This window comes from Clostridioides sp. ES-W-0016-02, assembly GCF_020641035.1.
Taxonomy (GTDB): Bacteria; Bacillota; Clostridia; order Peptostreptococcales; family Peptostreptococcaceae; genus Clostridioides.
Window position 1 is genome coordinate 115,343 of record NZ_CP061362.1, and the last position, 115,343, is coordinate 230,685.

Annotated in this window: 120 protein-coding genes, 2 tRNA genes and 2 pseudogenes (2 of these 124 running past the window's edge); 74 read left to right on the forward strand and 50 right to left on the reverse strand. The window is 24.6% G+C overall.

What is annotated here, in order from left to right:
• The 14 genes from IC758_RS20015 to IC758_RS20080 all read left to right on the forward strand — a co-directional run.
• Window positions 1-1,075 carry the 3' portion of an SPFH domain-containing protein gene (locus IC758_RS20015; protein WP_227825033.1) on the forward strand. 983 nt of this gene lie to the left of the window's left edge, so only the last 1,075 of its 2,058 coding nucleotides appear in the window; its start codon lies off the left edge, out of view; it ends in the stop codon at window positions 1,073-1,075.
• Between the two features lie 16 nt (window positions 1,076-1,091).
• Complete coding sequence (locus IC758_RS20020) at window positions 1,092-1,529, forward strand: hypothetical protein (protein WP_227825034.1); 438 nt, start codon at window positions 1,092-1,094, stop codon at window positions 1,527-1,529.
• Between the two features lie 106 nt (window positions 1,530-1,635).
• A complete protein-coding gene (locus IC758_RS20025) occupies window positions 1,636-2,574 on the forward strand; it encodes a hypothetical protein (protein WP_227825035.1) in 939 nt (312 codons plus the stop codon).
• Between the two features lie 158 nt (window positions 2,575-2,732).
• The gene (locus IC758_RS20030; RefSeq protein WP_227825036.1) at window positions 2,733-3,161 is read left to right on the forward strand and encodes a hypothetical protein; all 429 of its coding nucleotides are present in this window, start codon (window positions 2,733-2,735) and stop codon (window positions 3,159-3,161) included.
• 150 nt (window positions 3,162-3,311) lie between these two features.
• Window positions 3,312-3,932, forward strand: a complete 621-nt coding sequence (locus IC758_RS20035) for an anthrax toxin lethal factor-related metalloendopeptidase (protein ID WP_227825037.1) — start codon at window positions 3,312-3,314, stop codon at window positions 3,930-3,932.
• A gap of 155 nt (window positions 3,933-4,087) precedes the next feature.
• The gene (locus tag IC758_RS20040) at window positions 4,088-4,333 is read left to right on the forward strand and encodes a hypothetical protein (protein ID WP_227825038.1); all 246 of its coding nucleotides are present in this window, start codon (window positions 4,088-4,090) and stop codon (window positions 4,331-4,333) included.
• A 21-nt stretch (window positions 4,334-4,354) separates the two neighbouring features.
• Entirely contained in the window at window positions 4,355-5,680 is a 1,326-nt protein-coding gene (locus IC758_RS20045; RefSeq protein WP_227825039.1) for a DUF4116 domain-containing protein, read from the forward strand.
• A gap of 191 nt (window positions 5,681-5,871) precedes the next feature.
• Window positions 5,872-7,017, forward strand: coding sequence for an IS200/IS605 family element RNA-guided endonuclease TnpB (gene tnpB / locus IC758_RS20050; protein WP_227861015.1), 1,146 nt, complete (start codon window positions 5,872-5,874; stop codon window positions 7,015-7,017).
• A 289-nt stretch (window positions 7,018-7,306) separates the two neighbouring features.
• On the forward strand, window positions 7,307-7,825 hold the full coding sequence (locus IC758_RS20055; RefSeq protein WP_227825143.1) for an ImmA/IrrE family metallo-endopeptidase: 519 nt from the start codon (window positions 7,307-7,309) through the stop codon (window positions 7,823-7,825).
• A gap of 120 nt (window positions 7,826-7,945) precedes the next feature.
• Window positions 7,946-8,206, forward strand: coding sequence for a hypothetical protein (locus IC758_RS20060; RefSeq protein WP_227825144.1), 261 nt, complete (start codon window positions 7,946-7,948; stop codon window positions 8,204-8,206).
• A gap of 13 nt (window positions 8,207-8,219) precedes the next feature.
• Window positions 8,220-11,423 (forward strand): tetratricopeptide repeat protein, encoded by a 3,204-nt coding sequence (locus tag IC758_RS20065; RefSeq protein WP_227825145.1) that lies wholly within the window; start codon window positions 8,220-8,222, stop codon window positions 11,421-11,423.
• Between the two features lie 151 nt (window positions 11,424-11,574).
• The gene (locus IC758_RS20070) at window positions 11,575-12,258 is read left to right on the forward strand and encodes a DUF4116 domain-containing protein (protein ID WP_227825146.1); all 684 of its coding nucleotides are present in this window, start codon (window positions 11,575-11,577) and stop codon (window positions 12,256-12,258) included.
• 905 nt (window positions 12,259-13,163) lie between these two features.
• Window positions 13,164-13,454 carry a hypothetical protein gene (locus tag IC758_RS20075; protein WP_095903682.1) on the forward strand — a complete coding sequence of 97 codons (291 nt, stop codon included), beginning with the start codon at window positions 13,164-13,166 and terminating at the stop codon, window positions 13,452-13,454.
• Between the two features lie 152 nt (window positions 13,455-13,606).
• Complete coding sequence (locus IC758_RS20080) at window positions 13,607-14,743, forward strand: hypothetical protein (protein WP_227825147.1); 1,137 nt, start codon at window positions 13,607-13,609, stop codon at window positions 14,741-14,743.
• 56 nt (window positions 14,744-14,799) lie between these two features.
• Here the strand turns inward: IC758_RS20080 and IC758_RS20085 are convergent, their stop codons facing one another.
• On the reverse strand, window positions 14,800-15,447 hold the full coding sequence (locus IC758_RS20085; RefSeq protein WP_227825148.1) for a hypothetical protein: 648 nt from the start codon (window positions 15,445-15,447) through the stop codon (window positions 14,800-14,802).
• Window positions 15,448-15,578: 131 nt separating this feature from the next.
• Here IC758_RS20085 and pth2 point away from each other — a divergent pair, with 131 nt between their 5' ends.
• Together pth2 and IC758_RS20095 are read left to right on the forward strand one after the other, a co-directional pair.
• The gene (pth2, locus tag IC758_RS20090) at window positions 15,579-15,986 is read left to right on the forward strand and encodes an aminoacyl-tRNA hydrolase (RefSeq protein ID WP_227825149.1); all 408 of its coding nucleotides are present in this window, start codon (window positions 15,579-15,581) and stop codon (window positions 15,984-15,986) included.
• A 27-nt stretch (window positions 15,987-16,013) separates the two neighbouring features.
• Entirely contained in the window at window positions 16,014-16,817 is an 804-nt protein-coding gene (locus IC758_RS20095; protein WP_227825150.1) for a hypothetical protein, read from the forward strand.
• Window positions 16,818-17,177: 360 nt separating this feature from the next.
• Here the strand turns inward: IC758_RS20095 and IC758_RS20100 are convergent, their stop codons facing one another.
• Together IC758_RS20100 and IC758_RS20105 are read right to left on the reverse strand one after the other, a co-directional pair.
• Window positions 17,178-17,918, reverse strand: a complete 741-nt coding sequence (locus tag IC758_RS20100) for an MjaI family restriction endonuclease (protein ID WP_227825151.1) — start codon at window positions 17,916-17,918, stop codon at window positions 17,178-17,180.
• 155 nt (window positions 17,919-18,073) lie between these two features.
• On the reverse strand, window positions 18,074-19,084 hold the full coding sequence (locus IC758_RS20105; RefSeq protein ID WP_227825152.1) for an NlpC/P60 family protein: 1,011 nt from the start codon (window positions 19,082-19,084) through the stop codon (window positions 18,074-18,076).
• Between the two features lie 221 nt (window positions 19,085-19,305).
• Here IC758_RS20105 and IC758_RS20110 point away from each other — a divergent pair, with 221 nt between their 5' ends.
• Window positions 19,306-19,605 (forward strand): hypothetical protein, encoded by a 300-nt coding sequence (locus tag IC758_RS20110; RefSeq protein WP_227825153.1) that lies wholly within the window; start codon window positions 19,306-19,308, stop codon window positions 19,603-19,605.
• A gap of 32 nt (window positions 19,606-19,637) precedes the next feature.
• Here the strand turns inward: IC758_RS20110 and IC758_RS20115 are convergent, their stop codons facing one another.
• Complete coding sequence (locus tag IC758_RS20115) at window positions 19,638-20,066, reverse strand: hypothetical protein (RefSeq protein WP_227825154.1); 429 nt, start codon at window positions 20,064-20,066, stop codon at window positions 19,638-19,640.
• A gap of 215 nt (window positions 20,067-20,281) precedes the next feature.
• Here IC758_RS20115 and IC758_RS20120 point away from each other — a divergent pair, with 215 nt between their 5' ends.
• The 11 genes from IC758_RS20120 to IC758_RS20170 all read left to right on the forward strand — a co-directional run bounded on the left by IC758_RS20120 (window position 20,282) and on the right by IC758_RS20170 (window position 29,499).
• Entirely contained in the window at window positions 20,282-20,824 is a 543-nt protein-coding gene (locus IC758_RS20120; protein ID WP_227825155.1) for a DUF2196 domain-containing protein, read from the forward strand.
• A 193-nt stretch (window positions 20,825-21,017) separates the two neighbouring features.
• On the forward strand, window positions 21,018-21,782 hold the full coding sequence (locus IC758_RS20125; RefSeq protein WP_227825156.1) for a hypothetical protein: 765 nt from the start codon (window positions 21,018-21,020) through the stop codon (window positions 21,780-21,782).
• Window positions 21,783-21,816: 34 nt separating this feature from the next.
• A complete protein-coding gene (locus tag IC758_RS20130) occupies window positions 21,817-22,962 on the forward strand; it encodes a toxic anion resistance protein (protein WP_227825157.1) in 1,146 nt (381 codons plus the stop codon).
• A gap of 140 nt (window positions 22,963-23,102) precedes the next feature.
• Window positions 23,103-23,603, forward strand: a complete 501-nt coding sequence (gene nrdG, locus IC758_RS20135) for an anaerobic ribonucleoside-triphosphate reductase activating protein (protein WP_227825158.1) — start codon at window positions 23,103-23,105, stop codon at window positions 23,601-23,603.
• Between the two features lie 77 nt (window positions 23,604-23,680).
• Complete coding sequence (locus tag IC758_RS20140; RefSeq protein WP_227825159.1) at window positions 23,681-24,232, forward strand: hypothetical protein; 552 nt, start codon at window positions 23,681-23,683, stop codon at window positions 24,230-24,232.
• A gap of 284 nt (window positions 24,233-24,516) precedes the next feature.
• On the forward strand, window positions 24,517-26,055 hold the full coding sequence (locus tag IC758_RS20145) for a hypothetical protein (RefSeq protein WP_227825160.1): 1,539 nt from the start codon (window positions 24,517-24,519) through the stop codon (window positions 26,053-26,055).
• A 54-nt stretch (window positions 26,056-26,109) separates the two neighbouring features.
• Window positions 26,110-26,445, forward strand: a complete 336-nt coding sequence (locus IC758_RS20150; protein ID WP_227825161.1) for a hypothetical protein — start codon at window positions 26,110-26,112, stop codon at window positions 26,443-26,445.
• Between the two features lie 87 nt (window positions 26,446-26,532).
• Entirely contained in the window at window positions 26,533-26,754 is a 222-nt protein-coding gene (locus IC758_RS20155; RefSeq protein WP_227825162.1) for a hypothetical protein, read from the forward strand.
• A 347-nt stretch (window positions 26,755-27,101) separates the two neighbouring features.
• Window positions 27,102-27,428, forward strand: a complete 327-nt coding sequence (locus IC758_RS20160) for a hypothetical protein (RefSeq protein ID WP_227825163.1) — start codon at window positions 27,102-27,104, stop codon at window positions 27,426-27,428.
• A 507-nt stretch (window positions 27,429-27,935) separates the two neighbouring features.
• The gene (locus IC758_RS20165; protein WP_227825164.1) at window positions 27,936-28,943 is read left to right on the forward strand and encodes a hypothetical protein; all 1,008 of its coding nucleotides are present in this window, start codon (window positions 27,936-27,938) and stop codon (window positions 28,941-28,943) included.
• Window positions 28,944-28,956: 13 nt separating this feature from the next.
• Window positions 28,957-29,499, forward strand: a complete 543-nt coding sequence (locus tag IC758_RS20170) for a hypothetical protein (protein WP_227825165.1) — start codon at window positions 28,957-28,959, stop codon at window positions 29,497-29,499.
• 38 nt (window positions 29,500-29,537) lie between these two features.
• Here IC758_RS20170 and IC758_RS20175 read toward each other — a convergent pair whose 3' ends face one another.
• The gene (locus tag IC758_RS20175; protein WP_227825166.1) at window positions 29,538-29,885 is read right to left on the reverse strand and encodes a DNA-directed RNA polymerase subunit alpha C-terminal domain-containing protein; all 348 of its coding nucleotides are present in this window, start codon (window positions 29,883-29,885) and stop codon (window positions 29,538-29,540) included.
• 162 nt (window positions 29,886-30,047) lie between these two features.
• Between IC758_RS20175 and IC758_RS20180 the strand changes: the two genes are divergently transcribed.
• Window positions 30,048-38,783: an immunoglobulin-like domain-containing protein gene (locus IC758_RS20180; protein WP_227861016.1), complete on the forward strand. Its 8,736-nt coding sequence runs from the start codon at window positions 30,048-30,050 to the stop codon at window positions 38,781-38,783.
• 47 nt (window positions 38,784-38,830) lie between these two features.
• Here the strand turns inward: IC758_RS20180 and IC758_RS20185 are convergent, their stop codons facing one another.
• Window positions 38,831-39,103 (reverse strand): hypothetical protein, encoded by a 273-nt coding sequence (locus IC758_RS20185; protein ID WP_227825168.1) that lies wholly within the window; start codon window positions 39,101-39,103, stop codon window positions 38,831-38,833.
• Between the two features lie 83 nt (window positions 39,104-39,186).
• The gene (locus tag IC758_RS20190; RefSeq protein ID WP_227825169.1) at window positions 39,187-40,188 is read right to left on the reverse strand and encodes an LCP family protein; all 1,002 of its coding nucleotides are present in this window, start codon (window positions 40,186-40,188) and stop codon (window positions 39,187-39,189) included.
• Window positions 40,189-40,308: 120 nt separating this feature from the next.
• Here IC758_RS20190 and IC758_RS20195 point away from each other — a divergent pair, with 120 nt between their 5' ends.
• A complete protein-coding gene (locus IC758_RS20195; protein WP_227825170.1) occupies window positions 40,309-40,971 on the forward strand; it encodes a hypothetical protein in 663 nt (220 codons plus the stop codon).
• Window positions 40,972-40,977: 6 nt separating this feature from the next.
• Here IC758_RS20195 and IC758_RS20200 read toward each other — a convergent pair whose 3' ends face one another.
• Window positions 40,978-41,613, reverse strand: a complete 636-nt coding sequence (locus tag IC758_RS20200; RefSeq protein WP_227825171.1) for a hypothetical protein — start codon at window positions 41,611-41,613, stop codon at window positions 40,978-40,980.
• A gap of 144 nt (window positions 41,614-41,757) precedes the next feature.
• Here IC758_RS20200 and IC758_RS20205 point away from each other — a divergent pair, with 144 nt between their 5' ends.
• From IC758_RS20205 to IC758_RS20240, 8 genes are all read left to right on the forward strand, one after another.
• On the forward strand, window positions 41,758-42,627 hold the full coding sequence (locus IC758_RS20205; protein ID WP_227825172.1) for a hypothetical protein: 870 nt from the start codon (window positions 41,758-41,760) through the stop codon (window positions 42,625-42,627).
• 106 nt (window positions 42,628-42,733) lie between these two features.
• Entirely contained in the window at window positions 42,734-43,204 is a 471-nt protein-coding gene (locus tag IC758_RS20210; RefSeq protein ID WP_227825173.1) for a Panacea domain-containing protein, read from the forward strand.
• A 28-nt stretch (window positions 43,205-43,232) separates the two neighbouring features.
• Entirely contained in the window at window positions 43,233-43,436 is a 204-nt protein-coding gene (locus IC758_RS20215; RefSeq protein WP_227825174.1) for a hypothetical protein, read from the forward strand.
• Window positions 43,437-43,456: 20 nt separating this feature from the next.
• Window positions 43,457-43,966: a Panacea domain-containing protein gene (locus IC758_RS20220; protein WP_227825175.1), complete on the forward strand. Its 510-nt coding sequence runs from the start codon at window positions 43,457-43,459 to the stop codon at window positions 43,964-43,966.
• A 10-nt stretch (window positions 43,967-43,976) separates the two neighbouring features.
• A complete protein-coding gene (locus IC758_RS20225; protein ID WP_227825176.1) occupies window positions 43,977-44,498 on the forward strand; it encodes a Panacea domain-containing protein in 522 nt (173 codons plus the stop codon).
• Window positions 44,499-44,858: a hypothetical protein gene (locus tag IC758_RS20230; protein ID WP_227825177.1), complete on the forward strand. Its 360-nt coding sequence runs from the start codon at window positions 44,499-44,501 to the stop codon at window positions 44,856-44,858.
• Between the two features lie 88 nt (window positions 44,859-44,946).
• A complete protein-coding gene (locus tag IC758_RS20235) occupies window positions 44,947-45,480 on the forward strand; it encodes a hypothetical protein (RefSeq protein WP_227825178.1) in 534 nt (177 codons plus the stop codon).
• A gap of 19 nt (window positions 45,481-45,499) precedes the next feature.
• Window positions 45,500-45,928: a DUF4116 domain-containing protein gene (locus IC758_RS20240; RefSeq protein ID WP_227825179.1), complete on the forward strand. Its 429-nt coding sequence runs from the start codon at window positions 45,500-45,502 to the stop codon at window positions 45,926-45,928.
• 33 nt (window positions 45,929-45,961) lie between these two features.
• Here IC758_RS20240 and IC758_RS20245 read toward each other — a convergent pair whose 3' ends face one another.
• Window positions 45,962-46,807 carry a DUF6076 domain-containing protein gene (locus IC758_RS20245; protein WP_227825180.1) on the reverse strand — a complete coding sequence of 282 codons (846 nt, stop codon included), beginning with the start codon at window positions 46,805-46,807 and terminating at the stop codon, window positions 45,962-45,964.
• Between the two features lie 420 nt (window positions 46,808-47,227).
• Here IC758_RS20245 and IC758_RS20250 point away from each other — a divergent pair, with 420 nt between their 5' ends.
• Both IC758_RS20250 and IC758_RS20255 read left to right on the forward strand, forming a co-directional pair.
• Window positions 47,228-47,533, forward strand: coding sequence for a hypothetical protein (locus tag IC758_RS20250; protein WP_227825181.1), 306 nt, complete (start codon window positions 47,228-47,230; stop codon window positions 47,531-47,533).
• A 205-nt stretch (window positions 47,534-47,738) separates the two neighbouring features.
• Window positions 47,739-49,178: a DUF4116 domain-containing protein gene (locus tag IC758_RS20255; protein ID WP_227825182.1), complete on the forward strand. Its 1,440-nt coding sequence runs from the start codon at window positions 47,739-47,741 to the stop codon at window positions 49,176-49,178.
• A gap of 287 nt (window positions 49,179-49,465) precedes the next feature.
• Here the strand turns inward: IC758_RS20255 and IC758_RS20260 are convergent, their stop codons facing one another.
• Window positions 49,466-50,512, reverse strand: a complete 1,047-nt coding sequence (locus IC758_RS20260; RefSeq protein ID WP_227825183.1) for a DUF6076 domain-containing protein — start codon at window positions 50,510-50,512, stop codon at window positions 49,466-49,468.
• 260 nt (window positions 50,513-50,772) lie between these two features.
• Here IC758_RS20260 and IC758_RS20265 point away from each other — a divergent pair, with 260 nt between their 5' ends.
• Both IC758_RS20265 and IC758_RS20270 read left to right on the forward strand, forming a co-directional pair.
• Window positions 50,773-51,087, forward strand: a complete 315-nt coding sequence (locus IC758_RS20265) for a hypothetical protein (protein ID WP_227825184.1) — start codon at window positions 50,773-50,775, stop codon at window positions 51,085-51,087.
• Between the two features lie 546 nt (window positions 51,088-51,633).
• Entirely contained in the window at window positions 51,634-52,317 is a 684-nt protein-coding gene (locus tag IC758_RS20270) for a hypothetical protein (RefSeq protein ID WP_227825185.1), read from the forward strand.
• Window positions 52,318-52,914: 597 nt separating this feature from the next.
• On the opposite strand, the gene lepB is transcribed toward IC758_RS20270, so the two are convergent.
• Both lepB and IC758_RS20280 read right to left on the reverse strand, forming a co-directional pair.
• On the reverse strand, window positions 52,915-53,439 hold the full coding sequence (lepB, locus tag IC758_RS20275; RefSeq protein ID WP_227825186.1) for a signal peptidase I: 525 nt from the start codon (window positions 53,437-53,439) through the stop codon (window positions 52,915-52,917).
• Between the two features lie 205 nt (window positions 53,440-53,644).
• Window positions 53,645-54,394 carry a hypothetical protein gene (locus IC758_RS20280; RefSeq protein ID WP_227825187.1) on the reverse strand — a complete coding sequence of 250 codons (750 nt, stop codon included), beginning with the start codon at window positions 54,392-54,394 and terminating at the stop codon, window positions 53,645-53,647.
• 471 nt (window positions 54,395-54,865) lie between these two features.
• On the opposite strand from IC758_RS20280, the gene IC758_RS20285 reads away from it, so the two are divergent.
• The 13 genes from IC758_RS20285 to IC758_RS20345 all read left to right on the forward strand — a co-directional run bounded on the left by IC758_RS20285 (window position 54,866) and on the right by IC758_RS20345 (window position 65,539).
• Window positions 54,866-54,937 (forward strand) — tRNA-Pro (locus IC758_RS20285).
• A gap of 792 nt (window positions 54,938-55,729) precedes the next feature.
• Window positions 55,730-55,802 (forward strand) — tRNA-Met (locus IC758_RS20290).
• A 301-nt stretch (window positions 55,803-56,103) separates the two neighbouring features.
• Window positions 56,104-56,457: a hypothetical protein gene (locus tag IC758_RS20295; protein ID WP_227825188.1), complete on the forward strand. Its 354-nt coding sequence runs from the start codon at window positions 56,104-56,106 to the stop codon at window positions 56,455-56,457.
• 162 nt (window positions 56,458-56,619) lie between these two features.
• Window positions 56,620-57,141: a hypothetical protein gene (locus tag IC758_RS20300; protein WP_227825189.1), complete on the forward strand. Its 522-nt coding sequence runs from the start codon at window positions 56,620-56,622 to the stop codon at window positions 57,139-57,141.
• A gap of 415 nt (window positions 57,142-57,556) precedes the next feature.
• Window positions 57,557-59,980 carry a helix-hairpin-helix domain-containing protein gene (locus tag IC758_RS20305; RefSeq protein WP_227825190.1) on the forward strand — a complete coding sequence of 808 codons (2,424 nt, stop codon included), beginning with the start codon at window positions 57,557-57,559 and terminating at the stop codon, window positions 59,978-59,980.
• 10 nt (window positions 59,981-59,990) lie between these two features.
• Window positions 59,991-60,335: a helix-turn-helix domain-containing protein gene (locus tag IC758_RS20310; RefSeq protein ID WP_227825191.1), complete on the forward strand. Its 345-nt coding sequence runs from the start codon at window positions 59,991-59,993 to the stop codon at window positions 60,333-60,335.
• 103 nt (window positions 60,336-60,438) lie between these two features.
• Complete coding sequence (locus tag IC758_RS20315) at window positions 60,439-60,717, forward strand: hypothetical protein (RefSeq protein ID WP_227825192.1); 279 nt, start codon at window positions 60,439-60,441, stop codon at window positions 60,715-60,717.
• Window positions 60,718-60,912: 195 nt separating this feature from the next.
• Window positions 60,913-61,383, forward strand: a complete 471-nt coding sequence (locus tag IC758_RS20320; protein ID WP_227825193.1) for a hypothetical protein — start codon at window positions 60,913-60,915, stop codon at window positions 61,381-61,383.
• Window positions 61,384-61,430: 47 nt separating this feature from the next.
• A complete protein-coding gene (locus IC758_RS20325; protein WP_227825194.1) occupies window positions 61,431-61,763 on the forward strand; it encodes a hypothetical protein in 333 nt (110 codons plus the stop codon).
• A gap of 16 nt (window positions 61,764-61,779) precedes the next feature.
• A complete protein-coding gene (locus tag IC758_RS20330) occupies window positions 61,780-62,418 on the forward strand; it encodes a hypothetical protein (protein WP_227845348.1) in 639 nt (212 codons plus the stop codon).
• 23 nt (window positions 62,419-62,441) lie between these two features.
• The gene (locus tag IC758_RS20335) at window positions 62,442-63,077 is read left to right on the forward strand and encodes a hypothetical protein (protein WP_227845347.1); all 636 of its coding nucleotides are present in this window, start codon (window positions 62,442-62,444) and stop codon (window positions 63,075-63,077) included.
• Between the two features lie 91 nt (window positions 63,078-63,168).
• Window positions 63,169-63,567, forward strand: coding sequence for a hypothetical protein (locus IC758_RS20340; RefSeq protein WP_227825196.1), 399 nt, complete (start codon window positions 63,169-63,171; stop codon window positions 63,565-63,567).
• 238 nt (window positions 63,568-63,805) lie between these two features.
• Window positions 63,806-65,539: a radical SAM protein gene (locus IC758_RS20345; RefSeq protein ID WP_227825197.1), complete on the forward strand. Its 1,734-nt coding sequence runs from the start codon at window positions 63,806-63,808 to the stop codon at window positions 65,537-65,539.
• A gap of 54 nt (window positions 65,540-65,593) precedes the next feature.
• Here the strand turns inward: IC758_RS20345 and IC758_RS20350 are convergent, their stop codons facing one another.
• Window positions 65,594-66,250 (reverse strand): hypothetical protein, encoded by a 657-nt coding sequence (locus IC758_RS20350; RefSeq protein WP_227825198.1) that lies wholly within the window; start codon window positions 66,248-66,250, stop codon window positions 65,594-65,596.
• Window positions 66,251-66,387: 137 nt separating this feature from the next.
• On the opposite strand from IC758_RS20350, the gene IC758_RS20355 reads away from it, so the two are divergent.
• The 3 genes from IC758_RS20355 (at window position 66,388) to IC758_RS20365 (ending at window position 69,235) form a co-directional block, all read left to right on the forward strand.
• Window positions 66,388-67,167, forward strand: a complete 780-nt coding sequence (locus tag IC758_RS20355; protein ID WP_227825199.1) for a hypothetical protein — start codon at window positions 66,388-66,390, stop codon at window positions 67,165-67,167.
• 94 nt (window positions 67,168-67,261) lie between these two features.
• A complete protein-coding gene (locus tag IC758_RS20360; RefSeq protein ID WP_227825200.1) occupies window positions 67,262-67,462 on the forward strand; it encodes a hypothetical protein in 201 nt (66 codons plus the stop codon).
• A gap of 39 nt (window positions 67,463-67,501) precedes the next feature.
• Entirely contained in the window at window positions 67,502-69,235 is a 1,734-nt protein-coding gene (locus IC758_RS20365) for an ATP-dependent metallopeptidase FtsH/Yme1/Tma family protein (protein WP_227825201.1), read from the forward strand.
• A gap of 34 nt (window positions 69,236-69,269) precedes the next feature.
• Here the strand turns inward: IC758_RS20365 and IC758_RS20370 are convergent, their stop codons facing one another.
• On the reverse strand, window positions 69,270-70,106 hold the full coding sequence (locus IC758_RS20370) for a hypothetical protein (RefSeq protein ID WP_227825202.1): 837 nt from the start codon (window positions 70,104-70,106) through the stop codon (window positions 69,270-69,272).
• Window positions 70,107-70,127: 21 nt separating this feature from the next.
• Window positions 70,128-70,955 carry a hypothetical protein gene (locus IC758_RS20375; protein ID WP_227825203.1) on the reverse strand — a complete coding sequence of 276 codons (828 nt, stop codon included), beginning with the start codon at window positions 70,953-70,955 and terminating at the stop codon, window positions 70,128-70,130.
• Window positions 70,956-71,181: 226 nt separating this feature from the next.
• Here IC758_RS20375 and ligA point away from each other — a divergent pair, with 226 nt between their 5' ends.
• The 3 genes from ligA to IC758_RS20390 all read left to right on the forward strand — a co-directional run bounded on the left by ligA (window position 71,182) and on the right by IC758_RS20390 (window position 75,061).
• Entirely contained in the window at window positions 71,182-73,173 is a 1,992-nt protein-coding gene (gene ligA, locus IC758_RS20380) for an NAD-dependent DNA ligase LigA (protein WP_227825204.1), read from the forward strand.
• A 68-nt stretch (window positions 73,174-73,241) separates the two neighbouring features.
• Entirely contained in the window at window positions 73,242-74,513 is a 1,272-nt protein-coding gene (locus IC758_RS20385) for a hypothetical protein (RefSeq protein ID WP_227825205.1), read from the forward strand.
• A gap of 14 nt (window positions 74,514-74,527) precedes the next feature.
• Window positions 74,528-75,061, forward strand: coding sequence for a hypothetical protein (locus tag IC758_RS20390; RefSeq protein WP_227825206.1), 534 nt, complete (start codon window positions 74,528-74,530; stop codon window positions 75,059-75,061).
• A gap of 31 nt (window positions 75,062-75,092) precedes the next feature.
• Here IC758_RS20390 and IC758_RS20395 read toward each other — a convergent pair whose 3' ends face one another.
• Window positions 75,093-75,902 carry a tyrosine-type recombinase/integrase gene (locus tag IC758_RS20395; RefSeq protein ID WP_227825207.1) on the reverse strand — a complete coding sequence of 270 codons (810 nt, stop codon included), beginning with the start codon at window positions 75,900-75,902 and terminating at the stop codon, window positions 75,093-75,095.
• Between the two features lie 29 nt (window positions 75,903-75,931).
• Window positions 75,932-76,321, reverse strand: coding sequence for a hypothetical protein (locus IC758_RS20400; RefSeq protein WP_227825208.1), 390 nt, complete (start codon window positions 76,319-76,321; stop codon window positions 75,932-75,934).
• A gap of 509 nt (window positions 76,322-76,830) precedes the next feature.
• On the opposite strand from IC758_RS20400, the gene IC758_RS20405 reads away from it, so the two are divergent.
• From IC758_RS20405 to IC758_RS21095, 5 genes and pseudogenes are all read left to right on the forward strand, one after another.
• On the forward strand, window positions 76,831-81,165 hold the full coding sequence (locus IC758_RS20405; protein WP_227825209.1) for a cell wall-binding repeat-containing protein: 4,335 nt from the start codon (window positions 76,831-76,833) through the stop codon (window positions 81,163-81,165).
• 53 nt (window positions 81,166-81,218) lie between these two features.
• Window positions 81,219-81,320, forward strand: a pseudogene (locus tag IC758_RS21295) (RNase H1/viroplasmin domain-containing protein); the annotation flags it as partial.
• Between the two features lie 42 nt (window positions 81,321-81,362).
• On the forward strand, window positions 81,363-82,226 hold the full coding sequence (locus tag IC758_RS20415) for a hypothetical protein (protein WP_227825210.1): 864 nt from the start codon (window positions 81,363-81,365) through the stop codon (window positions 82,224-82,226).
• A gap of 96 nt (window positions 82,227-82,322) precedes the next feature.
• On the forward strand, window positions 82,323-83,762 hold the full coding sequence (locus tag IC758_RS20420) for a cell wall-binding repeat-containing protein (protein ID WP_227825211.1): 1,440 nt from the start codon (window positions 82,323-82,325) through the stop codon (window positions 83,760-83,762).
• 170 nt (window positions 83,763-83,932) lie between these two features.
• The gene (locus IC758_RS21095; RefSeq protein WP_255613091.1) at window positions 83,933-84,064 is read left to right on the forward strand and encodes a hypothetical protein; all 132 of its coding nucleotides are present in this window, start codon (window positions 83,933-83,935) and stop codon (window positions 84,062-84,064) included.
• 281 nt (window positions 84,065-84,345) lie between these two features.
• Here IC758_RS21095 and IC758_RS20425 read toward each other — a convergent pair whose 3' ends face one another.
• From IC758_RS20425 to IC758_RS20485, 13 genes are all read right to left on the reverse strand, one after another.
• A complete protein-coding gene (locus tag IC758_RS20425; RefSeq protein WP_227825212.1) occupies window positions 84,346-84,699 on the reverse strand; it encodes a BlaI/MecI/CopY family transcriptional regulator in 354 nt (117 codons plus the stop codon).
• Window positions 84,700-84,828: 129 nt separating this feature from the next.
• Window positions 84,829-85,179 (reverse strand): helix-turn-helix domain-containing protein, encoded by a 351-nt coding sequence (locus tag IC758_RS20430; RefSeq protein ID WP_227825213.1) that lies wholly within the window; start codon window positions 85,177-85,179, stop codon window positions 84,829-84,831.
• A 149-nt stretch (window positions 85,180-85,328) separates the two neighbouring features.
• Window positions 85,329-85,703, reverse strand: coding sequence for a BlaI/MecI/CopY family transcriptional regulator (locus IC758_RS20435; protein ID WP_227825214.1), 375 nt, complete (start codon window positions 85,701-85,703; stop codon window positions 85,329-85,331).
• A 250-nt stretch (window positions 85,704-85,953) separates the two neighbouring features.
• Window positions 85,954-86,616, reverse strand: coding sequence for a hypothetical protein (locus IC758_RS20440; RefSeq protein WP_227825215.1), 663 nt, complete (start codon window positions 86,614-86,616; stop codon window positions 85,954-85,956).
• Window positions 86,617-86,684: 68 nt separating this feature from the next.
• Window positions 86,685-87,446, reverse strand: a complete 762-nt coding sequence (locus tag IC758_RS20445) for a hypothetical protein (RefSeq protein ID WP_227861004.1) — start codon at window positions 87,444-87,446, stop codon at window positions 86,685-86,687.
• Window positions 87,447-87,467: 21 nt separating this feature from the next.
• Window positions 87,468-87,731: a hypothetical protein gene (locus IC758_RS20450; RefSeq protein ID WP_227825217.1), complete on the reverse strand. Its 264-nt coding sequence runs from the start codon at window positions 87,729-87,731 to the stop codon at window positions 87,468-87,470.
• Between the two features lie 26 nt (window positions 87,732-87,757).
• Window positions 87,758-87,952 (reverse strand): hypothetical protein, encoded by a 195-nt coding sequence (locus IC758_RS20455; RefSeq protein ID WP_227825218.1) that lies wholly within the window; start codon window positions 87,950-87,952, stop codon window positions 87,758-87,760.
• Window positions 87,953-87,970: 18 nt separating this feature from the next.
• A complete protein-coding gene (locus IC758_RS20460) occupies window positions 87,971-88,186 on the reverse strand; it encodes a hypothetical protein (RefSeq protein ID WP_227825219.1) in 216 nt (71 codons plus the stop codon).
• Between the two features lie 323 nt (window positions 88,187-88,509).
• The gene (gene clpX / locus IC758_RS20465) at window positions 88,510-89,643 is read right to left on the reverse strand and encodes an ATP-dependent Clp protease ATP-binding subunit ClpX (RefSeq protein ID WP_227825220.1); all 1,134 of its coding nucleotides are present in this window, start codon (window positions 89,641-89,643) and stop codon (window positions 88,510-88,512) included.
• 151 nt (window positions 89,644-89,794) lie between these two features.
• Entirely contained in the window at window positions 89,795-90,391 is a 597-nt protein-coding gene (locus IC758_RS20470) for a hypothetical protein (RefSeq protein ID WP_227825221.1), read from the reverse strand.
• 123 nt (window positions 90,392-90,514) lie between these two features.
• The gene (locus IC758_RS20475; protein WP_227825222.1) at window positions 90,515-90,775 is read right to left on the reverse strand and encodes a hypothetical protein; all 261 of its coding nucleotides are present in this window, start codon (window positions 90,773-90,775) and stop codon (window positions 90,515-90,517) included.
• 30 nt (window positions 90,776-90,805) lie between these two features.
• Window positions 90,806-93,331: a CRISPR-associated helicase Cas3' gene (gene cas3, locus IC758_RS20480; RefSeq protein ID WP_227825223.1), complete on the reverse strand. Its 2,526-nt coding sequence runs from the start codon at window positions 93,329-93,331 to the stop codon at window positions 90,806-90,808.
• Between the two features lie 69 nt (window positions 93,332-93,400).
• Window positions 93,401-93,574, reverse strand: a complete 174-nt coding sequence (locus IC758_RS20485; RefSeq protein WP_227825224.1) for a hypothetical protein — start codon at window positions 93,572-93,574, stop codon at window positions 93,401-93,403.
• A 188-nt stretch (window positions 93,575-93,762) separates the two neighbouring features.
• Here IC758_RS20485 and IC758_RS20490 point away from each other — a divergent pair, with 188 nt between their 5' ends.
• Window positions 93,763-94,107 carry a hypothetical protein gene (locus tag IC758_RS20490; RefSeq protein WP_227825225.1) on the forward strand — a complete coding sequence of 115 codons (345 nt, stop codon included), beginning with the start codon at window positions 93,763-93,765 and terminating at the stop codon, window positions 94,105-94,107.
• 117 nt (window positions 94,108-94,224) lie between these two features.
• Here the strand turns inward: IC758_RS20490 and cas5b are convergent, their stop codons facing one another.
• The 8 genes from cas5b to IC758_RS20525 form a co-directional block, all read right to left on the reverse strand.
• The gene (cas5b, locus tag IC758_RS20495) at window positions 94,225-94,977 is read right to left on the reverse strand and encodes a type I-B CRISPR-associated protein Cas5b (protein WP_227825226.1); all 753 of its coding nucleotides are present in this window, start codon (window positions 94,975-94,977) and stop codon (window positions 94,225-94,227) included.
• 2 nt (window positions 94,978-94,979) lie between these two features.
• A complete protein-coding gene (locus IC758_RS20500; protein ID WP_227825227.1) occupies window positions 94,980-95,957 on the reverse strand; it encodes a type I CRISPR-associated protein Cas7 in 978 nt (325 codons plus the stop codon).
• Window positions 95,958-96,115: 158 nt separating this feature from the next.
• Window positions 96,116-97,795, reverse strand: a complete 1,680-nt coding sequence (locus IC758_RS20505) for a hypothetical protein (RefSeq protein ID WP_227825228.1) — start codon at window positions 97,793-97,795, stop codon at window positions 96,116-96,118.
• Window positions 97,796-97,869: 74 nt separating this feature from the next.
• Window positions 97,870-98,556: a CRISPR-associated protein Cas6 gene (locus IC758_RS20510; protein ID WP_227825229.1), complete on the reverse strand. Its 687-nt coding sequence runs from the start codon at window positions 98,554-98,556 to the stop codon at window positions 97,870-97,872.
• A 102-nt stretch (window positions 98,557-98,658) separates the two neighbouring features.
• Entirely contained in the window at window positions 98,659-99,120 is a 462-nt protein-coding gene (locus IC758_RS20515; protein ID WP_227825230.1) for a hypothetical protein, read from the reverse strand.
• 89 nt (window positions 99,121-99,209) lie between these two features.
• Complete coding sequence (locus tag IC758_RS21100; RefSeq protein WP_255616443.1) at window positions 99,210-99,332, reverse strand: hypothetical protein; 123 nt, start codon at window positions 99,330-99,332, stop codon at window positions 99,210-99,212.
• 246 nt (window positions 99,333-99,578) lie between these two features.
• Entirely contained in the window at window positions 99,579-99,914 is a 336-nt protein-coding gene (locus IC758_RS20520) for an ASCH domain-containing protein (protein ID WP_227825231.1), read from the reverse strand.
• 229 nt (window positions 99,915-100,143) lie between these two features.
• Entirely contained in the window at window positions 100,144-100,734 is a 591-nt protein-coding gene (locus tag IC758_RS20525) for a prepilin peptidase (RefSeq protein ID WP_227825232.1), read from the reverse strand.
• Between the two features lie 230 nt (window positions 100,735-100,964).
• Here IC758_RS20525 and IC758_RS20530 point away from each other — a divergent pair, with 230 nt between their 5' ends.
• The 5 genes and pseudogenes from IC758_RS20530 (at window position 100,965) to IC758_RS20550 (ending at window position 104,820) form a co-directional block, all read left to right on the forward strand.
• Window positions 100,965-101,474, forward strand: a complete 510-nt coding sequence (locus IC758_RS20530) for a hypothetical protein (protein WP_227825233.1) — start codon at window positions 100,965-100,967, stop codon at window positions 101,472-101,474.
• A 220-nt stretch (window positions 101,475-101,694) separates the two neighbouring features.
• Window positions 101,695-101,862 (forward strand): annotated as a pseudogene (locus tag IC758_RS20535) (IS607 family transposase); the annotation flags it as partial.
• Window positions 101,825-102,997 carry an RNA-guided endonuclease InsQ/TnpB family protein gene (locus IC758_RS20540; RefSeq protein ID WP_216187896.1) on the forward strand — a complete coding sequence of 391 codons (1,173 nt, stop codon included), beginning with the start codon at window positions 101,825-101,827 and terminating at the stop codon, window positions 102,995-102,997. The pseudogene IC758_RS20535 and the gene IC758_RS20540, both read left to right, overlap by 38 nt.
• Before the next feature lie 114 nt (window positions 102,998-103,111).
• The gene (locus tag IC758_RS20545; protein ID WP_227825235.1) at window positions 103,112-104,173 is read left to right on the forward strand and encodes a coiled-coil domain-containing protein; all 1,062 of its coding nucleotides are present in this window, start codon (window positions 103,112-103,114) and stop codon (window positions 104,171-104,173) included.
• Between the two features lie 356 nt (window positions 104,174-104,529).
• Window positions 104,530-104,820: a hypothetical protein gene (locus IC758_RS20550; protein WP_227825236.1), complete on the forward strand. Its 291-nt coding sequence runs from the start codon at window positions 104,530-104,532 to the stop codon at window positions 104,818-104,820.
• 43 nt (window positions 104,821-104,863) lie between these two features.
• Here IC758_RS20550 and nrdJ read toward each other — a convergent pair whose 3' ends face one another.
• From nrdJ to IC758_RS20595, 9 genes are all read right to left on the reverse strand, one after another.
• Window positions 104,864-106,984: a ribonucleoside-triphosphate reductase, adenosylcobalamin-dependent gene (gene nrdJ / locus IC758_RS20555; protein WP_227825237.1), complete on the reverse strand. Its 2,121-nt coding sequence runs from the start codon at window positions 106,982-106,984 to the stop codon at window positions 104,864-104,866.
• 138 nt (window positions 106,985-107,122) lie between these two features.
• Window positions 107,123-107,707, reverse strand: a complete 585-nt coding sequence (locus tag IC758_RS20560) for a DUF1653 domain-containing protein (RefSeq protein ID WP_227825238.1) — start codon at window positions 107,705-107,707, stop codon at window positions 107,123-107,125.
• 28 nt (window positions 107,708-107,735) lie between these two features.
• Entirely contained in the window at window positions 107,736-107,936 is a 201-nt protein-coding gene (locus IC758_RS20565; RefSeq protein ID WP_227825239.1) for a hypothetical protein, read from the reverse strand.
• A gap of 699 nt (window positions 107,937-108,635) precedes the next feature.
• Entirely contained in the window at window positions 108,636-108,938 is a 303-nt protein-coding gene (locus IC758_RS20570; protein WP_227825240.1) for a hypothetical protein, read from the reverse strand.
• Window positions 108,939-108,959: 21 nt separating this feature from the next.
• A complete protein-coding gene (locus IC758_RS20575; RefSeq protein ID WP_227825241.1) occupies window positions 108,960-109,526 on the reverse strand; it encodes a hypothetical protein in 567 nt (188 codons plus the stop codon).
• Window positions 109,527-109,693: 167 nt separating this feature from the next.
• Window positions 109,694-110,020, reverse strand: coding sequence for a DUF4116 domain-containing protein (locus IC758_RS20580; protein WP_227825242.1), 327 nt, complete (start codon window positions 110,018-110,020; stop codon window positions 109,694-109,696).
• A gap of 233 nt (window positions 110,021-110,253) precedes the next feature.
• The gene (locus IC758_RS20585) at window positions 110,254-110,613 is read right to left on the reverse strand and encodes a helix-turn-helix domain-containing protein (protein ID WP_227825243.1); all 360 of its coding nucleotides are present in this window, start codon (window positions 110,611-110,613) and stop codon (window positions 110,254-110,256) included.
• Between the two features lie 628 nt (window positions 110,614-111,241).
• Window positions 111,242-111,493: a hypothetical protein gene (locus tag IC758_RS20590; protein ID WP_227825244.1), complete on the reverse strand. Its 252-nt coding sequence runs from the start codon at window positions 111,491-111,493 to the stop codon at window positions 111,242-111,244.
• Window positions 111,494-111,572: 79 nt separating this feature from the next.
• Complete coding sequence (locus IC758_RS20595) at window positions 111,573-111,992, reverse strand: hypothetical protein (RefSeq protein WP_227845339.1); 420 nt, start codon at window positions 111,990-111,992, stop codon at window positions 111,573-111,575.
• A gap of 303 nt (window positions 111,993-112,295) precedes the next feature.
• Between IC758_RS20595 and IC758_RS20600 the strand changes: the two genes are divergently transcribed.
• Window positions 112,296-112,547, forward strand: a complete 252-nt coding sequence (locus IC758_RS20600; protein ID WP_227825246.1) for a hypothetical protein — start codon at window positions 112,296-112,298, stop codon at window positions 112,545-112,547.
• 82 nt (window positions 112,548-112,629) lie between these two features.
• On the opposite strand, the gene IC758_RS20605 is transcribed toward IC758_RS20600, so the two are convergent.
• Window positions 112,630-113,454: a DUF4116 domain-containing protein gene (locus IC758_RS20605; protein ID WP_227825247.1), complete on the reverse strand. Its 825-nt coding sequence runs from the start codon at window positions 113,452-113,454 to the stop codon at window positions 112,630-112,632.
• A 194-nt stretch (window positions 113,455-113,648) separates the two neighbouring features.
• Here IC758_RS20605 and IC758_RS20610 point away from each other — a divergent pair, with 194 nt between their 5' ends.
• Complete coding sequence (locus IC758_RS20610; protein ID WP_227825248.1) at window positions 113,649-113,957, forward strand: hypothetical protein; 309 nt, start codon at window positions 113,649-113,651, stop codon at window positions 113,955-113,957.
• A 144-nt stretch (window positions 113,958-114,101) separates the two neighbouring features.
• Here IC758_RS20610 and IC758_RS20615 read toward each other — a convergent pair whose 3' ends face one another.
• Window positions 114,102-114,728, reverse strand: coding sequence for a DUF4116 domain-containing protein (locus tag IC758_RS20615; protein ID WP_227825249.1), 627 nt, complete (start codon window positions 114,726-114,728; stop codon window positions 114,102-114,104).
• A 310-nt stretch (window positions 114,729-115,038) separates the two neighbouring features.
• Window positions 115,039-115,343, reverse strand: partial view of a DUF4116 domain-containing protein gene (locus tag IC758_RS20620; protein ID WP_227825250.1) — the 3' portion only. It continues 175 nt past the right edge of the window; 305 of the gene's 480 nt are visible here — the last part of the coding sequence; its start codon lies off the right edge, out of view; the stop codon is at window positions 115,039-115,041.

Here is a 115,343-nt window from a genome sequence, read left to right on the forward strand (position 1 = left end):
TGAAAAGATTCCAACAGATAACTTTGCATTAAAGTGGAGAGGCGATGAATGTGGCCAATACGAATATGATAGACATCTAAAAGAATTATCTGTCATTACTAAAGATGGATTTAAACCTTTATTACCACTTTCTGTAGTAGTTCATATAGATTATAAAAAAGCTCCACTTGTAATACAAAGATTTGGTTCAGTACAAAAGTTGGTTGATCAGACTTTAGACCCTATTATATCTGCTTATTTTAAACAAGTTGCAGAGACAAAAACTTTTTTAGAATTACTACAAAATAAAACAGAGATAAGTCAAGAATCATATAAAATAATGAAAGAAGAATTTCAAAAATTTAATTTAGAATTAGAAGAAGTTTTAATAGATACTCCTAAAGCCAATGGGGATGAAAGGATATTAGCTCTTATAGAACAGTTAGCAGATAGACAATTAGCAAAAGAGCAAGTTGAAACATATGAGGCTAAAAAAACAGCATCTGCAAAAGAAAGAGAATATAGAGAACTACAATCTAAAATAAATGAACAAGATAATCTAACAAGTTCAGAAATCCACATTAGTATAGAAAAAAATAATGCAGAAGCAGAAAAAGCAGTAGCAGAGATAAAAGCAACACAAAATAAAATAGAAGCAGATTCAAAACTATATATTAAAGAAAAAGAAGTAGAAGCCGAGACATATAGAATTTCAGAAAAAGCAAAGGCAGAAGCAGAAAGTATTAAAGCGTTAGCAGAAGCAGAAGCACAAAAAGAAGAAAAAGTAGGTAAAGCTATAGCTTCTGCCAATAGAGAAAAAGCAAATGCTTATGGTAGCGCTGAGCTTCTAATAAAAAAAGAAGTTGCTATAAAATTTGCAGAAGCTATAAAAGATGGCAATATTGATATAGTTCCTAAAAATATTATAACAAATGATCCAAATAAAGGTTCATCTAATGTTTTAGATAATATTCTTCAATTATGTACAATTAAAAAAATGGAAAATTTCGAACCTTTAAAATGTAAAGAAAAGACAGATGTTCAAGAAAGCCTAAATGAAGCAAAGACAAAAATTAATGAAAATGATTTAATATAACAGGCAAGGGGTTAATATGTTCTTAACTAAATATAAAGAAATGATGAGTTTTAAGCTTTATAAAAAAAATAAAATAATAAAGGAGTTAATAAATAATATAAAAGAAGCTGTAGATATAAATAAATCTATATTAATTTGTAATAAAAATCAAATTGAATTTGAATATGAAGGTTATATATATACAATTGATAAATTTTTAAATAGTAAGATTTTACAAGAATATTATAAGAAAGAATATTATAAAAAAAATTCTTCTCTTTATAATGATTTGTTCGAGGAAATTTTTTGTTTTGATGATAGTACAATAGGAGTAAGAATTGTAAAAAAAGAAAAAATGGCATTAAGTTTATTTTCGAAGTTATATAGAGATGAAAATGTTAAATTCTTAGAAGTATACTCTAAAGACTTTGTTGAGAATAAAAAAAGAATATTGATGAAAAATTATAATATGTGAATATTGTTATAAAATAGAAATTTTATTGTTTATATAAAATATTTTAATGAGAAAAATATATAATAAATAAAAAAGTATTTAAAAATAAAAAAATGGAGGACAGGAAATGTTTGATATGAAAGGTTTTTTAGAAAATGATAATATTAACCTAAGAATAAATAGTTCAAGTAAGGAAGGCCAAAGTTCAGTATTTTTAAAAGTTCAGTCAGAACAGAATCGTATTTTTTACCTATTTAAACAAGAGAATGAAAAATATTTTAATCCATTTAAAGAAAAAAAATTTGTTGGAGTATATGATTCAGAAGAGAATATATTTTTTGAGGTTTCTAAAGGTTTAGTTAAAAAGAATTTAAATGAAATTGATTTTAGAGATGTAAAAATAGAACAGTTGGAAACTGTTTATAGAAAAATTATTAATGATATAAAAGAAGAGATTGTAAAGACGATAAATAAAGATGAAAATTATTTTATTGATAATTTACTTGTAAATACTGTAGTAGATAATGTGAGCTTAATGATAAAACAAAATGCAAGAGAGAAGGCTTTTGAATTATATATAAAAGATATAGAACCATTTGAAAATGAATTTATTGATCTAAAAGAAATAGATATCTTGTATAAAGATAATATATCCATTCTTTTGGCATATCTTAAAGATAAAGACAAAGTTATAAGGATAGAAGCAAATAAAATTATATACAAAAATGCTGAATCCTTCTATGAACAACTTTTATCTTATAAAGAAAGACAAAAAGAGCTAAATAGATTAAGAGTCGCCAATCTTTATATAGATGAAAAGAATCTTTTAAAATGTATTTGTGAAAGACAAATGAAGACTTTAAACATAATTGTAAGAAGTGAGCAAGGAAATATTGAATTAAAAATAGATAATAATTTATCTTATAATAGACCTTATATATTAACAAGTGATATTAGAGAAAGTGAAGATAAAAAAGAATATTTAAGAACGAATAAAGGTGATAGAATAGATTTAAAAAATATTCTTTATATAAAATATCATGGTCAGGTAATATATAATAAATAATTTTTTAATATAACTTGATAAGAAAAAGACTACTTTTAATTAGAGGTAGTCTTTTTCTTATATTTAATAAAGTTATTAATTATACAAAATCTACATGGAATCTATAATAAATAAAACATAAGTTTATATAAATAATTAATAAAAAGGAGAGAAGTAAAATGAATGACTTTGATAAAGTAAGTAGGTTCAGTAGTTACTTAAAATTTGCACAAATGCAACCTTTTGAAATGTGTTTAATGGCAGTAAGACAAGATGGGACGTTACTTAAAGATATAAGATGGAATGAAGTTAATTTCTCGGATCAGGAAAGATATGAACTGTATTTAGAAGCAGTAAAACAAAATGGGTTAGTTTTAGGAGTTATAGATTTTAATAATTTAAAAAGAGCTCAGATATATGAATTGTGTTTAGAGGCAGTAAAACAAAATGGTTTTTCTATATTTAGTATAAAATGGGAAGAATTTAATTTTACAGTAGAAGAAAAAAGAACTATATGTTTAGAAACTGTTAAGCAAAATAAAGAAATATTCAGCTATTTTAATTGGGACAAAATAAATATAAATAATGAAGATAAAAAAATAATATAATATTTCATTTTAAAAATACCTTTAATTAAATTAAAGGTATTTTTAATGTGTTTTACATGTTTATATAATAAAAAAAACTTTTAAAAATATAATAAAAAAATAATAAAAAAGGAGGTATCTACTTGAATATAATTAAGTAGAAAATTTATCATGATAAATAAGAGAAAATTTACAATTAAGATTATTGTTGTTACAGTTTTATTGTCCTTGTGTAGCACTTTTAAGTCTGATGCTTACAGGGACAATGAGATAAAAGGATTAGAGATTGACCATTTAAGAAATGAAGCCTTCGATTATAGTACTTTTATACAATTTGATGGAGTAAACTGTGATAGGCAATTTAAGTTATATAAATATCTTAATGTAATTCCAGAAAAGCTTATAGAAAGCTTTATCGAAAATGATATGAAGATAGAAATAACGAACAGATCACTTCAAGAAAGATTCCTAAGTGATTCTCCATTAGCTGGAGTTTTCTTTGAGGATACAATATATCTAAGCAATATTAAAGATTGGGATGAACAATCTTTAATACATGAATTTGGTCATTTTGTAGATAAAATATCTGGTGAAGATAATTTCTTTAATATATACACAGAAGAAAAAAACAATTTAGTTTTAGATGAAAATAAGGATATAAACTATTACTTGAAAAACCAACATGAATATTTCGCTCAAGTGTTTGAGGAGTATTTACTTAATCCCAAAAGATTATTAAAAAATAATCCTAAGACTTATAAGTATGTGGAACTTTGTATCAATAGAATTTAAAAATAAAAATGTAAACAACCTCTTTTTTTGATAATATAAAAAAGAGGTTGTTTATTTTATAATTTCACTAATTATAATAAATATGAATTTTGAATATAATAATTAAATTTAAAAAGTTTTTATATAAATAAAATGAAGAGAGGTAGAGCTAAGCTATGAGTAAAAACAATAATGCTTGGGTTATAAGATTATTAGCAAGTTCAAGAGATCAAACAGAAGAAATGTGTTTAGACGCTGTTAGTATTTATGGAAAAGCTTTACAATTTGCAGACAACCAAACGTATTTAGTATGCTTAAAAGCTATTGAACAAGATAAAGATGCTATAGAGTGTATAAGATGGGAAGAAGTTGACTTTACAGAAGAAGAAATAAAGAAATTAAACATACTATCAGGTAAATAATATTTAGGAGGATTGAATTATATGAATAGTAAAAATTTTGAAAACTATTTAGAAAGAATTACAGAACAAAAAGAAAGTTTAAGAATTGTAGATGTTGGCAAATTAGATTTAACTAAAGAGCAAGCCTTTATTTTATATTTAAGTGCTGTAAAGAACGATGGTTTAGAATTGAAATATATTGACTTTAAAAAATATGCTTTATCAGATATAGATATTAAGCAGATATGCATAGAGGCAGTTAAAAAACATGGCTATGCACTGGAGTATATAAAGTTTAATGAACTTAATTTATCAGCTAAAGAAATAGAAGAAATATGTATAGAAGCAGTAAGACAAAATGCATTTTCTGTAAAAGTTATAGATTTTAATGAGTTAAATTTATCAGATAAACAGATTTATAATATACTCACTGAAGCAGTAAAACAGAATGGATATGTTTTAGCAGATATAAAAAAACAGGATTATAATTTATGTTTAATAGCAGTAAGACAGCAGGGGTTATCTTTACAATATGCAAAATTTGACTCATTTTATATTACAGATGAACAAAAGAATAAACTTTATATAGAAGCTGTTAAACAAGATGTTTCAGCTTTGCTTTTTATAGAAAATAAAACAGAAGAAATCTATAAAGAAGCAGTCAAGAATGATGGATTAGCTTTAATCTATATAAAAGAGCAAACAGAAGAAATGTGTTTAATAGCAGTAAAACAAAATGGTTTGGCTTTGGAGTATGTAAATAACCAGACAGAAAATATCTGTCTGGAGGCAGTAAAAAGGAATGGATTAGCTTTAAAGTATGTAAACAATCAGTTCGATAAAATTTGTATAGAAGCCTTAAAGGAATATGGATTAGCTTTAAAATATGTGGAAAAACAAACAGAAGAAATGTGTTTAATAGCAGTAAAACAAGATAGTAAAGCTTTAGAATTTGTAAAAGAGCAGAACAATGAAATATGCAAAGAAGCTGTCAGACAAAATGGATTAGCTTTAAAGTATGTGGAAAAACAAACAGAAGAGATATGTTTAATAGCAGTAAAACAAGATGGTAAAGCTTTAGAATTTGTAAAAGAGCAGAACAATGAAATATGTATTGAAGCAGTAAGAGAATGTGGATTAGCTTTAAAGTATGTGGAAAAACAAACAGAAGAGATATGTTTAGAGGCAGTAAGACAAGATGGATTTGCAATTAGAGATGTAAAAAATCAAACAGAAGAAATTTGTCTTGAAGCAGTAAGACAAAAAGGATGGTATTTAATGTATGTAAAAGAACAAACAAAAGAGATTTGTCTTGAAGCTACTAAAAATGACAAAAGAGCTTTTCAATACGTAAAATTAAGTTTATAAAAAAATAAATCAAAGTATGAAGGAGCAAGAGACGTATTCTAAATTAGATGATAAGTGGTACTTAATATTTGAGTGTAGTGAGGTAATCAAGAAAGAAGATTTTTATCACTGATAGGCGAAATACTCCATCCTCAACGTAAGTAGGGTGGAGATTAAAGCCTGTAATATAAAAAACTAAAGGAGGTGAAGAAATGATACAGATGAAAGCTTTTAAATTTAGAATATATCCAAATCAAATTCAAAAAGAAATAATAGAAAAATCTTTTGGGTGTTCGAGGTTTGTGTATAATCACATGTTAGCACTTCAAAAAGAAAAATATGAAAATAAAGGTGAGTCATATTCAAAGTATGAATTAATTAAAAAACTTCCATCGCTTAAAAAAGAATATGAATGGCTTAAAGAAATTGATTCAACCAGTTTACAAGCTACTATTGATGATTTAGATAGTGCATATAAAAACTTCTTTAGAAAGATTAAAAAAGGAAATAAACAAGGTTTTCCAAAATTCAAAAGTAAAAGAAATCATAAAAGAAGTTTTGAAAGTAAATGGGTGAACAATAATATAACTATTAAGGATAACCTAATTAAACTACCAAAATTAAAATGGGTTAAGGCTAAAGTGACTCAAAATATAAATGGTAGAATATTAAATGCTACTGTATCAAAAACACCTACAAGTAAATATTTTGTTAGTATATGTTGTGAAGTTGACATAAAACAATTAGAAGAATCTAATAAGTATATTGGCATAGATTTAGGCTTAAAAGATTTTGCAATATGTTCTAATGGAAACGTATTTGATAATCCTAAATGGTTAAGAAAAGCCAACTATAGATTGAAGTTGGAACAAAGAAGATTATCAAAAATGAAGAAGTTCAGTAATAATTGGAATAAACAAAAAAATAAAGTAGCTAAGATACATGAAAGAATAGCTAATCAAAGAAAAGATTACTTACATCAAATATCAACTAAGCTAATTAGAGAAAATCAAATAATTTGTTTAGAAGATTTAAAAGTAAGTAATATGATTAAGAATCATAAATTAGCAAGTGCAATAAGTGAAGTTAGTTGGTATGAATTTAGGAAGTTGCTTGAGTATAAAGCTATTTGGTATGGAAGATTAATTTCTATAATAGGAAATACATATCCATCCAGTCAGTTATGTAGTGTATGTGGTCATAGGAATAAAGATGTAAAAAACTTATCACTCAGAAAGTGGATTTGCCCAGACTGTAATACACAACATGACAGGGATATAAATGCAAGTATAAATATACTAAAAGAAGGATTAAGATTAGTGGGGATGGAACAGCCCTTAGAGCCTATGAATGCTTAGTACAAAAGTGCTATCGAATAGGAATCTTCATCTTCAAACGCTACCAAGGGTAGTTAAGGTGGAGTAGTTCAAAATATGTTAATAGATGATAAAAATATCTTTAAATATAATAACTTAAATTCTCAAAAAGATGATTATTTAATTTTTTTAAAACATTTAGAAGAAAAATAATAAAAAATATTTATATTAATAAAAATTATAAAATAATATATTATTTTATAAAAAATAATAATATTTATGCTTATTCGTAAAAATAAATATTATTTTATAAATATTTAGGAGAATTATTATGAATAAAAAAAATATCAATTTAATTAATGAACTAACAAAAGATATAATAGATATTTATATGATTGAAATTCCAATAAAAGATATGAATAATGTTATTGATAAAATGGGAGGAATAATTAAAAAAGATGATTCTTTAAGTGAATTTTCAGAATCTTATATTAGAAAATTAAAAAATAATCACTATGAATTTGAAATAGTGATTCCTTATGGTCAATCTAATCATATACGCAATATGCATATAGCTAAAGTATTAGGACACTTATTTTTGCACATGAGATATAATATAGATGAGGAAGTATGGAATTCTCAGAAAATAAATGAATTTTATAAAAGTAAAAATTTGCAAGAAGAAGAACAAGCTAAAGAGTTTGCACTTGCATTATTAATGCCTAAAAGTGAATTTGAGCTTATTGAAGAGAATGATGTAATTAATATAGATAAAGTTTCTAAATATTTTAATGTTACTCAAAGAGATTCTTTAAATCGAGTAAATAGTTTAGGATATATAAAAAAATAATTGTTTAAAAAGGTGCTTTTAAAAGCACCTTTTTAAATTCCTTGTTGAAGTATATATTTTATTTAAGATATAATTTTAATTATATAGGTAATATATCCCATAGAAATAGAGGTGAGGACCATGGATAATTTAGATTGGAGCAAGATAGGAGCTATAGGTACAATTGTAATAGGAGTAATAACTATAATATTAACTTTTATAGGAGTACGTCAGAATAAAATAAATGTAAGTAAGAAAAATAACAAGCAAGTTATTAAGGGTAAAGATATCTTAAATAACGAAATATCTCAGTTAAATAATAATAAGAAACAAGGAGATAATAAACAACTTATTAAAGGTAAGAAGATATCTAAAAATAAAATAAAACAAAATAATAAATAAAAGGATTAATATTATGGGAATAAGGAAAATATTAAGTGGAATCTTTTTTAATAACAATATTTCTGAACAAAAGATAAATGGGGTAATTTTAAGTGGAAACACTATAATACAAGAATCAAATATTTATAAAAATGAAAAAATAGTAGATGATTACATGAATGGAAAATTAGATGAAATAGAGTCTTTGTTTGAGGTCCAAAAATATGAAGAGATAGAAGATAAGATTAACTGGATATATAGGAAAAAACAAGATAGGTTTAGCGAAGTTATTGAAAGAAAGTTATTACAATATAATTGTTTTTTATCAATAGTAACAAATAAGAAAGATAGATTAATTGAATACTTCAAAGAACTAAAAAAATATGGAGAAGAAACAGCTGAATTTATAAATGTTAAATTTAACATAGCTATTTTTTATAAGGATGATAAGGTCTTTAGAGAATTAATGGTTATATTTGATCGTATGGATATGAATAGAACAGATATAGATTGTAAGGAAGCTAAATATTTATATCTTTCTCAACAATACAGTACTTTAATAGAAAAGTTTAACAATGAAAGATATTTAGAAATATTAGAAATAAAATCATATGTAGCTAAATCTTTAATTGCAATTAAAGATTTTAATAAAGCAGAGAAACTTTTATTTGAGATAAAAGAAATGGGAAGTAAGTATAAGGCTGATTATATACTTTGTAAATTAAATCCTATAAGTAGATGCTTAGATGAAGTCAATGAAAATGAAAGAGCCTTTCTTAATGAATGTTTGATTGAAATAGAAGAAATAAATAAAAAGGAATTAGAATTTAATCAGTTTAAGGAAATATCATACTATAAACTTCTGGCTCTTTTATTTGTCGATGAAAAATTAGCTCTTGAAGAAATTAATAATATACCTGATATCTTTAAAGAAGACACTGATTTTAATGTTTTAAAGATAAATATTTTTAATTTAAATGATAAATATGAAGAAGCAGAGGAACTTAGCAAATATCTTTTAGAAAATAATGCTGAAATAGATATATATATTCCAAGTATAATTAATAATTATTTAAGCCTTGAAAATTGGTCTAAAATAATAGAATTATTTCAGAAACATAGAGATTTTTTAGAAAATGTAGAGTTTGCTTTTTTTGCTTATGGTTTGTCTGTATTAAATTTGCATGGAGAAGATTTTTTAATTAAAGTAATAGATAAAGAATGTAAGATAAAAGGACATCTTATAGATTTATTATGTGCTAAAGCTAATTCAAAAAATAAAGAAAAGAGTGAATTTTATTTAGATAAAATTGTAAAAGATGTAAAAAATAAAGCTTCAATTTTATTAGAGGTAGCAAGTGAATATAAAGAGATGAATAATACTAAAAAAGCTCTTAACATAGTAAAAGAAAATAGTATTTATGATATAAGATTTTTTAAAAGATATCTTTCTATTGTTTTAAGTGAGAATATGGATGAGTATTATGATAATATCTTAGAAATATATATTAAATTTTATAGTGATACCTATAATGAATATATAGAAAAATGTATGTATTCTATCTATCTTAAAAAAGAGTTATATAAAGGGGCTTACTTTGTGGCTAAAAAATCATTTGAAAAATCTAAAAAAATAGATTGGGCAAATGAATTAGCTAAGATGAAATTAGTAAATAAAGAATTAGATAATTTAAAAGAATTTGCTGATATGTTAAACAACGAGAAAGAGCCATTATATTTAATAACTGCAAGTGAATTGTATTTGAAGCTTGGAGATACTGTTAAGGCGAGAGAATTAAGTTATAAGGTTGCTTTTAATGTAAATAACATAGATGTAAATCTTGCAAATAGGATAGGAAATGTTTTGTTAAAAAGCAAGAAACAAAATTTATCTGATCTTAAAAAGAATATGGAAGAAATTAAATTAGTTGAATCTGATTATGTTGTTATATTAAGATCGGATAAAAACAAGTTTTTGAAAGTTTGTTTAAATAAAGAATTTTTTTATAGAATTAGTGATATGAGATTTGGTTGTTTACAGATTAATACAAATGAAGATCTATGGATTAATCTTTTGGGAAGTAAAGTTGGGGATGAAATTTATTTCAAACAAGAAAAATATATAATAATAGAGATAATTAATAAATATAACTTTTTAACAAGATTGTGTTTAGAAATTAGATGTAAAGAAAAAGATAGTAGTATAAAAAGCTTTTCTATAAAAGAAAAAGATTTAAAGGATAATAAAAATAATGAGTTAATGGTAGAATTACAAAAAGATTTAGATTTGTTTTATAAACGTATTAATATTTATTTAGGGGAAGATGAACAAATGGAGTCTTTTGGAGCTCCTATTAATTATTTGTTTTCTGATTTAGAAAGGATTAATGATACAATAGACTATTTATTACTATCTAAAGATTTGTATTTCAAGGCAGGTATTCCAAATTATGTAGAGAAAGATAGTAAAGTAGTGCTAACAATGGTTACAACGTTATTACTAAGTAAATTTAATTTACTTGATGAATTTATGAATTATTATAATGTTTATGTCCCAAAGCGTTTAGTAGAAGATATAGAGAATGTACTAAATGATTTGACTTCTAATTTTAATAATAAAGAAATAAGTTTGTATTTAATTGAAGGAAAAATAAAGTTTAGTGAGAAAGATCAAAAATATAAAAAATCTGAGCTGAAAAACTTTAGTGATATAAGAAATTCTCTAAAAAAGGGGATTATAATATCTAAAGACATATATCTAAAAGATTTTATAAACTTACCTAAAAATGCTATAGGCACATCAGATATTGAAGCTTTTGAGATATCAAACAAAGAAGATGCATTTATATTTATAGATGATAAATTTACCTCATTGTATTATAGCTGTTATTATAGAAAAGATACTTCTAATATAGCTGGGTTTATAAATTCATCTATGTTTGGTAATTTTAATAAATACTGGAAGACAGCAAAGAAATTAATAGAAAGTAGGTATGAATATTTTTTTAATGAAAGCTATTTGAGAAGGATTATACATATCTTAGATATAAATAATAAAAATAATATAAAAAAATTTAGAAATATAATTAAAACAATTTTAAAAAATGACATAAATGGTTTTTATACTCTATTATTAAAACATATTTGTATAGATGTCACATTTAGGCTTAAACTATATCCAGAATATAAAGTGAAAATAGATATTATAATGGATATAATATCAAATTCAGAAATATAAATTTGATATTATTAATGTAAAATTTATATTTATAGTAATATTCCCTTTTCCCTTATTATTTTGAATACTAAAGATATTTAATATATATAATGAAATAAACAAAAATGGTATATTTAAATATATTTTGAATTAGGATAAGGGAGGATGTCTAATGGACCAATTAGAGTATAATTTAGCAATGGTAATGGAAACAGGGAGTTATTTAAAAGAGATAGAAGAACAATCATATGAAGTTTGCAGGGAAGCAATTATCAATGATAGCACTTCTATAAAATATGTAGATTGGGATGATTTAAAAGATAGTTTATCAGCCTGGGAAATAGAAGATCTTTGTTTAGAAGCAGTTGTGGACAAAGGATTAAATCTTAGATATATACCTTTTGATTTATTAAAAGATAAATTATCAAAAGAACAAATAGAAAATATAACCTTAAAAGCAATACAGGAATTCGAAGATGCATTCCAATTTGCTCCTATCCAAACTGATAGAATTTGCTCAGAAGCATTAGTACGAGATGGAAATTTAATTGCATATGTAAAACATAAAGTAACAAAGCTTTGTTTAATAGCAGTAAGGCAAAATGGATTGGCTCTTAAACATGCAGGAGGACAGACAAAGAAAATTTGTATTGAAGCAGTAAGACAAAATGGTTTAGCTTTAGAGTTTGTTCATACTCAAACAGAAGATATTTGTTTAGAAGCAGTTAGACAGAATCCATTTGCACTTCAATATGTAAAGAATCAAACAGATAGAATTTGTTTAGAAGCATTAAAAGAAAATAAACAAGTTTTTGAGTATATAAGAGATAAAGAAAAAGTTATAGGAAGGTTTTAGTAATGAAAAGAGTTGTCTAAAGTACAGATGACTCTTTTTTTATTATATCTTTTGAGTACATTTGTTTTTTAGGTTTTTTTAAAAAATAAACTTGACAAAAACTATTTTTTAGTATATTAATATAGGTTATTGTTCTGAGTAGTTGTGAATATTCTGAAAATTATTTGTTTTGTTTTTTATAAACAACGAAAGCTTGACATTAAGTGTTTATAACAGTAATATATAAAGTGTAAAGATGATTAATTTAGCAAAGAGCAGAGATTGTCCATAGTGCTATTGTAAATATTCTTTATAAAAAAATGGATTTAAAATGCCCAAATATTAAATTTAGCTATATTGATTAATCTAAGGCTATCTCTTATAGTTATGCCTATTTAACTTTTGTTTAGCAAGCTTAGTTGAGATTTTTATATATAGTGACAACTCCCTCCCCAAATTCATCTCTTTTTTCTTATTGTTTTATTTATAATATTATGTAGATATTTATTGTATGTTTATAATAAATAATATTAGGAAATCATAAATTTTAAATTTATATTTTAGAAATCAATACTTATTCTTATTTTTTATTAAAAAAATCTAATTAAAATAAATTATTAAAACTATAATAATTAAAGAGATAAATAGGTTTTATATTTAATAATTATAAAAAAGGAGAATTGAGTATGAGTACTTAAAAAATTGCTTTTAAAAATATGAATTTAAAACAAATTTTAGTAAAGACATGGTAGAACGAGTTTAGAGACTATCAGAAATGTTCTTTGGATGTATTTATCTAAACGTTGTAAAAAAAGACTATAGGAGCCTTTATATAAGTTAAAAATGAAAGGTAAGATGTTTTTATATTCTAATAATGATTAAATTTTATATAAACAATATAAAAATAAAATAGGAGATGGATATTTATGAATAATAATGAGGTAATAGAAATTACAGATAAGATAGCTAATATTAGTAGTAGCCAATTATCTATAGATAAGATAATTGAACTTTGTTTAGAGGTGGTAAAACAAGATGGTAATGAGATTCGTAATATAAAGTGGCATGAATTTAATTTTACAAAAGAACAGGCTCTAATGATATGTGTAGAGGCAGTTAAAAGTAAAAGAGAAGCAATAACATATATTAAATGGCCTGAGTTGAAATATAAATTTTCAGATAATGATATTAATTTAATTTTAGATTGCGTTGCATAGTTATTATATTAATATTTAGATATTAAAAACAATTAAAATTATAAGTTAAAGTAGAAATATAGAATACTTTGGAAGGATGAATATTGATATGTATGGGGGATTAGAAAACATTTTAAATTTATCAAGTAAAAAAATAGAAAAAGGTTAATAAAATGGATAGTGTTGTATCGAACAAAAGTATTTTTACTTTAACTAATAAATATATAAAAAAAATATATGCAAACATACAACATAACTTATCTAATATATTTAATGTTGTTTATTTAAAAGAAATGCTTTCAAATAAAAATGATATAGAAAATATAGATATAAGTATATTGTTAAATATGGAAATAGATACATTTTATGAATGTAAATTTATAGCTAATAATTTTTGTTGGATAAGTAGAAATGCTAATGGCAAAATGAGATATTTTACTAAAAGATATATTTTATATGGATTAGATATATATGATTTACTTTGTATTTTTTTTAATTGTAGACTAACCGAAATTTCAAGTATTTTAATAAAAAAAGGATTTGGAGAAAAAATAAAGAATAATTTTGGAATACAAAAGTACTCTGAAAATATAAAGATTATAGAAGAATTGTTAATTAAAGATAAATATTTAAAAGACATGTTAGAAGAAAAAATTGATATATATATAGCTTTAAATAATTATGGGAAAAAAGTTAGTGCAGAGTCTATTATTTTTAATAATAAAGAATTATTTTTTGTATCGCTTAGACATCTAAAAAATGAATATAGTTTAAATTATTCAATAAGTACAATTTCAAAAACTATAAACTTATACAATTTGTTTGGGTTAGTCAAAAGAATAGAATCAGATAGAATAAGAGATGAATTAGACATAAAGAGCAATGTCTGTTTATACTTTATTCCAAGTATAAATATCTCTATTAAAGAATTAAAATCAAATGATTTATATACAAAGAAAGAATTGATAAAGGATTGCAATTTAAATAGAACTGGAATAAATAAAATTTTGAATGATGAATATAATTTAGAACAAGACTTATATTTTTTTAAAAATAAGAAGAAAAATACTCATATAGTTGAGATAGAACGATTATTCTATTTTTATCTAAAGGAATACAATATAGTAGCAAAAGAATGGATTATGGGATCTGACAAAGTTAGTACAAGTATATCTACTTTTAATAAAAAATGGAAACAATTATCTGAAGACAATTCATTTATTGGGAAAAGTATAAAACCTAATAAGGTCTTAAAGAAAAAATATTCATTAAAAACGAATCAAGATGTGTTTGTATTATTTAATAAGTAATAGCTAATAAAAAGACATATAAGGTTTTTTTATTAGCTATTACTATATTGATTTTTTTATAAAATAGATAATATGTCATTAAAATCACTGTTATCATTATCAGAAAAAAGAGAAGAAAGTCTTCTAAAGTCTAAAAAATTATATCCATTTAAGAAAGAACTTAAATTAGAAGTAATTCTATCTAATGTATTTTTCTTATGTATAAGGCTATTTAATTCTGTTTCTACTTTATTTATTTGATTTTGTATATCTTCTTTATGTATTCTGCTTCTCTTATGTTTAAGCTTTAATACAGATAAGTTTTCTTTTAACTCTAATAAGGAATTTTCTATATACGAGTATTCATATTTATAATACTTTTCAGGGATATTTATAGTAAAAATTCTTTCATCATTATATTCTATATTTATTTCAAATTCTCCTGTTTTATATTTTATATTGGTTAATACAATCAAGTTCTCAATTTCCTCTAAATTATTTTTAATTAATAATACTATCCCATCTATATTTTTAAAATATAATTCCTTATACAATTCCTCTTTATTTACTGAACCTATCGTACATAATAAATTTATATCATGTATAGTATTTTTATTAAAGCTAAGAAGGAAATTATCTGGGGAAGAAAATATTTCTTGAAGGTCATCCATTTTATAAGTAATTGTATTCATTACATCATCTTTTAAATTTTCGAATAAAGGCAAATTTTTTATCTCCTTCCTATAGGTTTATTCAAACAATAACTTAATTCAATTATATAATAAAAAAATAATTTATAAAACACAAATAGAATATCTATATTAAATATACTAAAAAAATCAGAAAGGATATAAAAATGGAAGATAATATAAAACAAGTAATAATTATAAGAAAAGATTTGAAAATGCCAAAAGGTAAAATGGTTGCTCAAGGGAGCCATGCTTCTTTGGGAGCTATTTTAGAAATAATGAGAAGAAAAGAACTTAATAAAAATAACTATGAATTAATATTAGATGTTGAAAGGCATTCTGATTTAGATGTTTGGATTAATGGGATATTTAAAAAAGTTTGCCTATATGTAAATTCTGAGTCAGAGTTGACAAATGTATATAATAAAGCTATGGAGATGAAGCTTCCTACTTATATGACTGTTGATTTGGGATTAACTGTATTTAATGGAGTTAAACAAAAAACAGCAGTAGCTATAGGTCCAGCTAAAGGGGATAAAATAGATAAAATAACAGGAGATTTAAAATTATTATAAAATAATATGAAAGTTTGGTGATGTTTAATGTTAGAGAAATTAATATTTAGTGACAATAATAATTTTTATACTGAATCATTAGATAAAATTTTAAATTTAGATAAATTTTATATGCTGAGTTTTATTGAGACAAAAGGTTCACCAGTAATAATACCAATTACTTTAACAGATTATATTAGTATAATACTATTTGAAGAAGAGACCTTAGCAAATAAGTATTTATTGGATAATAAAATTGATAAAATTATGTTCGTTAGTGAAATAAAATTAAACTCATTATTATTATTGTTAAATAATTTATTTTATAGGGGGTTATCTGGAATAATTTTTAATACTAAAATAGAAAAAGATTATTATTCATATTATTATTCTATCTTTGATATTTTTAATAAAACAGAAAATTTTAATAATACATTAATAAAAGAAGACAATATTAATCTTATTAGAAGCTTAAATAATGTATTATTTAAAAATGAATATATCTATTACATATATCACAATACATTATCTGTACAAGATATCTTAAATTGCATAATTAGATACAATATATATAATGATTCTAAGGGGTTAAAATTTATAAGAATTTTTTTAGAAGAAAAAGAGATAGAGGACTACTGTAAGAAAAACAAAATCATAGATAATTCCAGTAATGATTATCCAATCACAACAATACCAAAGGAGAATTTATTCAATAGTTTAGTGGTTTTAATTAATAGAGAAAAGGTTGACTACGTTAATGTCTTTAGTAAAGGGAAGATGTATACAGTAGGATTAAATGATTTTATTACACTTATTATAAACATTGGGTTTAAACAAGTTATATATGATTAAATAAAAATATACCAGTTTATATACTTAAATAAGTATAAACTGGTATATTTTTTTAGCTCTAACATATATTAACTTCTCCTTATATACATAAACATCCATTTTAACCTGGATGGGGCAACATAATAATTTATTCCTTTTTTAAATATCTATATAAACACTCTTCATGAGTGGTAAGCAAATTAAAATTACATAAAATGTATCCTGATTTTTACTTTATACATAATATTATAGATATGTAACTATAATTTTATTACTATAGAGTGGTGATTTTTTTGAAATTTTGATTATGTCTTAATTGTGTATTAAAAAATTAATATATAATATTAAAAAAATTATGAGTAAAAAACTAATTAAAAAAAACTAATTAAAAAAATTTATCTGATTCGATTTTATATCTTTTATTATTTTTGGAATAACATTTTCATTTAAAATTATCCCTGATGTCTCTGCATAAACATAATAAACATCTCTATTAAATCTTTTTTTATATTTTTGGTTCTTTTCTTCATTTAATTCTATCGTTTTATTTAAGTAAGAGTTATTAGCAGAATAACTCTTGGGCTTTATCTGAATCCCACAAACAATAGAACCTTTAAAGTATATTTCATAATCTACTGCGAATAAGACATCAAAATCGCTTGGTGTGTCGATTAAAGAAACTTCATAACCTAAATTGGTTATCTTTTTTGATAAAGCATCTTTAGTATTAGATTCTCTCCAGATTATGCCATTCCAAGTCTCTCCAATTATACGAAAATAAGCTGTCAACATACATTCTTCTTTAGTTAATTTTAAAGGATTACCAGTTTCTAAAAGATGTTTATATAGGTAGCAACCTATTTTAGCAATTTCTTTTTTTGTTCTTCCATAATTAAGATTTATATTTTTATCATATGGATTTAATTTTAACAACTCTTTTCTTTTTTCTCCACTTTCAAAATAAAAATCGGCCCAATCAAGTTTATCTGAAAATTTTTTTTCTTTAACAAGTTTACTTGTATATCCAATTTTCACAGGAGAATTAAAGTGCATTTTATTCCAAATTTCATTGGTACTGTTAAATTTTTTTTTATCTATTGGGTTTTCAAATAAATCTAACATTTTGAATGCTATGTATCCTTTACTATTATTTAATTATTCATTTTAAATTTTAAAAAAGTTTGTAGTTCTATTAATCTTATATTATTAATTATAGTTAAAAAATTTTATATAGTCAACAGAAATGGTGAAATAATATAAAGAAAATTAAAAATAAACTACTCTATAAATCTTGTAGCAGAAGAAACTTTGTTCCAATCAATTTGAGATATTTTTATTACATCTCCAGTTCGAGGAGCATGGAGATATTCTCCATTCCCAATATAAAAGCCTACATGATGAGCTGGATATCCAAAAAATATAAGATCTCCTGGTAATAGTTCATCAATTTTAACTTGATTTCCATCTAATTGTTGGTCTCTTGCAACTCTGGGTATATTTATTCCAATGCTTCTATAAACATATTGTGTTAATCCAGAGCAATCAAATCCAGAAGGTGTTGTCCCTCCCCAAACATAAGATAGACCTAAAAATTTTTTTGCATTGTTTATTAGTAATTCTGCTTTTTCAGATGGAGTTGCATTAGGGTCAGGAAGTTTAAAATCTAAATCTTTAAATTCCATTGGATCCACTTGATTTCTTTTATTTATTTTTTCCTCTTGAATTAAATTATTTAAAGCAAGCTCAGCTTCTTTTTTAGAATTATTTAAAGAATTTTGTTCTTTTTTTAAATTCTTTTTATCCTTATTTAAATTCTCTGATTTATTCTTTAATGAATCTTGTAATTCATTTAGTTGTTCCTCTTTTACATTTAAAAGTTTTAAAGTTTTGTTGTTTTGTTTTATTATAACCTTTGAAAGTTCTATGTTTTGTAGTAACTCACTTACACTGTCACTTTTCAAAATAAGTTCTAATACTTTAAAATCATTACCCTTTATTGACTTGCTTAATTTAGAATCATTACACATTTCAAGTTGAATTTTTTTAGTATTATATTCTTTTTTTATATCTATTATTTTATGTTGTTTATCTAAAATTTCTTTTTCTGTAATAGATATTTTTTCTTCTAAATCTTTAATTCTTATTATATTATCGGTTATATTACTGTTTAATATCTGGACTTTCTCTTCCAAATCTTCTTTTGGAGAAGCATACGCTACTCCTGGCAATAGATTAGCCCCAATTATTATTAGCGATATTATACTAATTATTTTCTTTTTTATTTTCATTTAATTTCCTCCAAATACAAAGTTAATATTTATTATATTTAATCAGAATAGAAATAAAATATAATAAATATATGAATAATAGCAACTATTAAAATATTAATATTATTACTTATACTAAAAAAGAATAAATTTAATAACTTAATAATAAAATGTATTAAAAACGAGAGGAGGTAAATATTTAATTGAATTGCTAAAACCATATTCAATTGATTATTAGATAAATGGAATTATTAGAACTAATAAAATATAATTACAGTAAGAAAAATAGTAGTATTTCTATAATATTAAAAGAAATACTAAATGAAGAAAGTGATATTGTTATTAAAGAAAAGTTAAGTAGGCTTTTTTATATGGCAGAAGGCTATACAGAATATAAGGTAAAAGACCTGGCAATAAATTTAAATGTATCTAAAACAGCTACAAAGTATATGTTAAAAAATTTATTGGAAGAGAATAAGATAGAATTACTCAAGATAAATAATACTACATTTATAATCCCAATTATAGATAACATATTTTAATTGTAATATTAAATAAGATATAAGTAAAAAACTTATATCTTATTTAATAAATATGTATTTATAGAGCTATTGTATAACAGATAATCTTTTAAGGCTTCACTTTCATCTTCTTTATAGGAGTTAAATATCCTATAAAAATCACTTATGTCTTTTAGATTAAATTTTTTTATAAGATTATATAGTGTATTAAAATTTGCATTATTATAATACATATTATTACTATATATTAAATAATTCAAACACTCTGTAGGTTCATTTTTAGATAAATACTCAAAGTATTCAAAAGATATCCCCTCTCTTATCTCTATATAAATACCTTCTAATTCAGTATAAGAGTACAATGTGTATTTATAATCATTTCTTTCTTTCGTTATTACCATAATCTTATAATTTTTTAAAATTTCAATTAGAAATTTTTTTAGAATAGAGTTTTTTAAAATTTCATTAAGCTCTTTTAACATAAAATCATCACCTTTTTATAAATTTTTAAAATAAAAAACTTTTACTATTATTAGATAATATAGTTCCTATAATTTTTTTTTATTCAACTTATATGCTGTTTTATAGTGCATATATAAAGAATAAAATTGCGATTTATAATTTATAAGATATAACAAAATTATAAAGTTATGGGGGTGAGAGTTTGCTATTTTATAGATAAAATAGCAATAAATAAATGTATGTAGATACAAGTAAATTAGATAATATATTTAAAGGCCTTTTAGTAGAAATAGTGGCCAAAGAAGACAAAGAGTCGCAGAAGCTAACAAGGGGGTATGTAGATACCATCATTTCAAAAAAAGATAAAAAAGGAGGAATAATTGTTGAGTTAACAAATGGGAAAAAAGGAGCTGTTAAAGATATAGTCAATAAAAATCAGTTGAAAAAAGAAAATTTCAAATTTTACAATTTATTTATAAATGAATCTAAAATCTATTCTATTTGGGATAAGTCAAATAAAAAATTTCTTGTTGTTAGACATTTAAATAAGATATCTGGCAACTATGAAAATTTAGCATATTTATTTGATGATCTTGAAATGGCAAAAAAAGAACTAAATAAGATAAGTGATAAGAATTATGTATTAAAGCCAATTAGCAGAAAGAAATTTATAACAGATAATTTTAAAGAGAGTAATGTAAAAGCTTTTTCTATCAATAAGAAAAGAAAAATAACAAAAGAAAAATTGTTGGAACTTGAAATATATCTAAAAAGATAAAATACGTTGAATATAAACAATATAAATGTTATAATTTTTATTAAATAGTAAGTTATAAATAGGATTTATAATTATAAAGATATAATTATGTAAAAAATGATAGGAGCATATTTACGAAATGACTATATAAAGTAAGGATGTGTTTGTAATAGGTATATTAATAGAACTAATAGTCGATAAATTTGAGGACATTGTGGAACAGTTATTTCTATTATTTGGGATAATGATAGAAGTTATAATCCTTTTGATTGTATTAATGTTTTCAACAAACTTAGCTTTACTTATTTTTTTTATTGTAGTTTTATCAAGGTTTATTCAATTTATTTTTTTGACTTTGAATTGTGTAAAATTAGAAAAAGCTATTAATAAAGAGATTATTGAAGTTACTGAAGAATATAAAACAGTTTTAATAGGAATAACATTAGATAAGTTAGATATTTGTTTTAAGTGGAAGTATTTAGTACCAATACTTGGATTATTTTGTATAAATACTGATTATAAAAAAGAAATAAATAATCTAAATAACTATAGAGAAAAAATCTTGTTTGAATTTATTGATTTCTTATGTATAAAAAAATTTATTATTAATAATTTAGATGGGTCGAGTTTAAATTATAAAACTCGTACTTATGTTGAGGATATAGAGGTCAACTGTAAAAATAAGTATTATATAGTTATAATTGAAACGTTCTTGAATTTAAAGGAGTTAGTAGATAAAAACAATAAAATAATATCAGGAAATTATAGTCTTAATGAAAAAGAAAAAGTTATAAATGCTAAGAATGAAGCAATCTTAGCATTTGTAAAATTGCTTCATGATTTAAATTATAGGGCACAAAATGAAAAGAGTTTTTCTATGGAAGAAGAAAATAATTTAAATGAACTAAAAAAATGTGGAGATTTATTAAAGCGAATAAATAAAGATGTAATAGAAGAAAAAGCAGTTTTTATGAAATAGTTTGATTAGGAGATAATTAAAAGGAGGATAAAAAATGGAAAGTTTAGTTTTAAATGAAGTGTCAGTTAATGAGTATGCAGTGAAGTTTACAGAAGAATATAAACTAAATCTACGAAATGATAAAGATGTGAAATGTATAATGACTAAAATAGACATAAGTGAGATTGAGAATATTTTAGCATTTGGAGATAAATCTGCGAATTCGATTTCAAGGTTGTCTGATGAAATTTTAAGCACAACTCAAAAAATCCAAAAAGAAAAAGATATAGGAGCTATATTAAATAAATTAAATAAAACATTTAAAGGTTTTGACTTACAAGACTTGCAAAAAGAGGAAAAGGGATTTCTTAAGAAGATGTTTAATAAAGCCCAAAGCTCTTTTGATAATATAGTGGATAGATGTACAACAATTGGAAATGAAGTTGATAAAATTTACTTAGATTTAAAAAAACATGAAGTTGATATAAAAGAGCAAATAAAGAATTTAACTAACTTGTATGAATCTAATATTATATACTACCGAGATTTAGAAAAATATATAGTAGCTGGCGAAATGGCTTTAGAAAAATTAGATAATGAATTAATTCCAAGTTTAGAAGAAAAAGCATTAAACTCAGGAGAAAATATATCTTTACAAAAGATTAATATTTTAAAAAATAATAGAGATATGTTAGAGCAAAGGGTCTATGATTTAAAAATAGCTGAAAATATATCTCTACAGAACATTCCGATGATCCAGCAAATGCAAAAAGGTAATTTTGACCTTATGAGAGCAATAAAATCTTCTTTTATAATTACCTTACCTATATTCAAACAATGTTTAATAAATGCGATAGTATTGAAAAAACAAGAAAAAATGTATAAAGATATTGAAAGCGTTAGAAATATGACTAATGATTTTCTAATACAAAATGCTGAACATTTATCTAAACAAGCTCCTGGAATATCAAAGTTAGCAGGTAATAGTCAAATTAGTTTAGATTCATTAGAGACTTCTTATAAAAAAATTATGGAAGGGATAGACGAATGTAGAAGAATTGAAATAGAGAATAAGTCAAATTTTAAAGGAAATGCAAGTAGATTAGAAGAATTAAAAATGGGAATTTTAACTCAAGGAGCTTCAGGTCCTAAAATAGCTTCTAATAAAGGTGATTTTGGAGTTGAAAAATTTAATATATAGATAAAATAGCAATTGGTTGTTACATTTAATAATCAATTGCTATTTTATTGTTTTTATATGAATTATTAATATATTCATTATCTATAATATATAAAAAATTAGTATTAATATATTAAATAATGATATAAGGGGGTAAGAATATGATTGTTTTAGCTAAGAATAAAGAAGAATGTATATTTGAAAGTATAGTTGATGGGACAGGCTTAAGATTAGTTATATTTCTTGCAGGATGCCAGCATAGATGTAGAGGTTGCCATAATCCAGAAACTTGGGATATAAACAGTGGTGTTATGTACTCAAATGAGGAGATTGTTAACTTCATAGTAGAAAAATATAAAAAATGTAATGGCTATTATAAAGGTATAACATTTAGTGGAGGAGATCCCCTTTTACAAAAAGAAGAATTAGAGTACATTATTAAAGACATTAGAAAAAAATTAAAAGAATATAATTTTGATATATGGTTATATACTGGATATAACTATGAAGAAGTGATATCTTTTAAAGTTATTAAGTTAATTGATGTTTTAGTTGATGGTAAGTTTGACTTAGATAAAAAATCTATTAATTATAAGTTTAGAGGTTCGTATAATCAAAGGTTAATTTATTTAAAAAATGGAAAAATAGAAAAAATATTATAAAAAAATACAAATTACGTTGACTATAAACAATAAAAAAGGTATTATATATAATATAAAATGAAAAGGAAGGTATTATTATGCATAAAATAATTTGTGAAGGAAGTGCTTCTTTAGAAAAAATGATGAAAGATATTGTTGAGGTGGTTGTCCAAGCTATAGAGACTAAGACTAATGATGATAAAAATGAAGAAGATAGTAGTAAGAAAAATAGATTAAATGTGTTTTGGAGTGAGAAAATGAAGAAAGGAGAAATTTATGTTGATGAAATAACTGAACTTTCAGTTATGTTTAATATACCTCTCAATGATATTTATAGGACAATTAAGATATTAGGAATAATTGTAAAACAAGATAATAAACAATGTGTCGAAGATCCAGAGTTAGAATTTTATTTAGCAAATAGAATTGCTCTAATGCATATGAACAAATTAAATAAAGAAAATTTGAAATTAGCTAAGATTAATTTAATAGTAGAAACTACAGAAATTTATAAAAATATGTTTCCTGAAAGAAAAGATGTTACTGTAGTGCCAAAAATAGAAAAGAAAAAAGTAGTGTTATATGTATATAATAAGAATATAGAATTATTTCTAAAAGAAAATGATATAAATAAATTACAATTAATTTAATATAAAAAATAGAAAGAAAAAAGATACTTGTAAAATTTAAAAATTTTACAAGTATTTTTTTTGACATTGTTATGGTATAATAATTAGTAAATAAGATAAAAATGTATATATTGATTAACTTTGGATACTTAGTAAATTTAAATTTAATTAATGCATATATTTAAATGAATAAGTCGCTAAATAGGAATTTAAGTAATAGTAATTTTTTTGAAAACTATGAATATAAATTTTAAGAGCGAATTTAAAAAATTAGTGAACGGTTTATTATAAAGGAGGAAAATTTTATGTTTGTACCAAGTGGATATGTAGAATATACAAAAAATATAATAAATAATTTTATAAATGAAAATGGTTATGTGCCAAGTTTTAGTGATTTAAATAATTCTGATGTAAAACAGTTACATCAAATTTATGGAAGTTGGAATAAAGTTTTAGAAAATCTTGGCTTTATAAATAAAACAAATAACGCAGAAGATGTGTTAAAAGAAGTTGAAGAATTAAGAGATAGATTAGGTAAAATACCTAACAGAGAAGAACTTAAAGAAAATAATATAAATATAAAACCTTTACTAAAAAAGTATGGTAAATGGAGTACTGTAAAGAGTAAGTTAAAAACAGATGTAGTAATAGAAAATCCTTTACTTGAAAAAAATAAGGATAAAAATGCGATACTTTTGGAAAAAGTATCGAATATAAAAGAGATAGAGGAAATAATAGAAAAAATATTAGATTTAACAAATAACAAGAAATGTATTCCAACACACAAACAACTATTGAAAAATGGAATAAAAATAAATAAATTAATGAGAGTAATGGGTAGTTGGGAAAAAATAAAAAAAGAATTGAATTTAGAGTCAATTGTTTCTAAATTTGATGAAGATAAGATAAAAAATATAAAAAAAGAAATATTAGACATTAAAAATGAAAATAAGTACAAAAGGGCACCATCTGAGCTTCTTCTGAAAAAAAGAGGAGTAGATGTTAATCTATTGAAAAAGACTTATGGAAGCCTTAAAGAAGCATATAAAAAACTAAAAATAGAAGAATATGATATAGAAGTATTTAATAATGAGATAATAAAATTAACAAAAAATAAAATTAAAGTGCCAAGTATGACTCGTCTTGTTTTTTATAAGATTCCAATTAAAATTTTATTTTCTTATTATGGAAGTTATGAAAATATGATAGATAGCCTTAACTTGAAAGCTATTGTAGAGAAAGCTAAAACTATTAAAGAGGAAAAAGAAAAAATATTTAGAGATAAAACTATGAAAGAAATAATGGAAGTTTACCAGATACTTGATAAAACTCCAATTATACGAGAGCTTAAGGAATATGGAATAAAAACAGCAACATTTTTTAGGAAATTTGGTAATTGGGGAGAAATAAAAGCAAAACTTAAATTGCCAAAACGAAGCAAGTACACAAATACAGAAATAAAAGAAAGTAAGAGAATAATTTTAGAAATGACACAATCTTTGGGTAAAATTCCAACTATTCAAGATCTTAAAGACAATGGAGTTCGCATAAATTATTTAATTAATAGATATGGATCTTATTCAAAGTTATTATTAGAATTAGGATTAATTACAGAGCCTTTAAAAAATAAATATACAGATGCAGAGCTGGAAGAAAGTAAGAGGATAATTTTAGAAATGGCACAAGCTCTGGGTAAAAAACCAACTATCCGAAGTCTTAAAGATAGTGGAGTTCATATCAATTATTTAATTAAGAAATATGGCTCTTATTCAAAACTATTATTAGAATTAGGATTAATTACAGAACCTTTAAAAAAAGATAAGGTAGAAATTAGCATAATATAATCTTAAAATAAGAAAATATCTAAATTAAAGATGTTTAAATTGGAGTAAAACAAAATGAAAAATAATTTACTTGAAGCGTTAAAAGAAAAAAAGGTTCTTAAAAAAAGTATAGGTGGAGGACTGAAAGTAGAAGATATCTTTTCTATGCCTTCTTATAAACGTCCATTAAGACAAGTTAAAGATGATTTAGTTATATATTATATATCTAATAATAATGTGAAGAAAAAATACGTTGTTTTTGGTGGCGAAAAATATAAAGTAATAAAACAGATAAAGGATAATAACGCTGTTGAGTTTTATATCCCTTTGTTTGTTCTTAAAAATTATTTTAATGACTTAGACGAATTTGATTATATCTATGACTCATTGGCTGAGATAGGGCTGTTTTAATTATTATGGTCGGGAGGAATAGTCCTATTCTTTAACTTATGTTTAGATATAATTAAAATATATTAACTATTGGAAAGGAATGATATTATGAAAGATGTAGAATTAGAATTAAAAATTTCAATACCATTAAAACAAGTTGCTATTTTTTTGGCTACTGTATCTATGGTATTGTTATGTTTTTCTGCTCTAAGAAATTTCGATAATATAAAATCAATACCAGTAAGTGCATTAGGTATAACAACTGGATTTATAATATTTCAACTTGGATTAAGTTTTTTTGAAAATAGAAAAAAATCTAAGAGTGAATAAAATTCTATGTTTGTAGATAAAAGGAGTTTTATCAGAAAAATCAATTTTAAGAAAACTCCTTTTTTTAAAAATTAAATATCTCATATTAAAAACAAAGTCAATTCTCTACAGTAGTATTAATGTGCCAAAAGTCTATAAGCACTATCCAACTTATCTTAAAATAATATTATTCTCAAATTAAATTAAAAATTTTATCATTTTTATTGCTTATAAACAACAAAAATGATAAAATTTTATATAAAGAATGAATAAAAAAGCTTATACTATAATATAATTTATATGTTATTATAACTAATAGTTAAGTAATTATAAGCTTATTTTAAACACATAACTGGAGGAATGATAAAATGGATACATATAACATAGAAAAGATAGACAAGCTTTACAATATGGTAACAACTTTAAAAAACAAAAATAGTTGCGAATCTAATGTTAATATGGATGAATTTTATAAGTCTTTTAATAAATTGAAAATATATATAAAAAAAGAGTTATCAAAAGAGAGTTTAAAAGACTTAAGTGATAATAATTATAAAAAACTATTAGAGAGAGTATTCTCTTTTATAAAAGATGAACAAATTGAGATATCTTATAAAAGTATTTTTTTAAAAATATACTTTATGAGTGAATGTATATCACAAGAAATTTGTTTTTTATGTGAAACAGATAATTAAAATAATTATTATAAACCTTCTTGTTTTGTTTTTTTAGAAAAACATAATAAAGTAAAGATAAAATAGGTTCCAAGAAGTTAGAGTAAGAATGATAGAATCATCACTGCGGGATCCTTGAGGGCAAATTTTTTAGGTTTTTTAGGCCCTAAACCTAAAAGAACAACTGAATTTAGCTGGTTAATTAATAAATACCAAGCTATCTAATAATGTTTTAATATATATGTACACAAAAAAAGATTATATAATATAATCTTTTTTTTGTGTACATATATATCGAAAAATGTTTTATAAATACAATAAATACAATAAAAAATATTATGTGATAATTTATAACATTTAAAAAATGCGAAAATAAATAAAAAATAAAATAATATATATTTATTTATTTAAAAACATAAAACAATCTAATAAAAACAATCCTTTTAGATTATAAAAATATTAACATAAAACTATACTAAATAGTTAAAAAGTTTATATAAAAAATAATCTATTAGAAGGAGAGAGTGTATGAACCAGTATGAAATAGATTTAAAAATAGCAATGAAAAATGGCATATATTTAAAGTGTATAAAGAACCAAGATTATAGGGTATGTATTGAAGCATTAAAAGAGAATGGGAGGGCTTTAGAATATGTAAGATGGGATAGCATGACGCTATTAGAAGAAGAGATTAAACAAATCTGTTTAACTGCTGTAAGGAAAAATGGAGATAGTATAAAGTATATAAATTGGAATAAGCTTAATTTAAAAACAGAAGATATTATGGAGATATGTATAGAGGCAGTAAAGAGAAACCGTTGGGCATTTAAGAATATACATTGGGCTCAAATAGTAAAAAATCTTTCAGAGAAGCAAATCTATCTTATTTGCCTTGAGGCAATAACAAGCTTTGGAGAAGTTTTAAAATATATGAACTGGGATTTGTTAAACCTTACAGATAAGCAAGTTTATAATTTGTGCTTAGAAGCAGTTGGACAAGAAGCATGGAATATAGCTTATATAAATAATAATTTATCTCCATATAAAAAAAATAAATTATATCTTATTGCTATAAAGCAAAATTTAGACGTTATTATTTTTATTGAGAAATATACAGAAGAAATACTTTTAGAATTATCTAAAATGTATGCAATAAAGGATAGAGATATATTAAAAAGAACAATAAAGGAAAGAGCTATAGAGACTATTAAAAATAATCCAAGCTTTATTATATATATAAAAAACCAGACTTATGAGATTTGTTTAGAAGCTATAAAAATAGATGGTTTTTGTATTGAACTAATAAAAAACAGAGATATGTTTAAATATAATATCTTAAAAGAAACTATTAGAAGTAGAAAAGTAATAGCGATTTATATAGATGGGAGATGGTTATTTACTATAGGATGCCAAAATAATATTACTAAAGAAGAATTTATTTATAGAATTTATAATACAGATGGAGGTTTTGATTTAGAGAAAGGTGTTAATGTCCATAGGAAAATATATCTTGATTTCTTAGAACAATTTTTATAATGGGAGGATTATTATGAGTGAAGTTTTTAATTATAAAGAGGAGTTAATTTTTATAACAAATGATGGAAATAATATAAATATAAAGAATGCATATTTTATATTTGATCCACATGATGAAGAGTATTATATAATAAGTTATAAAAAAAATAGAGGTAATTACGAATCTATTTGGTTTCAAGATAGGTACAAAGAATTAAGGAAGGACCTCTATAATAAAACTTATTTTAAAAGAGCTAATTTAAATATGGTTATGGAAAAGTGTAATAAAGAAATTAGTAGTATTGGAGAAAAGTACAAAAATGAAATAATAGGGTTAGAAGAGGATATATTATTTAGAAAAGGAAAAATTATTTTAATAGAAAAGGAAATAAATAATATTAAAAACAAGGAATTAACACCAAATAGAATTAAATCTATTAGAGAAAAAAGTAAAGGCTTAAGACGTTTATACAAGAGGGTAGAAAATAAAAATAATGAGATAGAGAAGCTTAAAATAAGATTAAGTTCTCTTAGAAAAGATACCTTTTTTAAATTAAAGAATGTCTTAAAACAATAAACTACTTAAAAGCTCAGCATATGCTGAGCTTTTTTATTTTAATTATTTTTAATTATGCAGTATCTCTTATCTATTCTAATCCCATTTACACAAGTGTCTAAAGCGACAACTCTTCCGTTTAATTTATTTACAATAGATTTATTTTTTTTGTAACTTTTTCTTCCTTCAGATTTTAAATACCTTTTCTTTGTAAATACCCCTTCTGTAACATTATTTGGTTTAGGGAGTAAACTAAGGGCTTGTTTTATTTCTTCTAAGCTTTTAGGTCCAATACCATTTATTGCTAAAAGATCATTAGATGTCATCGTTTTTAACTTTTCAATGGAGTTTATATTAGCTTTTATTAGATAATTTACTATTTTTTTAGATAATTTAAGTTGATTCATATTTTTCTCCTTTTATATTTTTTATAATCATATATAAAATATAAAAAAATATAATTAAAGTTTGAACTACTAAAAAAATTTTCTATAAAACATATAAATTGTTATTAAAACTCTATATATACATATAATGGTATATATTTTTAAAGAAAAGGAGTGTGTTTTGTGGATAACAAGAAATTAATTTCAATAGTTCTTTCTGCTTCAATTTTAAGTACAAATGTGCCATATAATGTGTTTGCAGATAATATAAAGAGAGATGCAATAGTTTACAATGAAAACAATTCCATAAATAAAAAAGCACAAAACGAAGGAAAAGAGAAAAGTAGTGAAAGTTTTTCATTAGATATGGGAAATTATGTAGATACAAATGGGATTTTAACTTTTCCAGAAGCAAAAGGAACAATAGATAATCCAACTTATTTACGATTTGATTTTAATAGAAATGTGTATGAAAATGTAACAATTACTTATAGTTTAAATTCGGAAGAAAAAACTTTAATTGGTAAAAACATAAAAATACCTGTTAAAACACAAAATGAATTGAATGAGGTTTTAAGAACTTTAAAAATAGATACAAAAAATAATAAAAAATTAGGATTTGATATTATATTAGGAGGGTTACCACTTTACAAGAGTATAGAAGGTGTACCTTCAAGATTATATAAGGCTGAAAGAGCAATAGACGGGAATAGTGATAGTTTTTATGGTGCAATAAATAAAAATAATAGCGTATTTACCATTTTATTTGAAGATAAAACGTATATAGAAAGTGTACTTATTAAAGCAAATAAAAATTTTGTTATAAAAGGATTAAAAAATGGTAGCTGGACAAAAATAGGTGAGGGTACTCCATCGTTTGGAAAAGATGAAAGTAAAAAAATAGTAAACGTCACAGCTGGAGAGTATGAAGGTATTCGAATCGAACAAGCTCATTCTGGGGTAGATTCTTGTACTATATCTGAATTAGAATTTAATAAAGAAAGTGATAGAGAAAAAATAAATTACAATCGTTCGGAATATAGTCTTAATTTAGGGAAAAAAAGTATTAACAATGATGGTAGTATTTCTTTTACAGAAGCATCAGCTAAAGGGGATAATGTAAAACTTTTAATTAATTTTAAAAACAGCAGTAATAAAAATAAAATATCTTATATACAAAATGGTAAATATAATGAAAAAGAAGGAGATAGTGGAATTACTGTAAGTAATGAGTCTGAATTAAATGAAATAATTAGAAGTTTAAAAATTTATAATGATAATAAGGTCGAGAATAATGTAAGAATAACATTATTACCAGATACTTTTTCTTTTACAGAAGATGTTCCAGAAGGAGTATTAGCACAAGGGAATTCCTTGGCTGATAAGTATACAGCAGAGAATGTGTTTAGTGGAAGTAATGGATATTTTATATCTGGATCAGATAACCAGTTAATTTTAAAGAATACAAAAGAACTTTATATAAATGGAGCCTACTTTTTAAATGGAAATAGTATTATCATAGTAAAAGGATTAAAGAATGGAACTTGGACAGATATAGGAAAACATTCTTCAAACGAAGCTGAAATGATCAATTTAGCCCCTGGTTACTATGATGAGATTAAATTTGTTAGCTCATCTACTTTAGATATGAGAAATCTGTATCTTCGATATAGTAATATAAGTAAAGATTTTAAATTAGAAATATTTAAAGATGAATCACCTGAATTAAAAGTAGGTGCTAATATAGATATTTTACAAAATAACAAGTTTGATATTATGAAGGGAGTAACTGCAACTGATGTTATAGATGGAGATTTAACAGATAAAATAACTGTTGAGATAATGAATCCAAATGGAGAGAGTGTTTCTGAATTAGATACAAATATACTTGGAAAATGGACAATTAAATATAGTGTAAAAGATAGTGGGGATAATACTACAAGCTATTTAAGAACATTAAGAGTAGTTAAAGATTTTAATGTTAGTATAGATTTAGGAAAAGAGCTTGTTACAAGTAAGTATGTGAAATTTCCTAATGTAAAAATAAGTTCTACTGATGAAAAACAAAAAATAGATGGATTAAAAATGTATTTCCCTCAAAATTTCAATAAGGATACTTTTAAAGTACATTATATATTAAATGGAGTTGAAAAGGTATCAACAGATCAAGTGATAGAGATAAATAATGAATTTAGCATAAATGAGGCAGAAGAATTAATTAAATCTATAAAAATTGAACATAAAAATAATGAAGAGTTTAAATTTACTGTAAGACTGGGTAAAAATGAAGTTGACGATATGGTGTACAACTATGAAAATAATCATTACTATAAATTTATTTCTGCATCAGGAATAACTTGGAAAGAAGCAAAAGTAGATGCAGAAAAACAGGAATTTTTAGGAGTTCGAGGATATTTAGCAACAATAACTTCTGCTAATGAACAAGAAGTAGTACATAATTTAACTTCTAATTGCGTTTGGCTTGGTGGAACTGATGAAGAAGCAGAAGGCAACTGGAAATGGGTTACAGGAGAACCTTTTGAATATACAAACTGGTATCCTGGTAGACCAGACAATTATTTAAATCAACAACACTACATTATTTCCTACAATGATAATCAGAGATTATGGGATGATGATTTTAATATAGCAAGTGGGGGGAAAATAGATGGATATATTGTAGAATTTGGCTTAGATGAAAAACTGCCTTATCCTAATACTTTAGATAAATTTAAGTATGAAGATACTGCAACGATAGAACCACTTAAAGCAAAACAAGACATAGTGCTTAATGCTTTAGTAGATAAAGATAACAACAAAGTAATACTTGATTGGAATAACATAAAAGATATAGATTACTATAAAATATGGCAGAAAAAAGAAGGACAAAACGATTTTCAGACAATGTCTTCAAACAATTTTGCAAAAGGAGAAAAAGTAAAAGTTTTAAATATATATCCTACTGTTTCTGTTAAAAATACGTTCAAAAATTGGGTAAATGAGTCTGGTCAAGGCTTAATTGATATAGATGTTGTAAGTAATGCTGATTTTAATAATAACCCAGATTATTATTTAAAAAATGAAAGTGGGAACTATAAATATGATGTAATTGCGTGTGGATTTGCTAATATAAATTCATCTATAGCACTTCCAGAAAAATCGGTGATTGCTATAAATGAGGCTAAAAGAAATAATGTTGGAATTCTTCTGGGGCACCATTATATTGGAGAAAATATAGGTAATTTCCCTAAATATAATGAAGAATATTACATGAATAAATACAAGAATACATCTGAGGTTTGCAGTAATGAAGTAGAGATTGATAAATCTCATGAAGCACTGAATTATCCAAATCAATTAGGAAAAGTAGGTGATGTATTAGAGATACCAAATTCCCACAGTAATTATAGTGCTTTCCCTTTTGAAGAAGATGTTATAATAAAATTCCATAATCCTAAAAAACATGTATATCCTTATAATTGTAATAAAGATTATAATGGATTTACAGGAGAGATAAACGGGAAAAATGTATCTCAAAACGCTTATTTAAGTATACATGGGAATACAGCACAGATTCAGACAGGGCATTCTGGAAAAAGTATAACAAACGATGAAAAAAATATGTTGGCAAATACTGTTTTTTATTTAGCACAAAAAATAGATGAAAGTTATCTTGAAGATGTAAATGGAAAAGACATTAATTCTCCTACAGTTCCAAAGTACCAATTATATGACACAGGTATAAAACAAGGGATTCAATTTAATTCAGAGGATAGAGGATCTACATACGAATATTATGTAGAAGGAGTTTCAAAATATGGGGATGTGACTAATATTTCAAATAAGAAAAAGGTTGAAATAAAATCAGGATTTAAGGGGTACTCATATGAAGTTAGTAATAATCCTACCCCATCAGTAAGTTTGGGAGATGTTATAAATAGTACAGATGGATTTATACCTGCAAACGAATTAGCAAGTAAATTATATGTTCATATAATCTCATTAGATAAGGTTGGAAATAAGAGCGAAGTAGTTACACTTCCAATTAGTGGTATCTTTGAAGATTTGCCTCCAGTATTAGATGTTGGAGGAAACATAAGTATAAGCAGAGGTAAAGATTATAACTTAATGGAAAATATCACAGCCACTGATGATTATGATGGAGATCTGACTAAAGATATTAGTATTACAATAAAGGATCCTTCTAATAAAATTGTTGATCAATTTGATACAAATGTACTTGGAAAATGGAGTATTGAGTATAGCGTTAAAGATAGTAAACAACAGGAAAGCAAAGCAATAAAAGAAATAACAGTAAAAGAAAATTTGGATTATTTGAGTATTAATTTAGGAGAACCTAACAAAAAAAGATTTGTTGTTTCTTTTCCTAATGCTACTGTTGTAAATAATAGCAATGAACTAATAAGTGGGATAAAATTATATATAAGCGAAGGTTATAATGACAGTATATTAATAAAATATAAAGATAAAGGTGTACAAAAAACGACTAAGGGACAACAAATAATATTAACAGGAAATTATTCACGTGAAGAGGCTGAAGAATTAATAAAATCCATACAAATTGAACATGACAACAGCACAAGTTTTATATTTAATGTAAGATTACAAAATAATAGCGTAGATGATATAATATATAATCCTGTAAATGGAAATTATTATCAGTTTGTAGCAGATAGAAGAATTAGTTGGAAAAATGCAAAATTAAAAGCTGAAAAAATGGAGTACAAAGGTTTAAAAGGTCACTTAGCAACAATTAAATCAAAGCATGAACTTAACTTATTTAATTCTTTAACAACAAAAACGGTTTGGCTTGGAGCGACAGACGAAGAAAAAGAAGGACAATGGAAATGGGTAACAGGAGAGTTTGTTAAATTTACGAACTGGTGTGCTGGAGAACCAAACAACTTCGGAGGAACAGAAGATTATATGGTGTCTATTAAAAATTCAAATGGGTTATGGAATGATACAAATAACGCCCCCGATCCATATTGGACTGATATAGAAGGATTTGTCGTGGAATATGAAAATGTAGACAATAATAATGGTTCTTCTTATGAAGTATGTAAGTATGAAGATAGTGTAAAGGTGGATAATATTATAGCGAATCAAGATATTGTTTTAAATTTAGATAAAAAAGATAATATTGTTTTAAATTGGAATAAGTATAAAGATGCAGAATATTATAAAATTCTAAGAAAAGAAGAAAATTCTTTTGAAATAATAAAAGATAATTTAAAAGAGAGCTTGTTTAGTGATAGTTTAGCTGAAGATAAAGTTTCTCCTAAGATGGAATATTCTTTAATATTAAATAAAGAAAGAACAGCTAAAATGGAATTTCATTCTGAAGATTTAGGATCAGAATATGAATATAACGTGGAAAGCTACGATGAAGATAATTACCAAACTGCATATTCTAATACTGTAAAGACAAAAATTACATCTGGTTTTAAAGGATACAGATATTTAGTAGATGAGAGTCCAAATACAGAAATTAGTGGAGAAGTAAACAATACAGATGGTAAATTTGAGTTTAAAAATGTAACAGATAATACTTATCTCCATATATATGCAATAGACAACAATGGCAATAAAACAGAAACTAAGCACATAAAATTATCCGATGATACTTACAACAATAAGCCAAGAATAACTTTACCTGGGAAAAACAGAGTTATTAGCATAGGAGAAGAGTTTGACAAATTACAAGGAGTATCTGCATATGATTTTGAGGATGGTGATTTAACTAATAAAATTAAAGTTGAAGGTGAAGTTAATAACAATAAAAAGGGTGTATATAAAATAAAATACACAGTTGAAGATTCAAAAGGTATTCAAGTGGAAGAGATTGTACAGGTCCATGTAACTGGAGATATGGAAGTTAATATAGAAGAAGGAAGTAATAATTTAGAAGTTAATTGGACTAAGGTTAATAATGCTGTTAAATATGTTCTTTATAGAACAAATGAAAATGGGTTTTCTTTTGAAGAAAAAGGAACATTTAATGATACACAGTTTATAGATAATACTGCTACAGATATAAGTTCTCCTGTTATAACATATTTAGGAGAAATAAATGAAGATTCTATTAAAACAAGAAAAGTTGTTTCTTTAAGTAAAGAAATATTAAGAAAATTGAATAAGGAAATAGATAATACAGATAAGATTAAGCTTAAAGTTATGTCTAAGGACTTAGGAACTACATATAGATACTTTGTAGAAGCTTTGGATAAAGATAATAATGTAATAAATTCCAGTGAAATTAGAAATGGTAAAGTTACAGCAGGATTAGCTGGATTTAGCTATATAATAGATGAAAAAGAAAATACAGAAGTTAAGAATTCTGTTAATATAAAGAATGCAGAAGATATAGATATAAAAAATAATAAATCTAAATTCTTGCATATTAAAGCAATAGACAAGAATGGAAATGTGAGTAAGACAATACATCATTTAATAACTGGTAAATATGATACTAATTATGCCCCTGTTATTAAAGGATTAACATCAAAAAGAGTAAAAGAGGGAGAATCTTTTAATCCTCTTGCTGGAGTAACTGCTTATGATGTGGAAGATGGAGATATAACAAACAAAATACAAGTAATAGGTTCAGTTAATACAAGTAAAAATGGGAAATACAAATTAACTTATAAAGTAGAAGATAGATCAGGGAATATAAGAGAGGTAAAAAGAAATATTCTTGTACATGGAGATATGGAAATAGAAGTAACTGCTAATAAAGAAGATAACAATGTAGTTGTATCTTGGGATAAAAATGTTTTAGGAGAAGATGTTTTCTATGAAGTAAGAAAGTGGAATAGTGTTTTAGATAATTATTCTACTATAGGATATACTGAAGATTTATCTTTTGTAGATAATAATACAAAAGATATCTATGGTCCAGAAGTAAATGGAGTAACTGAAGATAAAGAAGAACAACAACCTACAGAGGAAGAAGACAGTATAACTGAAAACCAAGAAGCTGAAGAAGAAAATAGCGTATCTGAGGAACAGGATTATAACCCTGTAGAAGAAAAAGATATTGAAAGTATAGACGGCATAGAAGAAAATAATATAAATAGTGATGTATCTCTAAGAAAAGAAAGTAACATAGATGATCACATGAAATTAAATATAAATGCAAGAGATAGAGGTGTATCTCAGACCTATCAAGTTAGAACAAGATTGAAAAAAGATAATACAATAGTAAGAGATATGACAGATGAAGAGGGCAGAGACTGGGATGTAGGTGTTGAATTTAGTGGAGAAATAGAATACTATAGATGGAAACTAAGCAACAAAAGAGAAGATAATTTAGAGACAGGAATAGTAAAAACATCTGTTTCTTCAAATGAAATAGAATTTAATCCTGAAGACTATAAGTACATTCATTTTATTCCCTATGATACTTTTGGAAATGCTGGCCAACTTGTTCACTACGAATTAGGAGAATTTGGAAATGAAGAGAGCCCTATTGGACCTCCAGTAATAGAAGGAGTAAAAGATAGTGTAATCATGGTGGATAGTAAATTCGATGTATTACAAGGAATAAAAGCTCATGATTTTAAAGGCGAAGATTTAACTAACTATATAAAGGTTAATGGATTTGTAAATGTAAATAGAGTAGGAGAATATACTATTACATATAGTGTTATGGATTTTAAAGGACAATTAACAGAAGAAACTGCTATTATAAGAGTGGCAGATTTTAATGAGAATATACCAGATAAAAAACCTGACAAGATTGATAATGCTCCAGTTGTAAATATGCTAAATGAAGAAGTTTATATAAAAGTAGGTTCTAAATATAATGTTATGGATGGAATTAAAGTAACAGATATAGAAGATGGGGATTTAACTTCTAAGGTAACATATACGACCAACTTAGACACAAGTAAAGTAGGGGATTATATTGTAAGCTATTATGTAAGAGATTCAAGAGATAATAGAGTTAGATGGAATAGAGTTGTCCATGTTGTAGACTATGAAATAGAGGAGGATTCTGACTCAAATGACCCTTCAAATACTGAAGGCAATGGAGCATTCCCTCAAATATATGCATATCCTGCATATATAGCTGTAGGAACAGAATTTAATCCTTATAGCGATGTAAGAGCATATGATGAAGAAGATGGGTATATTACTAATAAATTAAAAGTTAGTGGATATGTTAATACTTTAAAACCAGGGATTTATTATTTAACATACAAAGTAACAGATAGTAATGGAAATACTTCTTATTGTGGTAGAGGTGTTTATGTCTATGAAGGTGGCTGGGATAATGGGGCTGGAGAAAAACCAGATCCAAATCCAGATTGGGGCGAAAACGACAACGAAGAGGAAGAAGGAGACCATATACCTTCTAAGCCTAATCAGCCTAATCAAGATGAAGATGAAGATAACTCAAGTAATTTACCTGACATAGATGATAATCAAGATGGAGATGGACAAAATGACATTTATATAGATAAAAACGGAAATGTAATAAAACCAGATGGTTCAATAGTAACACCAGATGGGACAGTAATAAAGCCAGATGGAGAAACTCCATCTATAGATGAAGAAGGAAACATCATAATACCTCCAAATGTAATTGTTATTAAACCAGATGGTAGCTCAGATAAATTTATTAATGGAGCTATAATCAGACCAGATGGAACAATAGTGGTCAATGACGATTATAGTGGAAAAGAACCAGATAATAAAAATCCTAATGATGATGATGATAACAATAATTATAACAATGATGACAATAATTACAACAATGAAGAAAAAACAAATACTGATAGCTTAGATTCAAATGGTAAAAGCCCCTCTACAGGGGATAAAGGAATATTAAGTTCTGTAGCTTTAGGATTATTGGCCATAGGAGGATTATTCTTTAATAGGAAGAAAAAATAAACATAATAATACCAAGTGGATATCCACTTGGTATTATTAATTTATATCTATAAATTTTTAATATAATAATTCATCATATCAATTATAAGTATAAAAAATTCAATCAACAATGATGAAAAAAGTAAGAACTTTAATATAGGGAAACCATCAACAGAAAAAAGAGTTTTTCCAGAAGGAAGCGAAAAAGTCATTATACTTGCTTCCATGTGGTTATTCATATAAATAAAAGAAACATTTAAAATAAACGATTTAATTAAAAATCCTATAAGTGAATCTTTTAATTGTTTTTTCTCATTGTCATTTTTATCTATCTTAATCACTCTCCATAATTTTCCAAATATAACTTCATTGTAGCATATTTAAGTTTATTATACGAGAAATTTTAGATATATTTAATTGAATTTTATTCAATAATTGTAAGATTATTTTTGCTGATGTTATTTAAATTAACAGGAATATCTTTAAATATATAATCATTTAGTAGTTTTGCTGTTAAATCTAAATCAGTTCTAAAAACCCAACCATAATCCTTATATTTACCACATATGGAGAGTTCTTCAAATGGGATACATAGAGTTTCAATTGTATTAAAATCTATTTTATTAGCTGTATATAATATATCTAATATATCTTTAAAGTTTAAGTTAGTATCAATGTATTTTATAATGGTATTTAATATAGATGGATATTTAAACACACTAACATGTTTCATTTTTTCTGCCATGGAACTAATAACCTTTCTTTGTCTTTCTGTTCTACCTTGCTCTCCACCAGAATTATATCTTATTCTTGTATAGGATAATGCTTGGGCACCAGTTAAAGTTTTTAAACCTGGAGATTTTATTTCTTCTGAATTATTAGGTATATCTTTTAGATGCTTGTTAAAATCTTTAAGTTCAGATTTTTTTATTTCAACATCTACTCCACCAAGAACATCTATAATTTTAACAAAATCATTAAAATTAACTAATGCATATTTATCTATACTTAAATTATAATTTTCTTCAATAGTTTTTTCTAAAAGATCAACCCCTCCATATGCATATGCATGGTTAAGTTTGCTTTTATTATGGCCAGGGATATTAACTAAAGCATCTCTAAAAAGAGAAGTCAATTTTATCTTATTGTTTATTGTATCTATAGTTAAAATTATCATTGTGTCAGTTCGTGTAGTAACATTAGAGCTCCTTTCATCTGTGCCCAAAAGAAGTATATTTGTAATGCCTTCTATTTTTTTGAATTTATTTTCTTTTTTATTTATACTTATCGTATCTTCTTTTACCTTTTTTGTCTCGATCTTATTATTGGATAATGTATAGGAGGTAAAGAAGCTAACAACAAACATTATTACTATAAATAATAAAATAAATAATGTTTTTATTATTTTTTTAGCTTTCAGTTTCATTATTCTCTCCTTTATAATTAGTATATTATATTAATTATAAAATTTATATTTTATATAGTCAATAAAAACGAATAAAAATATATTTTAATACAATATATATATAAAGAAAGGAGCATAAATATGAATATAATTAGAAATAGAGATAGAAAAATTAAAAAAGAAAAATATATAAAAGATCAAGAAGAAATGTTAGAGGAAGAGCTTATACCTTTTACTCAAATAGATTCTAAGTTATTGTTATGCTGTGGGATACTAATTATCTCCATAATAGCATCCTTTATTGTAGCTAAATGGGAACTTTTTATTTATAGTGTTATCTGTACATTTTTAACTATTTATATTGGCAGGAGATTAAAATTTAAAGAAAACAATGATGAAGTCACAAATGTTGTAATAGGGAATCTGTCTCAATCAATCAATGATTTTATAGAGTATAAAATTAAAAATTATGATCTATTAGGAGACTATAAAAACTTATTATTAAAAACTTCTATAGTATTAACTATATGTTTATTATTTGTTGTAAATAGTGCTATATGCCTCATACCAACCCTGTTTTTTATTTTATTATTTTTTATCTCTTTCGCAAATAAAAATTTTTGTGAAATAAGGAAATGTATTAAGTGGTTAATAGTAACTGGATTTTTTGGGTTTGTGCTAAAAATGATATTTGCTATAATAGTTACAAATAATTTATCTATAGATCTATTTAACATAATAAATATAAATATTTTTACAATTATTCAATTAATAATAGATAATATAGAAATAAAAGAGCCATAGGCTCTTTTATTGTTTATTTTCCCAATACGAATTTGAAAAATATGGATTGTATTTTATTGTTAGATAAGATTCTATGTGTATCTTAATCATTAGAGCTAATGTCTTTAATTGTTCTGAATTTAAAGGGACCAAAATTCTACTATCAGGATTTTGATTATATCTTGGAGTTATTAGTCCTGTATCTGTTTCTTCTCCTTTACCTTCTTCTGCTGTAAATAAAAATCCAATTTTGCCAGGAGATAATTTTAACATCCTTGATAGAGCATAGCCATCTTTTCTCTCTTTATTTTGTTCTTTCAATTTTTTTACAGATGTACCACCTAAATTTTTCCAAATAGGCTGAGGATACTTACTATCTTTTTGTTTAGCTTCCTTTTCAGAAAGAACAGCTAATTTTTCCATTTTTCCAGATAATATATCTTGGCACAATACTAAGGCATTTTCTATGTTTATAAATATATCTACCTGTTGAGTAAATTTCTCACCTTTATTTGCATTTTTATCATATTTCCTAAAATTTATTTGTACTTTTCCTATTGGAAAAGCATTAGATAAAACTTCAAAAAATACATTACTTCCATCAATTCTTATTATTTGATGTCTTAAAAATTTTTTTTCTAAATTATCCTTGTTAAAATTCATAATAAAACCTCCTAAAATTTATTTTGAAATATTAAAATAAAACTAAAATATATAATATATATACACAATTATTAGAAAGATTATAATTTTTATTGACTATATAAAATATAAATTTTATAATTAATGTAATGATTATAAGTTGAGGTGATATATATATTTGATTATTTAGAAGAAATAAAAATAGGATTATTTAATAAAGTATCTTATACAAAAAGTAGTGGTCTTGAGATAGATAATGGATCAAATAAAAATTATAAGATTAAGGACAGATTGCCTTTAGAAAGTTTATATTATAATTATCCAAAAAATTTTTTAGTATTAAACATGGATCAAAATAAAATAAATTTTCTTAAAATAAGAGGCGAAAAATACATTGGGAGAACTGATAAAATAGAAGAAATAGAAATTCAGGATTTTAAAAAAATATATTTTCAAGATGGTAGAGAATTGCAAATAGAATACTTGGAAGAGATACCAATGTTTTTAAAAAGCTTAGAAGAGTTTAAAAATCATATTAAGAAAATAGAATTGAACAAAAATAAACTAATGATTGAAATTAGAGATAGCTCTGATGAGCTAATGTTTATAAAGAAAAAACCATTAATAGATAAGTTAAATGAAGAAATGAAGATTTGTAAAAAACAATATCAAGAAAAATGGTTTGTAGAGAAAGAGAAAGATATCATAAAATTTGGAATGTATTTAACTTGCCTATTAGAAAAATTAAAAGATTTTCAGTTGATACAAGAAGTTGGGACTCTATTAAAGAAAGAAGATACGGTTCCTATTAATAAATTAATTAAATATAAAGATATAGATATTGAGAATTTTGAAAAAGATTTGATTTCTTTGAAAGACAATTTTTCAGATTACATCTCCATTAATAATAATATAGACAAAAGATATTTAGATTGGTTAGATTTAAACAACAGAAATGTATCTGCCAATGAAGTTAATGCTACAAAAGATTTAATACTTAATATACAAGAAATATTAGAATCAGAAGCTTTTTAATTCACATGTAGTTATACATGTGAATTATTTATTATGTTCATTTATATAATAGATTAAACAAAACATAGGTTTTATATTTAATAATTATAAAAGAGGAGGAAATTTTATGGAATTTATTAATCTTACTGGATTTTGTCCTAATTATGATGCAATGGATGTGGCTGAATATATTTTATGGTACTGTGAAAATAAATTAAACAAACCAATAAATAATTCTAAATTACAAAGAATCTTATATTTTTTGCAAAAGGAGTATATTTGTAAATTTAATAAACTATTATTTGAGAATGACATGGAGGCCTGGTCCTATGGAATTGTATTTCCAGATGTTTATTATTCCTATAATAATTATGGAGTAGAAGATATAACAGGAATTCGCCCATGTAGATATTTTGAGATATCTACAGAGGATGATAGTAAATTTATAAATGATATGGTGGAGTCATTGGCATACAGGGATATTGAAGATTTAATAAAAGAAACCCAGAGAGAAGAGACCTGGAAAGCATATTGTACTCTCAAAGAAAAAACGATTCCTGTATGGGAGATTTTGTATTGGATATCTAAGGAAAAATAAATGAAAAATTATAGAAGGAGGAGTAAAAATGGTTGTATGTGAACAGAAAAAATGTAAATATTCTAAGTATATAGATAATAGTGAACATTATCCATATAAGCCAATTCTAATATGTACAAAAGACTTTATATGGATTAGTTATTATAATTCTTGTCAAAGTAAAGAGAAAATTACAGATGAAGAATATAAGTCTAAGTTGAAAAAGATAGAAAATAAAGAGGTTGAAATCTAAGATAAAAGAGGTGAAGTTTTATGGGTTGTATAGAGTTTAATGATTATGATGCTATAGATATTGCAAATTATATCTTATGGTATTGTGAAAATAAATTAAAAAATCCATCCACAAATTTGAGATTACAAAAATTATTGTATTTAATTCAAGAGAGATATCTTTATTTATATAAAGATAGTATCTTTAGTGATAAATTTGAGTGGTTTGAAGCTTGGGATTATGGACCTGCAATGCCAGAAGTTTGGTTTACTTTTTATGAATTTAATTCAAAGCCAATTACAGGTATCATACCTAAAAACAATGATTTAGTAAAAGGTAAAGAGAAAGACACTATTGAGGAGGTAATTGAACTTACTAAAGATATAAGTACTAAAGATATAATAGAATATCTAAGGTTAGAGGAGCCAGAGCATTTTATGGATAGACAAACAATATCTTCATTTGATATAGAATATTATATAGAAAAAAGAAATGGGGTATTGATATCTAAGGAATTATTAGATAAAAAGTTAAATTTAAGTAAAGAATAGAGGGATTTTTATGGTAAATACAAGTATTTTTATAGAGTCCAGATATAGTGCTCAAGATGTAGCAACCTATGTACTATGGTACTGTGAAAATAAATTGAATAAAGCAATAGATAATTTGAGATTAAATAAGTTATTGTATTTAATTCAAGCAAAATATTTATATTTATATAACGAGAGCATCTTTTTAAATTTAGATGAAAGGTTTGAAGCTTGGGATTATGGGCCAGCTATGCCAAAGGTTTGGTTTGAAATTAGCAAGACATTTGAATCTCATATAATAAAAGATGTTTGCCCTGCAGATTGTAACTTATTTACTAAGAAAGAAAAAGAGGTCATTGAAGATATACTTAATATTACTAAGAACATAAACACTTGGGATTTGGTTAAATATCTAAAAGATACAAATCCTTTTATTTGGAATTATAAAATAGGAGATAGCTCAATTCCAACTCAAGACATAAAGTTTTGGGCTAAAGAAAATAATGGTATTTTAATTCCAAAGTTCTTGTTAGAGGAGAAAGAGGTGAATTAAATGAAAGAATATAAAGATGACTTAGCAACTATATATATAGATGTGGATGATACCATAACTCCAAATATGGGGGATTCATTTTTCCCAAAAGCATTAGAGTCCATAATAAAGTTATCTAAAAAAGCTAATATAATAATTTGGTCAAAGGGTGGTTTAAATTATACGAAAGAAATAATTAATAAAGCAAATTTGGTAGATTATATCACCTTCTGTATGCCAAAGCCAGATTTAATTATAGATGACTTATTTTTCCCTGAGTTTTCATTCTCTAAAATAATAAAAGAGGGAATATGGGATTTAGATATAGATAAATTAGAAGGAAATTGGGTAGATGATAGGATTAATGTGGGAAGAATTTAATACTAATAAAAAATAGTGATAATTTTATTGAATATAAACAACAAACATGATACTATTTTATTATATAAAATAAAAGAGGTGTAACTATATGGATAAAAATTGTTTTAGTTGTTCTAAACAATTTCTTAGAAACTGTGAAATTTTAGAAAGTAATAAATTATATATAAAAATAAATGAGATGGATGGAATAGCAGGAGCTAATGAATTTAAAGAAAATTTTATGTGTGAAAACTATAGAAGTGGCAATATAGAATATCCAATTCAAGTATCAAAAATAAATGATAAATATATAAACAAAGGTAGCTATAGGAAATCTGAAATAGGAAAATTTGTTAAGGTAAGACCATGTAAAAAAGAATATGAGAATAAAACATACTTAGGTCTTTATCTTGGAGAGTTATCAAATTCCTTATTAATAAGTTATGCTCCTAAGACAAAAGAATTAGATATAAGTTCTGGAACAAACCCTGCTATGTTTGTGTTTGAATTAAATGAAATAATTTATGGGAATGAAAGTTTTTGGGGAGTTATTGAAAGAGAAGAAGATTTAAAAGAGATAAGTAATAGTGATATAGAAAATTTATGGTATGTGAAAGCTTTAAAGAGTATAGATAAATACTAAATAGAAATGAGGAATATTTATGATTCAAATTAAAGATAGTTTATATACAGCAGTAAGACAAACTGAGGAGTTATGTATAAAAGCAGTAAGAGATGACGGAATGGCTTTACAGTATGTAAAGGAACAGACAGAAAAAATATGTTTAGAAGCAGTAAAAGAAACTGGTTGGGCTTTAAGATTTGTAGAAGATCAGACAGAAGAAATATGTTTAGAAGCAGTTAAGAGAAGTCCTTATGCACTTCAGTTTGTAGAAGCACAGACAGAAGAAATGTGTTTAATAGCGGTCAAAAAAGTTGGTAATGCACTTAAGTATGTAGAAAAACAGAACTACACAATATGCTTAGAAGCCTTAAAGCAAGATATAAGATCTTTCAACCATATAAAATGGGATGAATTTGGAGTATCAAAAAATGAATTAATAGAAATGTTTACTAAATTAGTTTCATAAAACAGATAAATAGAGAGTGATAAAAATCACTCTCTATTTATTTGTTATATGTAATATTAGTTCATCACCTGAAATCTTTTTAGCTAAGTATTCCTTTCTCAAATGTTGTGCTTTTTTTGACCAATTTTTAAACTTATCTCTTGCTATTCCATTGTTTAATCCATGCATCTCTTTTGCTTCATCTCGTTGCATTTTAGCATAATTAGCTTTATAAATCTTTTCATATTTTTTAAGTATAGAATCTTTTAAGACTTTATTATTATATGATTCTTTATTACCAATTTGTTTACAGGTAAAGTTATCTTTATATATCCTATTACAAAATAAGGTATTGTGCTTATTCTTTAATATAAAATATTTTCCACAAAGATTACATTTTTTAACCACTAATCCAAGTTTGGCCATCTCAGAAAATTCATAGAATAGAAATTCCTCTAATTCTTCTAAAATAATATAATTAATTAAGCTAACTCTACCAGTAGATTGTTCTCCTATAATAGAAACTAATTCTCGATTATTATTAATACTTTTGTTGTTTATACTCATAACAGAATCAAAATCCATTCTCCCATTTTCTGTAACAGTTATAGCAAATTTAGTGTTTAAAGAGAAATTTGCATAGCTTGGATATTTTCCTAAAAAAACAGCGAATCTTTCAACTTTACTAAATGCTGTAGAAAAATCTATGTCAAAACATATATTAGCTCCATCCTGGAAAATATCATGAAGTATAACTAACTCATTTAAAACATTAAAAGCTAAATCTATTTGTTCTAATAGGGTAGTTTTACTGTTAAAAACCTTGTTTAATTTACCTATTAAATAAAAATGTGCTATTTCATGCTCACTAATAATATTGGCTATTTTATAGATAACCATATATATACCATAATGATCCTCAGGTAGATTGTAAAAATTAGTTTTTTGTTTATCATAATCATAATATAATTTTAACTGTTCTTTATATTTAGATAAATCAAGTAATATAAAGTCTATAAAATCTGTACCTACACAGTCTAAATGTTTAGGACAACTGTTTTTACTATCAAAATGTCTTACATAATGTACATTGTTTTTACTATCAATAAAAACCTTTATAAATGGATAATTAATCTTTTTTAAGATAGAAATTCACCTCTTTCCATTTTCATAATATCATAGAGAATTAATATTTTAAATATTTAAATTTTCAATTCTTTATTTTAAAAATCTTAACAAAATAGTATCATTATTAATAATAAATAAAGGAGATATAAAAGGGCCCATATATCTTTTTAAAAATTAAAGGAGGTAATTTTTATGTTTTCCTATAACATATATGTAGTTATAAATAAAATAGAAGGGGATGTATTTTTAAAATCAAATTGTATGGATCAATCAGAATTTGACTTTTTCCAAAATTTTGTTGATTTTTATAATCAAGAGGATTTGGTTGAAATAGAACTTTCAAGTTTTTATAGTATTAAAAAGAGTTTTGTCGAAGATTATTATGAACAATGTAAAGTTGTTAAAGGTGGAGAAGGACTCAATAATATAAAAAAATTGATTGAAGATATAAATAGTAATATAGCTAAAGCTAAAAAAATTATTTTTTATTGGAAATAAATTATATCAGTAATTATTTAATTTTATCTTATAAATTGTTTGATATATTGTTTATAATCAAAAAATTATAAATTTTTATAGAAAATTGAATTTTTTAGTAAAAGGTAAATGTGAAAAACTAAGAAATATGAGTCTCATAAATACATTTATTATAAATAATTTGCCAATTCAATATAATTACATAAATAAAAAAAGGGGATTTCTTATGAAATTAGAAAAACATAATTTATTAAAAATAAGGGAAGACTGTAGGAATTTAATTTTCGTTGATCAAAATTTTAATATTTGCATGGAAGCAATAAAAATAAATGGAGAATCTTTAAAGTATATAAAATGGAAACGAATAAAAAACCGAATGACAAGTGAAGAGTTAGAAAAACTATGTATAGAAGGGGTAAAGTATCAAGGTTTAAATCTTGAATTTATAGACTTAAAACAACTAATAGATAAACTTAGTAACAGACAATTATATAACATATATACTAAAGCAGTAAAAGAAAATGGTAAAGCTTTAGAGTATGTAATATTAGATGGCTTAACAGAAATGCAAATAGAGAATATCTTTTTAATAGCAGTAAGACAAGATGGAGATGCACTTCAATATATAAATAATCAAAGCTATGAAATTTGTATTGAATCAGTTAAGAAGTATAGCTGGTCTATACAATATGTAAATTGGGACGAACTTAATTTAGCTAAAGAACAGATATATAACTTATGGATTGAAGCTGTAAAAAAATATGGAAGTGCATTAATATATATAAAATGGAGTAAGTTAAAGGATAAACTTTCAGACGAACAGATTAATGAGATATGTTTAATAGCAGTAAGGCAAGAAGGAAGTGCTTTGAAATTTGTAAAAGAACAAACTCCAGAAATATGTATAGAGGCAGTAAAAAAGGATGAAAATGCACTCAAGTATGTAAATAGGGATATACTATCAAAGGAACAAGTATATAAACTATACTTGATAGCAATAAGGAGGAATGGGTCAACACTTGAGTATGTGGAGGAACAAACAGAAGAATTATGTAAAGAAGCAGTAATACAAAATGGATATGCTCTTAAGTTTGTAAAAAATCAGACTGTAGAGATATGTGTTGAGGCAGTAAAGGAAGATGGAAATGCTTTAAAATTTGTAGATGCACAGACTAAGGAAATGTGTCTTATAGCGGTAAAGCAGAATGGAAATGCTTTAAAATATGTAAAAGAACAGACAGAAGAAATATGTGTTGAGGCAGTAAGACAAAATGGATTGGCTTTAGTATTTGTAAATAATCAAACTGCTAAAATATGCCTTGAAGCAGTAAAACAAAATGGTTTGTATTTAAAACATGTAAAATGGGATGAATTAAGAGGTAAATTTTCAAACGAACAGCTCGATGAAATATGTATAAAGGCTATAAGAAAATCACCAATGGTCTTGCAATATATAGAAAATCAAACAGAGGAAATGTGTTTAATAGCAGTAAAAAAAGATGGATTAGCACTTAAGGATGTAGATAACCAAACAGAAAAAATATGCTTAGAAGCTATGAATGAAAATCCATTGTCTTTCTATTCAATAAGACGAAAAGAAGTTAAATTTACGAAAAAAAATTTACTTAAAATGTATATTAAGCTAATAAAGTATAAACTATTTTAAAATTTATATTAAATAGGAAGCAATATCTCATGAACTTTTTGGTTCATGAGATATTCTATTTTATAATGGTTTGTGATATAATAAAAGCAAGAAGAACTACAATCTATTTTAATCTGGAGTGAAGTTCTTTATAAGCCATAGTTTATTTTTTGGATTTAAATATAAATTTAAATTCAACTAAAAAGCCAGTCTTTGTGCGAGACTGGCTTTTTACTTTTTTGTAAGATTGATTAGAGTATTTAAATATATCTAATATTAAAAACTATTGTATAAAATAAAAATATTTATTATAAAGATAGTTTAAGCAAAAAATCTTCTTTTGTTATTTCATTGTTAATGTATTGTTTTCTTAGTTTTTGTGCAACTTTAGACCATTTCATAAATTCTTCCTTTGATTCTCCTATGTAATTTTCTTTTAATTCATCTCTTTTCATTTTTGCATATTTTGCATTATATATCCGTTCATACTCTTTTAAAGTAGGATTGTTGGATATTTTTAGTTTATATGTTTTTTTAATGCCGATTTGGTTACAAGTAAGATTATTTTCATAAATTCTATTACAGTAATAAGCATTATGTTTACTTTTAAGTATAAAAAATTCACCACATAGCTGACATTTTTTTATTTTCAATTCTAATTTGCACATCTCTGCAAACTCATAGAATAAAAATTCTTCTAACTCTTCTAAAATTAAATACTTTATTGGATTTACTTCTTCAAATTGTTTATATGTAAGAGGAGGATGTTTTGTTTTATAATTGGTATTGTTATAATTTATGTCATTTATCTTATATAAATCTGATTCACAATTTTTCACAAGAGTTAAAGAATGAGGTGTTTTAAAAGAAAAATTTTCATATTGAGGGTGTTTATCTAAAAATAGAATAAATCGTTCACTTTGTGTTAATTTCGTTAAAGATTCTGTGTTAAGACAAATCTCAGCACCTTCTTTAAAAATCTCTTGCAATCTAATTATTTCTTCTAAAGCTCTAAAAGCAAGATGTAGTTGGTTTAAAATATTCTTCTCACTTAGAAATACAAATTCTATTTTGCTAACTAAATAAGAATAAGCAATATCATGTTTATTTTTTATAAGTTCTGCTATATGGTATATAATATTGTGGAGATTATCATAATTATTTTCTATATCTTCAATAATTATTTTATTATTTATAAAGTATTGGTTTAGTTGATTTTTATATTCAGCTAAATCCATTAGTAAGAACTCTATTAAATCCTCTCCAGGATAATCTATTTTTTTATCTTTAATTTGCTTTGAATTAATATAGTGTATTTTGTTTTTATTGTCTATTATTACTTTTATATTAAACATGTCTTTTATTAATGCCAGAGATTAAAAGTTTTAGTAATAATCCCAGCTACTCCTTTTTCTTTATAATATATTATAATATCATAAAGAATTAAATTTTGTAAAATATGGGTTTTTTCGATTCCTTATTTTAAAATTCAACAAACAATGATATTATAATCCATAAGAATAAGTAAAAAATTTATGTACAACAATGAAGATATTAGAATTTATAAAGGGCCCTATATATCTTTTTTTGTTAAAAATGAGGGGGGTTATTTCTTATGTTTTATTATAATGTAAACGCTATCATAGAAAAATTAGAGCAGGATGTGTTTTTAAGATCAAATGAATTATCTCAAAGTGAATTTGACTTTCTCCAAAATTTTATAGATTTCTTTAATTCACATAATAAAAATGAATATATAGAAATAAGTGCTTCTAAATTTCTTAATATAAAAAGAGAGTTTGAAAATGATTATAAGGAACATTGTAAATTTATTAAAAATGGAAATGGCCTTAACAATATAAAAAAAATATTCGAAGATATAAGTTATAATTTATCAATGGGAGAAAATATACTTTTTAATTGGGAATAATCATTAATTCTTATAAATAAAATATAGTTGATAATTTCTATTGTAGGATAGGAAAATTAGTTTTTTAGTATTTTTAGTGTTTTTAAAAAAATAAACTTGACAAAAACTATTTTTTAGTATATTAATATAGGTTATTGTTCTGAGTAGTTATGAATATTCTGAAAATTATTTGTTTTATTTTTTATAAACAATATTAATGTTGAAATATTAGTAAAGAAGTGTTAAAATACTATTAATGGATAAAGATTTGTATTAATAACAAAGCAGAGATGGCTATAGTATTAATCAAATAATAAGATAATATGGGTAGAATAGCTGGAGGACATGTAAACTTATTTGAGTATACATGTGAAATTCAATGCGACAAATCTGATTATGCCATAAAATTAGACTCTGAATTGTTGTTAAAAAAAATATATTAATAAAATAGACTAATGAGTTACCTAAATTTAGGTAACTCATTTTTATATAAAGTTTTAGTTATAAATAGCATTTAAATGTATATAATAAAAAAAATTAAATATAAAGAGGTGAAATTGTAATAAAATGAATAAATTTAATAAATTAGGAGATTCTCTTTTAGACTGCAAAAGAGAACTGTTAAAGGATTACCCAGAGATAATAACTAATAGTTTAATATTTTTTGCTAAAGATATGTTAGAAAAACAAATTATAGACGAAGATGTATTTGAATTATTAAAAAACAAAAATATAAATTTTAATGATTTTAGGAATACAATCATTTTTAATAGTAATTGTATAAAAACACAAGAAGAATTATTGGAAGAATATGAAGCTATAATCCAAAAAATAAGTGAATTTTTAGATTTTGAGAGCTTGGACATAAAAGTATCTGAAGATATTGAAAAAGAGATAATCTCTTTGAGTAAAGCTTTTATAATTCCTATTTCTTTTATCAAAAATTATTTTGATATTGATTCAGAAGAAAGTTTTAGAGAAATTACAAAGCAACAAGGATTTATGCATAAATTTGCAGTATTAAGAATGCCTAAAATAATAGCACCTTTTATAAAAGAAGGAGAATTTTTTGATGTTATAAACTCAGATGTATTTTTTCAAAAAGAAGAAGAGTCCTATGGGATTTTTCTATCTTTCAATATAAAATTAGCAGGATTTGAAAATAATAAAATTTTAGAAGATACAATAGGGGAGATTTCAAACATATTAGAATCTGTCCAGGTTGCCTTTAAGAATGGATTATCCTGTTAAACAAAAAAGAAAACCTTAAGGTTTTCTTTTTATTTGATTTATTTCAAATCAATCTCAAGTCTCCTCTTAAAGAATCTATACTTTAAGATAAGCTTATTATTACTTATATTTATTATAGCAAATAAAAAATCCTTACTATAATAAGGAGGGATCTTATCAATATCATATTTTAGATCTAAAATATGCAATACAAATTTAGCATTAAAATAAAGACAACATGATAGTGCAATCCATATAGTATAGAATACTATTAACAAATACTTAATCTGTATATGAGAAGATCTTAGTATAACTAATATCAAAGGAGCCAAATTAACTATAAATAATAGTATTTTATATAACTGGGATTTAAAAAAGATATTGTCTTTGGTAGTAGTATTTTTTAACAAATATAATATTATTTTATCAGTAAATATTATATTCACTGAACTTATTAATATATATATAAAACAAATTAGAAATATAAATAACATAGTATTAAACACCTTTCTTTAGTAATATTCTATAAGTTATTCTATTTCCAAAAAAAAATCTTATAACAAATTTAAGGCTATATAAACAAAAAGAAAGAGGTATTTAATAAATACCTCTTTCCCCTTAAGATTTAAATTTTTTAAATTGACTTAGATTAAAAATAACTTTTCCTTCAATATCTTTTTGATCAATTAGACCAACTATGGAGCTTCTGCTGTCTATGCTATTATTTCTATTATCTCCCATAACAAAGATTTTATCTTTAGGTATTTTTATCTCTAAGTCGCTTGTTTGCATTTTTTCATTTATATAATTTTCTTCAATTAATTTATCATTTATATATAATTTATTATTTACTATTTTTAAAGTATCCCCTTCAACAGCGATAACTCTTTTTATTATATATTTGACGTTTAGATCACTTCTTTTAATTACAACCACATCTTTATATTTTGGGTCTTCTTTATTATAAGCTATTTTACTTATTATTAGTTTTTCTCTGTCATATAAAGTTTGGTCCATTGAATGTCCCATTACTGTAGTTAAACGAATAACAGAAGAAATTAATAAAAAAGCTATTACACTTAATATTGCTGTTACGATTATATCTTTAAAAGTAAACTTTTCATTTACTTGTTTTTTACTCATTTTCAGTCCTCCTAAATTAACTATAAATATAGCTAATTAATCTTATTTATATATATATATATGAATATATGAAATGTAATGATTGCATTTTATATAAAAAATGTAAATATATATTTAATTTATATAATAAAGTAATAAATATCAAAAGTCAATTAAAAACACTATATATAGTTTCGCATTTATAAATTAATCAATATATAGTAGGTTAAACTAATTTTTTAAAATTAAAGAAAGTCATTAGCTTATCTAAAAAAATAGTTTTTAAAACATCGACATTTGCTATGTTTTTATATTCTTCTTCTAATAATACTTTATATGTAATGATTTCTTCAGCTAATCTATTTATATTATTAGAATTTGAAACCATTTCTTTATGTATTTCATTTAGATACTTTTTTGTTCTTAATCTAATATCAACCATTTTTAAAATATTATCATTAGATAATAGTTGAGGGGATTGGGAAATAGAGTATAGATAAAGTTCATACTCTTTTAATTTATTAAGTTCTATTTTTTTTTCAGAAATACAGTTATTCATGTTTAATATATACTCATATTCTTTTTCTTTAATTGTTTTTAAATAAGGGTCCAAAGTCAATAAATTGTATTCTTTATTATTTTCTGTAAAGATAACATCTAAAAAATAAATTTTCTGATTTGTATTTATACTGAAGTAGATATTATCCTGGTTAATTTTATTATTAATTGTATCAATTATACTTTTTAAATAAAATTCCTGGAAAGTATTTAACTCTTCAGCATTAAAGATGTTTTCAAAAGTATTAAAAAAATAAGATAAGTCTTCAATGTCTAAAAATAAATCTTCAGTTAATAATTTATATTTATTTTCCTTACTATTATTAAAAAGATCCAGAATATGTTTAAATTTATTTATAATATCATTGGATATATCAATACCTTTATCTAAAGGTATTGACTTGTTTATATTTTTCATAGAATTTACAACTCCTTTATTATTAATATTTATTATTATATGATTTTATTTAATATAAATAACAAAAATTGAACGATTACGTTTTTTATAAAAAATTTTTTTGCTAAAAAAGTTGACACAAAAATAAAAAAATGATATATTTAGAATATAAAATTACAGAAAAAGGAAAAATGCCAAAGCTTCTCAAATAGGAGAGAACTATTAATAGTCAGTTCAAATCTGAGCTTTGGAACCATTATTAAGTAATTTTTATCAAACAAAGGTGAAGCACCTCATCTGAAATGATAAAATTAGTGGGGATAGAATATCCCTCAAAATTTATGAATGGTTGCTTATACAATAAAAACAGTTTTGCTATAAATTTGTTGATAATGTATTCCCCCTTTTAAAAAATATAATTGCAACCATTTTTAAAATTTTAAAACTGAGGTTTATTACTATTAAATATAGAGTAAATCTCAGTCATATTTTCGGGATATAGCCAAGTGGGAAGGCGGGGCATTTGGGATGCTCAGGTCATAGGTTCGAATCCTATTATTCCGACTAAAAAAGGAGGCATCAAATGAAAATTAGAGATATGTTAAAAAAAGATATAATAAATGAATTATATGAAATTAGTAAAAAAAATGAAAAAAGTAAACCTAAAAAAGATGTCTACAAAAACAGAAAAATAAAAAATTGATAAGTTGGAGAGTAGAGATTCTATTTATATAAGATAAAGGAACGAATTCTCTCTTACTGTTATAGAAGGAAGAGAAGTATCTTAAGCATAAATTCATATGAGGATACTGGGAGTATATTTTAGCTGGTGGGGGCTATTAAATTTAATTAGGAAGAAAGAGGTGATTCCACCAAAGTTTTAAAGGAATTATTGAAACACAAACTTCTACCGAATTGATTTTATATTTTCCTATTTTAGTATTAAAACACTAAGTAAAAAAAAGTAGAAAAGTCATACTTTTTAAATGGGTTTTTAAGACACATCTTGACTTCTCTGGATGTAAAAGGAAGAGAATAACAACTAAAAAATGCCCTATAGGATAAAAACTCCCCTTGGAGCTTAAAACAAAAGTAGATTAAAATATTCGTTTGGAGTTTTGGCGATTTATTGAGATTTGCTTGAGATAGATTGTTTGTTGTTTTTGCTATTTAATAAGGAACCTACTAAGCTTAATCATAGCTCAAATAAGTAGGACATTCTCATATAATTATATGAAACAAATATGTTATTGACGAGTGCGATAACGGTATAAGATAAATCTTGCTATTAGTTTAACTATATAGTGGGAGTATTGCTATTGGATAAGCCCTTTGGCCAAGGCACAATAGCATTATAGCAGGATAATGCAAATGGTAGCAAATTTGGCTCATTACCAAAAAGTTGAGGGTTCGAATCCCTCTCCTGCAATGAAGAAGATAGCTTCTTCTACCTATGTAAATTTAATAATGTAAATAAAAACTACAAATATTTCTCACAAAAATCCGAGTAGAAATGAATTACATCTTTAAAGTACATTAAATCCAAATATATTTGGAAAAGGAATAAATCCTTAATCGTGCAAAAAGAATATTAACAAAAAATATTTTTTACTGTAGGAGCTCCAAGAGAAAACTTGTAAAAAAACTTGCTATGGTAGAAGCTCGATACCATGTCTGGATTAACAGAATAACCAAATATAAAAATTAGTGTATGAAAGGGTGACTTATTTTTGGATAGAATACTTACTATAGTCGTTAGGTTTTTGATGAAAAGACTTAGCTCATATAATAAAAATGAGGAAGATAAAAAAGTTTTGCTTGAAATTAATGATTCCATATATCTAACCAGTGTTGATGATATAAAGAGTCAGAATACTGAAGAATATTTTCCAATAAAAACAAGCTCTCTAAGTGTAGCAGAGTCTATATTAAGTGAGATCATTCTTAAAGAAGCGATAAATGTAGAGCTTCCAATAGTACACAGATGTACAATTTGTAGTAATGTTATATATGGAGATAAAGTAAACAAAGGTATATATGGAGATATATGTGAAAAATGTAATGAAAGCTTTAATAATATATAAAATTTTATATGGCAGGTTGAAGGTGTCTATTTATAACTTTCCTTTTGGAATACTTAAGGGTTCGAGTCCCTTGGAAATTTTACTACTAAAAGCTTTTAACCAGGGGAGTTGTATATATAAGGGTTCAAATCCCTTGCTTGCCATCAATAGGAGGTAAATTTAATGAAATTAAATTTAAATGAATTAAGATTACTTATAAGCGATAAAGAAAATGATTTATATAATAAGCGAAGAGAACTTTTAGATAATAGTATTGTAATTGAACATTCTACATTTGTTCAAGGGAGAAATGAGTTAACTCAAATGACTCCAAAATATTCATTCGATGAAGAGCTGAGTAACTTTGATAAAATGACAGAGAATATTATTAAATATAGAAATTTACTGCAAAATACTAATAATAAAACAAAAATAAGTGATGAAGATACTATATCAAGTGCCTTAACAAAAATAAGAGAATATAGAAACTATTTAAATGTTCTTGATAAATTATCTTCATTGGATAAAGAGAAAAAACATAGAAAAGTAGATACTCAATATGCATCTTCTTTTTATATGGAAATAAAGACTTTAAATTTTGATAGAGATGTTATGATAGAGAAGAAAAATGAATTAAGAAAAAAAATTAATACACTTGAGTCTTTAATAAGTAAGATGAATAGTGATACCTATTTAGAAATTTAATAGCTATATCACATTAATAATTAATTATTGATGTTTTATATATAAAAATAATCTATCTTGTTTTTATTATTTGTGTAATTTACTGCTTTTGAATTCAGAGTATATAAAGACTCTAACCAAATAAAAAACATAAATTACATTTTACACATTACAAGTAACTATTTATTAAATTATAACTATTAACAATTTACAAATTAAATTTAATGCCAGTTAAAAAGAACAATGAAAGTTCATAAAATATATAAATTTATTAAAAACGATGATAGATTATTTATAAAAGAAGGGGAATTTCCCCTTCTTTTATTTTTATGTAAAAACAATCCATTTAAGTATTATAAGAATTGCTCCTAAAATCTAATATATATTATTAGAAAAAGTATTTATATATAAAATATAAAAAAGGGGACGATAAACTATGGATTTAGAAAAATATAAAAATGGGGATTCTATTAAGGTAACTGGTATCTGTGGAAATAATATTTTTTTTATTGAAGATACTTCCTTTGGGATTTACAATTTTGAAACGAATGACGATGTTAAGGTAACAATAAAAGGTACCTTTAATAAAAAATTAGTAGAAGGACAGACTTATGAGTTAAAAGGTACAATAGTTCTATATAAAAGAGAGAAACAGATAAAAGTAAATGAATTTAGAGTATGCAAGCCAAATACAAAGAAAGGGATAATAGCCTATCTTAAAACATTATATGGGTTAAAAAGTAGAGCAGAAAATATATATAATATATTTGGAGATGAATCCATACAAGTATTGCTTAATAATCCATTAGAAGTAGTTAATAAAGTTAGAGGGATTGGAAAGAAGTCAGTTTTAAAATGGCAAAAAGAATTAAAAGAAATTGAAGATAATCAATATATATTTATTGAATTATTAAACTATGGAATAAATTATAAAAATGCAAGAAAGTTACATGAAAAATATAAAGATGAAATACTTAAGTTAATAGAAGAGAATCCATATATGCTAATAAAAGAAATAAGAGGGTATGGCTTTTTAAAATGCGATAAAATTGCATTAGATTTAGGAGTAGAATTAGATAATATTAATAGATTAAAAGCTGGAGTAAAATTTTTACTACAAGAAGCTTTACTTAGTGGACACTGTTATCTTCCTCTTGAATTAATAATTGAAGATGCAATTAACTTGCTAAATCTTTCTTTAAGTTATAAAGAAATGTGTTCTTGTAGTAAAAGTTCTTCTGATGAGATTGTTAAGTTCGACAAAACATATAAATTAGACAAAGATCTATTGGCTGAAAAAATTTGTTTATATGAGAAAAATAAGAAGACAAAAAACAACTATATCTTATTTAGCATCAAGGAAAAGCTGATTTTAGAAGCAATTGAAGAATTAATAAATGAAAATGAAATAATAAATGAGGATGATTGCATTTATTTAAAGTATCTATACTTATCTGAAAAATTGCTTGCTGAAAGGTTAAAGTTGTTTACTAATTATAACCAAGTATATAAAAAAATTGAAGTAGAGAAAGTTCTTGATGAAGTATGTTCTGAAAAAGGATATATATTAGAAACTAAACAAAGAGAGGCGTGTATAGAATTTAATTTATATGATAATGGGCTATTTGTATTAAATGGACCTGCTGGGACAGGAAAGACATTTACTCTTAATTTAATCTTAGAAGTAGCAAAGCGACTAAGTAAAAGAAAATTAAAAATAGAAGCTGTTGCACCAACAGGAAAGGCTTCTAAAGTGGTTAGAAACGCTACTTACATGGATTGTTCAACAATTCATAGATCTCTTGGATACGTGCCTTATACGGGCTTTACCATGAATGAGTTTAATCAATTTAATAAAGACATAATTGTTTGTGATGAAGGGACTATGATAGATGTTGAATTAGGATGGAATTTTATAAAAGCCATAAAAACTACTTCTAAGTTAATTATTATGGGGGATGTACACCAATTACCTTCAGTTGGACCTGGTACAGTACTAAAAGATATTATAGAGAGCCAGATTGTAAAAGTAATAACTTTAGATGTTTTAAAGAGACAAGACTTATTATCTGGAATAGCTAAAAATGCAAATGGAGTTGTTGAATCAAAAATGGTTTGTCCAAATGAAGATGATAAAGATTTTTATGTTTTAGAAAGAGATTCAGTAAGAAAAGTAAGATTAGCTGTAATTAGTAGCATAAGAAGACTCATAGATAAATATGGGCTTGAAGAAATACAAGTTCTTCTACCTCAAAGGACAGGTTCATTGGGGACTAATGTGTTTAATTATATAATACAAAAAGAGTTTAACCCATATGCTAATTCTGAAAAAAAGATTTTAAAAACAAAGTTTGAAGCTCAAATTGCAGAAGTTGGGGCATCTGAAGAAGTAAGTCTTTTTATTGCAAAGAATGATAAAGTAATACATGTTAAAAATAATTATAATATGGCTCTATATGAATTAAAAGATGGTTCTTTTAAGAAAATTAACAATACAGATGTTACAAATGGAGAATGTGGAGTAGTTTATGATATTGTCCCTTTAGAAAAAGGTGGTTTAAGAGTAATCGTAAAATATGATGAATTTTTTGCATTTTACGATGATGGTGTAGATGAATTAGAACTATCTTATGCAATTACAATACACAAAAGCCAAGGTAGTGCATGGAGAGCAATATTACTTCCAATTGTACCACAGCATATTTATATGTTATACAATAATCTAATTTATACAGGGATGACAAGAGCAAGAGATTTTTTAGCAATGATAGGAAGCATAAAAACAATACAACAGGGAATAAAAAGAGATATTGCAATTAAGAGAAATACAAAATTGAAGGAGAGAATGTTAGTAGCATAAGGAGGGAAAAATGGATTTATTTGGGGAGAGATTTAAAGGGCTAAGAAAGGAAATGGGTTTAACACAGGAAGAGCTTGTAGAAAGATTTAATAAATTAAATAATACACGTTTTAATAAATCGACGATATCGCAGTATGAAAATAATAAAAGAAAACCCGAACTGCCAATATTATATAAATGGGCAAATTTCTATGGAGTTTCTTTAGATTTTATTCTTGGAAGAAGCGAGATTAAATCACTTGAGCTTGAAGAAGACATGAAGGCTATTAAAATAGCTTATGAAAAAATGTCTCTTAAAGATAGAACAAAAATGATGTTCCTGTTAAAAGAAATATTTGATATAAATTTAAAATAATTATTTTAAAGAGCATATTTTTAATAGAATATGCTCTTTACGTTTTATATAATCAATAAATATGATATAATTAAGTTATAAATATAAAAAAGGAGCAGGTATATTGAATTTATTAATTGGAATATATGTAATTCAATTAAGTTTAGTTTTCTTATTTTTACAAAGAGTTTTTATACAAGAAAAAACCAGGGATAAAAATAATTCATTAAACATTCTAAAACAAAATCAGGAAGAATTAGGTTTTGTAAATCAAAGTGAATTTTTTACATTAGAAGATTATTTATTTATTTTTATACCTATATTTGGCTTACTTATAATGTTTATTCAATCAGATGTCTATAAGATTTATCAAGAAAACTTTGAGTCAATAACCCACCTCTAAAGAGGTAGGCTTGAAGTTATCTACAAGTCATATTGACCAGATTAAGTTTTAAACTACATTATTAAGGTCATAACACCTACAAATGCTTCTCCAGTTTGTAGCTTCTGTTGCATATTATTAAACAGTTTGTGGGTACAAACAGTGTAATATGCTATCAAGCCTTAATAATATTATCGAGGAGAGCAGTTTCTAACTGTGTTACCTATGAAGTTATGTAAATTAACTTCTGATGTAGTAGTCTCTACTGGAGGAGTAACTAAGCATAATAGAGTAAAAGCTAACTTGCCTAAAACTCATTACTATGATGCTTTGTGTGTTAAGGAAACGCCTAAAATCAAAATACACAAAGGGTTGAAGGAGTTATATATAAAATCAATAGGAAGAGGTACAAGAAGCAGAACATTATTAAATAAATATGGTTTTCCAAGAGCATATTTACCAAGACAAAAACAGTTCTTTGGCTATCAATCAGGAGATATGGTAAAAGCTAATATACCAAAAGGAAAATATATAGGTCAATATGTATCAAATGTAAGTTGTAGAAGCACAGGTACCTTTGCAATCTATTCAAAGAAACATGGCAAACAGATAGATGTAAACCATAAATATTTAAAACTAATACAAAAGGGCGATGGTTATAGATATGAGTTGAAGACTCTTGCTTAACACAAAGAGGGCAAATTCCTCACATCACTAAAGTAGCGTGTTCCCTTTTGCCTTTTTTATGGAAGTATTATAACTACTTATTATATAGTCTAAAAGCTATAGTAGAAAATGAAAAATATGAAAATGAATTTAATATTATTGAGGTAATTTTGTCTAATGACAAAAGTCCTTATTTTAAAATAGTTGCAGAAAATATGATTATATTTGGCTCACTCATAAATGAATTCAATAGTATAAAGAGCTATATTGAAGATGAACAAGAAATTATTGATATAAGAGATGAAATAAAATTATCTCTGATTGATTTTTTAAAGTTTATTGACTTTATAGTCAATGATTCTAAGAAAGAGATAGGATTATATTGGCTAAATAAAGTTTAGAAAGGGAAAATATATAATGAGTATATTAATAGATGAAATAATTGAAATGTATATGATTCAAGCAGTCTCAGGAGTCTTTTTATTCTTAATAAGTTTTTTTATAAAAAAAAATAAGTATAAAAATAAGTCCTTGAATTTTATAGAACAAAGTGACAATCCTATAAAATTTTTGTCTTCTGTAGCAGGTCTCATAGTATTACTTATACCTATTTTTGGATTAATAGTTTTTATATCTGGGATGAAGGAAATATTCTATAATCTAATAAGAGGAAATATTGAGAAAGAACATTCTCAATATTTATTAGATGTCATCAGAGTTATGTTTGATAAAGAATATGATATTAAGAGCCAATATAACAAAGAGTTTAGGCTTACAGAAAATATTTTATCTGATAGTGAAAGTCCTCATCATGAAATAGTTGTAAAATATGCAATTGCTTTTGAGTCATTGGCACATGAATATAATAATATGAAAGAATATATTGAAGATGAAGAAGAAATTATTGATATAAGAGATGAAATAAAATTATCTCTGATTGATTTTTTAAAGCTTATTGACTCTATAGTTAATGATTCTGAGAAAGAGAAAAGATTAAAAGAAAAGGAGATGTTATTAGAAAACATTAAAAGATATAGGAATATATTGACTAAATAAAATTTAGAAAGGAAAAATATATAATGAGTATATTAATAGATTTAATTATTGCTATATGTAAGATCCAAGCAGTTACAGGGGGGTTACTATTCTTGATAGCTTTTGTTCTTAAAAAAATTAAGTATAAAAATAAGTCCTTAAATTTTATAGAACAAAGAGATAATCCTATAAATTTTTTGTCTTCTGTATCAGGTCTCATAGTATTACTTATACCTATTTTGGGGTTCATAGTTTTTTTGTTTGGGGTGATGGAAATATTCTCTCTAATAAGCGGGGACTTTGAGAAAGAACATTCTCGATATTTATTAGATGTCATTAGAGTTATGTTTAATAAAGAATATGATATTAAGAGCCAATATAACAAAGAGTTTAGGCTTACAGAAAATATTTTATCTGATAGTGAAAGCCCTCATCATGAAATAGTTGTAAAATATGCAATTGCTTTTGAGTCATTGGCACATGAATATAATAACATAAAAGAATATATTGAAGATGAAAAAGCGATTAGAGATATGAGAGATGAAATGAAATTGGCCTTAATTAATTTATTGAAGACAGTTTATTCTATAGTTAATGACCCCAAAAGAGAAGTAGCATTGAAAGAAAAAGATATATTATTAGAAAATATGAAAAAATATAATAATATATTATCTAAGTGAAAAATGAACAAAACAATGCAAATAAAATATAGAATTTGTTATTTAAATTAAACTTAATAGTAGTTTGGATATGTTATATAAGGAGGATATTATGAAGGAAATAATTAGAACTATATATGATGAACATTCGGAAAAAAGTAAGTTTGAAAAAGCAAAGAAAATAAATATAGAAAATTATGAACATGATTTTCTGTATGATATTAAAACTGAACGATATTTTGAGGAAATAGATATTTTAAAAGAATATTATGAAAATGAAGAAATGGACTTGCCTAATTATGTTTATGGTTGTATACCAATAAAGTTTAAATTAAATATGTATGAAATAGTAAAAGATGAGTTGGAGGATAATCATTATGAGGATGCTATTAATCATGTAGATAAGGATAGCTTAAAATCTTTACAAGAGGTGGTTGACAAATGGACTGAATCACAAGGAATAGTTAGCTATGTACAAGATGATGATACCATAATATTATTAAATGAATAAGAAAAAGAATGAAGTGAGTTAATAAAAATTTGAAGTTATATATAATAACAAGTTAACATTATGATTTATTCAATTATAGGCGAAATACTTCATCTTCAACGTAAGTAGGGTGGAGTATTTCAAAGTTGTTAAATCTAAAAAGAGTCAAAATTTAAAATGATAAAGTTATATTTTTATATACATAAAGTATAAGATAGATTAGAAAATATAACTTTATTTTAATGGGAGGATTTCTTTTATGGAAAGTATAGCTAAAGTATGTTTATTTAAACATATTGATATGGATGGGGAAAGTTCAGAGATTGTTTTAGAGTTAAATAATATTAATGTTTTAAAATCAGTTGGATGTGATTATAGTAATGTAGATAAGCTTGTATTAGATTTTATTAATAAAAAAGAATATTTAAATTTTGATATGACTTATATAGTTGATATAAGTGTATCAAATGAAGTTGCTAAAAAGATAGATGAAGTTGTAAAAGAAGGAGCAAAGTTTAAACTTATAGATCATCATAAGACGGCTTTAGATTTAAATAAGTATTTTTGGGCAAAAGTAATACTATTTGATAGAAAAGGAAAACCCACTTGTGGCACAAAGCTTCTTTTTGAAGATGTATTTGGACCTTCAGATTTATATTTTAAAGAACTAAGATATTTTGTTGAATTAGTTCAGGAGTGGGATACTTTTTCATGGACAAAAACTAACAATCTTGAAGCTGTAAGACTAAATGATTTGTTTGAAGAAATGGGATCTATTGATTTTATAAAATCAATTATCGAAAAGATAACTAATAATAAGGAATTGTTTAGTGAAGAAGAAAATATTAAGATAGATTTAAAAACAAAAAGTAGAATAGATTATTTTGATGAAATTGGAGCGAAGTTAGTACAACGAAAAATGAATTTGTTAAAAGATGAAAAACAACAAGAGTTTAATGTTGGGATAGTAAGTGTTGATGATAGGAGAGAAATAAGTCTTTTAGGTCATTTCTTATATACTAAATTTGACAAGTTAGATTTTATAGCTATATTGAATAAATTAAATAATAATGTTAGCTTAAGAACGAATAAAAATATTGATTTAAGTGAAATAGCTAAACTAAACTTTAATGGAGGAGGGCATCCTTCTTCCGCTGGGTGTGATTTGGATATCTTCATGGATAAACTGAATATAAGCTTTAGAAAAGGAAGGGAGGACGTTTCTGTAACAGTATTTGCACCTTTTGATTGTATAAATAATTGTGAGTTTTGTACATCAAAAAAAGAATACAAAAAAGGTTTACCAAACATTGAAAATATTAAAAAGTCTATAAGCATGTTAAATAAAAAAGGATTTAAAAGCTTTGTTTTTACAGGAGGAGAACCTTTTGCAGATTTAGAGATATTAAAAGATTTAATTAATTTAATAGATAAAGATAAAATTGTTTATATAAACACCACTCTACCAAAACATAAAATATTAGATACCATTAACTATATTAATACAGAAAATAGAATTAAAGGAATAAGTTTAAGTAGGCATGATGGAGTAATTTTAGATGATTTAGCAGAAGATTATTATCTAAATGATATAAAGAAAGATATAAGAATAAATAGTGTTTTAACTAATAGTACAAACATAACAAATATTATAGAAAGATTTAGTCGTTTTAAAAATGTCCTTATAAATTTTAGAGCTGATTATAGATATATGGCAGATTCTAATTTAAAAATCTTGGATGGGATAGGTCTTGATTTATTTAACAATAGTTGTTATAAAATGATTTATTCTGGAGGAAGTGATATTTGTCAAGATTTTGAATTTATTAGACTAACAGATGGGCTTAAAGTACGATACCATAAAGGGCTTGAATCTTCTTCTTTTGAGGTAGGAAATACTATAATATACTATGACTTAATAATTAAACCCAATGGGGAAGTATATTATGATTGGGATGACAAAGATCTTGGGATAAAAAGCTTATTAAGATAATTATTTACTTTTTAATAAAAAAACGTTCTGAAAATAATCAGAACGTTTTTTAAATTAAGATAATAAATAACTATTAGTATCTGTTTTAAAATATTTATAATAATGAGATAAACAATAATCTTCAACGCTATTTTCAGAATTATCTTCAGCTTTATACAATCTCTTAGGTAGAAGAAAGTTTATAAATAAAGTGTGCCTTAGTTCATGTATAATGGTTGTCCATAAGCAATCATTTATTTCTTCTTTTAGATTTATATTGCCTTCTTTTAGTACAATACTTCTAATTAATTTGAAATTTATGATGCATAATCCATTCTCTACCCATGTTATTCCAAGGTGTTTTTCTAAATCTATGACTTCAAGGGAATACTGATCTCCAGTAAAGTCATATAGCTCCTCTAAATCTTTTTCATTTTCAATTATCCATAATCCGTTAAAAGTAATAAAGGTGTTAATATCTATATCTTTCAAAATCTTATTTATTAAATTATTTTTGTTTATACTATATTTAATAGGGATATATTTACTTATATATATATTATTTCTCAGCTTTTCTTCAGAAAAGTGTTCTAAAAAATTTAATGTTATCTCTTTTTTATAATCATAAATATTGATAAATTCATTACATTCATATAACTTATCAAGCTCCCCCTTGTTAATTAATCTATTTACCTTTTTTAATATCTCTTTTTTACTCATTTTGTATTCCAATTTTATCCTCTCCATTCATTTTAATTTATTAAAAAAAAGCTTTTAAATAAAATATCTATTATATATATGCAAATAAAGAATATTTTATATTATAAATTTTATATACTATATAAAATCACAATAAGGAGAATAAATATATGAGAAAGAGAGTAATTATATTTTTTATATTAAGTATTATTATTGGTGTGGCTGTAGGATGTATAGTAAAGGATTATACAGGTAATAAGTCTAATAAAAGTGTAAAGGTAGTAGAAGATAATTTATCTAAACAATTTCAAAAAGTATTAAACAGTGAAATCAAAAAGGTTAAAGATGAATATGAAGTAAAATTAAATGAAGAAAGAAAGAAAGATAAGAGTGATAGTTCATCAGTTGTTTTTAATAAACAGATGATTAAATTAAGACAATTGGTTAGTAAATATTATAAAAATAATGATAAGGAAGCTTTATATTTAGCAGTAGATGGAACTGGGAATATAAATAAATTGTCACTAACCTATAATAAAGAGCACAATATTTGTATCGAAGATAATAAGCAAGATATCGAAAATACTTATAGTATAGAGCATACTCAAAAAATAGATATAAATAATGAAAATAATATATCTGATTCAATTACTTTTAAAATATTAAATAGAGGTGAAGATACATTTAATATTAATAACCACCAGTTGTTTATTGACTATATTCAAATTTTGATGAATAAAGATTTAAGCAATAAAGATAAAAGTGCTTTAAATGTACAAGTCAATATGAATTTATCAGAATTATCTTCTGTAGAAGATTTAAACACATATTTATATAATAAAGATTCTTTGAAGATAAATAATTTTATATTTTCAGTTAAAAAAATAGAAGATAAAGAATTTGATTTAAAAGGAATTGAGTATTCTATAAATTCTAATACAGAAAAATAATAAATAAATTTTATATAAACAATAAAAATGTACAAATTTTATTGGAATTATATTATAATATAGATATATAAATATTATAAAGAGGTGATAATGTTTGAAAGAAATCTACAAAGTTGGTGATGTAGTTGACTATAATTACATTAAAGATAATAGTGTTAAAGCTATTGTAAAAAAAATAGAAGAAGAAGGAGTATTAATTGAAATATTAATATGTAATAAGAAGTCAGAGAAAATATTACAAGAGGATAGAATAGTTTCTTACAAAGAGATAACTCCAGTAAAAAAGAGTATATAGCTTAGTATTAGAAATTATCTAAGAAGAAAGTAGGATCGTATGAAAAAGAATAAAAAGGTAAGATTATTGATTGCTTTTTTAGTAGGACTAATTATTGCTGTGATAGTATTCTTTATTCAAAAAGATAATATAAAGTCACTTTTAGATATAAAGGAAATATCATATAAAAAGTTTGAACAGATGGTAGAGAAAAAAGAAGTAAAAGAGATTTCTTTAGATATAATTGATGGGAAATATGTTAGAGTTAAAGATAAAAAAGATAATTCTTACATAACTTTAAATCCTAAATATAATAACTTTAAAAAAGAGATGTTAGAAAAGAATATATATGTTAAAGAGAGAAAAGTAATTAAGCTTAAATTATCAACAATAGTTTTAATTTTATTTTTAGTATTAATGTTTAAAAGTAGTTCATTATTAAAAAATAAATTTGATACTATTGCTGAAACACCTGAAGTTAAGTTTAAGGATGTAGCTGGACTTGATGGGGCAAAAGAAGATTTAAAGTTATTGGTAGATTTTATGAAAAAGCCTAAAGAATTTACTTCTAAAGGAGCTATTTTACCAAAAGGGGCTATACTTTATGGTACTCCAGGCACAGGGAAGACTTTAATTGCTAAGGCTGTGGCTGGAGAAGCAGGAGTACCCTTTTTTTCTATAAATGGTTCTGACTTTATAGAATTATATGTTGGGTTAGGAGCAAAAAGAGTTAGAGAATTATTTGAAGAAGCTAAGAAAAAGGCTCCAGCTATACTATTTATTGATGAGATTGATTCAATAGGTGGAAAAAGAGGATGCTCAGGAGAAAACAGTGAACAAAGACAAACCATAAATGCTTTGTTAGCTGAAATAGATGGGTTTGATGGCTCTGAGGGAGTTTTTATATTATGTGCAACTAATAGGATAGAAGATTTAGATGGAGCTCTTATAAGACCAGGACGATTTGATAAGCATATAAGTATACCTCTTCCTGAAACGTCTGAAGACCGTTTAAATATAATTAAAATGTATTTAAATAAAAAAGATAGAAAGTATTCAAATGATTTAGACTTAAAAAGTATAGCTAATGAGACAATCGGATTTAGTCCAGCAGATATTAGTTCTCTAATAAATGAATCTATTTTAATTTCTATACAATTAAAAAAAGATAAGATTGATAAAGAGTGTTTAGATAAAGCGTTATACAAGATGCTTTTAAAAGGACATGAAAAAAAGAACAGGTCTAACAATTTAGATGAACTTAAATTAATATCACACCATGAAGCTGGCCATGCATTAGTTGCTAAATTAATGGGATTAGAAGTAAATAAAGTGACTATTATACCATCTACTTCTGGAGCTGGAGGAGCTACATTCATAACTCCTAAAAAAATAAATCTACATTCTAAAAAAGAAATTGTTGAAATGATAAAAGTTGATTATGCTGGTAGAATAGCAGAAATTTTGTTATTTAATGATGAAGAATGTGTAACAACAGGATGTACATCTGATATAAAAAATGCAACCCAAAGGATTTATGGGATGATTGCAGAATTTGGAATGAGTGATACTTATGGCATGATAAATCTAAATTGTTTAAAAATTAAAAGTGATATAGTATTGGAAGCTGTTAAAAAAGAAGCATTAAGAATAAAAGAAGAAACAACAACATTGTTGTCTAATAACAAGTACTTATTAGAAAAAATAGCAGATACACTTTTTGAAAAAGAAACAATTTCTGGAGAAGAGCTTGAATCTATATTAAAAGAAAACTCTGATTATATAAAAATGTAGCCCATGTTTAAACATGGGCTATTTATTTATAAAGTTATACTGAGTATAAGTTAGGATATTCTTTTAAATCTTTCTTAATGCTATCTGTTAATTGTAAGAAAGAGCTCTCTTTAGAGAAAATGAGAGGTTTAGTCCTTCTTTGTGAAGATAATTGGTTAATATTATAGAAAGCTTCTATTAGTTCATTACTTAATGTGTAATCATTTTCTGATAAGCATATAGATGCAAGTAACAACCATTCTTCAAATAGAGAAGAAATAATTTTTTCATTCATGCAATCTTCAAAATTCATACTATATGCTAATTTTAATACTTCTATTGTATTTTTATCTTTGTATAAAAGTCTATTGCTTGATGACATAAGATATAATATTATTTTTCTATTATTTGAAATATAAGTATTTAAATTAAAAAAAATATTTAAGATGTCTTTTTCTAAATATATTAATCCAAATTCTTTTAGAATAAATGTGATTATACAATTCTTTTTAGTTAAAAATTTTGATAATTTGTCTAATTTTCTAAGTTCAGTTAAATATACATTATATGTTTTACCCATTTTAAATATTGAAGAATTTATTTCTAAGGCTTCTTTTAATATGAGAATAGAATTAAAATTTTCTTCTTTTATGTTTTTATAGTCTCTTATAACTAAAACTTTAATAATAGATAAAATTAGTAGCATTATTAATACCAAAGGGACTTGGATTATCAAAATAAATATAGAAAAAAACGACAATGGCATAAAGAAAAATAAGCATATATATAATAAGATTAAAATAGGAGTTACTCTCTTAAAATATTTTTTCAATAATTCTGTTTTATATTCTTTTAATAATTCTTTGATTGTATTCCTGTAATATATAAACAATTTATACCTCCTTTAGTATATTTATAATAAATCGCTTGTTATAGACTCTGTTAATTTAAGAAAATAACTATCTTCATTTTGAGTTTTGGAATCTTTTCTATTTAAACTTACTGATAAATTTTCAATATTATCAAATGCTTTTATTAAATCATTACTTAACTTAAAATTATTTTTTGAGAGGTAATCTAATGAAATTAATAGCCATTCATCGAGTAAATCTGGTATCATACCTACAAGCTCTTCTGAATGTGATATTGCATACGCTCTTTTAAAAATATCTCTTGTATCATTATCATATAAGTTTGTATTATCTGACATACAATATAATATAAGACTTCTTAATGTTAAAAGAAAATCTTCTAATTTAAAATAATTACCTAATAACGGAGGTTCCAGCCTTATAACATAAGCATCATGTAAAATTAATGTTATTATTTTGTATTTTCCTTCAAGGAATTGTGTGAATTTACTCATTTTATTTATCTCATCATTCCTAAGTTTATATAAATAAGGCTCAATGTTAAAGAGTTTTTGACCATTTTTCATAATATCATTAAATACTAAAATTTTATAAAAGAATTTATCGTCTATTTCTTTATATTTTTTTTCCTTAAGAATTTTAAGTGTGGAAAATATAATATTCAATTGGGTTAAAGGTAAAGTAATTGATACACTTATTATTATACTTATTATCATATTAAGATTTAACATTTCGTAAAGCATATTAAATATACCAAAACCAATTGAAAGAAGAGCAATATAAATGCAAATAGAGAGTTCTTTTACCCCAGCCACATATGGCTCGAACCGATATTCTTTTAATAGTTTTTTTATAACTTTTATTTTCATATAAATTATTTCCTTTCGTTATTATTTAATATAATTATATATTTTTTATTGACTATAAACAATAAAAATTGTAAAAATAGTAAAATATAAATACTAATCACATCGCTATAGTTCAAAATATGTTAAATTCTTGAGCTTTAAAGTTATAAACATATATAAAAATGTGTAATATATTTGGTAAACAAAAAGTTTTTAAAGATAAAAAACAATTTAGGGGGAACATGATATGAATAAGGTTAAAGAAGAAATAATGTATTTAAGGGAAGAAATAATTAAGCATGATTTATCATATGCAAAAGGTAATCCTGTAATATCAGATACCGAATATGATAAGTTGTATTTAAAATTAGTTGAATTAGAAGAAAAACATCCAGAATATAGTGATGAAAATTCACCAACAAAAAGAATAATCGACATAAAAGTAGAAGGATTAGAAAGAGTAGATCATACTATACCAATGTTGTCTCAAAAGAAAATAAACGACTTAGATGAATTAGATAAGTTTATAAAACAAATGGATGATGAACTTATAGTTGAAGATAAGTTAGATGGATTGACAATTGTATTAAAATATAAAGATGGCTTTCTTTATGAAGGAGTAACAAGAGGAGATGGGATTGTTGGAGATAATATTACCCATGTGATTCTCAATACTCCTAATGTGCCTAAAGTCATACAATTCAAAGGTTATTTAGAAGTGAGATGTGAAGGAATTATCCCAAATGAAGAATTTGAAAGGGTAAATAGTCTTTTAGGAGAAGAAGATAAATACAAATCTTCAAGGAATTTAGCTTCAGGGACAGTTAGAAGTTTAAATGGAGGAGTAGCTAAAGAAAGAGGACTTAAACTAATAGCATTTGATCTTGTTAAGGCAAACAATACTTATTTTGAAAAAGATTATGAACAGTTAGAATTTCTGAAAGAATTGGGATTTGATGTTGTCAATTATGAATTATTTAAAAAAACTGAAGAAGATCTGTTGAAATTAAAAGATTATGTTTCTAATTTTAATAAAAATGTAAGAACTTTCTTATCTTATAAGGTTGATGGTTTAGTTATTAAAGCAAACTCCTTAGTATTAAGAGAACGATTGGGTAATACAAATAAATATCCAAGATGGAGTAGTGCTTTTAAATTCGAGAATGAAGAAGCTATAACTAAACTAAAAGATTGTGTAATTGAAATTGGCAAGAGTGGACAATTAACACCAGTAGCCATCTTTGAGCCAGTACAAATAGATGGTATAACAATATCAAAAGCTACATTGTCTAATTTTAAAAATGTCAAAGATAAAGATATTAAAATAGGTGATAGAGTAGTAGTAGCAAGAGCTAATGATGTTATCCCTAAAATAGAACGTTCTATTAAAGAAGATAGGACTGGAGAAGAAAAAGAAATAGAAATCCCTAAACTTTGCCCTGTTTGTAATGAACCAATAGTAAAAGAAAATGTTCATTATTTTTGTGTAAATGATGATTGTCCAGCACAAATAGAAGGGAAAATAATTCATTTTGTAAGTAAAAAAAGCTTAGATATAGATGGATTAGGAGAAGAATCTATAAAATTATTCTTAGATAATGGTTTAATATCTTCAATAATAGATATATTTTATTTAAAAGATAAGAAGGATAATTTATTGAAACTTGATAAATATGCTGATAAAAAAGTTAATAACTTATTAGAAAATATAGAAGCTTCCAAACAGGCTTCTTTATCTAAAATATTACATGGACTTTCAATTAAATTAATTGGAGGAAGAGCTTCAAAAGAATTAGCTGATAAATTCATAAGTATGGAAAATATATTAAATATATCCAAAAATGTGGAAGAATTTAAGCAAAGTATATTGTCTATAAACAATTTTGGAGAAGAAATGTCAAATAATTTAGTATTATTTTTTAAGGATGAAAGAAATATAGAATTAATAAATAAATTAATGGAGGTAGGATTTAAAATGGAAGAACAAATAGTTAAAGTCAATGAAGAGGAAAATATGTTAACAGGTAAAACAGTAGTTATAACAGGTAAATTTACTAATTTTACAAGAGAAGAATTGACGGAAAAAATTGAGAATAAATTTGGAGGTAAATGCTCTAAATCTGTGTCTAAAAAAACAGATTTCTTGATTTATGGAGATAAAGCAGGGAGTAAGTATAATAAAGCATTAGAATTAGGTGTAAAACTAATTACAGAAAAGGAACTTCTTGATATAATATAAATAAGAATTAATAAAAACAATATTTAAATTTAAATATTGTTTTTTTATTAAGGAAGAAGGTGTTATTAGTGGTAAAATCAATAAATTACTATGAAACAGAAAATAAAAAGCGTATTTATGTTAAGATAGTTGACCGAAAAACAGATGCCTATTTTGATGTTATAAAAAATGAGTGGGCTCCTAAAAAAATAAAAGAAATAGAAGAAGAGGTATTTAAGTTTGCTGGCGTTGACAACATAGATGAATTTAAGAAAATAAAGAATAACATTTATACTTCAAAAGATAAAGACCAAGTTTTTATAAGTAAATTTAATAAGATTAAAAATTATACAATGACTGATAAATATTTTAAGGAAATAAAAGAAATCATTAAAGAAATTGATAATAGTAAAATAGAAAAAGAAATTATTAATATTGAGAAAAATAGAAAAGAGTACTTAAAAGAAAGAATCTATAAGACACTATCATATATGAATAAAAACAATAGAAAAGAGAAATATGAGGATATAAGTACAGATATAATTAAATTAGAGAAACTTAACTATAATACTAAAGATATAAAACAAGAGCTTGAAGATAAATATAGTAAGTTAACAGTACAATACTATATAGGCAAATTTGAATATAATCTTAACTGTATAAGGGAGTATAAAAGAATAAGTGATAATAAAATTAAACTATGTAAATCTTCAATTAAAAAATTGAACGAGCTTGGAGAAAATACAAGTGCTTTAGAAAATAAATTAGAAGAAACTATAAATGAGAAAAAAGAACAAATAGAAATTGAAAGATTGAAAAGTATTGAGAAACTAAGAAAAAATACAATATATCTAAGTTATTTAAAGGATGGAACTTTTAGATTAGAGAACAAGGATTATACTAACTACGATGAAATTAAAAAATTAATAAAGGAATTAGAAATAGGAGAATTTGATGGGTTACATTCAATTATAGTTAATATTAAAAAATTAGATGATAATGAAATTAACTATGAAATAGTCAATAAAAAGGTTACAAAAATACCAACTCTTACTGAACTAAAGGAGATGCCTTCTGTATTTCGTTTAAGAGGTTGTACTTTTAAAGAAAATGCAAATAAAGGTTGTTATGTAGCAGTTTGCGATGAACTTGGTACAGTTATTTATTTTCTAACAAGTATTGAGAAGGTTAATAAATCTGGGACGATGATAACTTACGACTTTCCTCATTTCGAATTTGAAAGTGATTCTTATTATGCCGTAAGATATGGAAAACTATATGATATAAGAAAGAGAGTCTACAAATTTGTTAATGAAAGATGGTATGAAGTAAGTTATACTTATAATGTAGAATATAAATAATTGGAGGAGTATATATGGCAGTTTCTGATATGAAAAGAATAGCAGTAGGAGAAAAATTTCCAGGTGAACTACATGGTGGGATAGGTATTACTCTTGGAGAAGCTGGATTTACAGCTATATTTAAATTAAAGGATTTGGATAAAGAAGAAATATTAAACTTCCACACAGGTGATTTAAGAATAGATATATCTTTTTTAGAAAAAATAATATTCTTTGTATTTGATAATCCAAAAGGCATAGGAAGTGCAGATATTCCTTTTACAGTGCATTTGGCAGATGTTAAAGAGTTGCAAGAAATTAAAGAAAATGAAGGTTATAGAATGGACCTTATATTAGTAGAAGGTAAGAATAATATTGTAAAAGGCCTTAGAATGATTAGTTTTAACAATAGAACCTCTAAATATATAAAAAAATATATAGATGCACAATTATTAGAAACAGATTTTAATAAAGAAAATTATAAGGAAAAAATAATTACTTTACAAAAAAAATATAAATTTAAAGATATTAAAGGGATGTCAAGAGCATATACCAGTTTTAAAAGATAATATAATAAAGATGGTTATATAACCATCTTTATTATATTTGTATGCTATTTATTTCTTCTAATAATTCTCTTTTACTTAATTGCATATAGATATCTGTAGTCGAAAGAGAATGTCCAAGGAGTTGTTTTATTGCAGAATAGCTAACTCCTTTTTTATCTAAATTTTTAGTAAACAAATGCCTAAAAGCATGAGGATAAACTGAATCTTCATTTATATTGGTCAATAAAGCATACTTCTTTAATATTCTAAAAACTTCGCTTCTTGATAAAGCTCCTCTTTGACCAGAAAATAAAAATTGAGTATTATCAACTCTTTCATTATCAACATATTCTTGAAATACATTATTAAGTACCGAAGGGATGAGGATTTTTCTATATTTACTACCTTTACCTTTTATCATGATTTCATCTTTTTGTATTGATTTTACTTTAAATTGCAGTAGTTCGCTAACTCTTGCTCCAGTATAAAATAAACCTAACATTATAGCCTTAGCTCTTAAATCATTTACTTCTATCGATTTATTTAGCATTAAACGAACATCCTCATTTGTAAGCATATCATCAATGAATGTTTGGTTTTGAATCTTAGCAACTGGAACATGTATATCTATATTTTTAAATCTTAGATAAGCATTCAAAGAGTTTATTTTTCTGTTTACAGTTTTAATCGAGTAATCTTCAATTATTTCATTTTTGTATCTTTTTAATAATGTTTTGTCTATATCTTCATTCTTATATATATTTAAAAACTGTTTTATATCTAATGTATAGTTATACTTAGTGTTTTTAGATAATTTTTGTATGCTTTTTTCAAATTCAAATAATTCATTCTCAATATTCATCTCTCTAAATACACCCCATTATTATATTTTCATCTGCGTTCTATCCTAAGACAATGTGTTTCATAGTCTTCTTCTTTTCCCTTATTTTTAGTATATTTTTGAACAACTCCATATAATTTTAATTTATCTCCTGTTTTTAATATTCCTAAATTCTTAAAGGTATTAGTTATTTTAAACCATTGATGCCCTATGTAATATTTTTCCCCTTTATGTTCGATTATTATATTTTTCAGTAATATTCTATAGCTTCTTTTGTCCTTAATATATCTTGTAGCACTGTCATTGTAGACAAGGCCATACTTTTCAAACTTGGCAATTGCATTTACTTTTAATCCTAAAAATTGCTTAAGATCTTTTCTTATATTTGAACACCACCATTTTATAATATTTCTTATTTTATTAATTATATCAAAAAACATATATATTTTAAATTATTTTTTTACAATTTAATATTTTATATAAAATATTAAATTGTAAAAAAATACAGATATCTATTTTTATAAATAACTTATTGTTTATATAAAATTTTTTGTGTTTTATTTTAAATAAACATATATATATGTTATAAATATTTGTATTTAATATATAATATAATATTAAAACCTAAATTCTGAAAAATTATATTTACGAAATTTTCCTTTAGTTGAGAACTCACAACATAGTTTATACTATGTTGTGAGTTCTTGTTTTTTTGAAGCTTTATTTTAGCCTTAGAGATAGCTTGGAAATATTCGCAATGTATTTATATAGATTAAGGTTAATATCTCTTAAAAACGATTTTAAGGCTTAAAATGAGGGAATCAGCGAAAATAGTAAGGAATATAACGATATTAAAAATAAGCCCTATTCTATACTTGAAAAATTTATAAAATATATATTGATTCTATATAATGTAGTATATTTTTATGAATAGGAGGTATTTTATAACATGAATAATATAAAAAAATCTCTTTTGGTAATATTGAATATGATTTTAATATTATCAAATGTATATATTCCAATAAACGCTTTAGAAAGAGATGTAAATGTAAATGTAGCTCAAGACCCAGATATTGATATAGTTTTAGTTGCTGGGAAAACAGGGACTTCTTTAGGTTCTTTTGAATCAGATATAAAGAATTCTTTAAAATCGAAAGGAGTTAATATAAACAAGGTTAATGTTCAAGCGATACAGTCGAGTCAGATTACTGCTGAAAGTAATTTTACTTGGCAAAAATATGACCATGGTAAAGGATCTGTTTCTAACAACGATGTTATTTTTAATGGATATACTGAGGAAGGATATTCAGATTTTTGGTTTTGTAACAATACTAAGATAGGAGAAAAAACTTTCACTTTTACATTAAATGAAAGTCAAGTAAAATACCACTCTTTCATGGGTGGAGGATTTTTATTTGGAATGAAAGATTATGGAGATGGAACTTTTGAAGGATATACTTTGCTTATAGATTCAGGGACTATGAGTATAAAGAAAATTCCAAGAGTATCTAAAACAACATTTAGTAATACTAATGGGAATTTTGCATATGAAAATCCAAGTGGTTTAGGCACATCTTCTGTGGCTAAGATGTCAACTCAGACACATGATATTAAAATGGTTTTAGTTGATAACTCTGTTAAGGTCTATGAGAATAATACACTTAAACTTGATTATACATTAAGTACATCTACACCTGGAGAGGGATTTGGTATAATAGCAGATCACAATTCTCATAATTGTAGTGAGACTTCTACATTTAGACTTAGTAATTTAGTTATGAGAACAGAAACAAGTAAAGAGTTTAATGAGGTTTTAAGAGGTCCTGAATGGAGAGATAACTCTGTTAAATTTATAGTTAATGTTGAAGATAAAGAAAGACCAGATTTTAATTCTTCAACTGCATTAGGAGAAATTGTTTCAAGGATGTTAAATGAAGATATATATTTAGTAAATTTAGGTACTACCAACTCAAAAGGGCAAATTGATAAGTTAATAGCATCTAATAATAACAATGGAATATTTATAAATAACGCAAATTATAGTAGTAGTATAGATAAAACTGCTCAATACATATTAGATCAACTAAATATATTAACTAAGCCTTCTCCATATGTACTAATTAATACACCATTTAAATATTCTATCACACCAGAAGAGTTAAAAACAAATACAATTAGTGAAAATTTCCCTGATGGAGCATGGAAAATAGACCACGATTACACTTATTTTGATAATTCAATGGGGAAGTCATCTATATCTGGACTTTACATGAATAATTTTAATTTGAAACTTGATAAACCTGGTAAATTGGATATTTCATTTGAAGATAAAAACGTTATACCTGCAAGCTTATATGTTCATAGGAAACCAATAGCTAATTTTGGATTCAGTTTATCTTCGAATGGGTCTGGATATAACATTAATTATACAGAAGCTTCCTATGATGAAGATGGCATAACAAAGTCGGACAGAGGGGTTAAAGAAAAAGAGTGGAAATATAAAACAACTACAGGTAGTAGTTGGATAAATGGTAGACCAGCTACTATAAATCAAAACACAGACTATATTGTACAATTGAGAGTTAAAGATTATCAAGATGTATGGAGTACCCCTGATGTTAAGTATATAACAACCAGCAATGAAGCAGTTAAGCCAATAGCTTCATTTAATTCTCCTAAAACAATAACTAAATATGAAACTTTAGATGTAGTAGACACCTCATATGATCCATATGCACGTTCAATTTCTCAATATGAATGGGAAATCTTTAATAGTAAAGGAACATCTATATATAAAAGTAGTGTTCCAAATAAGAATTTAGGTAGCTATGGAGTTGGTACGTATATATATTCCTTAAAGGTAAAAAATTCTCAGAATGTATGGTCTCCAGTATTTAAGAGAGCTATAAATGTTGTGGCTGATACTAATGCTCCTGATATATTTGCTGATATTGTAAACCATCAAGGGACACCTGATGAAATAGACGTGAACTTGAGTTTTACAGATTTAGGAGGAAGTGGATTTAATAGCTATAGGTATAAAATCTCTAATAATAAAACATCTGAGGAAAATTGGTCTGATTGGAAACAGGAATCGAAAGCTTCTATAAAAATAGATAAGTATGGAGACAATTATCTTTATGTAGAAGCCAAAGATAATGATGGTAATATAGCGAAGAGAACGTTTGGTCGATATACTAAAACTGATATAACAGCACCAAATATAAATGCAGATATAGAATCTCATCAAGGGACACCTGATGAAATAGCTGTAAATTTAAACTTTACAGATTTAGGGGGAAGTGGATTCAATAGTTATAGATATCAAGTATCTCAAAGTACAGATATAGACAACACTAAATGGTCTGACTGGATAAATAGAAATATTGCTAAGGTGAGTATTAATACTTATGGAGTAAACTATATCCATGTAGAAGCTAAAGACAATGATGGGAATACATCTAAGAAGACTTTTGGGCCTTACAAAATAACTGATGAAACTGCTCCAGAGATAGAAGCTGATATAAAAAATCATAGTGGAACTCCTGATGTTATAAAAGTGAATTTAAGTTTTAGTGATTTAGGAGGTAGTAGATTTAATAGCTATAGATACCAAATGTCTCAAAATACAGATGTAGACAGTAATAACTGGTCTGACTGGATAAATGGAGAGAGTGGAGTTATTGAAATAAGTAAATATGGCAATAATTATATTCATGTTGAGGCTAAAGACAATGATAATAATATATCTAAAAAGACATTTGGTTCATACAATATAACTGACATAACTCCACCTAAAATAGAATCAGATTTGGAAAATGACGCAGGAAGTCCTACTTCAATCAATGTTAAATTTAAATTCTCTGATGATGAAGGAAGTGGCTTTAATAGCTATAGATATAAAATAGTAACTAATGTTAAAGAAGATAAAGTTTGGTCAGAGTGGATTTCTAAAGATAATGATGTAATTAAAATAGAAAGCTATGGAGTTAATTATATTTATATAGAAGCAAAAGATAATGACAACAATATAACTCAAAAAATGTTTGGTCCATACAATCGAACAGATAATATTGCCCCTGAGATAAAAGCTGATATAGAAAATAAAGACTGGACAAGAAGTGAAATAGATGTAAATTTAAGCTTTAGTGATTTAGGTGGTAGTGGTTTTGATAGTTATAGATATCAAATTTCAAGTAATGAAAAAGAAATTGGGCCAAAGTGGTCGGAATGGATTAACAAAACAAATGATTTAATTAAAATAAGTAGCTATGGTAAAAACTATATCCATATAGAGGTGAAAGATAATGATGGTAATTTAACTAAGAAAACTTTTGGTCCTTATAATAGAGAAGCCCCACAATCTAATGGCCATGAGACTAAAATGGACGATTTATCAGGAGAGGATAGATTTGAAACAGCTATTAAGATAAGCCAAAAAGGTTGGGATTCTTCATATTACTTGGTTCTTGTAAATTCTAATTCTATTGTAGATGCCATGACATCAAGTCCATTAGCTTCATCTAAAAAATCTCCTATATTATTGACAGATAAAGAATTTATATCTGAAGATACTAAAAATGAGATTAAGAGATTGGGAGTTGAAAAAGTATATTTAATTGGTGGTGAAAATGTAATAGATAAAAGTGTGGAAGAGCAACTAACAAGCATGAATATTGAAATAGAGAGAATAGCTGGGGTGGATAGATTTGAAACCAGCTTAAAGATAGCAAAACAAGTAAAAGGGAATAGTATTAGTAAAGATGTGTTTGTTGTTAATGGAGAAAACGGACTTGCTGATGCTGTAAGTGTTGGAGCTATAGCTTCTCAAAGTAAATCTCCAATAATACTTTCAAATGGAGAATCTATTCCTATAGGAATAGATGTAGTTGAAAAATCAAATAAAGCATATTTTGTTGGTGGAGGTAGTACTATATCAGATAAATTAATCTCAGAAATACCAAATTCTATAAGGTTAGCTGGTGAAAATAGAAATGATACAAACTCAGAAGTAATAAATTTCTTTTACAAAGATGATATGTTAAATGGTATATATATAGTAAAAAATGGATCTGATAATGAAGAAAATTTAGTTGATGCATTAGCAGTTAGTGTTTTAGGAGCAAAGACTAAATCTCCAGTAATGTTAGTCGGCAACACTTTAGATGAAAAACAGATTGATTTATTTAACAATAAACATTTTGAACAAGTTGTTAAAGTAGGTGGGAGTGGGAATGAATCCTCTTTTAGCGAGATAGAAGATATAATTATTTCAAAAAGATAAAAACAAATAATGCTTACTTATAGTAATAATAAATTATTTATATACTTAAGAGACTGGGACGTAAACCTGGTATATATTCAACTTGGAAAGATTGTTTAAAGCAAGTAAATAAATATTCAGGTTCTTTATTTAAATCTTTTAATACACTTGAAGAAGCTCAAAATTTTATTGGAAAAAAAATTAATGTTAAAAGCAGTATGGAGAATAGCAATAAAAAACAGACTAAAATATGTACTATTTGCGAGAGACCTTATTTCGGGAGGACTCAATCTTGCCCAACTTGTTTAAAAAAACTAAAAGAATTAAAAGATATTATGGATCCAAATGGAAATTATAGTAAGATATCTATAAATAAAGTTTTATTTATAAAAGAAAGATATTCACCAGAGGATGTATTTAGCTTTATAGAAGAAAATAAAAATCTTTGGAGGAAACTTCCTTCAAGAAATGAAAGATTGAAGGTCAAAAGAGCAGTAAGAGAGTACCATAGGAGTACAGAATATTTAGAGTCTAAATATATGAAATGGGAAGGTGAAATACCATTATATATAAAGACACTTTTAGATAATTATCCATCGAAAAAATTGCTAACTCTAAGTGGAGATAAGCTAAATCCTAATATACATTATGTTTGTTTAAAGTGTGGAGAAGAGCAAGTACAAACATATAGAGATTTTAAATTAAATAAAAGTCATAATTGTAAAAATTCAAAATCAAGTGGAGAACTACTTGTTGAAGATTATTTGAAAAGTTTTACAAAGATAAAAACTCAACGTAATACTTTAAGATGTATAAACCCTATAACAGGAAGGCAACTTCCATATGATGTAGAGATAGTTGGTTCAAAATTATTAATTGAAATACAAGGAGAACAACACTTAAAGTATATAGAATATTTTCATGGATCTATTGAAAATTTTAAGTATCAACAACAAAAAGATAGTTATAAAAAGGAATATGCAGAGAAGAAGGGATATAAATTGCTGTACATTTATTATGATGATTTTAAAAATGATAGATTTAAGCATAAAATTAAATCTGAGTTAGATGCATGTAAATAATTTTATATCCTTAGATAAATAGCTATACATAAAATTTGAATTTATTCATGTATAGCTATTTATAATGTTCAAAATCATTATAAAGGAAGTGGATTTGTGTGTAAGCCAAGGTTATTTATATTAATATTTTCTGTAATTTTTCTCTTTAATGTGTTAGAACCAGAAGCTTTGCCAAGAATTGAAGTTTTTAATTATAAAAATAGTTATGATATGTCTTACTTAATATCAAAACAAAAACATAGCACAACTTTTATCTTATTTAATAAAGAAAAATTAAGTGATGGTTTAAGTGCAAGTGCTTTAGCAGGGAGTACTGAGGCATCTATATTATTTACAAATAAAGATTTTTTACCAAAAGAAACTAAAGATGCTTTAATAAATGCAAAAAAAGTATATTTGTTAGGTGGATATAGTTCAGTAAACTTAGAAACAGAAAAAGTTATAAAAAAACAGAATATAGAAGTAATAAGATTAAGTGGGAAAGATAGATTTGATACAAGTTATAAAGTTGCTAATGAAATTTCAAAACATAAAGATATAAATAAGATATTTTTAGCTAATGGTTTAAAAGGAGAAGCAGATGTTATAAGTATATCTCCTGTAGCTTATAGAGATGGAGCTCCCATAATATTAACAAATGGGATGGACACTAAATATAATATAAGTGGTAAAAAAGTTTATGTAATAGGTGGATATACTATAATGGATAAATCTTTTGATAAAGATGAATCTATAAGAATAAGTGGAGAAGATAGATTTAGCACAAATAATAAAATAATAAATAGTTTTTATAATGTAAATCCAGATAAGATATATTTATGTGATGGAGATAAGTATTTAAATGCTTTATTAGGAGCAACAATACCAGGAGGTAATCCTGTTAAATTAATAAATAATAAATCTCCAGAGCTTTTATATGGAGGCTCTACAAAGCCAATATTACTTGGAGAATTATCTAATATAAATAGTTCTAAAGTTAAACTAATAAGTGATCTTGTTGATGTTAGATTATCCAATAAAAAAGAGATTGATCAAAACGAGCTAAATAACATGGTTAAGGAGATTTTATCTATAGATATCAAATTACTTACCTCATTAAAAGTTAATAATAAAAAAATAATTATAACTGATATGAATGTTACAGACATAGAAGAATTTAAATCTTTAAAAGGGAAGAAAGTACCTACATATAAAAACACTACATATGAACAACTTGCAGGTCTTTCAAGCAATAAGGTTGCAGTAGCCGTATTAGGGAAAGCAAATATGTCAAGCAGTAAAAGTGTTATATTACATGAAACAGCTCATCTAATAGATTCTATGCTTGGAGATATCTCTAAATCCGATAAATTTAAAAATATCTGTAAAAATGAAGCTAAAAATATGTACCAAATTGATTACGTTACTGGAAATAGCATAGAGTATTTTGCAGAATCGCTCATGAATTATTATCTGCCTGAAGAGAATATAAAAATAAAAAATAATATTCCTGATACTTATTATTTTATAGAAAAAGAAGTTACAAAGAGTAAATAATTAATCTAAACTAAGAATAAAATAGGTCGTTTTTTTACGATATATTAAAATATCATATGTGGGACATCTATGATATAATAGTTATAGCAAGGAATACTTATTTGAAAAATTAAAGAGTGGCGTTTCCATAAAAATTAACCTTCATTCTCATATGAGGGGAGGTGAAATTTATGATAAATCTAATGATGAATATTATGGCAGGTTTAATATCTTGCTGGATATATGACAAATTAAAAAGCCACTCGAATCCTACTAAGAGTGGCTGGGAACTTAATATTAAGTTCCGTAAAAGTTCCAAATAAACTTATTTAATTTTGGAAACATCACTTGAAGTTTGATTGAGTAAAATATGTTTCCTTGCTATTATTATACCATATATAATAGAATTTTAAACAAAAACATGAACCTTATTTATTAAAATTATGTTTATTTTTTATAGAAGTAAATATGTGAATAGAGTATAGCTTTTTAAGTTACATATTGTTCTATATCTTAACTATTCTTTAAATGTATGTTTAAGGATTAGTTGGAAATAAAATACAAAAACACAATTTGAAATGTGCTTTGTATCAAATTACTATTGTTATTTGGATTTAATCTCAGGATCATTAATTTGAACATTAAAAATTTCTTCTAAAGAATCACTTAAACTTTGCAATGAACCGTCATGTATTTGGCTTAAAAACTCCCTTGTTGCATATTTTAAATAAGCTTCTTTATTCACAATAACCTCATAGTATGTTAATCTGCTAATTCTTTCTGCTTTTAAAAAGTGCTTTTTTACTAATCTTGATAAAATTGTTAATGTTGTTGTCGGTTTCCATTTAAATTTTTGTTCCATTTCTTCAATTATTTCTTTTGATGTGACTATATCATTTTTTTCCCAAATAAATTTCATTACTCTAAATTCTGCTTTTGGTATTTTTTTTATAAACATATAAACATTCCTTTCATAGAATATAGTTTACTAACATTTATATACTTTAAAATTATAAAATATATGTTATAAGTATATATTAACACAGAATAAAATAAAGATGCCCTAAAATTAAGAGCATCTTTATTTTTATTCTATAAGTTTTCGATATTCAATTATTTCTTTTAAAAGTTTAATTACTGCTTTTTGTTCCTTTATTGTTAGACCATCAATTAAATCATATGCCTCTGCTGATAAAGTCTCAGTATCAGTTTCATTTTTTATAATATTTTCAAATAGTATTTCTAAGGGCATCTCTAATGCAGTAGCAATTTTAAAAATTGAACGAAGGGAAGCTTTACTTTCTCCTCTTTCAATTTGTCCAAGGTAGGCATAGAATAATCCTGCTTTTTTAGCTAATGCTTCTTGACTATATCCTGCTCTTTTCCTATAATTTCTTATTCTTTTTCCAATTATAACATATATCTGGTCATCTAACATTTTCATCATTCCTTATTATATTAGTATATATTGTCTTATTTATCTTAATAATATGTTATAGATGTCAAAAATATACGTATATACAATAGGAATACATTTATTATATGTTATAAACATGAAATAAATTATTTGGTGATTAATCCATATTTCTAATCGTCTTCCCAATCTTGAACCCATTTTTCAAGTGAGTTCAGTTTTTTATCTGTCAGCTCCTCTTCGCATAAAGATACTAAGAGGTATTTTACAAAACTACAACTTTTTAAATTATGTATTCTTTTTGAAATAGCTTCAAAATATTTCTCTTTTTTAACTGTAATTGTATAATAAATATGTTTATTTGTTTCTTGGGCGTATAGGAAATTTTTATTTGATAGTTTTGACAAAGTTTTTAATGTTGTTTTTTCTGGCCAGTCATATTTATCTTTCATGTACAAAATAATTTCATCAGATCTTACTTTTTCACTTGAATGCCAAATAAATCTCATTACTTTTAACTCTGATTTTGATAGTTTTTTTAAATACATAACCCTCACTCCAATTTTTAATATAATTAAAGATTACTTAATTAAAGATTACAGTAATAATTTTACATTATCAAATCCAATTATTACCATTTGGATTTATGTATTTATTTTTTATACACAAATAAAAAACTACCCTATAAAGAGTAGTTTTTTAAGTCATAAATCTCGACCAAAAAATTTATGACAATTGCATGGATAATTTTTTACTACTATATTATACCATGTTTTATTTGATTAAAACATACTTATCTTAAATATTATCTAATGTTCTATCTGGTTTTTTTATTCTTTTATAGTATATAGAACTTATACATTCATTAAATTTTTCTAATGAACATATTTCTATATCTGGATATTCCCAACAACCAATTGTTAGTATCCCATAATTCATTTTTTCATCCTCTTCCTCTGTAGTATCTTTATTTAGCCAATATTCTTTATAAAGATCAAGTTCATCTTGAGTTAATTGTAGTTCCTGACATTCTCCACAGTAACAATTTAAACAGTACACTATTTCAATTATTTTATTAGAAATTAAAAAATCTATTGTCTTTTTACCAACATTAAAAGAAAAGTCTCTGAAAGTAGCATGTTTAGCAATAAATCTATCTAATTCAACTTTCTCTTCTTGAGATAAAAAATCTATATCTTTTATCTCAGAAAAATAATGTACATCGTTTATTTGAGGATACTCAATACTCTTTTTTATTTGCATAATTTCTTTAACCTTATTTAATACATTTTTATTTTTAATTGAATTATAAATGTTTTTAATTTCTTTATAATCATAACTATTTAAATCTTTTAGGTCCAATTGTTCCTCCATATTTCTTAACAACTCATAAGTTCTATTTAATTCATTCTTTTTTTCTTTATATTCATTATCTAACTTCATATAATCTTTTATTTTCATAGTATCCTCCCGACTAAATGCCTACTTATATCCTTTATTTTTAAACTTGAACTGTAATTTTTACAGTATTATCTTAGAAAGTTTTCTATATTGACAGTTGAATATATTCCATTTTGAGGGATGTATCCTTCTACTTCCCCCCATTCTTTAAGCATATCAACAACCTCATGGAATTTTTTTATTCTCTCTTTTATGTCTTCTTGATTTTTTTTATGTTTTAAATAATTATCTTTATTTTGTTTATCTTCAAGTTTAAACTTCTCTTCCCATTCATTTCTGTTAACCTTATGCCATGCCCCTTGCAAAAACCACCATTTAAATAATTGTGCTTTATTAAAATTAGTAGTACATGCACACTCGGCTAATTCATACCATTTATAATTACCCTCATCAAGTAATTTAAAATATTTTCTCATTTTCTTATATCTATTTTCAGGTTTAAAATCTTGTAATAAAGATTGATTATACCAGCTCATATCAATTTCAATACCTTTTAAGTTAGATGTTGGTACATAAATATTAAATCCTTGCATTTCAAATGATATTTTATTTAAGTCTAATTTAAAATTTTCTCCATGTGGAAATGTAGCTTCAGCTATGTTTAAAGAGATATTTTTATCTCTAAAAAGAGTTTGGCATAATTCATGCCACTTTTCTTCTGTAACTGGCTTTATTTTTAAGTTTTCTATCATTTCAATTTGTTTTTTTAAGTTTTCTATTTTATTCCTAAGATCATTTAATATACAATGCTTTTCTTCACATATACTACATCTTCCATACTCATTTAATTCTTTATATAATAAACATTCATTACACATATCTAATTCCATTTAAAATCACCCCCTGTACACCTAAAAATATATATCTATAGCAGATTTTTTTAAATAAAGTATATCAAATATTTTTTTTAACAACTTTTCTTCAGCTCCATATTCTCTAAGTAGAACAAAGATAGTTAAAGCATCATTATAATTGAGTTTATTTACCCTCTCAACGACCTCGTTATAATCCAAATTAACACAAACTTGTATTAATTCATATTTAATTTTTTCTAACTTAATTTTCGCCTCTTCATAAATCTTATAATCCCTTAAAAAATTGTTTAAATCATTCATATTTCATCCCCCAATAAATTAATACTTTACCATTCTTGAAAAAGTTTGCAGTTTTTTATACTACATTTTTTCTTAGATTTAGCACCATATATAGCACAAACTTCTTTTGTTTTACCAAATATATCTTTGCGTTCTTTCTTATCATTACATTTTTCTTTTAAACTATAAAATTTATCCTCTTTCATATTTTTCATCAAAATATTGAGTTTATTTTCATCCATTTTATTTCACCTCTATAATCAGTTCCAACGAGGGACAGATATATTTTCATTACTAAGTTCTATATAAAGCTCTCCAGCTTCTCTTATTAGCTTACATAGTGCTATATAAGCTTTACTATTTTCAACATCTTTAAATTTAGAATCATCCAATTGATTATAATATATTTCTGCATTATCTAATCTTTTAAGTATGCTTTTATATTTATTAACTTTTTCTTTTTGAATCTTATTCATTTTTTCCCCCTCCTTTATTATTTAAAAAGCTATATATAATAAAAATATTAATTACTACCACAAATAAAATTGATATAAAATCAAATAAATATATAATTATATTTATAAATTTTAGATGAGATAATAGTAATAATAAATATAAGAATAAAGTAAAAATTGTCATTATTACAAAAGCAAAAATAATAGTACTTATTACTACAGTAATTATATTTAAAACAATAATATTCTTATCTCTCCCATATCTCATATACATATTTTTTTACTCATAAAAAGATATTCCTATCCCTTTATGAGTAAATTCCTTTCATATAAAAAATATTTCCTTAAAAAAAGTTTTTAACTTTTTCTTCAGTTATTAAATACTTTGACTCATTGTCACTTGATGCATAAAACATAAGTTCTGTCATGAAAGGACTTAAAAAAGTCTTTAGACCTCTTGCTCCTAACATAAGTACATTTTCTTCAATGGCCAAATTGGCTATTAAGCTTAGAGCGTCTTCTGTAAATTCCAGCTCTTTGTTTTGAAGTTTAAATAATTTATTGTAATCTCCTATTAAGCCTTGGTCTGATTTTAGTATTAATTTTACTTTTTCAAGATCAAGGGTTTCCAAGTTACATATTACTGGGAATCTTCCTAAGAATTCAGGTATCATACCAAAGTTATATAAATCATCTATATTTATATTTTTTCTAACTTCATCTTTAGCTAAAGAAATTTCATTTAAATTTGATTTAAATCCAATTGTTTTTTTATGTAGTCTTTCTTTTATAATATCTTCTATCCCAACAAATGCCCCTCCACATATGAATAAGATATTAGTTGTATCTATCTCTACATAATTTTTAGTTACATTGTCTTGGATTTTACAAATTGTTCCTTCTATTAACTTTAAAAGAGCTTGCTGGACACCCTCTTTTCCAACTTGATTTTTATATGTAATATTGTTTTTTGCCAATTTATCAATTTCATCTAAAAATACAATTCCATATTTTGTTTTATTTAGATTTTTATTAGATTTATTGTATAAAGAAGCTATTATACTTTCTACATCCTTACCTATGTACCCAGCTTCTGTTAATGTGTTTGCGTCAGCTACAACAAATGGGACATCCAAAAAATTAGCTAATGTTTTAGCAATTAAAGTTTTCCCTGTACCAGAAGCTCCTGTTAGTAATATATTGTTCTTTTCAACATTAACATTATTTATAATACTTAAGTAATGATTATAAATTGTTGTTGCTATCATTTTCTTAGCCTTATCTTGGCCAATAATAAATTTATTCATATACTCTATAATGTCTATTGGTTTTTTTATATTTTTTCTTAAATTTTCTATTACATCTTCTTTTTTCTCTGTTTTCTCTTTACAACTCAAACAAATAAAATCACCTGATTTTGTTTCTTCCATTTCATTTTCATCTTTTCTATTTCCACACCAATTGCACATTTTTTTCATACCGTCCCCTCCTATATTTACTTATCTTAAATTTTTCCTGTTTAATTAATATATCTTTATATAACCATTTGTTATTTAATAATTAATTATAGTGATTAATTTAAATAATTATAATCAATATTTTCATAAAAATATTGATTATAAAAAATATTTATTCTATTTTAAGATTCTTGGAAAATGCAATTACAGAAATATATACTATAAAATAAAAAGATAAAAATTGAAGTGTATATTCCAAAAGTATAATTGCTTTACCAATTAAAAATAAGTTTAATAGTGTAAAAATTATTAATAATACAGAGACACAAACTTCTATAACAACAGCATCATTATGTTTTAAAAGAGGCTCCCCATCTCTTTTTATTATGGTTTTACTTATTTTTATTAAAATATAAGCAGTCATATATAAATTTATGAATGTTCCAATAGAGGGGATTATACTTAAACAACTAACTACTATCATGTATGGGATACTGAGACCTCCTAATTTATAAAAATTAACTGATTGTAATATTGGGACAAAACTTAACCAAGCATATTTTAAATCTGCTTTTTTACTTAATTGAAAAATCGAAAATGATACTAAAAGATATAAAAGAAACATAATAAAAATAACACTAAAATCTCCTGAAAATATGCTTATTAAAAAACCATATAATACATTTAATACTCCTATTCCAAAACTGCTTATTGCCCTAATTATAAAAAGGGATTGCAGAGGTATTAAATTTAGCAAAATAAATTCCATTCATATAACTCCTTTTTAAATATTTATAATTAAATTTTAGCATAAATATTTTATATAAACAACAAAAACACCTTGTTATATATATAATAAAGTGTTTTTGTATTAATTATAAAAATAAAATTTTTAAATGGCTTTTCTTAATCTACTTTTTTTATAAAAACCATCCATTATTAGCATAAACTTAACTGTATATAAATCCTCTTCATGAAAATAATATGCATATCTATCATTCTTGTTTAAGGTAATTGCATAAACATCAACTAAATTTTCCTCCATTAATTTATTAAGAGAATTATAACCTATTTCCAATAATTCTAAAGCTTCTTTTGTGTTATAATAATTTCCACAGTTTATTTCTTTCTTAGTTTTATTCATTATTTTCATATTATTTCTCCTTTTATATTAAATTTATTCCTACTGGGCATTTAATAAATACATATACTCTTTTTTAAACCTGGAGCTATCAAACTTATCATTTGATATAAATTCATTTCCATTTTTGATATAGTAAATTCCGCCAAAAGCATTCAACTTATTCCTTTTGTTACTTTTGATAGAAAAAGTAAACATCTCTAATTTTTCTTTTAGATTAATTATTTTTACTTTTCTTTCAGCATATTCCATATCAATGTTAGATACTAATTCTACATACTTATTCCATATTTCTTCTCCATCAACACCATCTATTATAGTTGGTATAAAAATTTCAAAACTATTAATATCAATTAACTTCATGTGTTTGTTAATATCTTTATTTCTTATCATTTTTAAATCTTTATAAAAAAAATCTATCTCTGAACACAGCCAGTTTCCTTTTGTTAAGTTTATTTTGTTAAAAACTTTATTATATAAATACGAAAAATCTTTATTTGAAAGACACTTAAGATAATCATCTTTATTTCTATCTATATTCATTACTAATCTATAGTCATTTTTATACACAATATTGGCCATATCTAAATTAAATAAAAAAGCTTTACATCCATCTTTAAGACAAGACCTGTTTATTCTTCCAATAAATTGTTCATCTAAATCGGGGAAAGACGTATCTTTGGCTCCTAAATCCATATCTATATCAACTCCTGCTTCAATTACCTGTGTAGTTATTAAAAGTATGTTTGATTTAAGTTCTTTATTGTCTTTCTTTAGATGATTTATTATTGATTGTTTTTTTATTTTATTGTCGTCTCCATCAAGTTCAAAAACTGTATAGTTATCGAGTTTATTACTTACATATATATAAAATTCTTGAGCTGTCTTTTTGGTTATAAATTCTATTAAAAACTTAGCATGTTCTTTTTTTTCTTTATTCCAAACGCTCACTTCTTCCTTTATTAAATCAAGAAGTTTTTTAAAGTCTACAGTTTCATTAAGAAGCTTATTTTCTATAGATACTCTATCTTTAAATAGCTTATTATTGTAATATATTTTAGGATTTTCAATCAAATTTATAAATTTCTTATTTCCAAAATCCATCAATTCTTCTAAGTTAGGCAGAGTTGCAGACATTATTATTAACTTAAAATCCATTATCTCTGAAAATTTATATAAAAGCTCTACTATTTCTTTCCAAATCAAATTTTTATAGTTTTGTATCTCGTCTAAAATTATAACACTGTCAAACAAAGAAAAAAGACCCATTGATTGCTCTCTTCCACATCCAAAAAATAGATTAAATAATGTTATGTTTGAAGTTAAAATACTTTCATAGTTTAAAATTTGCCTATCTAATAATACCTTATTATAATCTATTTTTTTATCAGCACTTTTAATTGGCAAAGGTGAAATAGAGTTAATTATCTGGGTATTTAATTTTCCTTTAAAAATACCATTTAGAACATCTTCTGTCTGTTCAGCTAATGTATTTACAGGAAATACATAAAACAGCTTAGACCCGTCTTTAATTAGCTTTAAAGCACATGATAAACTATTTATCGTTTTGCCTGAGCCTGTAGGACTTTCTATGTTAAATATTCTTTCATTGTTGTTTTTATCTAAATTTTTATTACATTCAATAAGGATGCTTGAACGCAACTCATTTATCTTTGGTAAATTATTTTCTTCAAAATATTTATCATTTGTTCTATAAGACTCTATCCCTTTATATATAGGATTTTTATAAAAAATTTCTTTTATATTATCTTTATTTTCAATACCATTAATTTTGAAATTATTTATATCTTTTTTAGAATGAAAGCTATGAGTGGCTATAAAATCGCAACTAATTAATAAAGAGTTTAAAATCTTATTCCATATATATACACTTGCTTCATTAAATTTTATCTTCTTTATATTTGTAAATACTTTTAAGATTTTCCCATAGTTTATATTTAATTTTCTATTGTAAAAATATAAATAATTAGCCATTTGCGTATTATTAATTTCTCTTTCTAATTTATCAAAATAGTTTTCAAGGTTATCCTGATTTGAATGGTGCCTACTTATTATATTTGCATTTATTAACATTAAATAATATAAAACAGTCTTTTCTTTAACTGATATGTTTTTTAGTTCTTCTATTTTCTCTTGCATTAAATCAATATAAATAATAGAAGATAGATAACTATGATTTGAATTGACTATTTTATTTAAACATAAAATAGATTTTTCTTCTTCAGATAAAAAATCAAAATTGTTTTTCATTTTCTCACTTTGATATTTAGGATTAATTTTCCCTATATCATGTAAATAAACTGAATATATGAACATACTCTCTATTAAATTAATAGCTTCTTTTGATAAGTAAAAATCTGACTTATTTAATTGAAATTTTAAATTTGTATATGTTTTTCTTAATTTATTTAATATATTGTATTTATTATCTATTTGGAAAAATATACTTCTGGTTCTATCTAAATGCAATAATATGTTTTCATTTTCTTTATCGTCTCTATGAGAATATAAATATACATTATTTTTTATAATTTCTTCCAGTTCCATTTATAAAAACCTCTCTTTTTATTGTTTATAAAAAATAAACTTTTTAAAAAATAAGAAGCTTTAAGCTTCTTAATATACTTTATTAATTTTTTCAAACTCTATATAATCTTTTCCTTTCCTTGCAACGCATCTTATATCCCCTAAAATAATGATTTCTTCACCTTCTTTGATTTGTTTTAATTGTTCGTTATTTTCAATCACTAATTTTTCTTCTTTGCTAAAGTTTCCTATATATTTAAACATGTTATAACTCCTATCTAAAAATAAATTTTATTTTAAACTAATTATATCTCACCTCAATTATATTACACCTACCTAAATAATATAATCTCTTTTTATTGATTTCTTCATATTTTTAATTATTAAAAATTCCGCTCCTTACTATAATAGCAATATATTAAAAATGGATTATTTATATAAGGGGTGTTTTTATGTACTTTGATGAATTTTATGAGGTAAAGAATGTATTATTAAAGGAGCATTTAGAAAATCTTGATCAGCAAGACATAGCACCATTGTCTCAAGTCTTTAAAATTTGCCTAACTCACCATGCTAATAAAAGAATGATTGAGAGATATATAGATTGGTATGAGATAGAAGATTTATTAAAAACTAAATCCAATAAAATACTTGATACATCTATTGGCGAAGAATTTATAGTATTAAATGAGAATAAAGAATTAGCAATAGTTTGCGTTTTAGAAAAAATAGAAAAAAAAATATTCAATAATTATAAAAACAGTTATCAAAAAGATGATTTATATTTTCAATTCTAAAACTAAAGAAATCAAAACAGAGCATTTAGAGGTTAAATTTTCTAATAGGAACAGTACATATTAAATAAAAAAGCTTAGTGATAGGGGACACTAAGCTTTTTATATTTAATCAGAACTCTATATAAAATATAAAACTTTATCTCCACAATAAAATAAATCTTCTTTGCTTTTTAAAACATCTATATTTGAAAATGTTAATGATTTAATGCTATATTGGTTCAACATAAAATCTGTACCATCAATTTTTCTATCATCTATGCTTATTGGCATAGAATCTTTGAATAAATACAATTTTTCATTCAATAAAATTTCATCTTCATCTAAAACAACATTATCTGAAATAAAAAAACTATCAATCTTACTTAACTCTTTTGAAAATTCTCCATTTAATATCTCTACTTCATTTAAATCTGCAAACAAATGGTTTCTTCCTAAAAATGGGTAAAAAACAGCACTTCTATTAAGAATATATTTTTTAATTTTATTATAATATTCTCCATCACCTAATATATATATATCCCATGAAGGGTTTATTAATATCTCATAGTTAATTAAATAAGTTGCTCCAACATTAGGGCTAATTTTATTTGAAAATCCAGATGTATCTGCTACAACATCTACACATTTATTAAAATTTAATCTCTTTGGTACAATAGCTATCTTCAAATCTTTTAGTAACTTATAAAATTTTGGCAATTCCTTTTTTCTTTTATAACCTGTGTTATCTATACCTATTATAGCTCCTAACATACCCAACAGTGTTACCTTGTGTATATGAGGATATGTCTGAATAATAGAAGATGAGTTATATGTTGGTTTAGAAAAAGAAGCTCCTTGCCCTTTTAAATTAAATTTTAAGACTTCCTTCATAATTAATTTTTCTCCATAAAATCTATTTTTATTGTGCTAAGTATATTGTTAATACTGGTTCTACTTTTTAAAGAATCTATAGGGAATTTTAATATTGTATCTGTAGGATTATAATAAATTTCTATGTCTTCAATGTCTTCATCAATTGAAAGTAAGTCTTGAGCTAATAGGGTGATATCTATAACATTCCTTTTTTCATCTTTATAAAAAGATACCTTATTAGATATATTTCCAAGATAAGCAACAGAATCTTCTTTCAGTTTTATAAAAATCGCAAATTCATTATAACATCCTTTTTTAGAAACCGAATTTAAACTATTTGCACAATTTAAAGAAGCTTCTTTAAACAAATTATAATTATTTTCATTAAAACACTCAAGTTCAGGGTCTAATTCCATCATTTCTTTATTAACAAGTGGATTAATTATAAAATCATAGAAGTAGTGCCCCTCTGTTAAATAAGCTCTTGAACCTAATGTTGTTTGTCTATTTTCTATTTCCTCATTTGTTTCCTTATTAATTTTACCTTTTGGATTTTGAAAAGGAGACAACATCCTTTCTCTTACAACTTCCGAATCCTCATATTTATTTACACCTGTACCAAATTGTATTGTTCCATAATAATTCCTATTAAACCCTTTTACTGCAAATACTCCTCCAAAGCAAGACACATCTATATATTTAAATAACTCTCTTTGTATCTCTATTTCGCTTAATTTATTAATATTCTCTACTTTTTGTTCAAGCCTTTTTTCTAAACTTCTTGGTACTAAACCTTTATTTTTTTTATCTACTACATAAGACCTCATATAAAACACATCTATCCCTTTTGTATTCCAGTAGTTTCTAAATAAGTATTTAATACTAAAGGGACTTGCAGTAAATTCTTCTCCATGTCGTACTGGATTTCCAGTCATATCTGCATTTATATTTGCATTATTTAACCCTATTCCTATCATCCCAAAAACTCTATTTTTCATATATATATTATGTTATATAAAAGAAGCAGTATATTACCCCTTTTATATAACTCTCCTTCCTTTTTAATTATTTAATCCTATACCTTAGCTATATCCAGTAATTTTTTAAGATATAGAGTACTCTTTTTCTAATTTATCAATTGTTATTTATAGGTTAGTTAACATTTTATATAATTTATGTTCTCCCCAAATAATCCAGAGTGAAAATAATATTTATAAATCCCTTTTATTTTTATATTTTGACTTTCTTTATATAAAAGTAACTTACTATATAATCTATTAGCAAAATTGTTCCCTAAAGGGATATTGTGTAAATAAGTTTCATATCCATCAATCATTTTTTCTTTTAATTGATTTGAGTCTCTTAAAGACAATATGTTTTGTATATAATCATTTGTTTTTGAAGAAAATGTACCTGTCGTATTTATCCAATATAATAGTTGGGCACTTACAAAGAAAAATTCTTCATCGCTTTCAATTTCATATTCATATTCTTTACCTTTTTTAGCACTTATTAGTTTATCCCAGATTTTCTTTAAATTACTTGGCATTTCTTTATATCCTCCTTCTTTATACAAAGTCATTAAAATACTAATCATAAAATCAATCTTTTTTCTAATTCTTTCTAAAGAGGATTTGTTTAAGTCTTTTTCATTTTTAATTCCTTCCAAATACATATAAAAAACTATTTTTTCAATTTCTTTATTGATTGAAATATCTTTATCCTCTATAAAGTAATATGTCAGTAAATCTTTATTTGATATAATAGATTGGGCTAAATCTAAATTGCCTAATCTGTTAATAAAGTCATTATAATTATCTTTTTTAAGAGATAAAGCTTTTTCTAATGTCATATTATTTACTCCATTTTTTATTTGCAAAGCTTCATCTATTTTTTTTAATAAATTTTTTCTATCTATATTTAAATTAATTATATTTTCATTAGAAAACATAGATTGCAGTATTATAGATTCTTCAAAATCTAAACACTTATTACTATAGTCTGCTTTCATTTCAATACTTACTATTTCATTAGATTTATCATTTGCATTATTACCAATCTCTAACTCTAATTCAAGATCATTAAAAACTTTATCATTATTAAGAAGTTCATTTATAGAACTATTTTTTATTTTTAATAAAGACAATAGCAACATGCTATCTTCCAATGTCAATCTAAATAAAAAGTCATTATAAGGATTATTCGATAAGGTTGGTTTACCCTTGTTTAAATTTATACTAAAATGTGGTATCCCATATATCTGACCATCTACAACAACCTTGGTATCCTCTGAGATAAAACATTTTTTAGATACATAAGAATTATATGCTTCTTTATATAACTCTAAATCTTCATCTAAAAAAATAAATATTTTATCAGGAGTCTTACTATTAAAAGTTCCACAATCCTCCTCTATAGTATCAAAACATGCTTCAAAATGTGTGATAGTTTCTTCTATATTTAAACTATTATTATAATCTTCTTTCATCTTTTTAAAATGGCTATATAAAAAATCGCTAAATAATAAATTATTAAAAGTTTCTATTTTAAAAATTAAAGCATAAGGCGTGACTGAATGTATTTTTTTTCCAAGGCCTCTTTCTTGATTCAGACACTTATTTGCATTAATCATTCTTTCATAAAATATTCGTTGTTTAAAAAAAGGATATTCTTCATTTAATTGAAAATTTTTCTCATCATCGTTTATAAAAGATACAATACTACCATCTTTTTTTATCTTATAATAACAACCTTTTGGGACAATAGCATGTTTTATTAAAATATCATCCCCATAAGCTTCCTTTAGCTTCTTTAGTCTATTAATAACCTCTTGCATAAGTAAAAATTTACTACTCAGTACATAATTCAATACATTTTTATGAGTAGACTCTCCTTTCTCTATATTCTTATCTATACACAAAACCCAAATGCAAGGCTATTTTTTTCTAAAAGACCAACACCCAATATAACAAAAGCCATCTCTTGGGATAATTCATCTGGTTTAATTTTTATCTTATATTTATTACCTATCACTAATGCATTTTTATAATTAAAACCAATAGAACTTCTATTTAAAAGTTCTACATTTTCAACGAAGTCATGAGGTTTTATATTATCATAATTTAACATATTATATTTTCTACAAGTGTTTCTTAGTATTCTTTCTTTTACTAAGTTTAAATCCATGGTACTCATATCTAATGTTATGTTATTTTTAATTTTAATAATCGCAGGAGTAATTGTGGTTAAATATCTAATGTCTTTATCTTTTTCTTTAAAATCATACCTCTTACCTAATACTGTAAAATATGGGTTCATTATAGTTCCTAATGAGTTAAAAAAAATATTTACTATATTTAAGTCCATAAATCTTATTTTTAATGTATATGCTTTATCTTTTTTATAAATTTTATCTTCTTCTATTGGAGTTAAAAAAGAATAATTATAAAGCTTGATCTTATTTTTATGATGATATTGTTTTGATTCTTTTGATCTTAAAAATTGATAATTCATGCCCTTACTTAGATATTCTGGAAGATTCACATACAATACGTCTTTTTCTAATTTTAGGAACAATTCTATTTCTAAATATCTCATTACTTCTCCTTCTTATTATTTTAATTTTATATTTTTATTATATGATTTTCGTTGAATATAGTCAACAGAAATTATACAATTCGTTGAATATAAAAAATATTTTCAATTCATTTTTATAATATTCATATTATTTAGTTCATCAAAACGGTATAATATAAGTTTATTATTGCTATTAAAAAATAAGACATACAAGTCAGTTACCAAAATCACTTTATAATTTTCTCCATTATCTTCTTGAGTTTTTATTACATATATGTCTCCTATAGAATATCCATCTTTTTTAAATAAAATATCAAATTCACCTGTATTAAACTTATTATCATAGATCTTTACTTTTTTATTGTTTTGAGTTAAAAAAACCATATCCATTAAATCTTTATATTCTTTTTTTTGCTTTCCCATATTTACACATAATACTTTGTCATTAGTAAGTTTTCTCTTTAACATGTAAACGTTTTTAGAGACTGAATTAAATGAATTATCACATATAGAATTAGCTTCTATAGCTATATATCCAAAGACTTCATCTGAATGGAATAAATTTATCATTTTATTTTTTGCCACTGAATACACCTCTTTAATAATTTTAATAGTATAAAAAATAGAATATTATCTATACATTTTAGACAATATCCTATTATGATTTAATTTATTTAATTTTGAACAAAATATTGTATTCTTCCAATTACAGTTTCACTACTTTCAATATTGTCAACTGGTGTTATTTCTACTTTTACACCATTAGAATAATATTTGCCTTTAGATAATACTCTCAAAACAATACCTTCCACCAAGACATCTTTTGTTTTAGCTCCTTGATCCTCTTTTTTTATGATTAAAACTCTATCTCCTACACTTACAAAACCAGGATACTTTGTGAAATTTGATCTATCTTCGAAATAATTTTTAGGCAATAATAATTTTATTGAAATATCTTATATCTCAATAATACCTCCTTTCTATTTTTTATAATAAGTATACCATTTACGTTGTTTATAATCAATAAAATGTAATTAATTTTATTATATATTAATCCATACTACACATCCTTTTTTATGTTTATATTTAATACCACCTTTGTATTTAATAGGATTATGTAATTCCCATGCAAATATCTTTTTATATTTTATCTGTTCCCTTGAATATGGAACTTTGTGTTTATTTTTTAATTCTATATATTCTTCATCAGTTATTTCATAACTACTTACAATATCTACAGTCCCACATATAAGTCCTGTTCCACTTTTTATAATCCCTATAGTCCCTCTGACATTAGTATTCCTACTTCTTAATTCTAAAGTCTTTTCTCCACTTAAAATTAAATCAGCCCATTTTTCTTTTACTATTAAGCATTTCATATTACTACTCTCACTTTCTTTTAAAATTAAATGTATCTTTTATTAAATTAGAAATTTGTTATATTAAGTACTTTCACTATATATAATAACAAAATATAAAAAATGGTCACAGTATATTGTGTATTTCTAAAAAGGTAAAAATTTAGAGGGGATAAAGAAGATTTAATAAAATGTTTTAAAAGACTTTTATTAAGTCTTCTTTATTTTTATCCTTATTATATATTTGTACTTATATACAATTAATTAAAAATATAAGACATGTACTTATAGAGATTGCTGGTCCAAGAGGGAAATTATCTTTTAATTTTGCTTTTTTCAAAACAACTAAAAAAACAGACATTATTACTCCTAAAAAAACAGGATATACTAATAACTTAAAAATACTACTTGTATTAAAAAATAACCCTAAAGCTCCCATAAGCTTTATATCTCCTCCGCCTACCCCATTTGTAATAATTGCTATTACTAAATATATGGAGAATAAACTAAAACTGGAACCTAAATTATTTAAAATAAACATATTATGGTTAATGTAATTTTTATTTATAACTATTAGAACTAATCCATATATAAAAATTATAAATATAAGTTTATCTGGTATTTCTTTTACTTTTAAATCTATATATGAGATACTAATCAGCACTGGGATAATACAACTATACAAAATGGCATCTATTTTAAAATCTGCTACTCCAATAAAACTATAAACCAGTAATATAGATAAAATAAATACTACCTTAAATGAACAATTGTACTTTTTAAGTTCGTCAAAAGACACTTTAAAAAATAATAAAAAAAACACCCCTATAAAAAATAACAAGATTTAAATTCTCATCTCCAATCAATAGTATATTATTTATTATTATATAACAAAGCTTTTATATTTTATATATAAAATATTTGTCCATATTTTTTAATTTTAATTAAATATCTTATTATCAAAAAAAATGTACTACTAATATAATATAAATTTTTTTAAACCGTATAATATATTGTTTTAATAAAATAGTTTTTTAAAAAAAATTTTAATATACAAAGGAGAATGGGATTATGTCAAAGAATATATATGAAATAATGGATGAAATAAAAAGTCTTAGAACAAGTTTTATTAATAGAAAAAGTTCTCTTTCTAAAGAACTTGGTGTATTAAGTAAAAGAATAAATCAAATAGAAAAAATGATTGAGTTTAATAAAGATAAACTAAATAGTGAAAGAAAAGCAGAGTTGATTGATGAACTTTATATTTTGTTTGTAAAAAAAAGAAAAGTTAAAAGAGAGTTTAACGTCGCTATTAGAGTCGATGAAGATAATAAATTTTCATATAACATGCTTGGTTTTACTTTAAAGGGATATGATGATCTGTTAGAGAAATTAAAAATGATAGAGAAGAATAGATTGATGGATATAAGCCAATATGGAGTCTATGAAATAGATGTAGCGAATTATACACATGAGGACATCGAAAATAAAATTAAATATCTTAAACCAAAATACGACATGGTATTTTACAGTGAAGATGAATTAGTTATATATTATTATAATAGATGTGTTCCTATTTAAACTATATAGAATAACCCTTTTTTAAAGGGTTATTTTATATAGTGCAAAAAATCTATTTACTTTAAACAACTAATGTATTAAAATCTTATAAAAAATAAAAAGGAGGTAGTCTTTAGTTAATAAAAACATAGATAAATATAGTTGTTTATAGTAAATTATAGTCAAAAGGTGATTTGAAAAATCAAGTGGAGTTTCTTAGACAATATGCAAATGCTAAAGAGATATTATAGTTGTAAATAATGAAAGTCTTTCACCACAAGAAGAATTAGTTCAAGATATAATATCAATACTTCATATTTTTAGTTGTCACATATATGGATTAAGAAAATACAAGAAAAAGATTAGAGAGGATGAAGAAGTTGAAAAGAGCATACAAAATAGAAATTAATCCTACTACTGAACAAATTTCTAAAATACATCAAACGATTGGTGTTAGTAGATTTATATATAACTTCTATATTGCTCACAATAAAGAAATTTATGAAAGAGAAGGAAAATTTATCAGTGGAATTGATTTTTCTAAATGGTTAAATAATGAATATATTCCTAATAACCAAGATATGAAATGGATTAAAGATGTATCTTCTAAGGCTACAAAACAAGCTATTATGAATGGAGATAAAGCTTTTAAAGATTTCTTTAAAAAAACTAAAGGATTTCCTAAGTTCAAGAAAAAGAAAAATCAAGATGTTAAAGCTTATTTTCCAAAGAATAATAAAACTGATTGGACTATTGAAAGGCATAGGGTCAAAATACCTACTCTTGGTTGGGTAAGACTAAAAGAATTTGGATATATACCAACAAATTCAATAGTTAAAAGTGGTACAGTAAGTCAAAAATCTGATAGATACTATGTATCTATATTAGTTGAGGAAGATGATATTCAAGTATCTAAATGTACTAATGAAGGAATAGGTATTGACTTAGGAATTAAAGATTTTGCAATATGTTCAGATGGAAGTAAATTTAAAAATATAAACAAGACTTCAACTGTCAAAAAAGTTGAAAAGAAACTAAAAAGAGAGCAAAGAAAACTTTCAAGGAAATATGAAGGTTTTAAATTAAGAAATAAAAATATAAAGGAAGGAGTAGCTACTCGTCAAAATATTCAAAAGCAAGTAGTCAAAGTACAAAAACTTCATCAAAGATTGACTAATATAAGAACTGATTATATTAATAAAACATTATTTCAGGTAATAGAGCAAAAACCAAGCTATATAACTATTGAAGATTTAAATGTTAGTGGAATGATGAAGAATAAGCATTTATCAAAGGCTATATCAAGTCAAAAGTTTTTTGAATTTAGAACTAAACTAACCGCTAAGTGTAAACAAAATAATATAGAACTTAGAGTAGTTGATAGATGGTATCCATCATCAAAGACTTGTAGCCAATGTGGAGAGGTTAATAAAGGTTTAAAACTTAAAGATAGAGTGTACAAATGTGAATGTGGATTATCTATTGATAGAGATTTAAATGCAAGTATTAATCTTAAAAATGCTAAAAAATATAAGATAGCTTAAAAGCACTTATATATGTACGGAGGGCTAACTTCGGAATTTAAGCCTTTGGAGAACTATACCAAATCGTAGTAGCTTAGGCAAGGCGAGGTCCAGTGAAGAAGGAAAAATCTCGATATGGATATATTTGACCATATTTTGAGTAGCAGGCTTATATCTATATTAAAATATAAAATAGTTTTATTTATATTGACCTTTTCAGTTTTATTTTCTTGTATTGAAAGAAATGCTTTTGCTGTTACTCCAAATTTAGATTATGAACAACAAAGAATTAAATTGAATAAAGATATTACAAGTTCAGAAAATAAACTCAGCGAGATAGATAATACAATTAAAAACATTAAAAATTCTATAAAAACAAATACAGGAAATTTAAATATAGTGAAATCTAAATATAAAGTAAAAAAAGATATAAATACCTATAAGTTTAAAAACTTAAGTAAAGACAACTTAGATATATTAGAGCTTGTATTAAAGAGTAATTCTTTAAGTGAGCTAATGAATAATTTAGACATAATGACCAAACTATTTGTGGTTAATAATAAATCTTTAAATGACTTAAACGAAAAAGAAAAACAACTAATTGAACTCCAAGAGTTAAACTTAACAAAATTAGAAAACGCTAATAAAGATAAAAAAGATGAAGAAGAAAAATTAAAATCATTGAAAACCGAACTTTTAAAATTAAAAGAAATAATAGAGAGAAAGCCCAATGAAAAGATTTCTTTTAATCCAGAAAATTTGTTAGAAAAAAGCAATGTTTCTATTGAAGATTTATATAGAGCATTAGAAGGAACAGCTCTTTATGAATTGGCTCCAATATACGTTGAAGCAGAAAATATCTATGGAGTAAATGCTATCTTTTTAGCTTCACTTACAGCTCAAGAAAGTGCCTGGGGAACAAGTCAAAGAGCAATCAATGATAACAATCTAACAGGATTTGGAGTATATTCTCCATCAAGTAATGGAATAAATTCAAATACAAAGAGAGACAATATATTAAAAACAGCTAAAACCTTAAAAGAGAAATATCTTACTGTTGGTGGTGTTTATTATAATGGATTATCCATACATGGTGTAAATACTATGTATTGTATGCTACCATTTGGAGGTCCAGATTATAATTGGAGCAGTAGCATCACTAAAATTGGTAATTTACTAATAGACAAAATGCAATAATAAAAGAACTGCTAAAAGCAGTTCTTTTTATATTAAATATTTCCACTAAGTAAATATGCACAACCAAAAACTACAACTAACATTAAAAAACAACTTAATTTAAATATAATAGTAATATTTTTTCTTTTCTCCATCAATTCCCTCCTTTCTATTTTTTATAAAAAATTTTTATTTCATTTTTATTGACAAATAAAGGAATATAATTATATTATTATAGTAAATAATCTATTATAATTCAAGTCTGAAATTAGATTAGTATTATTTTTTCATTCAAATAAATTCAATAACAGGTGCTTCTCTAAAGCATATAATTATATGCTTTAAGGAGATTCATATATAAAAAGAGGGTGCGTTTTATGTTCTTAAAGGAAATTATAAATAATGTAAATTTTTTAAAAGGAAATGCAGAAGCTACAATTTCGTCGAATGTTTTAGAGTTTATAATAAGTGCATTATTTATTATAGTAGTTATTTCTCTATTGCTTAGATTAATTAGCTTTATTATATCAATACTTAAAATAGCTTTTTATTTTGTTAATAAAAATGTTAAAATCCTAATAAAAAAAGTTAAAACAAATAACTTCAACAATATTAGTTTTAATAAAGAATCTTCTAATGTAATATATTTTAATAATTATAAAAAATAACTATAAGGCTGTCTTTAATTTTCAATAGAGACAGCCTTATTAATTATCTTATTGGACATGCTCCAGAAGTACAAGCACTTTCATATATATCTTGTTCTTCAAATGAATCTGATTCTAACAACCTTAAATAATCATTATTTATAGGTTTTATATCTTTTAATCTTTTATAGTATTCTTCTTCACTTATTTTTTCAAATGGCATAAGAGGATAAGTTTCTTCTGCTAATGGTAAGAAAGTTATTCCAACTATAGAATTAAAATTCTCATAAACCCATTTTGATACAATCTCCCATTCTTCTTCTCTAACATGTACTGTAATGCTTGTATTGTGGTCTGTCCAATTTTCCATAGTTAACTTATATAATTCCAATTGTTCTAAAGCACTTACATTGTATTTAGTCTTACCTGCATAAGATTTTACTGGTATCTCTATCACCTTTATATTAGAACTTCCTATTTCATTAAAGATAGGAAATGAATTATATTCCTCTATAGCTTTATATAATGGGTCAGAGCTTGAGATTCTAACTCTTCTAACATAATATGGGGAATGAGAGAAATGGATTCCTGAACTGACTCCTGGTAAAGTCGAGATAGATCCTTCTGGTTTAATTGTTGTCATTAGATTGGGAGCTTCTATCCCTAACACTTTAGAATATCTTTTACCTTCATCATGGACAACATCTCTAAGAGTATTTAAAATTTCACCTAATTCTTTATAAGTCATATTAGTTAGATTAAACATGTCCATTATACCTGTAAGAGATACTCCTATTACTCTGTCTGACTTCATTACTTCATCCCATTCTTTAAGTTCTGCATCAATCAAAGTCATTCTTAAAGCAATTCGAACGGATAGCCTTAAAACCGATTTTAAAGCTTCTATGTCTAATTTATTGCTACTAATAAAGTTCACTAAGTTTGTAGTTGTTAAATTACAACAACTCTTTGATTTTAATAAGATTTCTCCACAAGGATTACAACCCTCAAAGTCACTTTTTCTTTTTAATGCATTCTCTCCATTTAGAAATCCTGGTTCTCCATTATTTTTTATAGACTCCATTATCTCCTTGATTTTGTCTATAGATGGCTTTTTTTGAAATAAAATTGAATTATTACTCATTCTTCTATGGCCAATACTCTCATCAATTAGAAAGTTCCCATTTTTGTCTATAGAATATATATCTTTCTTTGCATTTATTAAATCAACATCATCTGAGTCACATAATATAATAAGAGAACTTCTTCTAACTCCTCCACAAACAACATTTTCAGAGATTATAGTAGCTATATCCAAACAATTTACAGTAGAAAGTTTCTTTATACCTAAAGTAATGTTATTTATTTTTTTAAACATCACTAACAAAGATTCATGGCCTGAAGCTCTTCCTCCAAATCTTTTTAATGGTTCTCCTGCATCTCTTACATAAGAATAATTTATTATAATTTTCCTGATATCTTTATATGTATCTTCTGATATTATTTTGAAGTAATACCTTAAAGCCTCCACCCATCCTTCTTTAGAGTCTCCGACTTTAAGTTCTATAGTATCTGTATTAATAATATTTATAACAGTATTTTCTATTTCATCATATGGATTTTTTTCATTTTCTCCATTTAAGAAATTAAGATATCTCTTTTTTAATTCTTTTTTTCTAAAATTAGGGTCATGTATGTGTTCTACCTCTACTGCTTTAATGTTAGGAAGCTTATTTACTTCTGTCTTTGTTATCCTTAATCCAACACCACACCCAACCATTAGTAAGTAGAATAGATCCTCAAAAGATTCAAATGAATTTAAACTCATAAAACCACAATTATAGTTTGATAAAGGATATTTATCTACTATCTCAGTGCCACCCATATATAAAGTTCTTCCAGATGGGAATGTTTTTAAATTAAATAAATTATCATAAAAAAATTCTGCTTCTTCTTTTAACTCATTAAAAGATATTGTTTTATTGTGTTTTAATAGAAAGCTTTCTTCTAAACCTATGTTATATTCAACTACTCTTTTACATGTCTCATACCAAAGCTCTCGTCTTTTTAAATCATTTAAATATCTTGAATATGTTCTAAGGTAAACAAACTTACCAAGAACCCCCATTAAGTCTTCTTTATCCTTATATAAGGATAAAAATGAATCTGATATAAAGTTATTCATATATGTAAAAAACCTCCTTCATATTTTCGATAAAAAATTGCCCCTTGGAAGGAGGCAATTAATTTATCACTTTAATATATAATAAATAGTTTTATGATATTTATTCTTTATGTTAGTTTAATTATTACATATTTTATATTATTTAATTTCTTCAAATCTCCATTCTTGAAATTCAGGATATTTTAATCTATCTACATGAGATAAGAACATTTCTAAAGGCCTTGCATACACTTCATTTTTATCATATTCTAAAGATTTATATATAACTAACTCACAGTCAACTTGTTCTTCTGAATGGTAAAGATTTCCCATTTTATCTTTATGCATATATATATTTTTACCTGATTCTGTATGCTTTGAGATAAAAGAGCAATTATACAGTAAATAATGTCTACCTTCAGTTACTGGATCCCCTGAAAGAAGCTCTATTAAGCTTTTTTCATCCATCGGCTTACTTAAGCCTATAGTTGCGTAAAAATTACCTTTAAAATGTTTATAAATACAAGGATACTTTAGTATTCTTTCATTATTTAATTTATAATGATCTTGGTATCCTATTTCTATTAAATCTCTATATTTACCCAATAAACTTATATTAGTTATAATATCTTCACAAGAATCATGTCCCTCTATGTCTTCTTTTTCCAATTTATATTCTTGAAGCTTTCCCATTATATCAGTTATCCTTGACACTAAAAACTCTTTACTTTCTTCAAAAATCATATAATCCACCTCTCAAATTTATTATTAATTATCTCCATCCTAATGCTTGTGCTCCTTCGTCATAAAACTCAAACAAATCTTTTCTAATTTCTTCTAAAACTTCCCATAATTCTTTTTCACTTAATTTTTGTTTTCCCTTTTTAGGCTGTCCTTCTATATACATTTTTTCATTGAGATAGTAACCTAAAGATTCACATTCATTTATTAATTCTGGATAGCTACTTGCCATAACAACACCTCCATATATAATATATATATTCATTAACTATAAGTTAAACATAAAATCATCTAATATAGTATATATTTTATATAAATTTTACTATTTTTATTTTATATAGTCAACAAATTATTATATATTTTAAATTACAATACTATACTATCTTACTAATATAATTTTTTATTATAAATTCTGAAAGGAAGTGTATTTATTGTTAGATTTTTTTTATAGAAATATTAATACTTTAAATATTATATTAACTATAACTCTATATCTTTTAAATGGATATGGATTATATATGTTAAGCTTAAGGGCTAATATAAAGAGACCTTGGCTTGCTTTTGTTCCCATATTAGATGTTTTACCTTTACTTAAATTAGCGAGATTACCTAATTATGTATTTCTTATATTTATTTTACCAATGATAATAAACATTTTCTTTGTATTTACTCCATTATTATTAATAAATACAATTATTATGCTTTCTTTAAGTCTTTATGTTACATATAAGCTTTTATTAAATTATAATTGTAGTACTATAGAATTAGTTTTATTGATGCTATTTACATTACTAACATTAGATTCAAGTTTTACTTATCTTTATATTTTGATTAGAGGATATCCTTACTCCCCGAAGTTAAAAGAAGATAATTAAAAAAGGTTGGACTTGAAAAAGAATCAAATTTCAAGTCCAACCTTTTATTTTTGTATTTAGTTATTATAAAAATCTTCTTCTAATTTTTTTATTGTCATATCCATAATTTTAATTATTTTAGCATCATATTTTTTACATCCCTCAATGAAGCATATGGTCCATTTGTCTATAACTTTTATTTCTTCCGTAGTTAGCTCTAATCGTTCTTTTATTGATTTAATCATTTCTACCATTGCTTTTGTACTTATATCATCATCTGTTGATTTGACTAATTCCAATAAATCATTTTTAAATAGATCCCACACTTTTCCTATTAAACTAATATTCTCTTTCATCTGAAATTCATCTAACACCTTCATCTCATATCCTCCAATTAAGATTTATTTACCTTTTTCATTATTTATTTGAACAACTTCATTTTTAACTTCTATTTTTTTACATAGTTCATTAATTGCATTACAACTCAATTTAAATTTACTTATATTTTCTATTGCCCAAATTAAGTAATTTGGATTCAAGTTAATTAATTTACCAATTTCTAAGCCTCTATACTTTCCAAAATCTATATTGGTCTCAATATCATAAATGCCACTAACAGGCTTTTCCACTTTATCAACTTCCACTGTTTTTTTATTAGAATTTTCTCTTTTAATTTCTAATGGGACATCTTTTATATATTCCCAACTATATACACCACTATTTGGGATTAATCTGCTTTCCCTCCATTTTTTGTCAGTCTGCCAATATGAACAAAACTCACCATTTTCAGTGGGAGTTCCATAAGCTTTGCCATATCCATTACCATCTGGTTCTACTTTATCTACAATTGCATATATATTTTTGTTAGACCAATTAGTTCGCTTCACCGCAAATGGTGTTTTCTTACCAATACTTTCCCATATATTAAAAATATTTAATCCCATTTTATCAACCTTACCTTTCCCCATATTTACATATCTTCTTAATCTAATTAGTTTAATATTTCTATATTCTTCTATGACAATTATTACATATGTTATTGGTCTTTAGTAACCCATTTTCTATTTTTTGTAAAAAAATAGATGATTCAAATAGAATCACCCTTTTTTAAATAGTTCTAAGATTAATAATTAAATTAAGCTATAGACTGTAAATATATATTTTTAGTCATATTTTTTACGAATAAAATAGCTTGATTGGTTTGTCTAATTGCCTCTATACAGATTTCTTCTGTTTGTTCTTCTATATACTCAAGTGCTAAGCCATCATTTCTTACAGCTTCTAAATATATATTGTTTTTCTGCTCCTTAGTTAAATTAAGTTCATCCCATCTTATATACAAAATTGCTTTTTTGTTGCTTCTCACTCCTTCTATACACATTTCATAACTTTGTTTATCAACATTCATCATGTATACCCCATCTTCTTTTACCATAGCCAAATCAAATTCATATTGAGTCATCCTCATTTCACTCCTTATTATTTTAATAATACTTTTTCATTTATTATATACAAAAACTTATTTTTTATTTTAATTTTATATTGTTTATAAAAAACGTTGCAAAATTATTTTTTAAATGATATACTTATATCATAATTACAATTAATTTTTTTATTTTAAATCAAAGAAGTGACCTCCTTAATTTTTTTAAAAGGAATGATAGATATCATTCCTTTTTTGATTTATAGCTATTTTCAATTTTCTTTTAATAGAATCTCCTTGATCTTTAACTTATCTTTCGTACTTAAATTTTTATAGTTTTTGAGAAAACAAAATAATAATTTTTTTTCTTCTGTTGTAACGTCTTTCATATTTATCTTAATCTTTGTAGCAGAATCACTTATTGCTTTTTTTAATTTTAGTTGTTCTTCACCATTAAGATTATATTTTTCTATCATTATATTTTCCCAACTTTTAGGAATACTTCTTTTCCCAGTTTCTACAGCAGACAAATAAGAGACAGTCACATTTAATTTTTCAGACATATCTCTAAGAATCTCCTCTTTTTCTATCCTTAATTTTCTCGAAAATTTACCAAACTCCGTAATATTCATAAATCATTCACCTCAAACTATTTTAATTTTTTCTAAGCATATATAGCCTTACTTTAATTTAGAAATTAACTATTAAATAAAAACTATTTCATCTTCTTACATGCTACCCAGAACTTCTTTGTACTCCCCTTTATAACTTGATACTACCTCTCTAATTTTTATTAGTATAAACTTAATTTTTATATACTCTGTTATAGATATAAAAAGCTTTATATATAATTGAATATACTTGAATCTGAGTTATATTAATGGTATAATATATATAATACTTAATAAAAAGTTTATCATTTTTTTATTTTAAATACCAAGATTTTAAAAGAGTTATATGAAATATTTTTTTTATATGATTTTAGTGGTAAGCAATTCCACTGCCTAATAAATAGGCATAAATTTCTTGGGTAGTCCTGTTTATTGGGCTTACAGGTAAAACAAAGCAATTGCTCCAGGGATAAAGTTAAGATAATTCAGTTTATCGTAAAGTGCGACGCACCTTTATCTTGAAGTATGGTCTGATAGGTATTCCTACGCATGCTTCACTATTATAAAATCGCTTTTATGGCGTTTAAGCGATTTTTTATTTTGTCATAAAAAAAAAGCTTCCTTTTATTTTAGGGAAGCTTTTTAATGTTTAAATGTTTAACCAAGCATTATTCTCTTCTTGATTACAATTTACATACATCCTGGCCACTTTATTTTGTTTAATAGCCTCTGAACAAATCTCTGGAGTTTTATTCTTTACATATTGTAGGTTTAAGCCATCCTCTTTTACTGCAACCATACAAATTTCATCAATTTCACTTTGAGTAAATCTATTTTTTTTAAAATCTACATCTTTTAATTTAACCTTTCCTTTTTTTAGGTCCATTATTATCTGATCCATAACATATCTCCTTGTCTTAAATTTTTTAATTAAATATATCCTTATTTATTTAATTCTTTTTATATAAACTTAAAACCTTTTAAATTGAAAGTTTTTCTACAAAATCAATATATATTTGTTTATTATATTTATCCATCTTGTAAATCATCTTCATAAATTCATCTCTTGAGATATTCTTTTTACATTCTATAGAAAATAGCCACTCTTCATTTTCTTTTATAGCTATTACCCCTTTACTCCTGTCTGTAGCCTTTAATTCTCTTACTTTGAATTTTTCTATATAATTATCTATTTTTTCATTATCTATAAAATAAATAGCACTTGCATTTGATATCAAGGCTTCTGTGCAAATTTTTATACTTTGCTCTTTTACAAAGTATAAGTATACTCCATTTTGTCTTACTGCTTCTAAACATATTTCTTCTGTTTGATTTTCAACCTCTTTTAAATACAATCCATTTTCTTTTACTTTTTTTAAATCAACTTCGTATTGTGACATATGTATTCTGCTACTCAAAATATGGTCAATTCTTATACTTTAACTACTTACTTTTTAATATTTTGACGAGTAGCTCCTCCTTCTTATATTTTATTGAAAGTTTTCTTTTCATCTGGACATATTATAAACTCTTTAATTACTAACTTAAAGAGTTTATCCCTATTCATAATAGTTTGTTTAGTATCTTTAAATTATACTTTAATTAAAAACATTATCTGTAAAATGATAAATATTTAAGAAACACAATATATTATATTATATTTTAGTTTATTTAAAAAATATTTTTAATTAGGGAGTGATAATATGAGATGTCCTATTTGTAATAAAGAAATGGCAGTTTCTGAATTATTTTTAAATCATGTAAGATGTAATTCTTGCCACTATGAGGAAGATAAAGAAAAAGTAGAAGTGATAAATAAAACAAAAAAATTTATAACAGAAAGGAATTTGAGTTATGTCAAATTAGAATTTTGGGATAAAAATGGGTATAATGAATATCCTTTAGACACAGATGTTGATATAATAGCTGAAATGTTGCTGGAAATGCTACAATAATCTTTTTAGGGTATTTATTTAATATTATATGTAATAAAAGAAAGCTATTTAATTTAAATAGCTTTCTTTTATTTTAAACACATTACTTACCAACTCTTTGTTTTAATGCAATCAAAGAGAGTTCTTCCGTTGGATTATTAACCCATAATAAAGCTAATCCGTTCTCCATCACTGCTTCTTTACACATTTCATCGAGTTGATTTTTTACAAACCTTAAGGCCAGTCCATTCTCTTTTACTGCTTCAAGGCATATCTCTGGAGTTTGTTCCTTTACATACTCAAGAGCTAAACCATTCTCTTTTACTGCCTCTAAACATACTTTTTCTGTTTGCTCTTTTACACTCGATAATAATAGCCCTCTTTGCTTAACTGCTTCAATACATAGTTCTTCTGTTTGCTCCTCTATCCACAATAAAGCTAAGCCTTCTTGTTTAACTGCTTTAATATATAAGTTGTATTTCTGTTTATCAGTTATACTCATATCATCCCACTTTATATATTTTAATGATACTCCCCATTTAGTTACAGCCTCTAAACATAATTTATAATTATGTTTTTTTATATACTCTAAAGATCTTGCATCTTTTCTTACTGCTCTTAAGCATATCTCATCTGTTTGATTTTCTATATATTTCAATGCCTTATTATTTTGCTTTAATGCTATTAAGCATAGTTCTGGGGTTTGTTCTTTTATATACCTAATAGCTAATCCATTTTCTTTTACTGCCTTAACAAATATATTATATTCTTGCTTTTTAGTAAGGTTTAATTCATCCCATTTAACAAAAGGTAAAGCATCTCCACATTCTCCTATCATTTCTAAGCACAGTTCATAGTTTTGTTTTATATTTTTTAGACAACAAGGCTCTTTTTTTATTCTTTCTAAATCAAGTTTTAATTGCTTCACTTTGCATCTCCCCTTTTAGCATCTAAGGTTATTTTAACATGGATGCACTATCTTTTTTAATACCTTTAGAAAATTAATATATTATTAACTAATATCATAATTAAAAATTATAAAGATTAAAGAAATTTACTATATTATATTAGCTTTTAAATGTTTATTTTAAAGAAAATATTTTAAATAGGAAGGTGTTTTTAATGAATTTTAATTATTTAATTTTTGCTAAGATAGGTAATAAGGTTATTAAATCTAATAAAATAGGGCAGATGGAGTTTAATTTTTTACAAAATTTTGTGGACTTTTTCAGTGATGATAATTTAGAAAAAGAAGAAATTAAAATTAGGAACAATGAATTTAAAAAGATAGAAAAAGATTTTTTTGACGATTGTAAGGAAATATTAAGATGTATTGGCACTTTAGAAGAGGTTCGAAATTTATATGATTTTTTTAATAAGATAAGAAAAACACAGCTCAAAGAGAATGAAATTGTTTTTTCTTTTGAATAAAATTTTTCAACTAAATTTAATGAACTAAAAGCTATCGATTAATTTAGAGGACTTCTTTATTAAAACTACCTTAAAAAAGGATTAAATATCTCTATTAAGGTAGTTTTTAATTAGTTACACTAAGAGCTTACTATTTAATTTACATCACTTCACAAGCCTATATACATATGGATTTTTAATTGCTTCTAAACGTATTTTGTCAATTTGGTAATCTTTTACAAATACTAAAGCATGTTCATCATTTCTTATTGCCTCTATACATATATTATAAGTTTGTTCTTCTACATACCATAAAGCTAATCCAGCCTGTTTTACCGCCTCAAGACATATCTTATCTGTTTGATTTTTTACATGCTTTAAAGCCATACCATTTTGTCTTACTGCCATTAAACACATTTCTTCTGTTTGCTCTACTATATACATAAGAGAATCTCCATTCTCTTTAACTGCCTCTAAACATATTGATTCTATTTGCTCTTTTGAAAATTTTCTCTTTAACTCATCCAATTTTATACATCTAATTGCTAAACCATCTTGTCTTACAGCTTCTAAACATATTTTAGGTGTTTTTTCTTTTATAAATTGTAATGCTAAACGGTCAGACCTCACCGCATTAAGATATATTTCATTAATTTGTTCTTTTGTTAAGTTTGATTTAATCTCATTTAAAGTCTTTTCGTCTTGCATTACTAATTCTAAGCATAATTCACTAAATTCTTCTTTTGATAATTTATTCTTTAATTTATCTAATATTATATTTTTATTTTTCATATAATTCTCCTATCCAGCTTTAATATTAATAATATAATAACATTTATATTGTTTATATTAAATATTTATTGTAAATTATATTTTATACAAATAAAAATACTTAATTTATTAATCAATTTAATTAATGTAAATAATATTGAGCTTTATTAATTAAAAACAAAAATCACTCTGACAAGAGTGATTTCGTCTTTCAAACTTATTCAGTTTTAAAATTATAATTATTTTATATTACATATATGGTAATTTCATTATATCATCAAATTTATTAGCCTTCAATATATTTTAATATTTTCAAAACTATCGGACTTCCCTACTTAAAAGTTAATTTAATAAGCATTCCTATTAAATCATTAGATGAAACTTTTAAATCCTTCCATCTAATAAAACTAAAAGCATTTATATTCTGGATAATTGCTTCTAAACATATTTCTTTAGTTTGATTATCTACATATTTTAGTGCATTCCCATTTTGTCTTACTGCTATTAAACAAAGTTCTGACATCTGTTCTTTTGAAAGTTCGTCACAATTTACATATCTAAGAGCTTTACCATCTTGTTTTACTGCTATCATACACATTTCTACTGTTTGCTCTTTTACATATTCAAGAGCTCCAC

Bases quoted from the DNA above. Each gene is read 5' to 3' on its own strand.
- IC758_RS20020 (WP_227825034.1), top strand. From the start codon at position 1,092: ATGTTCTTAACTAAATATAAAGAAATGATGAGTTTTAAGCTTTATAAA.
- IC758_RS20025 (WP_227825035.1), top strand. From the start codon at position 1,636: ATGTTTGATATGAAAGGTTTTTTAGAAAATGATAATATTAACCTAAGA.
- IC758_RS20030 (WP_227825036.1), top strand. From the start codon at position 2,733: ATGAATGACTTTGATAAAGTAAGTAGGTTCAGTAGTTACTTAAAATTT.
- IC758_RS20035 (WP_227825037.1), top strand. From the start codon at position 3,312: ATGATAAATAAGAGAAAATTTACAATTAAGATTATTGTTGTTACAGTT.
- IC758_RS20040 (WP_227825038.1), top strand. From the start codon at position 4,088: ATGAGTAAAAACAATAATGCTTGGGTTATAAGATTATTAGCAAGTTCA.
- IC758_RS20045 (WP_227825039.1), top strand. From the start codon at position 4,355: ATGAATAGTAAAAATTTTGAAAACTATTTAGAAAGAATTACAGAACAA.
- tnpB (WP_227861015.1), top strand. From the start codon at position 5,872: ATGATACAGATGAAAGCTTTTAAATTTAGAATATATCCAAATCAAATT.
- IC758_RS20055 (WP_227825143.1), top strand. From the start codon at position 7,307: ATGAATAAAAAAAATATCAATTTAATTAATGAACTAACAAAAGATATA.
- IC758_RS20060 (WP_227825144.1), top strand. From the start codon at position 7,946: ATGGATAATTTAGATTGGAGCAAGATAGGAGCTATAGGTACAATTGTA.
- IC758_RS20065 (WP_227825145.1), top strand. From the start codon at position 8,220: ATGGGAATAAGGAAAATATTAAGTGGAATCTTTTTTAATAACAATATT.
- IC758_RS20070 (WP_227825146.1), top strand. From the start codon at position 11,575: ATGGACCAATTAGAGTATAATTTAGCAATGGTAATGGAAACAGGGAGT.
- IC758_RS20075 (WP_095903682.1), top strand. From the start codon at position 13,164: ATGAATAATAATGAGGTAATAGAAATTACAGATAAGATAGCTAATATT.
- IC758_RS20080 (WP_227825147.1), top strand. From the start codon at position 13,607: ATGGATAGTGTTGTATCGAACAAAAGTATTTTTACTTTAACTAATAAA.
- pth2 (WP_227825149.1), top strand. From the start codon at position 15,579: ATGGAAGATAATATAAAACAAGTAATAATTATAAGAAAAGATTTGAAA.
- IC758_RS20095 (WP_227825150.1), top strand. From the start codon at position 16,014: ATGTTAGAGAAATTAATATTTAGTGACAATAATAATTTTTATACTGAA.
- IC758_RS20100 (WP_227825151.1), bottom strand. From the start codon at position 17,918: ATGTTAGATTTATTTGAAAACCCAATAGATAAAAAAAAATTTAACAGT.
- IC758_RS20105 (WP_227825152.1), bottom strand. From the start codon at position 19,084: ATGAAAATAAAAAAGAAAATAATTAGTATAATATCGCTAATAATAATT.
- IC758_RS20110 (WP_227825153.1), top strand. From the start codon at position 19,306: ATGGAATTATTAGAACTAATAAAATATAATTACAGTAAGAAAAATAGT.
- IC758_RS20115 (WP_227825154.1), bottom strand. From the start codon at position 20,066: ATGTTAAAAGAGCTTAATGAAATTTTAAAAAACTCTATTCTAAAAAAA.
- IC758_RS20120 (WP_227825155.1), top strand. From the start codon at position 20,282: ATGTATGTAGATACAAGTAAATTAGATAATATATTTAAAGGCCTTTTA.
- IC758_RS20130 (WP_227825157.1), top strand. From the start codon at position 21,817: ATGGAAAGTTTAGTTTTAAATGAAGTGTCAGTTAATGAGTATGCAGTG.
- nrdG (WP_227825158.1), top strand. From the start codon at position 23,103: ATGATTGTTTTAGCTAAGAATAAAGAAGAATGTATATTTGAAAGTATA.
- IC758_RS20140 (WP_227825159.1), top strand. From the start codon at position 23,681: ATGCATAAAATAATTTGTGAAGGAAGTGCTTCTTTAGAAAAAATGATG.
- IC758_RS20145 (WP_227825160.1), top strand. From the start codon at position 24,517: ATGTTTGTACCAAGTGGATATGTAGAATATACAAAAAATATAATAAAT.
- IC758_RS20150 (WP_227825161.1), top strand. From the start codon at position 26,110: ATGAAAAATAATTTACTTGAAGCGTTAAAAGAAAAAAAGGTTCTTAAA.
- IC758_RS20155 (WP_227825162.1), top strand. From the start codon at position 26,533: ATGAAAGATGTAGAATTAGAATTAAAAATTTCAATACCATTAAAACAA.
- IC758_RS20160 (WP_227825163.1), top strand. From the start codon at position 27,102: ATGGATACATATAACATAGAAAAGATAGACAAGCTTTACAATATGGTA.
- IC758_RS20165 (WP_227825164.1), top strand. From the start codon at position 27,936: ATGAACCAGTATGAAATAGATTTAAAAATAGCAATGAAAAATGGCATA.
- IC758_RS20170 (WP_227825165.1), top strand. From the start codon at position 28,957: ATGAGTGAAGTTTTTAATTATAAAGAGGAGTTAATTTTTATAACAAAT.
- IC758_RS20175 (WP_227825166.1), bottom strand. From the start codon at position 29,885: ATGAATCAACTTAAATTATCTAAAAAAATAGTAAATTATCTAATAAAA.
- IC758_RS20190 (WP_227825169.1), bottom strand. From the start codon at position 40,188: ATGAAACTGAAAGCTAAAAAAATAATAAAAACATTATTTATTTTATTA.
- IC758_RS20195 (WP_227825170.1), top strand. From the start codon at position 40,309: ATGAATATAATTAGAAATAGAGATAGAAAAATTAAAAAAGAAAAATAT.
- IC758_RS20200 (WP_227825171.1), bottom strand. From the start codon at position 41,613: ATGAATTTTAACAAGGATAATTTAGAAAAAAAATTTTTAAGACATCAA.
- IC758_RS20210 (WP_227825173.1), top strand. From the start codon at position 42,734: ATGGAATTTATTAATCTTACTGGATTTTGTCCTAATTATGATGCAATG.
- IC758_RS20215 (WP_227825174.1), top strand. From the start codon at position 43,233: ATGGTTGTATGTGAACAGAAAAAATGTAAATATTCTAAGTATATAGAT.
- IC758_RS20220 (WP_227825175.1), top strand. From the start codon at position 43,457: ATGGGTTGTATAGAGTTTAATGATTATGATGCTATAGATATTGCAAAT.
- IC758_RS20225 (WP_227825176.1), top strand. From the start codon at position 43,977: ATGGTAAATACAAGTATTTTTATAGAGTCCAGATATAGTGCTCAAGAT.
- IC758_RS20230 (WP_227825177.1), top strand. From the start codon at position 44,499: ATGAAAGAATATAAAGATGACTTAGCAACTATATATATAGATGTGGAT.
- IC758_RS20235 (WP_227825178.1), top strand. From the start codon at position 44,947: ATGGATAAAAATTGTTTTAGTTGTTCTAAACAATTTCTTAGAAACTGT.
- IC758_RS20240 (WP_227825179.1), top strand. From the start codon at position 45,500: ATGATTCAAATTAAAGATAGTTTATATACAGCAGTAAGACAAACTGAG.
- IC758_RS20245 (WP_227825180.1), bottom strand. From the start codon at position 46,807: ATGGTTATCTATAAAATAGCCAATATTATTAGTGAGCATGAAATAGCA.
- IC758_RS20250 (WP_227825181.1), top strand. From the start codon at position 47,228: ATGTTTTCCTATAACATATATGTAGTTATAAATAAAATAGAAGGGGAT.
- IC758_RS20255 (WP_227825182.1), top strand. From the start codon at position 47,739: ATGAAATTAGAAAAACATAATTTATTAAAAATAAGGGAAGACTGTAGG.
- IC758_RS20260 (WP_227825183.1), bottom strand. From the start codon at position 50,512: ATGTTTAATATAAAAGTAATAATAGACAATAAAAACAAAATACACTAT.
- IC758_RS20265 (WP_227825184.1), top strand. From the start codon at position 50,773: ATGTTTTATTATAATGTAAACGCTATCATAGAAAAATTAGAGCAGGAT.
- IC758_RS20270 (WP_227825185.1), top strand. From the start codon at position 51,634: ATGAATAAATTTAATAAATTAGGAGATTCTCTTTTAGACTGCAAAAGA.
- lepB (WP_227825186.1), bottom strand. From the start codon at position 53,439: ATGAGTAAAAAACAAGTAAATGAAAAGTTTACTTTTAAAGATATAATC.
- IC758_RS20280 (WP_227825187.1), bottom strand. From the start codon at position 54,394: ATGAAAAATATAAACAAGTCAATACCTTTAGATAAAGGTATTGATATA.
- IC758_RS20300 (WP_227825189.1), top strand. From the start codon at position 56,620: ATGAAATTAAATTTAAATGAATTAAGATTACTTATAAGCGATAAAGAA.
- IC758_RS20305 (WP_227825190.1), top strand. From the start codon at position 57,557: ATGGATTTAGAAAAATATAAAAATGGGGATTCTATTAAGGTAACTGGT.
- IC758_RS20310 (WP_227825191.1), top strand. From the start codon at position 59,991: ATGGATTTATTTGGGGAGAGATTTAAAGGGCTAAGAAAGGAAATGGGT.
- IC758_RS20330 (WP_227845348.1), top strand. From the start codon at position 61,780: ATGAGTATATTAATAGATGAAATAATTGAAATGTATATGATTCAAGCA.
- IC758_RS20335 (WP_227845347.1), top strand. From the start codon at position 62,442: ATGAGTATATTAATAGATTTAATTATTGCTATATGTAAGATCCAAGCA.
- IC758_RS20340 (WP_227825196.1), top strand. From the start codon at position 63,169: ATGAAGGAAATAATTAGAACTATATATGATGAACATTCGGAAAAAAGT.
- IC758_RS20345 (WP_227825197.1), top strand. From the start codon at position 63,806: ATGGAAAGTATAGCTAAAGTATGTTTATTTAAACATATTGATATGGAT.
- IC758_RS20355 (WP_227825199.1), top strand. From the start codon at position 66,388: ATGAGAAAGAGAGTAATTATATTTTTTATATTAAGTATTATTATTGGT.
- IC758_RS20365 (WP_227825201.1), top strand. From the start codon at position 67,502: ATGAAAAAGAATAAAAAGGTAAGATTATTGATTGCTTTTTTAGTAGGA.
- IC758_RS20375 (WP_227825203.1), bottom strand. From the start codon at position 70,955: ATGAAAATAAAAGTTATAAAAAAACTATTAAAAGAATATCGGTTCGAG.
- ligA (WP_227825204.1), top strand. From the start codon at position 71,182: ATGAATAAGGTTAAAGAAGAAATAATGTATTTAAGGGAAGAAATAATT.
- IC758_RS20390 (WP_227825206.1), top strand. From the start codon at position 74,528: ATGGCAGTTTCTGATATGAAAAGAATAGCAGTAGGAGAAAAATTTCCA.
- IC758_RS20395 (WP_227825207.1), bottom strand. From the start codon at position 75,902: ATGAATATTGAGAATGAATTATTTGAATTTGAAAAAAGCATACAAAAA.
- IC758_RS20400 (WP_227825208.1), bottom strand. From the start codon at position 76,321: ATGTTTTTTGATATAATTAATAAAATAAGAAATATTATAAAATGGTGG.
- IC758_RS20405 (WP_227825209.1), top strand. From the start codon at position 76,831: ATGAATAATATAAAAAAATCTCTTTTGGTAATATTGAATATGATTTTA.
- IC758_RS20415 (WP_227825210.1), top strand. From the start codon at position 81,363: ATGGAGAATAGCAATAAAAAACAGACTAAAATATGTACTATTTGCGAG.
- IC758_RS21095 (WP_255613091.1), top strand. From the start codon at position 83,933: ATGATAAATCTAATGATGAATATTATGGCAGGTTTAATATCTTGCTGG.
- IC758_RS20425 (WP_227825212.1), bottom strand. From the start codon at position 84,699: ATGTTTATAAAAAAAATACCAAAAGCAGAATTTAGAGTAATGAAATTT.
- IC758_RS20430 (WP_227825213.1), bottom strand. From the start codon at position 85,179: ATGTTAGATGACCAGATATATGTTATAATTGGAAAAAGAATAAGAAAT.
- IC758_RS20435 (WP_227825214.1), bottom strand. From the start codon at position 85,703: ATGTATTTAAAAAAACTATCAAAATCAGAGTTAAAAGTAATGAGATTT.
- IC758_RS20440 (WP_227825215.1), bottom strand. From the start codon at position 86,616: ATGAAAATAAAAGATTATATGAAGTTAGATAATGAATATAAAGAAAAA.
- IC758_RS20445 (WP_227861004.1), bottom strand. From the start codon at position 87,446: ATGGAATTAGATATGTGTAATGAATGTTTATTATATAAAGAATTAAAT.
- IC758_RS20450 (WP_227825217.1), bottom strand. From the start codon at position 87,731: ATGAATGATTTAAACAATTTTTTAAGGGATTATAAGATTTATGAAGAG.
- IC758_RS20455 (WP_227825218.1), bottom strand. From the start codon at position 87,952: ATGGATGAAAATAAACTCAATATTTTGATGAAAAATATGAAAGAGGAT.
- IC758_RS20460 (WP_227825219.1), bottom strand. From the start codon at position 88,186: ATGAATAAGATTCAAAAAGAAAAAGTTAATAAATATAAAAGCATACTT.
- clpX (WP_227825220.1), bottom strand. From the start codon at position 89,643: ATGAAAAAAATGTGCAATTGGTGTGGAAATAGAAAAGATGAAAATGAA.
- IC758_RS20470 (WP_227825221.1), bottom strand. From the start codon at position 90,391: ATGGAATTTATTTTGCTAAATTTAATACCTCTGCAATCCCTTTTTATA.
- IC758_RS20475 (WP_227825222.1), bottom strand. From the start codon at position 90,775: ATGAAAATAATGAATAAAACTAAGAAAGAAATAAACTGTGGAAATTAT.
- cas3 (WP_227825223.1), bottom strand. From the start codon at position 93,331: ATGGAACTGGAAGAAATTATAAAAAATAATGTATATTTATATTCTCAT.
- IC758_RS20485 (WP_227825224.1), bottom strand. From the start codon at position 93,574: ATGTTTAAATATATAGGAAACTTTAGCAAAGAAGAAAAATTAGTGATT.
- IC758_RS20490 (WP_227825225.1), top strand. From the start codon at position 93,763: ATGTACTTTGATGAATTTTATGAGGTAAAGAATGTATTATTAAAGGAG.
- cas5b (WP_227825226.1), bottom strand. From the start codon at position 94,977: ATGAAGGAAGTCTTAAAATTTAATTTAAAAGGGCAAGGAGCTTCTTTT.
- IC758_RS20500 (WP_227825227.1), bottom strand. From the start codon at position 95,957: ATGAAAAATAGAGTTTTTGGGATGATAGGAATAGGGTTAAATAATGCA.
- IC758_RS20505 (WP_227825228.1), bottom strand. From the start codon at position 97,795: ATGCAAGAGGTTATTAATAGACTAAAGAAGCTAAAGGAAGCTTATGGG.
- IC758_RS20510 (WP_227825229.1), bottom strand. From the start codon at position 98,556: ATGAGATATTTAGAAATAGAATTGTTCCTAAAATTAGAAAAAGACGTA.
- IC758_RS20520 (WP_227825231.1), bottom strand. From the start codon at position 99,914: ATGAAATGCTTAATAGTAAAAGAAAAATGGGCTGATTTAATTTTAAGT.
- IC758_RS20530 (WP_227825233.1), top strand. From the start codon at position 100,965: ATGTCAAAGAATATATATGAAATAATGGATGAAATAAAAAGTCTTAGA.
- IC758_RS20540 (WP_216187896.1), top strand. From the start codon at position 101,825: ATGAAGAAGTTGAAAAGAGCATACAAAATAGAAATTAATCCTACTACT.
- IC758_RS20545 (WP_227825235.1), top strand. From the start codon at position 103,112: ATGGATATATTTGACCATATTTTGAGTAGCAGGCTTATATCTATATTA.
- IC758_RS20550 (WP_227825236.1), top strand. From the start codon at position 104,530: ATGTTCTTAAAGGAAATTATAAATAATGTAAATTTTTTAAAAGGAAAT.
- nrdJ (WP_227825237.1), bottom strand. From the start codon at position 106,984: ATGAATAACTTTATATCAGATTCATTTTTATCCTTATATAAGGATAAA.
- IC758_RS20560 (WP_227825238.1), bottom strand. From the start codon at position 107,707: ATGATTTTTGAAGAAAGTAAAGAGTTTTTAGTGTCAAGGATAACTGAT.
- IC758_RS20565 (WP_227825239.1), bottom strand. From the start codon at position 107,936: ATGGCAAGTAGCTATCCAGAATTAATAAATGAATGTGAATCTTTAGGT.
- IC758_RS20570 (WP_227825240.1), bottom strand. From the start codon at position 108,938: ATGAAGGTGTTAGATGAATTTCAGATGAAAGAGAATATTAGTTTAATA.
- IC758_RS20575 (WP_227825241.1), bottom strand. From the start codon at position 109,526: ATGGGGAAAGGTAAGGTTGATAAAATGGGATTAAATATTTTTAATATA.
- IC758_RS20580 (WP_227825242.1), bottom strand. From the start codon at position 110,020: ATGACTCAATATGAATTTGATTTGGCTATGGTAAAAGAAGATGGGGTA.
- IC758_RS20585 (WP_227825243.1), bottom strand. From the start codon at position 110,613: ATGAATATTACGGAGTTTGGTAAATTTTCGAGAAAATTAAGGATAGAA.
- IC758_RS20590 (WP_227825244.1), bottom strand. From the start codon at position 111,493: ATGGATCAGATAATAATGGACCTAAAAAAAGGAAAGGTTAAATTAAAA.
- IC758_RS20595 (WP_227845339.1), bottom strand. From the start codon at position 111,992: ATGTCACAATACGAAGTTGATTTAAAAAAAGTAAAAGAAAATGGATTG.
- IC758_RS20600 (WP_227825246.1), top strand. From the start codon at position 112,296: ATGAGATGTCCTATTTGTAATAAAGAAATGGCAGTTTCTGAATTATTT.
- IC758_RS20610 (WP_227825248.1), top strand. From the start codon at position 113,649: ATGAATTTTAATTATTTAATTTTTGCTAAGATAGGTAATAAGGTTATT.
- IC758_RS20615 (WP_227825249.1), bottom strand. From the start codon at position 114,728: ATGAAAAATAAAAATATAATATTAGATAAATTAAAGAATAAATTATCA.